The following is a 115,343-nucleotide window of genomic DNA, read 5'->3' as shown; positions in this document are numbered from 1 at the left end:
TTAGGAACTTCTTTATTAATGATCCTATTTTTCTTTACCATATCAAGTATAAGAGCCCAGTCGAAATCAGCGTAATAAACTTCTTTATCTACATCAGCTTTCTTTCTGTCAGCCGCAGTTGCAGCCCCAAAACTCACAATAGCTTTATCACCTCTGAAGTACTTCAATCCAAAAGCAAAGTTCTCATCCTTCAATTCTTCAGTCTGATAAGTTGTGATCCCTAGACGACCAATAATAGCATCTACAGCTGCTTTCAAATGATAAAAACTAACTGCTGTAGGTTTTTGATTCCATTGCTCAGTCTGATTATTTCCTGAAAGCAAGATCAACAGGCGCGGACGCTCTACATATTTATCATTAATCAGGTGATATGTTTTACCGAACTCATAAAACTTAATATCAGGTGTTTTCCTGTTCTGATTATAAGCCACACTCTCCAATGCAGGCATCAACAGATGTTGACGCATTACATTTAGATCTGAACTTAATGGGTTCAAAATTTGTACAGCTTCTTCTGGATTTTTGGAGTAAGCTCCTTTTGTTAAAGAGTTACACCAGATTTCTAAATAACCATTTGCAGTAAGCATGTCAGCAATCACATGTTGCGTCTGCTCTTTGTCTGGTTTTGATGTGTACGAAAGTGAAGCATTTACTTTACTCGGAATCTGAATGTTGTTGTATCCATAAATTCTAAGCACTTCTTCAGTGATATCACACTCGCGCGTTACATCTACTTTAAAAGTTGGAACTTTAAGGCTTAATCCTTCTGCTGTTTCTGTGGCAACGTTAATTCCTAAAGCTTTAATAATAGATTTGATCTCATCGGAAGGAATATCGGTACCAATTAATCTGGTAATATTCTGATAAGTAACCTCTACATCAAATGGTTTTACAGGATCAGGATATAAATCCGACACCTGAGATGATACTTTTCCTCCAGCCAACTCAGTAATCAATAATGCTGCTCTCTTCAAAGCTGTAACAGTCATTTCAGGATCAGTTCCACGCTCGAATCTGAATGAAGCATCTGTCTTTAAAGAGTGACGCTTTGATGTTTTTCTTACTGAAACCGCATTGAAATAAGCACTTTCTAAAAAGATATTGGTTGTACTCTCGCTAACACCAGAACTTTTTCCACCAAATACACCCGCAATACACATTGGCTCTTCTGCATTGCAAATCATTAGATCTTCTGCCGAAAGCTTACGCTCTACTCCATCTAATGTTACAAATGGAGTACCCTCTGCACATTTCTTAACGCTTACTTTACCACCTTTTATCTGATCTGCATCAAAAGCATGCAACGGCACACCAAGGTCATGCAACACATAATTGGTTACATCTACAATATTGTTGATTGGTCTGATGCCGATAACTTTCAATTTATCTTGCAACCAATCTGGCGAAGGCTGAACAGTAACACCACTAATAGTTACACTACTATAGCGCGGACAAGCGGTTGTATCTTCAACTGATACGTCAATCACCAAACTTTCATTATCTGTTTTAAAGCTTGAGATATCCGGCATCTGAACTGATGTACGGAAGTAAGCGGCTAAATCTCTTGCCACACCTAAATGGGATGTTGCATCCGCTCTATTTGGCGTTAAGCCAATTTCAAAAAGATAATCGTCTTCTAATTTAAAATATGCCTTTGCCGTCGTACCTACTACAGTGTCTTCTGGAAGCACCATAATCCCATCATGTGATACGCCTAAACCAATTTCATCTTCAGCACAGATCATCCCTTCAGATGCTTCTCCACGTATTTTAGATTTATTGATTTTAAAAGGTTCTCCTTCATTAGGATAAACGGTTGTTCCTACTGTTGCAACAACAACTTTTTGTCCTTGTGCCACGTTAGGGGCTCCACAAACAACCTGAATAGGCTCGGGCCCACCCACATCTACCGTAGTTACACGTAAGCGATCTGCATTTGGATGTTGCACGCAACTCAATACATGTCCGATGACCAATCCTTCCAATCCACCTGCAACAGGCTGTACTGTTTCCAGACTTTCTACTTCCAAACCGATATCGGTTAAGATAAGTGATACTTCCTGTGGTGTTTTATCTGTCTGAATGAATTGTTTGAGCCAATTGTATGATATCTTCATGTTGCGTATTCAATATAAAACGCAAAGATATTATTTAAAGCGGAAAGCAGAAAGCCTTAATGTTCTTACATTATATAAAACGCAAGCAAATAGAAACAGATAACTAGTGTATATTAATGTTACTTAATATCACAGCGCAAGCTCCTGCCCCGACAACTATCAAAATCACACCAATAATCAGTATAGTTAAAGCTGGCTTTAAGGGCTTATTATATACCGCATCGACAATTAATTGTATAAAACCAACTAAAAGCAAAAGACCAACAGCAGCCCAGTAAATTAAAAAAAATGCCATTTTTAATATATTAGTCTATAATCAAATATAGTTAATTGACGTTTAATTTCTCTCTTATAGAATCTATTTTATGATCCCTATAAAAGATATTCATCGTTTCAAACGGAATGATTTTCATCTTATCACTTACGATGTGAACGCATGACTTTTTTACTGCCCTTACATCAAAATCCAGTGGATCCATAAAGTTCATGATGATAATCCTGAAAAGATTGTCGTAACTCAGGTGATCAGACTTCACCCTTGGCAAACAACACATCAGCTCTCCAAACGTCTCCTCTGCACAATCAACAGATACGCCTGTACTGAATAAATTGAGCATGTGCTCCTTTAGCTTTTCGTCATGCTCAAAAACTATTGTATTTTTTGAGTTGTTCAACAAATCTTCCGGATTAATCAGATGGGTCATAGGAATCACTTCATTATCCAGTTTCAAGGCATAAGCCATACATAAGGCATCTGGATTACAAGGCACCGGAATTAAATCCTGAGGGGTAAACACGGGATATTGTTCATATATTTTCCGACGTACCTCTGTCAATGTAATCCTCCCGGCCTGATCATTATAATTGTCATTTCTTCCAGCCACCTGTGTAGGCTGAAAAGTTACCCCTCTTACACACTTCTGCTTTAATGCATAATCCAGGATTTCACCAATTTCATGATCGTTAACACCTTTCTGTAAAGTAACAACAAGAGTTGTAGACACATTAAACTGATTTAAATGATCTATTGCTTTCTTTCTTACTTCTGTAAGGTCTTCTCCTCTTAACTTCTCTAAAACTTCAGCACTAAAGCTATCAAACTGCAGATAAATCTCGAAATCAGGCATATATGAAGCCAGACGCTCTACAAAAGCAATATCTTTTGCAATCCTTATCCCATTGGTATTCACCATTAAATGTTTAATAGGTTTTGTTTTGGCCAGATCTAATATTTTAAAAAAATCAGGATGTACTGTAGGCTCACCACCTGAAAGCTGAACAACATCAGGCTCTCCTTCATTGGCCACTACAACATCCATCATTTTATTAATTTCTTCCAATGTACGGTGCCGTCCATAATTAGGAGAAGACATAGCATAACAAGTCGGACAGCTTAAATTACACCTATCAGTCACTTCGATAACAGTCAGACAAGAATGCTGCTCATGATCTGTACATAATCCACAGTCATACGGACAACCATAATGCACTTTTGTATTAAACTTTAAAGGCATTTCCGATTGTTTATTATAATTCCTGATCTGCTTATAATACTCTACATCATCAGCAATCATCACCTTACTATCACCATGTGCACGACAATTCTTTAACATGAATACCTTTTCATCCTGAAAAACTATTTTAGCATCACAAAGCATCAAGCATTCTGGGCAAAGGCTTTTAGTATAATCGTAATAAATATAATCTCTCGTCTTCATGGTTTAGGTTTTATCATCCTGATGATGAATTTATAATAATAAAGAAAAATAAATAAAGCTGACCAATGGATACTGCTTAAATTCAAGAAAATGGGATGATAGGGTTTGATAAACTCTGTTAAAAACCGAAACAGGAAATACAATACCATGAACAGTTTAAACCGATCGCCATTCAGCATCTCCTTTTTTCTGATGAAAATGAAAAGTCCCATTAGCAGTACCATATAGATCATTTCGTAAAGCACAACAGAATGCCGTTTTAGTCCGTCTCCCAAATCCATTCCCATAAAAAAAGAAGTTTCCACACCATAAACAGGCTCTTCAATCCCCATTAGAAAACAACCTATACGGCCAATAAACAAAGCCACTATAATAGGAATCACATATACATCACCCGACGCCGCTTTTACACCGATCAGCTTCTTAATCAACTCCACACCAAATAGTCCACCTAATAAGCCACCTGCAATAGTCTTACTCTGATATAGAGTACTGAATGTCAACACACTTAAACTCTCTGGTGTTTCAAGCACCGCTACAACCCTCGATCCTATCAGAGCACCGATCATAGCACCCAACATAATCCATAATCTATTTTCATCAGAGATCGGATCCTTTATTCCTTTCTTTAAAAAATAATAAAGTCTTACCCCTATAAAAAAAGCCAGGAGCTCAAAAATATAGTGCCAGTGATATGATTCACCAAAGAATGTAAACTGAACCGGGAACGTCAACTTTTATAAACTCTATGATTCTTTAATGATTAGAAGAACAACCTTGCCATAATCGGCAAATGATCTGATGGATACTTCTGATCTTTGCTATCCGTAAGAGAAGCATACTTCTGTACCTTAAATCCTTTGTTTACAAAAATATAATCGATCCTATCCAGAAGTTTTGCGTTAAATTTAAAACCATTGAATGTTCCTTCAGGACCATAAGCTTGTTCAATAGTGGCTTCTTTAGTATCTGTTAAAAATGATTTTAAAGTAGCGATTGCTTCTGTTTCAGGAGTAACATTCAAATCACCTGTTAAAATAACCGGCAACGTTGGAGCAATCTCCATAATTTTCTTTTTGATAAGCTTAGCGGCTTCGATCCTGGCCTGAACACCTACATGATCATAATGTGTATTGAATACTATAAAGTCTTTCTTATTCCACTTATCATGAAGCTTTACCCAGGTACAGATTCTTACTATTGCTGCATCCCAACCTTTAGAAGGCACTTCAGGTGTTTCAGAAAGCCAGAATGTACCACCATCCTTTTTCCTGAATCTGTCTTTATCGAAATATATAGCAGTAAACTCGCCTTCACGCTTACCATCGTTCCTGCCTACTCCTACCCTTTCGTAATTTGTATTTTCCGAAAGCTGATCAACCTGTAAAGCCAAAGCTTCCTGCACACACAATATATCAGCATCATGAAACTTCACCAATGCCTTTACATTATCCTTTCTGTTTGGCCAGGCGTTCACACCATCATTCGTATTGTTATAACGAATGTTAAAACTCATTACATTAATATAGTTTGCCGGTTTTCTTTGAGCAGTTACAGTCACACTCAGCAATAATAGCACTGAGCATAGTTTAATCATCATCTTCATATAGCCAAGATACAGCTCCAATGTTAAATTAACCCTTCGTCCCCGAAACTATAATATAACTTATCTGTTACAATCAAATGATCAAGAACCTGCAAATCCAGCAAACTTCCTGCTAAGACTAACTTTTTGGTAATATCAATGTCCTCCTCACTTGGTGTTAAATTTCCTGAAGGATGATTGTGTGCCAGAATCACAGCAGAAGCATTATGTTCAAGCGCTATTTTAAAGATAATTTTAGGATCAGCTACTGTCCCCGCTAAGCCCCCACTACTAATCGACTGTTTGCCAATCACACAATTAGCATGATTGAGCATTAAAATCCAAAACTCTTCATGATCCAGATCTGCAAACACAGGAATCAATACTTCAAAAGCAGCAGTTGAAGAGGTTATCTTAACTGCTTCCTTTTTAGCGATCTCTTTCCTTCTTCTTCCGATCTCTAAAGCAGCAACAATGGTAATTGCTTTTGCCTCGCCTATACCTTTGAATTTAGATAATTCCTTTACTGTTACTCTTCCAAGTTTATCCAGATCATTGTCGTAAGTACCCAACATCCTTCTACTCAGGTCTACAGCTGTTTCGCCCCTATTTCCTGAACCTATTAAAATAGCGATCAACTCTGCATCAGTAAGTTGCCGCCTACCTTTAAGTAATAGCTTTTCACGTGGCCGGTCTGCTTCTGCCCAAGATTTTATACCTAGTTTTTCCCTATATGGTTTCATATAAAAATATCTTTAAACAAAAAAACGGGATATGCATTGCATATCCCGTTCTATAATATTATAAAGCTATGTTTATTTTAAGCCATTAACAAATTTAGTCAGCTTAGATTTATTGTTAGCTGCTTTGTTTTTGTGAATAACATTCTTTTTAGCTAAACGATCAAGCATAGATACTACTTTAGGAAGTAATTCTAATCCTGTTTTTTTATCTTCTGCAGCACGCAATCTTTTGATAAACGTACGAGTTGTTTTAGCCTGGTACCTGTTACGTAAACGTTTAGTTGCGTTTGCTCTAATTCTTTTTATTGAAGATTTATGATTTGCCATTTTATGTTATTAATATTTTTATTTTTAGAGCTCACGCCCTTTATTGTTCTATTTTTCGGACTGCAAATATAGAATTAATGTTTTTAATTTACAAAGGCATTATGCAAATATTTTTTCAACTGATATTTATTTGCTAAGATTTACCCTTAAATTGAGTTCGAAGCTTCCATTGGTATAAGCACTCAGTGCAGAAGTCTGTGTAGTGTAAGTTCCGCTGATCAGGTATTTCTTTTTGTAATCCATCCCCAATCCGAAGGTGGCACTTTTAGTACTATGATACATACCCATCAAAAGTACTTGTTTATTTGCTATCCCCAACTGCGCACCAGCATCCCAGATATTATCGAAACCTTTCACTCCGCGATAAGCAAATTTTGGCTCTATATCCATTCCCTCTGCCCCTTCACTGATTCCGATCTTATAGCTTACAGCGGTATAAAAAGTCGCCACATCTGCCAATTTGATCACATCCTTTTTTAATACACTTTTAAGATTTGGAACAGCAGCCTGAATATTCAATCCATCTGATGTATAAGCGACCCCGAAATCACCATCCAAGTAAGTCTTGCGATCATTATACTGCCCTATACTCGGATCATTCGGATCACCATACATATCTGAATTTCCCAGACGCTGGTTCGAAAACCCCAGGGACACCCCAAAATGCAACTGTCGATTGTTATCATTTAATGCCAGATGATATGAATAACTACCAAGCACACGGGTCTGTCTTTCTAAACCTGCACTTTCATTGTTTACTGTTAACCCCAATCCAACTTTGTTAAAACCATAATCCGCAGTTAAGCTTTGTGTTAAGGGTGACCCCTCCACATTGTTCCAGAGCTTGCGATAAGCCCCATTCAATTTCAACCCCTTAGCAGCACCTGCAAAAGCAGGATTTATCAGATATTGATTGGTATAATATTGTGCCGACAGCGGGTTCAACTGTCCTTTAACTGTAGTACCTATCGCTGTTAAGACAACCAACAACAATGTTTTATATAATTTCTCCATCTATTTATTAATAATTATGATGATTGAACCAGCCCTTTGATGGCTGGCTCAATTCATACAGTTTTATCTTATTCAATTGGCTTAATTTTGTCTGACAACAGTAATAAAGCCTTTAATCTTCCGTCTGTTTACACCAAAGTCAATCACATAGTAATAGGTACCTTCAGCTAAAGGCATTCCATTTAAGGTAGCATCCCAGCTGTTATCGTATCCTTTTTTACTATATATAAAGCGTCCTGCCTTGTCAAAAATCTTCACTTCATTATTTGGGTAAAAGTCAATGTTTTCAACCACCCATTTATCATTAATGCCATCACCATTTGGAGACATGATATTTGTTGCCTTGATTTTAGCCAGATCATCCAATACTGTAAGCGTGAAAGTCTTCGTTTCTGAACATTCGCTGGCATTGGTCGCTGTTACTGTATAGGTAGTCGTTTCACGAGGTCTGACCTCAAGCACGGCAGAATTCCGGCCTGAAATAATACCATTTGCATCAGCCCACACATAAGTCGAACCTCCGGTAGCACTTAACAATACTGTTTCTCCTTTACTAATCTCTGCTCCTTTATTACTATTGATTGAAACAATTGGTAAAGCATTTACGGTAATCACAAATGTTTTGCTATAAGTATCTACCCCGCCATTGGCAGTACCTCCATTATCTTTCACGGTTATAGTCACCACTGCTGTTCCTGCGACTGCACCTGATTTAATCCTGTAGTTTATTGCTCCCGTAGCACCACTTCCAGCTACGGTTAAATCCTCAAACAAATCAGCATTATTGCTGGCTACACTTAAAACCGTGGTTTGTCCACTTTCTGGTCCGGCACTGATGCCCGTTAAACGAATAGTTTGTGCCGATGTGGTAAAACAGATAACCTGATTAGCAACAGCTTCCAGTGTCGGACTCTCATTTACATCAGTCAAGACAATAGTCATTTCTCTCTCCAGACTAAGTCCATGCTGGGTAGTACTTCTTACGCGAATACGATAAGTTGATTTAGTCTCAAAATCCAGAACCGCCGCCGCATTTACTTTATTTCCATTGATCGTAAATCGTGCATTATCAATATCACCAGTTCCAGTCACAAGTGTATATGTAAAAGTTGCAGAAGGATCATCAGATGTACTACTCAAAGTTCCTGCATTCGTTCCCACGGTATTATTTTCATAAAGTACTACACCTGAAAGAGCAATACTTGTTGGTGCTCCCGGTTTTATTTTAAGATTACCTGCAATATACCGAATGTCATAGTTAGCAGCTACTGCTCCGCTGACTGTTATAGGGTAATCGCCAATTGGACTAGAAGAAGTAGCTGTAGTAGTTACTGCAGGCTGAGTAGTGAATACCGCAGCTGTTTCGTTGTTTGCAAAATCGGAATAACTTACTGTTAACGGAGGATTAGCTGTGCCTGCAAATTTCTCTTTATTTTCTGCCGTAATAGTTAATACTTTTTTAGCTACAGTCAACAGTCCATTTTGATTATTCAGTATATAATTAGCTAATTTATTATTTGGATCCTGCACTGTTGCCACAATTGGATAGGTCATTCCTGATCCAGCTGTAGCTATTGCCCCCGTACTATTGCGACTTACAGTGATGTTATCATTATTAACAACCCCAGAAATACTTCCTGAAAAATCAGCATCAAGTAATACTTCTCCATAAGTCTTGGAACGATTTGAATTGACTACCGTCAGTCCTCTTCGATTAACCGTTAATTCTCCAGGCACATAATTGATCAGGTAATTTTCTAAACCTGATCCAATCGCATCTGATATTACAATTGCATATGGTGTAGACGCTACAACAGCACCGGCTACCGAACCCGTACTGGTTATAGTCAGACTGTTTACCATATTACCGTTGATGAGACCATTTACCGTATAATCATCACTACTAAACGTAAATGTTTCCCCATAAGATTTACTTCGATTATGTGCCGTAATACTTAAGGATTTAGGATTAACAGTGAGCGTGCGCACAACATCTGTAGCTGCCTCATAGCTATCATTTCCACTTTGTGAAGCTGTAATTTGCGTAGTTCCGACTCCCACAATTGTGATGATATTATTGTTCACAGTGGCAACATCAGGATCCGAACTTGTATAAGCGACAAGTAAACCAGAATTGGCAGAAGCAGATAACAGCGGGGCTGCATCTCCGTAGGTAATTGTTCCTAAATTAAACCCAGTTATAGCTTGTGTGCGTTTATTTACTGTAAGAGTTGCAGATGTACTGGTTTTACCCTCGCAAGTGCCGCTACGAACAACACAACGATATTGAGTCCCATTCATAGCAGCTGGCGCTCCTGTAATATTTAATGTCGCAGTGGTAGCATTACTATAGACCCCTGAATTTGAAATATCAGTAAAATCACTACCTGTTTTTAGCTGCCATTGATATACAAGGCTGGAACCTGTAGCGGATGTTGTAAAAGCGGCATTACTACCTGAAATGATAGAAGAATTTGATGGATTACCGGTAATCGAAACGGGAGCAGGCTGTGTTAAAGAAAATGACGTTGAGGTTTCTTTCCCTCCGGCATCAGTTACCGTAACGGTATATAATCCAGCGGATAAACCACTTATAGCATCCGTTTTTCCTCCATTAGACCATAAATAGGTATATGGAGCAACACCCCCGCTGACTGAAACAGATAAAGCTCCCGTTGAAGATCCGTTACACAATATTGAGGCAGTTTGGGTAATCCCGGCACTAAATAAATGGGTTAGTACAACCTTTCCGTTACCAATATTTGTAATCCCTAAATTAGTTGGTAAAAGTCCGGAATTAAAAGACCCTCCACCACCGCCATACCTTGAACTGGCATAAGCACCGGAATAATCCTGGTAACCGCCACCGCCTCCACCTGAATATCCCCCGCCACCGGCTGGTTCATTGTGCGTAAATCCGGAGCCACCACCACCAAATCCACCAATACTTGGGTCTTCCATTGAAACATCTGCACCTTCTGCACCATTGATAAAACTTTTTCCCGGCCTGCCATATCCGGAAGTATTTATTCCATTTCCGTAAAAACCGCCGCCTCCGCCGCCGCCAGCCGGGCCATTACCCTTATTTGTTTGGCCTCCAGAACCATTAGTACCTCCAAGCCCTGTATTTCCATTATTCCCATTATTATTATAAGTAGCAGTTATATTTAAGGTACTCACAGGTTCGTTCGGGGTTCCAGCCCCCCCGCCTGCCACTATTACAGGCGTAGAAGCAGCTAAAGAAGCTCCAGTGCTAACAAATGAGCCCCCATTTCCACCAGCGGCCACTCCTTGTTGCCCAACGGCAATGTACAGCACCTGTCCCTGTGTAAAATTGAATTCCCCTTTAATTTTAGCGCCAAAGGAGCCATTTGCACCAGCTCCCCATACTTCAAGGGAGTATCTTCCGGCTACAGGAACAGTAAATTGCTGAATCCCACGGAGCGCATTCATAGTCACCTTACCATTTAGAGTTGTTCCTGTATAAGCAGTATTAAGCATTGCCTGTGTAGGACCCTGCCGCCCTGAGGCACCAGCATTTGTAAAATTGTAAACAGTTTGTGCACTTAATCCTCCATTAAAAATGAGTAAGCAGCATAGAAACATGAACCTTGACCACCAAGGAAATAGGGGTAGTTTTTTAAGCATAAATTTAATTTAGATTGTGTAACATGACATAATTCAAGTCAAAAATTTTGAATTATTATCAATAAACTAATCCAACAAAAATAAACCGACTATTGCTTTCGTGTAAAGAAATGAAAAGTAATTATGTCCTAACTTCTTAAATCAGGACATAAAAACCCACTCAAAAATCAAAGCAAATGACAGACTAACAAACTGATAAACAACACACTTATTGTTGCGACTTCTCTTTTAACAGCAAATATTGCGATGGACTTGTGCCTGTAAACTTTTTAAAGGCGGCAGAAAAGGTACTTCTTGATGAAAACCCAGATTTTTTCGCCAAACCCTCAAGTGTATAAGAACGCCAATTACTATTTTCCATCTCCTGTTTCACGAAATTAATCCGATAACTATTGATAAAATCAGTAAAACGTTGCTTGTAATGATGATTTAAAACGTAAGATAAATGATGTAACGGCATCTTTAATGCCAGAGCCAGCTCAGTCACAGTAAATCCTTGTTTCCTGAATGGTTCTTCTGCATCAAAATAATCTTCCAGCTTTTCCACATAAAACCGCATCAATTCAGGGTTAAACGGAGATTCACGGGGACTATCGGAAGTACTACCTTCAACAATTGACACTTCCGTTTCACTTGCAGTATTGTAACTTTCAGGTATTTCATTGCATGATACTGAATAAATGCTTCTCGGTATACCATACAATACATGCGGTTTAAAAAAGAGATACATACTTAAACAAGTAAAACCAAGAACCTGTAAAAGCGTTGGGACTGATCGGGCAGATGAGAGCGCATTCGCCGGAGAACCCAGGTTAATCCAGGCAATAACAGACATCGTCCCTAAACCTATATAAATAATAGAGCAAAAGATCGTAAAAGTAAATAACCAGGTAGCCACTTCTTTAAAACCTTTAAGCCCGTCGCGTAGGACAATCCGATATAAAATCAGCCATTGAAAAACCAGATAAATAACACCAATGATCCACCGGAACTGAAAATGCCAGAAAGCAGGTATAAAACCCGACCCTTTCTGAAATGACATGTTAAAATTACTAGTAATAGTTTGCGCAACAAGCCTTTTAGTCTCCATATCGGCAAAATAAAAAGGCAGCAAATCAATTACATTTAAAACTGCAGGAATAAAATGAAGCCAGTCATACTTTCTAAACTTAGTTTCATCCAACAAAATACTCCTGATATAAAGATAGCTACATGCCGGGATAAGGTAATAAAGTGGGCTTCCTAAGCGAAATATTCCAGGTACAAATTTTAACCAGCCAGTTATAACCAACAAGTAGAGCAAAGCGTACCAACCCCAGGTAAAAATTACTATTCCTAAAAGTCGGTTTGCATGTAATTGGTACCTACCTTTTGTAAAAAGTAGCGCACTTGTAATAAAACTAGTAAAAATCCCCCCTACTACGAGGATATCGTAAAAACTTATCACCTAAAAAGCATCTAGTATAAAAAATAACAGCTTATCACCACTTCATTAACTACACACAGCTATTTTAGATCGAAATTATTAAAAAAATAAAGTCAAAGCAAATTTACACCAGAAAAATACCCTAAAGTTAATAGATTTTACAAAAAAATCTAAGCGTACCTTTTGCTCACTACATCCCAATCTATTGTATTCCACCAATTGGCGATATAATCTGTACGTTTATTCTGATATTTTAAGTAATAAGCATGCTCCCAGACATCCAGGCCCAGTAAAGGCGTACCTTTTATTTCAGCAGTATCAAAAAGGGGATTATCCTGATTAGCAGTAGAGGTAATTTTCAAAGTCCCTTTATCATTAACCAGCCAGGCCCAGCCGGAGCCAAAGCGTGAAGCCGCAGCGGCTGAAAACTGTTCCTTGAACTTATCTACAGATCCAAATGCTTTATCTATAGCCTGTTTTAAGCGACCTTGTGGCCCTGTAGAAGTACCCGCCTTTAGTGTATCAAAAAAGAAATTATGATTCCATGCACCACCACCATTATTACGTGCCTTGGCCGACAGCTTCGATGCATTATTAAAAAACTCTTTTACTGTTGCGTATGGTATTTTTTCAGCAGCGATAGCATCATTTACATTTTTAACATAGGCGGCATGGTGTTTTGTATAATGAATCTCCATCGTTTGCGCATCAATATTAGGTTCAAGTGCATTGTAAGCATACTTTAAAGGAGACTGCGTAAACTTAAAAGCAGTAAAGTTATTATCATTACTATCGATAAAATCAGTTGCCTGAGCAATTCCTCCATTTAGCAAAACAGGAGTACCTATTGCCATAGCTAATGAAGCTGTTAAAGTATTTTTAATAAAATTCCTTCTATTGTTCGATTCCATAATTTCTATTGTTTTATTGATTACCAAGCTTGGTGAGCGTCCTTAATATAAAGAAACTGATCTCGCGGAAAAAAGTTTACACGTCTTCTAATTTTTACATAGTCTCAACAATTTGAACAATGATTACTATTTCCAGTATAATGCTCTTTTTTTGAACCTAATGATTAATTTTTATCTTTGATCATTCAATAAAGGGGCTAATTATGGCTTTATTGCAGAATATCATACCCTAAGAAAAACGTCATGAAAAAACGCATAGCTATATTTGCCTCAGGATCAGGATCCAACGCTCAAAAAATAATGGAGCATTTTAAAAAGAGTACAGAAGCTGAAGTAGCCCTGGTTCTCACGAACAATCCAGATGCTTTTGTTTTACAAAGAGCGGATAATTTTGAAATTCCATCTCATATTTTTGACAGACACGAATTTTATCACACAGAGAACATTATAGATCTGTTAAAAAACCTGGAAATAGACCTTATTGTTCTTGCTGGATTCTTATGGTTAATTCCTAAAAAGCTCATTGCTGAATACCCTGGACGTATCATTAATATCCACCCTGCAATTTTACCAAAATTTGGAGGTAAAGGCATGTATGGCGACTATGTTCACCATGCTGTAATGGCTGCTGGAGAACCTGAAGGTGGTATCACCATTCATTATGTAAATGAAAACTACGATGAAGGGGAATACATTTATCAGGCTAAATATCGCATCGAAAAAGATGACAACCTTGAAATGGTTAAATTTAAAGGGCAGCAACTGGAGCACCTTCATTATCCAAGAATTGTAGAAAGCGTTATCAAAAAAATAAAGAAGTAGGTTACAGATTATGATTACTTTACCGCTTTAGAAAAGGCCATACCACGTGATGCGGGCCAAACTTCTTTAAAGCCATACAATTCGTACAGTCTATAGGCATCCCCGTCAGCAATAAGACTGATATAGCAGGATGCAGGCAAAGATTCATCTATAAAGTCTTTAAGGTATTGCATAATCAATTTACCAAGGCCCTGCTTTTGGTGTGCGGGTAAAACGCAGATATCAACAATCTGGCAATGACAAGCCCCATCGCCAATAATACGGCCCATACCTACTGGTTGGTCATTGTTTGATACATCCAGGATAACTACACTGCAAATCGAGTTATTTAATCCAATTTTTGCAGCTTCGAGGGTTTTAGGGCTTAAGCCACTTGATACCCTTAGATGGATATATGTTCCAGGATCTACATCTTGGTATTTCGCCTGGTATTTCATAACCTTTTAACTATTCGCTTTGTACAATAAATAATAAGGGCAAAGGTACTAAATTTTCAACTTATCTGAATACAAGAATACTTGCAAGCATCATTACATAATCTTTTGGAAGGTACTCTGTACCGGCTATTATTAATCATTTCAGGATTATTATAATCTTTAAAAGTAAGTTCCCGGTTGACTCATAACCTTGTATTTTAATTTTCTCCATTCTGCACATAATAGACCTAGTGTATTTGTTTATTGATTAATAAATCTAATGAAAAAAACCACCTAAAGTCCTTAAGATGTAACAACAATGTATAGATATAATCGTATAAATTCATTGATAAGAATCAAATCGCAATGCATCTAAAGCTTATTTCCTAAACGGACTAGAAAACAGGCAACCTTCTCCTACACCAAACCTAGTTGAGAATACCACAAATAATCATTTGACAATAAAAGAAAAACAGGTAACTTTGCGGCTCAAAATTTTTCCCCAATGAGTCAATCAATAAAGATCAAAAACGCTTTAATTTCAGTTTATTACAAAGATGGTTTAGAGCCACTGGTTCGAACACTTGCAGCGCAAGGAGTACAATTATTCTCTACCGGAGGTACTGAACAGTTTATTAAAGACCTGAATATTCCTGTTACTGCTGTTGAAGACCTTACTGGCTACCCTTCAATTTTAGGTGGTCGTGTAAAAACATTACACCCTAAAGTTTTCGGTGGTATTTTAAACCGCAGAGCACTTACTGGCGATCAGGAGCAAATTGCTGAGTATGAAATTCCTGAAATTGATCTGGTTATTGTTGACTTATATCCGTTTGAAGAAACAGTAAAAGGCGGGGGCTCTGAATCTGAGATCATCGAGAAAATTGACATCGGTGGTATTTCATTAATCAGAGCAGCTGCAAAGAACTTCAATGATGTTGTGATTCTTGCTTCTAAAGATGACTATTCGACTTTACAACAACAGCTGGAAGCACAAAATGGTGAGACCACTTTAGCTCAGCGTAAAGCCTTCGCTAAAAAAGCATTCCACACTTCTTCTCATTACGATACTGCAATCTTCAATTACTTCAATAATGAAGAGCCGCTAAATGTATTTAAACACAGCATCAATCAGGCACAAACTTTAAGATACGGTGAAAACCCACATCAGCAAGGTGTATTCTTTGGTGATTTAGACGCTATGTTTACCAAATTAAATGGTAAAGAGCTTTCCTATAACAACCTTGTTGACGTTGATGCGGCTGTAGCTTTAATTGATGAATTCGATGCGCCAACTTTCGCCATTCTAAAACATACCAATGCTTGTGGTGTGGCTTCAAAAGCTACTATCCTTGAAGCATGGAATGTTGCACTTGCATGTGACCCGGTTTCAGCTTTTGGTGGGGTATTGATTGCCAACAGAGAAATTGACCTGGCTACTGCAACAGAAATTAACAAATTGTTCTTCGAAGTATTAATCGCTCCTTCTTATGCACCAGAGGCTGTTGAGTTATTCCGTGCTAAAAAGAACAGAGTAATTTTACAACGTAATGAAGTTGAGCTGAGCAAGACCCAGTTTAAAACTTTATTGAACGGAGTAATTGAGCAAGATAAAGATTTAATTATCGAGGGTCCGGAACAAATGACTTCAGTAACTGAAAAATTGGCTACTGAGCAAGAGCTTAAAGATTTATTCTTTGCTAATAAAATTGTAAAACATACTAAGTCGAACACCATAGTTTTTGTTAAGAACGACCAGTTATTATCAAGTGGTGTAGGTCAGACTTCAAGAGTTGACGCCTTAAAACAAGCAATTGTTAAAGCTGAAGCTTTTGGTTTTGACTTAAAAGGGTCTGTTATGGCATCTGATGCATTTTTCCCATTCCCTGATTGTGTTGAAATTGCTGCTGAAGCAGGTATCACTGCAGTTTTACAACCAGGTGGTTCAATTAAAGATGCAGATTCTATAAATATGGCTAATGAGAAGGGAATCGCCATGGTTACTACCGGAGTACGTCACTTTAAACACTAATTTATTTGTCTGCGAATACAATAAAAAGCCGTAGTTTTACATTAATATAGAACACAGAATTTTTAATACTTAATTTATTACCTATAAATGGGTCTATTTAATTGGTTTACACAAGAAGTTGCTATCGATTTAGGTACAGCAAACACCTTGATTATACATAATGACAAAGTAGTAGTTGATGAACCTTCAATCGTTGCTTTTGACAGACAGACAAATAAAATCATAGCCATTGGGAGACAAGCCATGCAAATGGAGGGTAAAACCCATGACAACATACGTACCGTAAGACCCTTAAAAGATGGTGTAATTGCAGACTTTAATGCTGCTGAAGCTATGATTAAAGGGATGATCCGTATGTTGAATGGTGGTAAGGGATGGATGTTCCCATCTTTAAGAATGGTGATCTGTATTCCTTCAGGAATTACCGAAGTTGAGAAACGTGCGGTTAGGGACTCAGCGGAAATTGCAGGAGCTAAAGAGGTATACCTGATTCATGAACCGATGGCTGCAGCTGTAGGTATCGGGATTGATGTGGAAGAGCCGATGGGTAATATGATTATTGACATAGGTGGTGGTACTACTGAAATTGCAGTAATCGCATTGTCCGGTATTGTTTGTGATCAGTCTATCCGTGTTGCAGGAGATAACTTCGATTCTGATATTGTAAATTACATCCGTCGCCAGCACAACATTATGATTGGTGACCGTACTGCCGAAAAGATTAAAATTGAAGTCGGTGCTGCTTTACCTGAATTACAAGATCCACCTTCAGACTTTGCGGTACAAGGTAGAGACCTGATGACAGGCGTTCCTAAACAGATTACTGTATCTTATACTGAAATAGCACACTGCCTTGATAAATCAATTTCAAAAATTGAAGAAGCAATTCTTAAGGCCTTGGAGATTACTCCTCCGGAACTTTCAGCGGATATCTACCAGACTGGTATTTATTTAACCGGTGGTGGTGCATTACTTCGTGGCTTGGATAAACGTGTTGCAGCAAAAACAAAGCTTCCGGTTCACGTAGCAGAAGATCCTCTTCGTGCTGTTGTACGTGGTACTGGTATAGCCCTGAAAAACATTGGTGGCTTTAAATTTTTAATGCAGTAATAAGATAACGATGTTTGATTATAGATTTGCGATTTATGGATAAAGATTATATTTATAAATCGTAAATCATAACCCATAATAAGAGATGCGTAACCTTTGGATTTTCATAAACAGATATAACGCATTTTTCTTTTTCATTATTTTTTTCACAATAGGTATTATCCTGACTGTAAAAAATAATGTTTACCAGCGTAGTGTAACTGTAAACTCAACCAATGAAATCGTTGGGGATGTTTATCAGAACATGAATGTACTTAAAAAGTATCTTAACCTTGGGCCTGTAAATGATAGCCTTGGTGCCGAAAATGCAAAGCTAAAAACCGAATTGCTTGCCCTTAAAAATATTGATTCTGCAAAGACAGGTGTTGTTAAGGATACACTGAATAATCCTCAGTATACTTACTTGTCGGCAAGGGTTATTAAAAACTCCATTACTCTTCGTAATAATGTCATCACCATAAATAAAGGTAGTGCTGATGGAATTGCTCCTGATATGGCTGTAATTTCACCTGGACAAGGTGTGGTAGGTTTTGTAATGGATGTTTCCGAGCATCTGGCTACTGTCCGCTCCCTCCTTCATAAAGACACCAAAATAAGTGTTACCCAAAAAAAAAGCAATGCATTGGGAATATTGGTATGGGGCATAGGCAATGCTGATTTTACAAAAGCTTTTGTAAAAGAAATTCCGAACCATTTCAAAATTAACCTAAAAGACACTATCGTTACTTCAGGCTTTTCAAGCTTCCCTCCAGGTATTCCTGTGGGAACTGTGACAAATACTGCTGTAGCCACAGGAGACAACTTCATGTCCGTAGAAATAAAACTTTTCAATGATTTCAGTACCTTACAGTACGTTTATGTAGTCCTTGATAAATATGCAGCCGAACAAAAAGAATTAGAAGCCAAGTTGCCCCATGAATAGCAGATTAGTATTGATAAATATCGTCAGATGGGTTGTACTCCTATTAATTCAGATCCTGTTATTAAGGAACCTGAGTTTCTATAACCTGGCTACACCATTTGTTTATATCCTTTTTCTACTGCTGATCCCTTTTGGAACTCCTAACCTGCTGTTGTATCTTATTGCCTTCATTACTGGCCTAACGCTGGATGCTTTTTATGACACATTAGGTGTACATACCACAGCATGTGTTACCTTGGTTTTTGTCAGAATATCTTTTATATCATTAACGATGAACAGGGATGGCTTTGATGAACCAGAACCGACATTAGGGAACATGGGCTTTAAATGGTTTATCCTCTATGCTTTTCTATGTACCATATCCCATCATCTTGTACTTTTCTTTTTAGAAACATTCAGATTAGCTGAGTTTTCTTACACGCTTTTGAGGTGCTTTTTTAGCGCTATATTTACCTTGTTTAGTGTTATACTTATAGAATTTGTATTCTATAATAGAAAAATGCGCTAATGGATAATCTGTTTAATAGGAAATATGTTTTACAGGGATTATTCATTGTTGTTGCTTTAATTTTACTTGGAACATTATTTTATATACAGGTAGCGAGTGATAAATATTTTATTTCTGCTGAGAGTAATGTACTCCGTAAAATCTATACTTTCCCTGCGCGTGGAGTAATATTTGACCGTAATGAAAAAGCACTGGCACAAAATGAAGCCGTTTATGACCTGATGGTGATTCCCAACCAGGTAAAACCATTTGACACAATGGCCCTGTGCAATTTGATTGACATTGACTTGAAGCGCTTTAAAAGAAATTTTAATAAAGCTTTGGGCCAGTCAAGGTATCAGCCCAGTATTTTTGAGAAACAATTATCTGTACAAGTTTACGCCAAACTATCTGAGCAACTTTCGCGCTTTCCTGGTTTTTTTGTGCAAAGTCGAACCATTCGTCATTATCCGGATAGCGTAGCAGCTCATTTCCTGGGTTTTATCAAAGAAGTATCTCCAAAAGATATCAAAATTTCAGAAGGTTATTATCGCTCTGGAGATTATATAGGAAAATCTGGAGTAGAGAAGTCTTACGAAACCTTATTAAGAGGTGAAAGAGGTGTGGTAAATATGATGTATGATGCCAGAAACGTACCTAAAGGTAGTTATGCTGAAGGTAGATTTGATACTGCTGCAGTTTCTGGAGAACGCCTCATTTCATCTTTAGACATCAAGCTTCAGAAACTGGGAGAAGACCTGATGCGGAATAAGATCGGTAGTATTGTAGCCATAGAGCCAGCATCAGGAGAAATTCTAGCCTTTGTGAGCAGCCCTAGTTACGACCCCAATTTAATGGTTGGCCGGAACCAGGGAAATAACTATATGGACCTGTTAGGAAATCCAAATCGTGTATTTAACATCAGACCTATACAAGGATATTATTCTCCAGGATCTTCATTTAAACCCTTAGATGCTTTAATTGGTTTGCAGGAAGGAGTTATTGATCCGAATACAACATTTAATTGTCCCGGTTATTTTAAAGTTGGAGGCCATACCGTTAAATGCGAGCATGTTGATGGGAATATTGCTTTAAGAAAAGGGCTTGCCCGTTCTTGTAATACCTACGCCTGTTATGTATTCCAAAAATTACTCACACAACGTAAATATGTAAACCAACGGGTGGCTTATGATGAATGGCAAAAGAAAGTTAGAAAATTTGGTTTAGGAGAAAAGTTAGGAATAGATCTGCCATCAGAAAAGGACGGACGACTATATGACGCGGCCTATTATTCCAAAAAATACAGTAAATACTGGAATCACGGAACTGTGATTTCTCTTGCTATTGGTCAGGGGGAAATGGATGCGACTCCATTACAGATGGCTAACATTATGGCCATTATTGCCAATCGTGGCTACTACATCAAACCTCACCTTGTTAAGGCAATTGGGAAAAACAAGGTTATCAAAAAGGAATATGTAAAAAAGAACTATGTAGATGTTGAGGCCAGACATTTTGAACCGGTAATTGATGGGATGCAAGATGCAGTAAATGCACCATGGGGAACGGCGATCAGATCAAGAATTGATGGTATACTCATGTGTGGTAAGACTGGTACTGTACAGAACCCACGTGGAAAAAACCACTCTGTATTTATCGGATTTGCACCAAGGGACAATCCTAAAATTGCTATAGCAGTTATCGTTGAAAATGCAGGTTATGGAAGTACTTATGCAGCACCTATGGCCAGCTATATTGCCGAGCAATATTTGAAAGGATCAATCGCTAAAAACAAACTGGACCAGGTAGAATGGATGAAAAAGCAGGTGATTTTACCAGAGCTTCCTAAACCTAAGGTTAAGCTAAAACCAAAAGGTCTGGATTCGGCAGCGAAGCCTATAACTCCTCCTGCGGTTCACATTGAACAAAATCATAATGTCAATCCCCCTATCCCTATTACACAATGATCAATCAGCAAAACAGCAATAGGTTTTTCTTTAATGTAGACTGGATTACAATCCTGATTTACGTAGCACTATGTACTATTGGTTTTGCTAATATTTTTGCTTCTGTTTATAATCCAGATGAGTCGACAGCATTCAACTTTGCCACCAATTATGGTAAACAGCTCATTTTTATTATCACAGGTTTAGTATTGGGACTTTCCATTTTATTACTTGATGCCAAATTTTTCAGCATATTTTCTCCCATTATTTATGGGATTACCATCTTGCTATTGCTAGCTGTATTGGTTATCGGCCGTAACGTTGGGGGTAATCAGGCCTGGATTCCTATTGGTTCTTTTCGTTTGCAACCTTCTGAACTGGCAAAATTCGGAACGGCACTCCTCATGGCCAGATATATCAGTTCCTTTAATCCAAAGCTAACAACTTTAAAACCTGTGTTAGTTGCAGCAGCAATTATTATCCTGCCTATGTGTCTGATCATGTTGCAACCAGATGCGGGGTCAATGCTTGTCTTCCTTTCTTTCATGTTCCCCTTATACCGTGAGGGCTTACCTGGCTATCTGCTCATTATATTTTGGGGAATGGTGGTTTTATTTATCCTGAATCTTTATCTTACTTCCTGGCTGCTTATTTCACTAATTATAGCATTAGGAGGCTTGTTCATTTATTTCAATAGGAAGAAACAACGCCGGATGATTACCATTGGCATTATTACGCTTTCGGCTATTGGCTATTTATTCATTGCTAAGCTCATATTCGAAAATATACTACAACCACACCAACGGACACGTATTGAATTGATTCTGGGCCTTAAAACAGATCCAAAAGGAGCTGGATATAATGTAAACCAATCTAAGATTGCCATTGGCTCTGGTCAACTTACCGGACGAGGCTTTTTAGAGGGTACACAAACCAAGTACGGCTATGTGCCTGAACAAAGTACAGACTTTATTTTTTCAACCATAGGTGAAGAATGGGGGTTTGTTGGTTGCTTCGTAGTTATTGCCTTATACATATTCTTACTACTCAGAATCATTAACCTTGCAGAGCGACAACGTTCTACATTTTCCCGGGTCTATGGATATTGTGTTGCCTGTATAATCTTTTTCCACGTATTCATCAATATTGGAATGACTATTGGCATTGTCCCTGTAATTGGTATCCCATTACCCTTTATCAGTTACGGTGGCTCCTCTTTATGGAGCTTCACCGTGTTATTGTTTATCTTTCTGAAACTAGATTCAAACAGAATGGGCTTTATTTAGCCTCGAAGCGTTGATTTAATAAATCATAAAACTTATCTACCGTACTTTGCTTATCTGCCCAATTGTTTTTTACAGCGTAGTTATTCCGTAAAAAATTGTCTGCAGATTTAAAATCAGGCATTTTATTGATGAGTTCAATGGCTTCTGCATAAGCCAGGTTATAACCATTAAACAAATCTTTAATATAAAGCAATTTTTCATTCAGATTAATCGCCTGTTTCAGATCGGTTATTTTAGCCTTGTTATGATTATCTTCATTCAGGGTATTTGACACCTGGCTTTTGCTCGCCAGCAAATCATTTAATGTAGGTCTTACGTGTGTCTGATCTGATTCAACTACTTGTATACTTATCTTTTCTTCTTTATTCTCTTCCACTTGTTCAGCCCTTTGGAATGCTTGCAGGGGATTCAATTCCGGACTTATAACTATTTGCTCATGAATTTCCTCTTCTTCAGCTACTTCGTTAATCTGGTGATTCTGAACTTCTGTTGATTGCTCTCTTAATCTCTTTTTTTCAGCAATAATCTCTTCTTCTTCCTTACTTAAAGGTCTGTCGAAAATAGTTTCAACTGATTGTTGTTCAAATTCAAACTTATCATCTTCAACATTATCATTCATTAAAAACTCAAACTTTAGCGGCTCCGGAGAACTTTCTGTTTCTTCCTCTTTATTTACAGATTGCAGTTCATTTGCTGCATATTCGGCTTCGAGTTCTTCAAGTGTCTTTTCTTTCACCATTATAACTTCTTCTTCCGGTTTTGCAACTTCCAGATGCTCATGGTCTTTTTTGGTTTCAAATACTTCGTTCAGGACCACAGGCTCAATTTCAGTTACAGCTGTAACCTCCGATTGATCTTCGCTATGTTCAGAAAGTTCTTTTAGAGGTTTATTGCTATTAAATTTCTTTACGATTTGAACATGATCTGATAAAAAGTTTGCATTTGCAAGGAACAACTCCAGTTCCAAATCATTGAGCTGACCCGGATTACGTGCTAAAAAATCATACTGATCTTGAAGTTCATTTAATATTTGGCCTACTTTTTTGAAAATACCCTCTTGGTTCATCATAATTTAATAACGGAAAAATTGATTTTTTATGTTAGTAACTTGACCTTCAAAAGTACTACAAAATTCTGATATTAGCAGGCTCTTAAATCCTATTAAGCATGTTATTCAGCGAACAAAATTACAGAAGAGGAGAGTATTGCGGCAGCATTGAAGTAATTTGCGGCTCTATGTTTTCGGGTAAAACGGAAGAATTGCTACGAAGATTAAGACGTGCACAGATTGCTAAGTTAAATATTGAAATCTTCAAACCTAAAACAGACACCCGCTACGATGAAACGGCTGTAGTTTCACATGATCTGAATTCCATTGAATCTACACCTGTTGACAGTTCAACAGCTATTTTACTTTTAAAAGCGGATACTCAGGTTGTGGGTATTGATGAAGCCCAGTTCTTTGATGACAACTTACCCGAAGTATGTAACCAGCTTGCAAAAAAAGGAATAAGGGTGATTGTTGCCGGTCTGGATATGGATTTTATGGGTAAACCATTCGGGCCTGTCCCTGCTTTAATGGCCATTGCTGAACTGGTTACAAAAGTTAATGCGGTGTGCGTTCGGTGTGGAAGTCCGGCAATATATTCTTACCGGACTGTTGCTAATGCAAATAGAGTTCTTTTAGGAGAAAAAGACAGCTATGAACCACGTTGCCGTCATTGCTATCATCTTGGCGATATTATCGAAACACCCTTTCTATCCTAATATCATAATCGTGCCATAGATTGTTTATTATTGGCTTCTCATATTAAAATTGCAGTCCTTTGCAGGTTGAGCAAATTGAGATGAATATTGTTATTGAGAAAAAAGACATCAAAGAAGTTTACGAAACAGCTATTATACAACAAACTGCTTTTTGGTCTGAAGTAAAAACTAAGCAGGGTTTACAATCAGAAGCATTTAATTTTAAAGTTGAAGATGAAAACATTTTCGGCAATGCTTTAAAAAACACTTATACATACGCGGATTTCCTTGTATTACTCCAACCGCTGGATAATGAATATTCTGTGGCCTATGTACCTTATGGACCTGAAATAGAGCCTAATGAAGAACATCAAGGTAAATTTCTGGAAGAGTTGTCGGAATCTTTAAGAAACTATCTACCATCAAAGTGCATTTTAATCAGATATGATCTGGCCTGGGAATCTCATTGGGCTAAAGAAAGTGATAGCTTTGATGAACTTGGTAACTGGAATGGCCCTCCAGAAAAGAAATACCAGGAGTTTCGTTTTAATTTCGATACGGTAAACTGGAACCTCCGAAAAGCAAACTCGGATATCTTACCTTCTAATACTATTTTTTTAGATCTTCAAAAAAACAATGATCAAATCCTACAGGATATGAAGCCTAAAACGAGGTATAACATTAATCTATCTTACCGAAAGGGCGTGAATGTTAAAAAGGTAGGTATGGAAAATCTACATATCTGGTATGCGCTATACCAGGAAACAGCACAAAGAAACAGAATCCACATCAATGACATCAGCTATTTTAAAACAGTTTTAACAGCACGCGCTGAAAACACAGCATCGCCGGCAGATGTTGAACTGTTACTTGCAGATCTTGATGGAACGCCTTTAGCAGCAATGTTCCTGGTGATATCAGGCAACCGCGGTACTTATCTATATGGTGCTTCCTCATCTTCAAACAGAAACTACATGGCGACCTATGCACTACAGTGGGAAGCAATGAAAATCGCTAAGGAACGCGGCTGTATGGAATATGACTTTTTCGGCGTTGCACCTCGCGCAGAACCTTCACATCCTCTTTATGGTTTATATAAATTCAAAACAGGATTCGGTGGTGAGCTTTATCATAGAATGGGATGTTGGGACTACCCCCTGAATCTCGAGCAATATAACAGATTTATCGCAGCAGAAATGCAAAGTCAGGGCTACCACCTCTAATGAAAGTTAAAAATAACCATTCTCTTCTCCGTCTGGCACCTTTTTCTGAAGGGAAAATTGCCTATGCCGGCTCAGAGAAGGTAATTTTTATTTCAAAGTGCAATATACGACATGCTATATGCATCCTGCTAAAACAAAAATCACCTTCTCTGAAGAGCATAGGAAAATTTTGTCCTCCTTCAGGGCAAAAGGTTCCAGCGATCAAGAGAACGGTTATTTTTGAGCTTCCGCTTCCGCCTTTGCTTCTGCTTTAGCTTTCTTCTTAAAGAAACCTCTCAACAGAAAGTTATGCTGCAATGCTTCCATATTCTCATCTAACTTCTTGCTGCTAGTTTCCAGGTTATGCATAATTCCTTTCACCTGATCTGCAGTTTTCTGATCATTGATCAATAAACCTACAGCATTATCTGTCTGATTAAATTTAGCTGTAGCTTTATTCAGATTATCTGTCATTGCTGATGCCGAGGCAGCTGTTTTTTGCAGTTCATTAATAGACCTTTCCAACTGTGCAAACACTGCTGTATCCGTCATCATTTTATCTGCCAGGCCACCTTTCGTATTCAATGTTTTAGAGAAAGCAGTCATTTCGGCTGCCATTTTATTTGCAGAGGCAGTCGTTGTTTTCAAATTCTCAACAATTGCTTTAAAATTATTAGCAACCTGCTCATCAGCAAGAAGTGCACCTGCAGTCCCCTTACCATCCACAAGATTCTTTGCCAACACTTTAAAATCAGAAGTTACATCAACAAGGTTTTTATTATTCACCTGAAAAGTCTTCATGATATCATCAGTAGAAAGCGTGTTTGCAACCTGTAGTTGATCACCATCCTCTACAAAAGGGAATTTAGTGCTACCGCCGGTAATTACCACAATTTTGTTTCCTATCAATCCGTCGGAGCTAATACTAGCTGATGCATTCTTATGAATATACTTATGAGCATCCTCTTCAATATTCATAAAAACCTGAACCTGAGAAATCCCATAAAACTGAATCTTTTTGATGGTTCCGATTTTCACACCCGAGAACCACACATTATTTCCGGCTTTCAACCCCTGTATATCATTGAAGACAGCATTTACAGTAAAGCTCTTTACAAAGGCTTTCCTCTGGCTCCCTAAAGTGAATACCCCTAAAACGAATATCACCAGTCCCAGAAGTATAAATACCCCTACTGTTATCTGTTTACGGTTGTCTGTTGCTTGCATATATATTATTGAATAAAATTATAATCATAAAAAGGTTTCACCCTTTCGTCGCTTGTGTTAAATACATCTTCAAATGGACCGATACGCTGGAACTGTCCATCCAAAAGCATTGCTACCCTGTTGCCAACTGCTTTAGCACAAGTTAAATCGTGCGTAATCACAATAGAACTGGTATGAAAGCGCTGTTGCACTTCATTAATCAGGTTATTTATTTCTAAGCAGGTAATAGGATCCAAACCTGCAGTTGGTTCATCATAGAGCATAATTTCTGGTCGTAAGATCAAAGTTCTGGCAATACCAATTCTTTTTCTTTGTCCGCCCGATAACTCTGAAGGCATCTGGTTAATTGTCTGTAACAGTCCTACAGCGTCCAGCATTTCCTCTACCGCCATATTTACCTCAGCTTTAGTCAGGTTTCTTTGATTTCTCACCAGTGGAAACTCGAGGTTCCCTCTTACCGTCATACTATCATACAAGGCACTATTCTGGAAGGAGAAACCGACCTTTAATCTGAGACTTAATAATTCTTTATAAGAGATCTGATCTACATACTGGTCCAGCACTTTCACCATCCCTGCATCAGGGGTAAGCAAACCTACAATGATTTTTATCAATACCGATTTCCCTGTACCCGATTTCCCGAGTACCACCAGGTTTTCTCCTTTAAATAGGTCAAGGTCTACTCCTTTAAGCACATGATAATTTCCGAACGACTTCTTCAAGCCTTTAATTTCAATTACCTTTTCGGTATTTTTAAGTACAGGTTTTACTTCCATCATAATGCTTAGCCTCTAAATAATCCAAAAAACTGTACGGAGACCACCTCTTCAATGAAGATAAGGAACATCGCAATAACTACAGCTGAATTTGCGGCTTTACCTACACCTTCAGTTCCTTTTGATGAATTATACCCTTGATAACAACCTACCATACCTATTGTAAACCCAAATAATACAGCTTTAATCGTTGAAGCTGTGATATCAAGAAAAGTGATCTGTTCTAATGAAGATTGAAAAAATGCTTTCGCACTAGTCCCCTCACTTAAAGAAACATTCAGTAAAGCGCCCAGCATTCCAACCATTGCCGTATAAAAAGTAAGAATTGGAATGGTAATCGTTGCAGCCAGAACACGGGTGGTGACTAAAAATTTAAAAGGGTTAGTAGCTGAAACTTCCATAGCATCTATCTGCTCGGTAACCCGCATGGACCCCAATTCAGCACCAATACTTGAACCCACTTTACCAGCAGCGATTAGTCCCGTTAGCAGAGGAGCCAGCGTTCTAAGTAAGGCGATTCCCACTAATGAAGGCAACCATGATGTCGCTCCAAACTCAGATAGTGATGGACGCGATTGTTTAGTAAATACTATACCAGTAATAAATCCAGTGGTAGAAATCAGCAATGCGGAACGATAACCGATCTCATAACATTGTCTGAATAATTCTTTCCATTCATAAGGAGGAAGAAAACCTTCTTTAAAAAAGCGTGCTATGAATTTATAAACATCGTATAAAGTCAAAAACATACGAGCCAGTTTTCCTGGCCCCTTTACTTCTTCTTCTGGTATGGATATATTTTCAGCTTTGTTCTCCATGAATAAGGCTTAATTTCATAAATTGTCTCTTAGAGGTATTAAAAACACAAGGCTCTTTCTCGTCGGTAACGACTGAAGCAAACCTTGAGCCATAATTCTGTAAAGTTAGTTCTTGCAGTACAAATACAATGCAATTTTCTAATTAGAAAGGTGTTTAGCTTTTATTTAGAATGATTACGCCTGCATCAGACTGACAAAACAGCTCCAAAAGTCAGTAAAAAAAAGCAATTAATTGATAATAATTAAAAATAATACAGTTTGATTTGGAATAAATCTAAATAATAATCACCTTTGTGCCAATCAGTTTTTAATATGCAAGATTTAACCATTCAACCAGCTATCGATTTTGTTGAAGTGTTTAGCACTAAATCAGGTTCTATTTATCAGTCTGACGCTGAGAATTGCTGGTATATTGATTTTGCAGGGAAGCTAGCGAGTTTTGATTACCGTAATATTTTAAAACTAAAGAAGGCAGTTTATAATATTGATATTGAAGGCATCCTGTTAAACAGTGAAAAGTCTCCGGATGTTGAAATTATCTTTATCTGTGCCTGTGACCATTGCTATGTGCTATCTTTATTGGAAATCATAGCTTTAAAAGAGTTACTACAGGGAACCTTCGTGATGTTAGAATTAAATCATATTATTTACGATCGTTTACATCGCATCATTATCTAATTCTTACTAGAATTAGATTCTTTCCATATTAACCTTATTTTCACTATTTTAAATAGTTAGCAGTATTTTTGTATTAAGAAATACGAACAATTGAACTTAATACATATATACAATGAAAGATATTATGCGTGTTAAGTGTTTACTCTCCTCAGATGTAGAGACACTTATTAATCAACAAATAAAAAAAGAAGCTCATTCCTCAGCAATATATTTATCAATGGCTTCATGGTGTAACCGTAATGGTTATGACTTTTCTGCGGATTATTTCTTTAAACAAGCAGAAGAAGAAAGACAACACCAATTGAAATTCTTTAAATATGTTTTAGACATGGGTGGTAATTCAATTTCTCCTGAAATTACTAATGTTAAAGCTGAATACAATTCATTCCGTGAGGTTTTTGAAGAGGCTTTAGAGCAGGAAATTGCAGTTACCCAATCTATCAAAAACATTGCTGCACGTTGCTATAAAGAACAAGACTTTGTAACTATCGAATTCTTAAACTGGTTCTTTAAAGAACAAAGAGAAGAAGAATACAAAGCTAGAAGAGCACTAGAATTGTTTGACGTTATTGGTGAAGAGGGAACTGGCAGATGGCAGATTGACAAACATGTTGGTCAGATTAAATACGAAGAAGCTTAATACCAATAGTTCCGGTATTCCGGCCATATTATAAAAAGCACTTACTCCTGCAAAAAGCAAAACAGTAAGTGCTTTTTTTTGTTTTATGATTATTCCGCACAGGCCATGTCAAAGAAAAAAGATAAAAAGAAGAAAAAGGACAAAAAGAAAAAGGAATGCTGTGAAAAGTATAAGGAAGGAAAGCGTTGTAAAAACTGCCCCAATGGTTAATCCTGCTACTTTATTACTGTAAATTCTTTTTTCAGTTTGATGTCTTCTGACGAACTGCCTATCATCACTATAAATTTCCCTGGTTCAACTGTCCAGTTCATATTTTTATCGAGGATAGCCAGGTCGTCAGGTTTTAAACTAAATTTCACTGTCTTTGTTTCTCCTGGTGCAAGGCTTACCCGTTCAAATCCTCTTAAAACAGATTCGTAGGTAGTCACACTACTTACTACATCTTTTAAATATAACTGAACAACTTCATCACCTTTACGCGAGCCTGTATTTTTTACATCTACACTTACATCTACTGCTGCCTGCTGGCGAACTTCTTTTGCGCTTAGCTGCAGGTTAGTATAGTCAAAACTTGTATAGCTCAATCCATAACCAAATGGATACAATGCTCCAAGCACTCTTGTTGTACCGTTACCATTAGGATCATCTTTCTTTCCCTGTGCAGCCTGAGAACCTTGTTTAAAAGGGAAATTAAGTTCAATCTGTCCAATAGATTTTGGATAAGTCATGGTTAATTTACCTCCGGGATTATTTTCTCCGAACAAAGTTTCTGCAACCACTTTTCCTGCCGATGGGCCAGGGAAACCAGCTTGTAAAATTGCTGGCAGATAGCGATTTTCCCAATTGATGGTTAAAGGTCGTCCATTTACCATTACCATAACTATTGGCTTTCCAGTCGCATGCAGAGCCTGTAAAAGCAATAATTGCCGACCAGGCAAATTTAATCCTGTCCTTGATTTACTCTCTCCAACCTGCTTATCTGTTTCTCCCACTACAGCAATAACAACATCTACATTTTTTGCTTCAGCAACAGCCAGATCAATTTGTTCCTGTTCCTTTTTTGTTAATACTGTAGGTATAATTTCACTCTCCGGCCATGTTGCATCAATTACTTCACAACCTTTGCTATAACTCACATTTGCTTTCTTTCCTACGAAAGTCTTAATCCCATCCAAAATAGAGGTAATGGGATTATTAGAAGGGCCATATCTGCTCGTCGTATAATCTACCTCAGTCGCCAACGGTCCGGTCACTAATATATTCTTATAATTATTAATGTTTAAAGGCAACAGATTCTTTTCATTTTTCAATAGCACCATAGACTCTCTGTTCAGTTGGAGAGCCATCTCCTGATCAGCTTTAGTATTAACTTTCCGATCTGCCTCTGCTGGAGATTTCACATAAGGATCATCAAATAGTCCTAATTTAAATTTCACTCTTAGCACATCCCCTACCCGTTCATCCAGCGTTTTCATAGATACAGCACCTTCATTTACCAATTCCCTTAAGGGAAGAATAAAATTCTCGGGCATAGTAAAATGAGTACGTACATTTAAGCCCGCTTCTATAGATTGCCTAACCGCTTCTTTATAATCTTCCGCAACATGATGTTTACCAGAAAGGAATTCAACCGCCTCACTGTCTGAAACCACATAGCCATTAAATCCATATTGTTTACGCAATAACTCAGTCAAAAAATAATAACTACCTGTAATTGGTTCTCCATCCCAATCGTTATAGCTACTCATGATACCCATTGGTTTAGCTTCCTGAATAACCCGTTTAAAAGGGTACAGAAACATTTCATGCATCTCCCTTGGTGCAACATGCGGATCAGTACGTGCTTGTCCGTCGCGACCACCTTTAGGCACACTATATACTGCATAATGCTTTAATGTAGCAGCAACACCTTGATCCTGTATACCCAGTGTCATTTGTTTACCCAGTTCAGCAATCAAAAAAGGATCTTCTGCATAGCATTCTACCACCCTACCCCATCTCGGATCTCTGGCTACATCAAGAATCGGCGCATACACGTTGGTGTACCCTAATACCCTTGCTTCACGTCCAACAGTACTTCCTGCCCGATAGACCAGCTCCTTGTTCCAGGTACTTCCTATATTCACAGGAGCAGGAAAAGGAGTTGCCCGATCGTGACATAAACCATGGATTCCCTCATTGGTAAAATCTACCGGAATACCCATGCGTGTTTCTTCAACAAACCATTTTTGAACAGTATTGATGGCATTAGCATGTTTACTATATGGAAATGAGTACTGAGTTTCAGCTTTCTTATTATAAGGCAGACTATTTAACTGTTCGTCAATATTAGCGATTCCATCTTTCCATATTTTTGTCTTCCATTCCGTAGTTGGCATTTCATCTTTCAACACTCTCCCATAACCGTAGAGTGTGGCTGTCTGACAAGTTTTTTCATCAATATTCATCTGGCTAAGCAGGTCATTGACCCTTGCATCAATAGGTTTTGAAGGATCTTCGAAAACATCTATTTTACCATTCTTGTTGAAATCTACCCAGCCTTTATGGTAAATACTTTTTTTCTGTGCATTTGCGACTGTACCTACCAACAGCAAGACCGCTAATACAATGCCTCCTTGTTTCATCATGTATTATTCCTAAAATATGTAGAAGGCTAAATTAATTCATTAGCCCCTATATAAGTTGGCTTTTAGATCAACCATTTTGGCTTATACCATTTTTCAAGTTTATCCATCAAGTCTTCCAGACGAATGGGTTTACCAATATAATCGTCCATACCAGCATCTAAACAATCTTGTTCATCACCACTTAGTACATTTGCTGTTAAAGCAATAATAACTGGTTGTTTGGATTGATTTCTTCTGATCAGTCGAGTTGCCTCCAGACCACCCATTAATGGCATTTGCACATCCATTAAGACAATGTCATAATGTTTTTCATTAACAGCATCAATGGCTTCTTTTCCATTTCTCACCAGGTCGGGCTTATAACCTAATCGATCAAGTATATTAACAATTACCAACTGGTTTATCATTTTATCCTCTGCGACCAGCAATTTGCATGGATATTTTGTTGAAAAATCAGCAGACAAGTTTTTACGAAATGTCTCTTCTTCTATTTCTGCATGTTTTGTTGTTTGCAATGCATTTGAGATTTGTTTACTAAGAACATGCTGGCGGATAGGCTTTGTCATAACCGAATAAAACAAACCACGCTGACTCTCTTCAAATTCTTCGCCAATGGAACTAAGCAAAAGGATCGGAATAAATGGATAGCGTTGTTTAATCAACCTGGCTAACATTACACCATCCATTCCGGGCATTTGCATATCTGTAATCACTAAGTCAATTGCCGGATCAAGCGACAGCATTGATAATGCCTGTTTAGCCGAATTGGCCGATATAGATTGTAAGTTCCAATATCCGAGCTGTTTATTTAAAATAGTCCGGTTCGTAGCATTATCATCAACAACCATTACCTTTTTGCCAACATGTTCAGTCATGCTGAAATTGGGATATGGCAATAGTAATTTAGTCCCAATCTGCATACGTACCATAAATGAGAAAGTCGATCCCTGATCCAGCTCACTTTCAACATTAATTTCGCCACCCATAAGCTTTACAATTCTTTCTGAGATTGCGAGCCCCAGCCCAGTACCTCCATACTTACGGGTTGTAGAAGAATCAACCTGCGAAAAAGCGCTGAACAAATTATCCAATTTATCGGCCGCTATTCCAATACCTGTATCACGTACTGCAAATTTCAATTCGAACTCTCCATTTTGTAAATTATTCCCCATAGAAACCTTTACAAAAACTTCACCTCGTTCAGTGAATTTCATAGAATTTCCGACCAAATTAATCAATACCTGACGCAGTCGTAGCTGATCTCCCAAAATTTGCGAAGGAACCTCTTCATCAATATGATAAACTAAATCCAGCTGAAGTTCAGCAGATTTCACTGCAAATATATCAAGGACATCTTCAATACATTTACGCAAGTTAAAATCATCAGGTTCCAATTCCATATGGCCTGATTCTATTTTAGAAAAGTCCAGTATATCGTTGATCACATTAATCAATGCTTCGCCGCTATTCGCAATCACATCTGCAAACATATACTGCTCTTTATTCAAGTCAGTTTCCTTTAAAAGCATCGCCATCCCCATTACACCATTCATAGGGGTACGGATCTCATGGCTCATGTTAGCCAGAAAGATGCTTTTTGCCTTATTGGCCCGATCGGCATCAGCTCTGGCTTTTTCCAATTCTAAATTAGCTGCTTTAAGTTTCTTATTCGCTTTTTCCAATACCAGTTCATTCTGCTGCCGAATCGATGATAGCTGAGCTTCTTTTTGTAGTTCGGCCATTTCTAAGGTCTGCACAACCTGCCTTTCATTAGATTTCCTTAGTAAGTAAGCCCATAATCCACAGATAAAAAAGATCATGTCGGCAAGCAATATATGAATTATAAAAGTCTGTAAATCAAAATTATCCAACCGTGTAAAATAGATTTCGTTCACCCCACTATTTTGCATATAACCAAATACCGCATGATGGACCATCACTACAATGAGGATAGGTAACTGTAGCTTCCATTTCTCATAGGTGATTAGCAGCGTACTTCCAATAAAGGCAAAGAAATGCATTTCGAATAAACCATGCATCTGGTAAATGAATTGTGCCATAAACACACCCAGCACTGCACTTAAAACGTATTGATAAAGATTGGACGATGGTAAAAAAAACTTCGCAGAATAATAAGCCAGCAAAGAAAGACCACCTACTCCAAATGCAATTAACCAGGTATCATAAAATTGTGCAAAGATTAGCCCGACAAGGAAGTATCCCCATAAGAAGTAATTCATTAAACGATCCGTTCTTTGCTTAATGCCTAAAAATAGTAAGCGGTTCTGGCTATCAGAAATAGTTATATGATTATTCGAAATCATTTTTAAATCAGTTCAAAAATTATCATTTGCAGTCTGGCAAAGTACAACCATAGGATTTTAGTGCTGCCTCACTGAAAACCAGATCGGTTTGCTTTTTCAACAAACCATTCAGCGCTATTTTTGCGAAGCTGGTTTTTTCATCAACACAATAACGAGTGGTGTTATAATTTCCCCTATAATATAACCGTTGCTCTTGATCTAGTAAAACTGCCTGAGGGGTAGAATACACACCACAAGCCGTGGCAAGGGTTTCATCAAATAGAATAGGGATCTGGAGCCCAAACTTATTTTGAATGCTTTCTGCAGTAAAAGATTTTGGACTCAATACTACCACTCTGAAATCAATGCGATCTCCATATTCTTTAACCAGTGATTTAAAATGCTTCATATTAAATCGTGAACAGGGGCAGTCTGGATTAAAAAAATGTAGAAAAACAGGTTTACCATGGTTATTGTTCAAAGCATGCTTAAAAACGATCAAGCTTCCTGTCTCAATTGATTTATAGTCTTTAGGAATTGGAGTTGGCAACTGGTAAATGATATCGTTGTACCAAAAGAGATATCCAATTGCAGAAAACAAAAATATCAGCCAAAAAAACACTAAAGCTTTTTTCATATTGAAATGTAAAGTAATAGCAGGTTCTGTTTGTAGAACCAATAACGGTATTTATTATATTAAAAGGAAGGAAATATAAAATTTATTTGATGTTTCCAGACTCCTCTTTGCTCACAAAACAAAAGCCGTTCTTCTTTTCAGAAAAACGGCTTTTTAAGCAGTGGCCCAAGTTGGGACCGAACCAACAGTCAAAAAAATTTAAGTCTTCACCATTAACCTGCCTTAACTTTGAGCATACGCTGCGCACTATCAGAAGCTATCAACAATCCTCCTGCCATCATAATGATATCCTTTATGACTAAACGACCAGCACCAGAAAGATAAGGAAAACCATGTTCAGCTCCCCCCAGGTCTGGCACCCAGGTTTCTGGTGTTGTGATCAAGAAACTAAGTGTAACAAGTGACATTCCAAAAGTCAACAATCCACCAGCAAGACCTAAGCGATCATTAAAAATCCCAGCCAGTGTAATCAATCCAATAATAACGATTACCGTTCCCAAACCATATGAAAACACATAGGTACCATTCTTTTGGTGCCATTGTATGTTTTTTTCTACTACTTCTCCTTCTTTATTTTTATGCTTTTTATATTCTGAAGAGGGTTCATTATAAAAGAAGCTCATTACAGGGCTATTTGCCACAAATGGCACAATACCATCTGCTTCATATTGAAAAGCTTTTAATCCGCCAATCCAAGCCATTACCACGAAGATTGCGATTCGCATGAAATTAAAAAACTGTCTTTGAGAATTTGCTAAAAGGGTCAACATATATATTCAATTTTTTATTTACAAAATTGAACAATAGTACTTTTATGCGCAATGGACGAATATGGATATTATCTGGACAAATCTGCCACGACAGATATACCAACATCTTCTCTAAATTTTGTTGGTGTAACATTTGCATGCTTTTTAAAGTAGCGGCTAAAATAATTTTCATCATCAAAATTTAGTTCAGCTGCAATCTCTTTCATACTCTTGCGGGTAAGATGAATTAGTTTTTTAGCTTCCAGAATAACCCTTTCATGTATCAGCTGTGATGGCGACTTCACAAAGTATGTCGCACATTGTTTTGAGAATGTATTCGGTGCTACTCCCAACTGTGCTGCATAAAATGACGGGGATCTTTCTCGCTTAAAATGTAGCTCCAGCAGAGTCTTGAACCTCCTGATCGGATGTTTCAAAACCTCATCATCAGAAGAGAATGACCCGGCCTTTTTCACCTTACTACTTAAGGCTAGCATTAGCTGTAAGTAAGCCCTCACTACTGCCTGAGAATAACTATCCCTGAAACGAAGTTCAGCAGCAAGCTTATCAAAAAGGCCATGCATTTCAGAAAATTCTTCATTGTTCAATACAATGAAAGGCTGATCATAAATATTATTAAACAACAAGCCATTACAAGCCACCTCCTGCTTATGGTACTCTATGCAATAAAAATCACCGTGAAAAAGTAAGGTACGTGCGGGTATTTGTTGAGCGGCCTTAAATTGAATGGTCTGATAAGGTGTTGTAAACAATACAATGTTTCCTGAAAATTCATAATCTGTAAAATCAACATTTACACTCCCGGTACCTTTAAAAAGAAATATATGATAAAAAGGATCAGACAGCTGAACATTTTCAGCACCGAAACTGATCTCCTCAACGGAGCAATTTTTAAATAGATCGTGTTTTTCCTGCTTCATTTTCAGGCCACAATATACCAAATAAAAAGGGCAGCCAAGCATTCACCCATGCCAGCCACCCTAATTATAATATCCTTGCTTCTATTTCAACAGGAAGTCCATCAGCAGTTGTAAACTGAATTATTGTTTCAGCTGCAGTTGATGAAATAATATTGGCATTAGGATTTGACTTCAACAAATCCCATTTATTCTTTAATATTAACGTAATTACCTTCGGCGTTGAAGGGGAAGCTCCTAAATCAGGATTGCTAACAGAAAGAACAATTTTAGTAAAATCCGGATTTAGACCTTTATACATCACCAAACAAGGTTGATCATTTGATTTAATCAGTCCATTATTAATCTTGGTATTAGCAGAAGGCAAAGCATACGCCCATGTTTTAGCGGGCTTATACTCAATTATCTGTTGATTAATCGTGTTTTGATAAACAACATAGGGCTTATCCTGAGGTGATTGCATTAACCGGGAAAATTCAGCCATTTTCTTAGTATTTGCCGAGGGGATACACACGAATTCATATGAATTATTTGCAGGTGCATTTCCATGATCAAGATAAGCCAAACGATAATCATTTGATTTATTACCAGCGATAGTGGCCTCCGTTGGCACAACCTGATCCTGATAAGGTGTTGTTTGAGTAGAATTTTTAATTTTTAAAACTCCCGAATTTGGAAGAATGTAATACCCGGTATTGTAATTATCAATTATCCAATTGGCCTGGCTCTCAACAAAAGATGCTGCACTTTGATTGGCTTTTTCTCCGTTTACAAAAACGTTATTTGAATTGTTATTTAATCTTTGAAACAGTGTAGTCACAGTATGATTAACCTTATCGTCATTCTTGATGCCACTACCCAAACAAATAATATAATCATCTATAGCAAAATAGGCTTTAGTAAACTCAAAGCTACCATTATGAGTAATTGGGCCATGGGTAGCTCCGAAACCTAAATTATTGCGCTCTTTAAACTTCAATGCGAATAATCCAGATTGCCCTGTAGTATTAGATAAAACTCCTTTATTTAACTGGGTTAAGGTTACAGCACCTGCAAAACCATAAGTATTGTATTCATCAACACGTCCCCTTTCAGCATGTAACTTCTCCCAAGGTAATACAATGGTCGTTGTTCCCGGATTGTAATTCCAGTCCCAACCTATAAGACTATGTCCATTTCCTTTTTCGCTATCTCCAGGGTATATAATTTCTAGTGCTCCATAAGATTGATATCTTCCAAATCTATTTTGAGTTACATAGATTTCAGAGCCCCATAGCACATCTGACTGCCCTTTCATTGATGCGATCCAATTACCCTTTCTATAGATTCCAAAGTTTCCATAATTAAATTGAATGAACCCTTCTTCAAATGGCGTTACTATGTTGTAATTAAACTTCTTGTTAACACCAAACTTTCTGTTATACACCCCTGCTAAAATTGGATCGGCACCTGTCAACCCTAAAATTTTTCCACCTGATATGGCCATATTAGCTAAGGTTTGTGAGGATAAGGAAGTATTTTTAGTCTGGGGATTTCTTCCCGCCATTGCGAAAGGCTTTACTCCTGAATCGTTGGAATACATAGCCTGAGCATAAATTGCATCTCTAAATCTAAGATATGAAGGCTTGTCGATCTGAAAACCAGTGTTTTCTAAAGATTTTATAACTGCAGACACTGTAGTAAAGGCATACATATAACCGTCGTAACTAGCTTTATGATGATTTCCTAAACCATCTTTTTTCAACCCATCTTTTTGTCCATGAGTATATATTAAAAACCGATCAAGAAATCTTTTAACTGTCTTCAGATATCGTATCTTTTCATCATTAGTGCTGAACCAGTCTGCATAGGCAAACATTACATCTAAATCTAAATACATGATATCTGTACTGATCGCTCCATTACTTTGCGTAGTACTAAAGTCGTAATTTGCATCAAAAAGATATTTAAATGAATCTGTCTCCTGATACAGTGTATAGCCAAATAATGCTTTCACATTGTCTGGAAGATAGTTGTTTAAATATATTGCAGGACGAGCAAGTTTTACATAGTTATAAAACGTTAAAACAGATCTACCTTTTGTATTACAAATCTGGTTTGACAAAAACCAGATTGCATTCACAGCTTTCTCGCTGATATTGGTATCATCAGGGTTAAATTTCAGATATTTAGCGAACGTAGTTAAAAAATTAATCTGATCAATTTTTGTTACAGGTGTTCCCACTATAGTATTTCCTGTAACAATAATATCTAAGGCATCATATTGACCAATCGCTGTATTTAATTGCGCTTCTGTAGGAGCGGTTGTTCCTAAAAATTGATCTGACAAACTTTTACGGATATTCTTTAAATCATTTATCTCTGAAATTGTTGCAGTCGTAATTGGGAGATCAAAATTAAATACGGGCTTACATCCCTCAGCTTTATCTTGAGCTTTGATCGTATTTGAAATCAAAAATAGATTGATCAGGAATAGAATAATTTTAACCTTCATTTTGACGATTACCCTTTAATTTTCTGATATCTTAATAAGGCCTCTAAAAAGTAATAATCAGCATAAATCAACGGCACATCGATTTCCGACTTATGAGGTAAACTACCAACAGAATGTTTCAAGATGAAACCTCCATTTGTCCCTGGTTTTGCCAGATACCCATTTCCTGATAAAGATTTAAGCATCAATTCAGCCTGAGTAAAATACTTCTTACCATCTTTCGCGAAAGTACTTAACTCCAATAAACCTGAAGCAGTCAAAGATCCCGCAGAAGCATCACGAGGAATGTAAGAAAGTTTATTCGCATTGTAATCGAAATCAGGCTTATAACCTTTCTGCTCAGCATTAAAGTCCCAATATGGAATTTTATCTTTGGGCAAATTAGGGTGATTGATATAAAAATCAGCCGCTTTTTGCGCTGCATTTAAGAATCGTTTGTCTTTAGTTTCTCTATACATCATGGTGAAGCCATAAATAGCCCATCCCTGTCCCCTGGCCCAGGTAGAGTTATCCGAATACCCTTGATTAGTTTGTTGATGCAAGACCTTACCGTCAGGAGCATAATCTACCACATGATAAGTGCTAAAGTCAGGTCTGAAATGATACTTCATCGTATTTAAAGCATGACTTATAGCAACTTCTTTATACTTTGGATTGCCAGTCAATTTAGAGACATAACATAACATCTCCAGGTTCATCATATTATCAATAATCACAGGAAATTTCCAGGTTGTTTTTTTGTCCCATGAAGCTTTAGTGTTCCATGATTTAATCAAACCCACTTTAGGATCAAAGCGTGTTAAAGCGGATTCGGCAGACTGAATAAGAATTTTATGATACAATTCTAATTTCTTAGGATCTTTTTCAAACCTGATTGCGTTTCCATAAGAACAGTACATTACAAAACCAACGTCATGATGCTGTGTTAAAAACTGAGCTTGTTCTAATGCTTCTGTCCATTTCGTAGCAGCAGATTTCCATTCAGGTTTTCCAGTATATTCATAAATATACCATAAACCACCGGCAAAGAATCCTTGAGTCCAATCCCAAACATCGGTACTTCTTACTGATCCATCTTTATTGGTAGTACGCGGGAATTGTGTAATATCCGTTGAAGTTTTCAGCAAATTGCGATATTGTTTTTCTGCAACTGTAAAGTCATTCTTTATAAAATTTGTCTGACCTACACACAATGCAGGTATTAACATCGCCAACCCTGATGCTGCGATCAACACCCCTTTTCTAAAATACGAGTTTCTTACCCTCATTCTAAATCCCATAATTTATACGTTATATTAATTTCAAAAATTTTTCTTTTCGTTTACATTAGTAATAAGACCGTTCTAAAACATCATTCAATAATATTAGTACATTGTTTTCAGGCCATAAATATTCAATGAATTTATTCTTGTCGAAGTCCTTATCGTCTCCATTGATAAAGTTTTATTTTTAACATCAGGCGTAAATAGAGAAGATAATACAACCTGTCCCTTATCTGCAAAAATTTCCATCGAGCCTCTGTCAACAAGAATTCGCAAATTCAAATTCCCCTTTTCAAGCTTAACCGGTGCTTTAACTTTTCCTACACTTATCTCTTTTGTTGCACCGATATATTTAATTTCCTTTCCCCTGATTTTAAAACTAATGTCAGTTTCTTTATTTATTTCCAATCCAAGTTGTATATCCAACAATTCACCTGAAACATCTTTTAATAAGTTTTCCTTTGGCTTTATAACGATGTTTTCGCCAGAAAACAACAGACCATCATGTAACTTTTGGATCTCTTTTACCGGGTTTCGACAAACACGCAACCCCTCTGTAACATTTTTTAAAGTAAGTTCAGAAGGGAAAGAAAGCTGTTGACTAAATGGCATATTTGGAAATGCAGTTCCATTTAACCAGGCAATATTTGTTACTCTATCAGGATTGCTGGCACTACCTTTCCAAACCTGAGATGCATAAAAGTTTCCACCCCAATCCATTTTATACTTGCCTTCTTCAATTATAAAATCCTTACCGTCAAAATTACCTATGTAATAATCGCCATCTCCAGAATAATAAATCATCTTTTTCTCTTTCTCCCCTTCAATCTGAAGTTCAACCATCACCGGGCATTCAAAAAATCCAAGTGAGTCATTTTTACTGATAAGCTTCCAGTCAACAAGATTATCGGACTCATACATTAAGAACTCGTGTCTTTTTTCAGGATAGTTGAACGTAATCATTACCCATTTCCCTTTTTTGGCATCCTTAAAAACATACGGATCCGGACCATTAACGCCAGAAAGTTTTTTAGTTTTCCAGCTTTTCATCTCGTCTGTACTATAGCTTAAATGCCCTCTATAAAAAAGCACGATAACATCTTCTTTCCCACTCCCCAAACCTGATTGATTTCCGTAATCAACTAATCCACTTCCAGTGCCACTTTTAATATCTGTGATGGGCATCTGTTCCCAATGTATAAGATCTGTACTTTTTGCATAGCCCCAATAAGGCTGTGTACCTGTACTCCAATGTGGGGCAGTTGAAACCGGGTTATATTGATAAAACAAATGATAAACTCCTTTATAGTAAATAAGTCCACAAGGATCATTTATCCAATTCATAGGTGCTGTAAAATGGAATTGTGGCCTGTAAATTTCATTAAAAGTTAACCTTTCCTTGTCTTGTGAAAAGGAGTTCGTTACCATCACAAAACTCAAAGCAATAGCTACCATTAAGTACTTTAATGCCATTTTTCCCATATTTATGTTGTTGATTTATTCGAAGATGCTCTTGTATGAAAAAATTATTCGGTAACGGTTATCGTTACTTCCTTAATCATTCTACTATCACCATATACATTAGTATTAGCTCCAACAAATGTTATTGTATATTCCCCCTTTTTGTTAAAAATGTATGGATATTCATCTAACCTGTCTCTGATATCCTTTATAGGAACCCCACGATCAGGCTGTACATTGGTAAGGATTAAGCCCTTGGTCATTGCCCAAACCTGATTACTTAAAACTGCTGCTCCACCACCTTGAAACTTCACCGTATTATCTGTTCCAAACACCCAACTTACAGGAGAAGTGGGCAATACTTTCACTTGTGTCCATCCTGCTCCGGCAATGTCTGTGACCACCATAGACTGGCCATCTGTAGTCGTTGTATTTATATCAAATTTATTAATCCACCAGCGTGGTTGAGTTGAACCTGTTACGCCAGTATATTTGAATGCAAAATAAATTGGTTTACTAATATCCAGATTAAGGCCCATTGTACTTAATGCTGTCAGATTCACCACCCCTGAAGAGAGATAGCTTCCATCAGCCCGAACACCAGAAAGAGTGAAAGCATCAGTAATATCTATCCAATCAGCGGCTTCATTCACATTTTCTGCAGTGAATACTCCATTAAACTTTTGTGATGCCATTAAACGCAGAGATCGAGGCTGCTGTGCATCAGATCCATAATTTCTACTAGATGCAAACTCAAGTGTAATTAAATTACTTTCTGCCTGAGTACGGTCTTTATAAATATATTTATGACCAGTTTCGCCCGAATAAAACATAAGCTGATCCGGATTTCCAGATATCTTAAAAGTTACTACCTCTCCAACCTTATAGGTGGATTTATCTGTAGAAACATTTAAATCAAGATGAGCAACTTCCTCTTTCTGACAAGCTGACAAGCTCATCATTGCTGCTATAATTATGATTATATTTAGGATACGCATGATTCTTTTTTTATTATAGTTAAATGATAAACTTCTACCAACCCTGATTTTGGCTTGCTGCCTTATTTACAGTTTTCTCACCAGATGGTATTGGGAACAATAAATTTTTTGGAGTTACATTACTTCCTCCCAAACCACCATAAGCGTATGAAGAACCTCCTGTTGCTTTTATTTCTGCACCAACCTGGTTCATTGTAGAAACCCATATTCCCCAACGAATAAGATCTGTTTTTCTAACGGACTCATAACAAAGCTCTCTTGAACGTTCATCCATAATATCCTGCAATGTTAATTCAGTAAAGTCTACTGTTGAAGTTTCTATTTCTGCTGTTATGATTGCCTTTTTACCTGCATAAGTAAAAACAGCACCGGTAGTGGCTGCATTAGAACTACCAGTAGTATGAGTAGGTGGATTAGCAGTAGATGTTCCTGCAGTAGTTATTGTGTATAAATTATTTCCGTAATAAACTTGAGTGTTTGCAGCATAAACAGTACTTGCACTCCATCCTGTCCCAACCTCAACTGTCGGAGCAGATGTATATCCTGAACCAGGATTAAGCAAACCTATACCTGTAACTTTTCCAGCTTCACTTATCGTAGCCATAGCTTTTGCTCCTGTACCTCCTCCACCTGTAATGGTAACAGGAATATTTCTGGTACTTGTAGACAAGTATCCAGTGTTAGTTGCTGCATCTGCTGAAATATTGAACTCCTTCACTGCAGAAACTGAAGTAGCCGGAGTTGTTGGATTTAAACCAAAAGCTCTTCTCCTCACCTGATTAAATGCATCCAATGCCTCTGCATTTGTTGTAGAATTGTTTTGTCCAAGTTGTGCTTCCGCAAGCATTAACAATACGTCTGCATAGCGTATTACCGGGAAATTTATACCTGAGTTGTTTGAACTCTTATTAGGTGAAAGGTCAAATTCTCTTCTGAATTTTCCAGCCTGTCTTCCATAAATGTTCGTCTTTGTGCTATAATTATACTCTACGAGCATTGGAGCGTTATTGGCATTGATATAACCATAATTAGCAATACTCCAATCTCTTCTCAGATCACCGCCAGAATACTTTTTATATAACCTTTCAGTAGCATTTATAAATCCGTAGCTATAACCAACAACTATAGAGTTTGCAGCACTTTGCATGTTAATTCCATTGGTATTTCCAAGCCTTGATGTATTACCATATCCTTCTGAGCCATTACCTTTAAATTCTACTTCCCATAAACTTTCTTTAATGTCATATAGGTCCTGGTGCAAATTCACAAAAAACTGCTTATAGCTTGGGTTCAGGCTATGTACCTGAGAATTCTTCACTTCCTGAGCCCATTTTAAAGCTTCTGCATATTTAGTTGCATCATTTACCGGAAAGCCGGCCATAGTTAAGCATACCCTTGCCAGTACACCCTGAACAGCAGTCTTAGAAATTCTTCCACTATATCCGATATCCGATATTTTGAGGACTTTCGACTCTGCGTCTTTCATATCCTGAAGAATTTGTTCATATACCTGTTCCTTAGGAGTTCTTGGAATTTGAATATCCATTGGAGAAGGCGTAGGTTTTATCTTTAATGGCACATCACCAAAATTGCTTACCAGCAAATAGTAATAGTATCCCCTTAAGAACAAAGCTTCTCCCAGAATGGCATTTCGTTTTGCTTCATTCATTGTAGCGAGATTGATATTTTCAATCAATAAATTCGCTCTCTCAATCCCCATATACAACTGTTGCCAAAATGCGTTTACATCGGAATTGGTATAGTCAAAATCGTATACCTGAACACCTACAAGCTGACCAGATCGGGAATAAAACGATTCGTCCGTTGTAGCAAACTGATTAAATAGACAGTCACCATAAAGCGCTGACGATGAAAGCGGCTGATAAACACCTGCTAATGCAGTACTCAGCTTACTTTCAGAGTTATAATAATCATTTTTAGTTAAGGTATCTGTGGGAACTGTATTTAGAAACTTCTTACATGAGACAAGTCCTAAACATAAAAATATCGCGATATATAATAAATTTTTCATCTTCTTTCCTTTTATTATAATGTTAAGTTCAAACCAAGTGCTATAGTACGGGCTCTCGGATATGCGCTATAATCAAAGCCTCCTGTTAAAACCGTATTATATGTACTTACTTCCGGATCTAATCCAGAGTATTTTGTCCACGTATATAAGTTCTGTCCAGATACAAACACCCTTAGCGAAGAGACATTTACTTTTTTCAATAGCGTTTTTGGCAGGTTATATCCGAAAGAAACAGTTTTCAATCTTAAGAACGAAGCATCCTCAACTGTCCTTGATGAATAGGTTGCTCCTGATGGTATACCGTTTGCACGGAAATTTTTAGAATTCTGGTTATCTAAAGACCAGCGATCATTATAACTAGCAAACTGCTGTAAATATGTCTTATTCAAACCATTCCCATCAAATACAAAACGATTAATATTCTGAACATCATTTCCATAAGACCATTGAAAAAATACATTAAGGTCAAACTGTTTGTAACTAAAATTGTTCGCAAATCCACCTAAATGTTTTGGTAAACTATTTCCTATAACAGTATTGTCGGATGCATTGATTGTTCCATCACCATTTAAGTCTCTGTATTTTATATCTCCCGGCTGCACATTTGCATTACCATTATCTGACAGACCAGCTTTTAACTTATAACCACCAGCTGGAGTTTTGTCGAAATCACTTAATTGATAAACTCCTTCCCATATATATCCAAACATCTGACCTAAAGGTTCTCCGATTTTAGCTATATATGCCGGAGTATTGGTATATCCGTTATCCCAGTTAACAGAAGTAAGTAATGTCTCCTGATTTTCGGCCAGGCCAAGCACTTTATTTTTATTGAATGAAATATTAAAAGCGCTGGTCCATTTGAAAACACCATTCTGAATATTCGTGGTATTGATACTAAATTCCAGACCTTTATTCTCAACCTTACCAATATTTTTATAAGCCATGTTATAACCTGATGAAAATGGTAGGTTTGCTCTTAAAAGAAGATCTTTTGTTATCTTCTTATACATATCTATAGTAACTGATATCCTATCTTTTAGAAAGCCAAGGTCTACCCCTGCATTATACTGATCTGTAGTCTCCCATTTCACTTCCGGGTTTCCTAAAGAATAAAAAGAAGAACCTCCTGTATAGCCTGGTATTAAACTAGCCACATAGCTATTATTGAAAGAGTACGATAAAACAGCGGGTAATCCATTTGCAGACATATAAGCAAAATCATCCACTCTGTTATTACCTGTTCTACCATAGCTCAATCTCAATTTTCCTTCGGACAATATTGAATTTTCTTTCAGAAAATCCTCTTTACTAAACCGCCATGATGTAGCTACAGCCGGGAAAAAACCCCAATGATTGTTAGCGGCGAATTTCGAAGATCCATCAGCTCTGTAAGATGCTTCAACATAATATTTACCATCATAATTGTATTTTGCTCTTCCTAGAAAAGATGCTAAATTCCATAGAGAGCTGGTAGAAACTATAGATGAGGCACTAACAACTCCTTCCTCTAAGCCACTCAGACCTATTTTTTCATTAGGAAGTAATGTAGCTCCAAAACCTTTACGGTTAGTTGTATTACCCTGGGCTGTAAAACCGGCCAAAATGTTAAAATTATGGCGCTTAGCATAAACCTTAGACCAGGTTAATGTATTTTCATTACCCCAATTGGTCGTCTTTCCAGTGTATGATGAACCATTTACACCATTTAACCTTCCCGGAGCTGTAATTGGATTTCCTAAGTAAGATTTCGAATTATTAAAAGCTTCATCTATTACTGTGGCATTATTAACAATACCTGTTATTTTGAGTTTAAGGCTTGGTAATATTGAATATTCTAAATAGGTATTTAAACTTAAATTTGTTGTTTTTGACTCTCTTTCTGAATTTTGCTGATTCAATAAAGGGTTATACCTGTAATCTGTTGTCGAATTAATCATATCATCTATAGCTTCCCCTCCTTCATCTGAGATAGGTGTTAAAGGACTAGAGCCCCAAACACTATACAAGATATTGGTTGTACCACTTCCGCCTGTACCCTGAGCAGCAGAAAGTCCGGATCTTTGCATATAAGTATAACTGGTATTTAATCCCACTTTCAGCTTTTTACTTAGTGTTTGATCAATCGTTACCCTTCCCTGATAGCGTTTATAACCAGTATTAATAATCGTTCCGGAATGATTGTTAACATTTCCTGAAATTGAATAAAGAGTCGATTTAGCTCCTCCCTTTCCTCCTCTTATAGATAAGGAATAATCTTGCATGCGACCGGTCTGAAAAAATGGAGATTGCCAATCCTCACCAGCTATGTTTTTATAATCATCAATTGTTAAGCCCGGACGAGTTAAGAAATAATAAGTTGGTGTCGGACTTGTAGCATTCCCTATAACTGGATTTTTCTCAATGTTATACTTCACAAAATCATAAGTACTCATCAAATCCATAGTTTTGATATTTCCATCAATTGACTGAGTTGTATTAAAACTGATCACCGGGTCACCAATTTTTCCTTTCTTTGTGGTAACAAGCACTACTCCATTTGCGGCTCTTGCACCATAAATAGCTGTAGCTGCTGCATCCTTTAATACTTCTATAGATTCTATTTCACTTGGAACAAGTGCATTATTATTAAATCCTTCTATTGGGAAACCATCTATTACATAAAGAGGACTGTTACCCTGTGTAATAGAGTTCGCTCCTCTGATAACAATATTTACACCAGAGCCTGGCTGACCATCGGAAGAGTTTACCTGCACACCAGCTACACGACCAGCCAATGCTTCATCAATGGATCGTACAGGAGCCTTAAGCATATCATTCATATCCACCCGTCCTACAGAACTTACCAAATCTGCTTTCTTACTGGTACCATAGCCAATTACGACTACATCATTTAAAGATTTGCTATCTTCAGCAAGTACTACATTCACCACGCTCTTATCTCCAGCATTAATCTCTGCTCTCAGATAACCAATATAAGTGAACACAAGCGTACTGGTTCCGGTAGATGGAACCTGAATTGTATAACGTCCTTCCTTATTTGTAGTTGCACCTACTTTCGTTCCCTTAACTAATACACTTACCCCAATTAAAGGAGCATTAGTCCCCTGCTCTGTAACAACACCTGTAACCGACCTCATTTGCTGGCCAAAAGTTATAGCTGAACAGAGCATACACATTAAAAAAATGTAAATTTTTCTCATACTTAAAAAGTTTAAATTTGGTTTTTATTAATAACCTACGAGATCATTATAAGCAAATCTACATAGGAACCTTTTACTGAAAGCGGTAAAAACAAGTCTATTTAAGGGGGGTAACTGATCAATTACCCTTTATTTGCAATTCTATTTTATCTAAAAAAAGACCTGGTTGCCATTTACGTGCATTGATTTCAAAGTCCTTTAAACACAGGGTATATGTCCCGGCTTTAGGTAATATTATAGTACCTATGTTACTTCGTATTTCTTTGTAGAAGAACAAAGTCGGGTTAATTTTCTCCTGATCTCTTTTCAGCTTTACAGGTATAGTTTGTCCCGCTACTTCTAAAGCTCCTTCCTGATCAGCTCCTATCCACTCTGGTTTTGAGTGACCACCTTTCTCATTGGATGTTATGTTCACTTTATACTCACCAGGTGTATTAACTTTAAAAGTCCAGGTAGAAAATTTTTGTGAAGCATCATAATGACTATCAATACGATAAAGTGCAATACTTTTATCTTTCCCTTGCACAACTAAAGTACTTGTTGATATTTCCTCAGCTTCTAAAGCTACCACAATAGTTGTAGCGAGTTCTGTTTTTGAAATTCCTTTAAGGTTAATATTTAAATAATGTCCATCATATTCAAATGGTAGTGTTTTAACATTTCCCATCAGATGTATTTTCGTAGGTTTTGTAAGCAATCCATTAATCTGCAACCGGTTATTTTCAGGCCATTGAGTTATATTAAGATATAGTTTACCCGGCTTTTGAGTGACATAGCCCCAGGCCTGATCCCAGGCAAAAGGAGAACCAGTGGTGTTATATACAGCCTCTCCATTTTTTTTCAACCATTTTCCAACTTGTAAAATGCTATCTGTGGCCTCCTTCGGCATTAATCCGTTCGGCTTAGGCCCCATATTTAACATATAGTTCCCATTACGACTCGCACAAGCCAATAAAGAGCTTAATATCATCTTAGGTGTTCTCCAATGCGTATCGTCACTTCTGTAGCCCCAGGAACCGTTAGTTGTCCCAACCATTTCCCAAGGCATAGGTAGGTCATCCCCAGTATAGAAATTATCGTCCGGGGTATAGAAATCAAACAACATCCCTCTATTTGCTTTCTTTTCATTCACTTCGGCACCAATACGGGAACTGATGAGTATTTCAGGTTGCAGTTCTTTACAGATTTTAACAAAATTCCGTACTTCATCATTATTTAAGCCGGTCCCCATATCAAACCAGAGAATATCTATTTTTCCATAGTTAGTTAAAAGCTCTCTAAGTTGCGGATAGGCCTTTTCTTTTAAATAGAGTTCCTTATTCATCTGCTCTGGCTTAAAATCTGTCAGGTTCATCCATGAATGCTTACCACCATTCAAAATTGCATTTTGCGGATGTTCCCAATCAATGTTATGAGAGTAATAAAGTCCGAACTTCAGGCCTTGCTTATGACACGCGTCTTTTAAAGTTTTCACAATATCTCTTTTATAAGGCTTATTCATGATATCGTATTCAGAAACCTTTGAATCAAAAAGAGCAAAGCCATCATGATGTTTAGACGTTAACACTATATATTTCATTCCTGCATCCTTAGCTAGCTTAACCCATTCATCCGCATTAAATTTTACCGGATTAAACTCTGGCACCAGTTTTTTATACTCTGCAAGTGGGATATGGAGCGTATTTTGGATCCACTCTGGAATAGATGGAGTTCTTTCTCCATTATAATATCCAGAGAGAATAGCATATAGCCCCCAATGAATAAACATTCCGTATTTCGAGTCTTTCCACCATTGCATGCGTTGCCCATATTCTTCTTCTGTTTCTACAGGCAATTTTACCGCTGATGATTTATTTCCGTAGAAAAAGGCATCAATATTAGAACGACTACCGTAGTTATCATTTTTACGATCTAAAACATTTTCAGTATTCCCATTTAACTCCTGGGCAAGACAACTGAAACTGATTATTGTAAAAACAGATGTAATAATCATACACAATAGACAGGCGTGTAGCTGGAGGAGCTGCTTTCTCATTATTCTTACAGTTTTATGTTTGGTTTCAACAGCTAAAGTAGAAACTGTGCCTATAAATCAGAGGTGGTTTACAGGTCTATTAAGAGGGAATTTATGACTGATCCCTATCCTCCATGTACTTTCTATATGTAGAAGGTAATTGATTAAAAAGTGCTTTAAATGATTGACGGAAATGTTTTTGATCATTAAAATTCAAGGCAAAGGCTATTTCCGAAACAGACATATTGGTAGTCATCAGTAATTGCGCTGCTTTTTTTAGCTTAATAGTTTTAACAAGTTCAGCAATCGACTGTCCAGTTAATGCTTTTAACTTACGATACAATACTGACCTGCTCATACCTATCTTTTTCACCAACACATCAATTGTAAAATCAGGGTCCATTAAATACTCGTCCACGATGCTTGTAAAATCTTTCAGGAATTGTTCATCTGGAGAAGCAGTCTCTCCGAATGCATTGGTACCTGCTGGTTGCATGATATATTCCCTGTGATATTTCTCTACCAGTTTTTTCCTTGATTCTAACAGATGGTGAATTCTGATACTCAGGACATCCGGATCAAATGGTTTGGTAATATAAGCATCAGCACCAAGCTCATAGCCTGATTTCTCTGATTCAGAGGTAGCTTTTGCTGTAATGAGTAATATAGGGATATGGCTCGTAAGTATATTTGATTTCATTCTTCTACAAAACTCCATACCATCCATTTCAGGCATCATCACATCACTTACTACGACATCAATATTTTTCTGACCAGCAATTTTTATCGCTTCCACCCCATTTTCCGCATTATAAACATTATAAGCAACACTAAACAAGCCAGAAATAAATCGACGCAGATCGTCATTATCATCTACGACTAAAATAGATGGCCGTTTTTCATCATAAGTAAAGGGAGTTTCTGGTAATTGAGGCAGATCATATTGCCATGGCATATCCGGGTTTACAGGTTTGGCCACCTCAGAACCATAAATCTCATAACCAGAGGGCCTGAGTTTTTTTATAGGCAAACTAACCTTAAAGGTGCTACCATTATTTTCAACGCTGTTTACCTCTACATTCCCCTGATGCATGGTTACAATATTTTTAACCAGGGCCAGACCAATACCAGTACCATGTCCCTGCTTAACCTGATAAAACTCATCAAAAATCATTTTAATATGAGCTTCAGGAATTCCTGCCCCAGTATCCATGACTTCAATATTAACATAGTCTGAATCATTAGTTGTAACCCTTAATGTTATTGTGCCACCATTGGGTGTAAACTTAAATGCATTTGATAAAAGATTGTAAATAACCTTTTGAAATTGCAGTCCATCAAACCATACCATGATTACAGGTTCAGTACTTTCAAAATAATAATGAATTTCTCTTTCCCTGGCATACTCATCAAAGTAAGATTTAATCTCCTCCAAGTATGGTACAATATTTTGTTGCGAAACCTGTAATGTTGTTGTCGCACTTTCGCTCTTTTTCAGATCCAGCAACTGGTTAATGAGCATCATCAGTGCCATTGCATTTTTGTACATCACCTGATGTTGCTTTTGCACATCATCATCACCTTTCCTCAACTGCATCATTCGCCTTAATGGACTCAATATCAATGTAAGTGGTGTTCTAAAATCATGTGAAATATTGGTAAACAACTGATTCAGATACTTCATTTTTTCCTTTTCCCGTCTTTCAGTTGCCAATTCATTACGTACTTTAAGTCGCTGCAAGGTTTGCCTTCTCATCAGAAATAAGATGGAACATATAATTATGGCATATATGGAATATGCCCACCATGTGTTCCAGGGCGCTGTTGCTATATGTATTTTAATGCTTGTACCATTCTTGTTCCATACCCCATCATTATTAGAAGCTTTTACTCTAAAAGTATAGGTCCCCGCATCCAGGTTGGTATAGGTTAATGAATTGGTATTCCCCAGATCATTCCATTCTTTATCAAATCCTTCAAGCTGAACAGCATACTGGTTCTTTTGCGACTGTGAATAGTTGAGTGCTACAAACGTAAAATTCAACATGTTATGATCATGAGCCAGTTCTATTTCCTTTTCTCCATCCCAGGCATTGATCAATTGGTTGTTTACCTTTATTGAGGTAATATATACAGGTGGTATGTAAGTATTGGTGGTTATCTGGTCGGGATTAAAGAAACAGAAACCATTGGTTCCACCAAAATAAAGCAGTCCGGCTTTGTTAAGCATGCTTGCTCCATAATTAAACTCCTTTGACGGCAAACCATCTGATTCATCAAAGTTTTTTATTTTACCAGAAGACACTTGCAATTGACTGAGGCCATTATTCGTACTTAACCATAAATTGTTCTTTGCATCAGGTAAAATACCATAAATAACATCATTAGGTAAGCCTTCGGCAATTCCATAATGTCTGCTCTTTTTAGTCTGAAGATTATAACTATAAAGACCATCACCTTCAGTCCCAACCCAAAGTTCATTATCCGTTTTATTATATATGGATAATACTGGTACCGGTGCACTATTCTTTGCAGCTTCATTAAATACGATTTGCTTGCTTTGCAAGCTATGTATATCCATTTCGGCCAGACCAACATTACTTCCTATCAGTACCTTTCCATTTTTTGAAGATGCTGCTATCAGATACACAATGTCTCCTATTATTCTCTCATTCTGTACAATGCGTGTTATTTTACCTGTAGCAGGATTTAATCTATTTAGTCCGCCACCTGAAGTACCAATCCAAATATATCCCGTCTCGTCCTGAAATAATGAGACCACCCTATTGCTGCTAAGGTTACCATCAATACCATTATTGATTTTTTTAAACCGATATGGCCTAACGGTTGTATTCAGATAATTAAGACCACCATCATGTAAACCAATCCATAACCCACCGGTTTTATCCATTAACATTGTTTTTACATTGTTGGCACTAATGCTGTTAGGGTCACCTTCAGAATGTGTGTAATAAGTGAATATTCCGGTCTTTTTATTATAAAAATTAATCCCACCACCTTCTGTACCAATCCAGAGGTTATGTGTATTATCTTCAATAATTGAGCTGATCACTTTATAGTTAAGGGCCCGATTATTACTTCCGGCTGTCACATGTTTAAACCTATTGTAACTGCTACTATAATAATTTATCCCACCAAAATAAGTGCCGACCCACATATCTCCCATCTGGTCTCTACAAATGCTATAAACCGAATTCTGACTCAGGCTACTGCTGTTATTTTCATCATGCTGATATCGAGTGATGCTTTTATCGTCTATATTAAAAATGTATAAGCCATTATAAGTCCCTATCCATAAATTATGACACCCATCTTCCTGTATGGATCTTACAGGATCTGTGATAAAGTTTGTACCTATTTTATAATGTTCAAAAGCATTACTTTTTTTGTTAAGAATGGCTAGTCCCCCTTTGTATCCCAGTAATAAATTCTGCTGATTATCCAGATATAAAGAAGCTATAAAGTTGGTATTTGTACCCGTTGCTTCAGGAAGGCGGTAACGTACGAATGTATTTGATGCAGCACGATATTGGTCGACTCCTTTGTTTGTACCAACCCATATGTTTCCATCTGGAGTTTTTAACAAGGCTTGTATAATATCGGCTGACAAACTACCTTGATCCTTTTCTTTATGCTGATAAAGAACTTTTGTCCCTTTTTTTATGTTAAGCTTAAACAAGCCCTGCGCCGTTCCTACCCAAAGATTTCCTTTACCGTCCGGACTAAGAGATAATATATCATTTTGCTTTTGATTACCAGTCTGCGATAATTTATAGCGGACAAAATTATCAGCTAGCGGATTGTACCTATTCAGACCATTGGCTGTCCCTATCCATAAATTTCCATATTCATCTTCGCAGGACGTTCTAACCACATTATGACTAAGACTGCTTGTATCTCTTGAATTGTATCTATACTTTATAAATCTTACTCCATCATATTTATTCAAGCCATCTCTTGTTCCCATCCACATGTACCCCCTACGATCTTGTAAGATGCTCAATACTGAACTCTGTGAAAGCCCTTGATTTAAAGAAATATTGATGAATTTAATATCTTCGTATGCTACTGCTTTCTGTGCATTTATACGGAGAGATATAAATAATAGCCCAACAAATATTATAAATTTCCTGAAAAGCATTTCTTTGCGGCCTCCTAACATTGCTGCCGAAAATAATCAAAAAAATTATCAAATGCTTACTTTTTCATGGTGACCGTAACTGGCTTACCGCAATACTCTTGCATTGGCATTTCTACTTCGATTTTCTTAGCATTAATGATTAAGCTTATCTTCTTTAATTCCGGATTCATTGTTGGATCATTTAGAGTAATTTTATATTCAGCTCCAAGATCTTCAATCATTATAACTGCTGGATCTGACACAGAAAGACGTATTCTTTTTGCTACCAATGCTTCTTTACCATTATAAAAAACAGACTGAATAATCTTTAGATCTTCACTTTGAATGGCTTGAATGGTAGTATCATTACGTAATACCTTAAATGGCAAGTTACTCCCTGGCATTTTTTTTCCACAATAAACAACATAACCATAAGAATCATTAACCGGAGTACGACCATGATCAACCCAAAGTCGAAGTATATTAGTCATTGCTGGGAGTTTAGAAATATTAGGCAAGTTTGATTTATTACGTTTTACCCATTCATTTTTTACATCTTTTTCATAAACAAAATATGCTTTTCTTACATATTCTGGTAAAACGGTATAAGCAAAGCCTCCTTTTTGCTGCATCCATAAAGGCTTTCCCTTGTCAAAAAAAGACTGGGTACCTTTATTGATATCCATAATTTGACTTTTGCCATCTTTAATCATGTATAGATTCCCTTCAGAATCTACTGATGTCTGATCAATTGTGGTGTGAATATCACCATCCAAGGAAGGGTTAAGATTGCTTACTCCAGCACCCAGGGCAATCATATAATCACCATAAGTGAAATATGATTTGTATGCTTTAACACCATATAATGTTTCATTCTTAATGCCTTTTGGATTCCCTTTATCGTTTACTCCATTTTTGGTTGAAGCATCCATCTTTTCAAATACGAAGCCTGCAACAGCATTTTCACCTCCGTAAGTTGCCGCACCAGCGAAGTTGTGTTTACTTGAATAACCTCTCCAATTGGTTACGGGGGTGATTTTATCCATTCCTTTTCTTGCTGTTACTCCCGGAGAAGCGGTAATATCCCATGCCCCAATAATTTTATGGTATTCATCCCCTGTTTTCATAAAAAAGGTAAGCCCATCGGCATTTAAAAAATTATATTCATCAGCAAAATTAATAGCTCCCTCTAATCCATCACAGCGTACAGAGGCCATATTAATGTGAATATAATAGTCTTTATTACGTTTTATCAGGTCGTCGTTATTGAAGAACCAACGTGTTCCAGAATACTCACCTACCGGATAGTTTTCCATATTGATCTCCTTTTTACTGATTTCCCTTTTCAGTTGTAGGAGCTCTTTCTGTTCTTCCTCAGAAAAAGAATCCAGCCAATCCTTAACGATCTGGTTTATTAGAGAAGAATACTTTATGTTTTTCTTCTCCTGATTGTAATAAACCGCAGTGTATCGGTCGGTACATAACGGAGTATATCCATTATAATAATACCAGTTTCCTCCCCGAAAGAAATTCATTATCCAGGAGGTATTCTCTTTACTTAATTTACGCGACCAGGATGATCCTCTAAGATTACTGAGCATACCTAACGCGCTATTCATACCATCAATTGGATATCCCCACACCAAACTCTGTTTACCATGTCCCCATCCTGCACCATCTACTGTAAAACCTTCATTCCAAAAAGCTTTATCATAGGTTGTTTGTGATACAGCACTTATACTTTTCTGACTCACTTCACTTAACACATCAATCATAGGGATTGATTTATACATCATAGCGGTTGGTAAAAGCGGACGATAAGCCAATGCATTACCTCCAACCCACCACACATGATTTCTAAAACGTTCTATCTGAACTACATTATCATCTGTACTATCCTGACGCAAGGGCTGTGTCCAGCTTTGAAGTGCAAGTACTTTAAGCATATCCGAAACTTCCTTAAACTGTTTACTCCCACCATTCACCTCTATATCATCCAATTGTGGCAAAAAGGCAAAATAAATATTTACCGCAGCAGTTGGTATTGCAAAACATGATGCATGAAAACGACTGCCCTTGTTATTCCTGCTAATCTCCAGTCCACCATAATGTAAAATTGCCTTACAATATTTATCTGATAAAGCGACACTGGCCTTTAGTTCTTTAGAACGAACAGCATCAGCAATACGCCATATACGCTGTGAGGCTTCAGTAAGGAACACACCAATCTCTTGCTGTGTATCATGACTACCTTTTGTAAATGCTTCCTGAGCTACATATTGTTGTTCTTTACTAAGCATATCACTAAACCGTCCTTGATCATCCAGACTATTTAGACCCTCCTGCCAAGTCAATTTGGTTCTCAGGTGATCACGACGATATCCACTAAGCGCATAATTTTGTCTGAACTTTTCTATTGCTGCTTCTTTCTCCAGGTCTTTAACCTGCAAAGCCTGACTTTGATATTTATGATAATTATCAAAAGCATATTTCCGTTCTGCCTGTTGTGCAAAGGAAGCATGTACAATACCTGTAAGACCTAAAATAAGCAATAGTGTTTTATTCATCATCTGGTTAAGTTTGAGATTGACTATTATTTTTTAAACGGAATCACCATATTCCATGATTTAGTGGCATTTTCAAACCCGCCAGGTCCATCCATTGTAGCAAAAAATAAGTATGCTGGCTTTCCTTTTTCAAAGAATATAAAGGGTCTTTCCAACTGTCCTTGTAACTCAATCTTCCCATCCTCATAGACCACAGTTTTAGAATATGCTTTTGGGTCTTTATCCATTACCCACTTGATCCCATCTTTAGAATGTGCCATTACTCCGCCTCCACGTTCTCCCGTAAATTTTGCAACATGATCCTTGAAAATAGCATGATATCCTCTACCATCTTTCCAAAGGAAAGGATCTTCAGCTTCCCCTTGTTCTTCGACATTAAAAATTGGTTTATCATCATTCAATACTTGATAAGGCCCATTTATATTTTTGGCATAAGCCATTCCCAGTGCCATGCCTGAATACTTTCCGTCCGTTGTATGCGCACGTCCTTTAAAAATCATCATTACTGATCCGTCTTCTTGTAGCATGGGTGAAGGATTCGAAGTAAGGAAGCTATAGAAAGTATTTGGTTTAGTTTTCAAAATAGGTTCATCCAATCTCTTCCAGGGTCCATAAGGACTATCAGAAACTGCTAATCCTATTCTTTTATTACTTCTACCAACAATACACCATTTACTATCCAGTGTAAGTTGATCGTATTTAGGTTCCTCAAAAGGATGTGTTGAGCCCATATAGATCAGATAATACTTATCCCTGTACAATAGTATCCTGGGATTATGTGTAGAACGGCCATCCCAATATTGTGCCCCGCGGGCAGGTAGTGCAACATCCGAAAAAGTATATGGACCTTGTGCTACATCAGCTGTTCCATGTATAATTTCTGATGCCACCATCCAACCCGGATGGAAAGGTAATGCTTTTGGAAAACGTGAGGCATAGATATGATATTTGCCGATCTTATCCTGAACGATAGAGCTACCCCAGACCCAATAGTTTTCCATCTGCATTGATGGAGCTCTGAATGCCTTTCCTAAATTTCCGAAGATCTCATTTTTGGAAATTTTCTTCAGTTCTTCGAGGTTTTCTATTTTTTGGCTTTTCGCTGGTAAATAAATTACCAGACCAAGAAAAAATACCAGAATTTGTGTGTAGATCTTTCTCATTATAAACTTATTGTTGAACCAGCTAATTCATTTTGCGGAAGGTTAAACACAAAAGGAACTTCCTTACCTGTTTTTGTATTTTTAATAAGTATAGTCGTTATCTTCTCTTTTTGCAATGGATCTGCAATTGAAACAACAGTTTTCCCTTTAATATTTTTCACCATTAATATGCAAGCTTTATCTGCTTTCACTTCCATAGTTGGTAAAACCACTGTTCCTGGTTGATAAAAAACAGCCTGAAGAATGTCCAATGACTTATGATAAATAGCCTGCAGGTTTGCAGTGTTGGCCAGAATCTGTATAGTTGCAGGATTATATTTCTTTATTTCCGAACCGGATTTTACTCCTGGCAACACAAAATAAGCATATTTTTCTGCAACGGGATTAGTTCCATGGTTAATCCAAAGTTTAAACACATCTCCGGAAACTTCATCTTTTGAATATGAATTATTAATCTGATACCAGTTCCCCCTCTGCCTTTGTGTACTTAAACTAATTTTTCCTCCTTGTGGGAAGTAATAGCCAACCCCATCATGTAATAACCAAGCCGGCCTTTTTTCATTAATTTCAAGTGTTTTACCTTTTCCAGTTTGAGTTTCATTTACTGAATTAAGTACAAATCCATTTAACCAGCTTTGATTAACCGTAGTGGTAATATTTTCAGCAGTATTACTTTTAATACCGGCACCAAGACATACAATTTCATGATCAAAAAAGAACCATGATTTCTTTGCTTCCAGACTATCATAATTCAAAACATAGGCACTGGCTCCGTACAAACCGTCAGACACCCCGCCAGCAAAAGCGTTGTGCCCATCTTCGCCCCAGAATTTAGTTAAAGGTCTGTCAACCTCATAATCCCTGCTGGTTACACCCGGGATTTTATCCCATTCCCATACCGGCATAATGTTATAATATTCCGGCCCCCTAAGCTGTATATTTGTTGCTCCGTCAGATAAATATCTTCCTAGCAGATTTTCTTTGTTACCAGCTTCACTTCTTTTCGTTCTCGTACTTACCATACGTACATTAAAAGAATAAGAAGGGCGTAAATGAAGTGTATAATCGCCTGTCCAATATTGCTTATGGTAGGGAGTAATTTTAAAGCCTGGAGCTTGTGTACTATCTGTTCTGGCTATAGCTGCATTCCAGTCGTCCGCATGAACAGGATCTATCATTTTAGCAACTTCCAAACGAGTTTTTTCTCCATACTTACTTAAAATATTCGGCCTGCTGATGCCACGGCCCTCTACATTAAAATCCATATAGCTACCTCTGATTGCTTTTAAATAACTATCTCTGTAATATTTTGAGAATAACTCCAGTTTTTGAGCAGTCATTGCATAAGGGGTATCTCTTACATAATTGGCCAGTTTTAAGACTCCAGTTATAAATACAGCCCCATAGCTTGAAATTTGTAACTGTGGCCCATGTTGTAAATATGCATAGTCATATTGTAACCCTTCTTTCTGGTAAACAAGCTGTACAGGATAAAACAGTTCCTCCACAGATTTATCCAGCAAAGGTTTGTCATTAGTCAGCAAAGCACGATAGAAGTAATGCAAGGCAACGTCTGTTTTATTTGCACCAGTTTGTTTTTCCACAATACCACGTTTCATTCTTTCTATTAACTTAGCCTGAAGTGAAATATCTATTTTTTTATTCCCGTAACGCATCATAATAAGCAGCTCACCTAAAGCCTGGGGTGTGGCAATTTCATTATGCCACCAATTGCTACTTTTAGGGTCTGCATTGTACCAGAATTCTAAAGCTTTAGTAATACCTGCAAACATTTTTTCATCACCATAGTAACGACTTTTCTTTTCAATGTAAGCCTGTATTAATTGCTGAACCCTAAGCAAATGATCTCCAGGTTGCCATTTTGTAATTGTATTGGCAGCATAGTCGATATCTTTCCAGCTACCATCATCCTGCAACTTTAGAAAACTCTTTTCTGCGGCCCGATCAATAAACCGTAGAGGTGACTTAAGGTCGGCCAATATCCTCCCCATTATCACATCATTTGTATTCCCTGACTGAGCTTTTACAGACCGGTATATAAATACTGAGAATAAAAGTATAAAAGTTAAGGTTAGTTGTTTCTTCATTTGGTTTGTTTAGGCACTCTTTAGTTTTTTGACATAATTAAATTTTAACACTTATGAACTATGGATACATTCTTTCCATTTCACGACCTGTAGTCTCCATGCGGTGTTTCATGATCTGATTTTTATCTCCATAAGCACTTGTCCAGTGCGGGGTATCCAGTCCTTTTTCCCATTGCGCAAGTTTGGATAGCATTTCTTTTGTCTTTGCGGGATTCTTAATTGCCAGGTTTATCGTTTCAGATAAGTCTTTAGAAAGATTGAATAGTAAAACATTTTCCTTAACTCTGATCAGTTTCCAATTACCTTCTCTCATTGCAGCTGCAACGCCTCTTCGCCAATAAAGTGCTTCGTGGGGTATTTGTTTAGTTTTTCCATTAATATATGGGATTAGATTTATCCCATCTAGTTTTTTTGTTCCTTTTTGTTTGCCATTACCTACTGCTATAGAAGTAGGTAATATATCCAATGAACTTACCGGTTTACTATATGTTTTATTTGGAGTAATATGCCCTGGCCAGCGCATCATCATTGCTACCCTTATACCACCTTCCCATTTCGACCCTTTCATTCCTCTTAACGGACCATTATCTGAAGAATTAACAGTAGCTCCGCCATTATCATTGATAAAAATGATCAATGTATTTTTATCCAGACTTTGCTGTTTTAGTGTTTCCATTACCTTGCCAATGCCATCATCTAAGGATGTCATCATAGCTGCATAAGCACGTCTACCAGGGTCTGCTATACTTGCATAACGGTCCATCAAGTCTTTTTTGGCATTCATCGGTGTATGTACCGCATTATAAGAAAGGTACATAAAAAATGGCTTTTTACTATTTTCCCTGATAAAATCTGTTGCTCTATCCGTTAACATATCTGTCAGATAAGTAACTTGACTTTCAGGAACAATTTCATTATTGTTATACAATGCGAGTTCATTAGATGGTTTATTTTTATAAGCAAAGAAATCTCTATGGCCTCCAATAAAGCCATAAAATTCATCAAATCCGCGGTTTAACGGGAAGTGTTTTTTCTCTTCTCCCTGATGCCACTTGCCTATTGCAATTGTTTTATAACCATTAGCCTGCATTTCATTTCCGATTGTTTGCTCTTCCGGATCCATGCCTACATCTGATAATTTATACCCCGGAGCCACCAGATTAGAAGTATTGTGTTCAAAACCGAAGCGTTGTTGATAGCGTCCGGTTAACAAACCAGCTCTTGAGGGGGCACATACCGATGCAGATACATAAGCATCGGTAAAACGTACACCCTGTTTAGCAATAGCATCAATATTTGGTGTGGGGATCTGAGTACCTCCATAGCACCCAAAATCTATATATCCGGCATCATCACTAACAATAACGATGACATTGGGTTTATCTGAAGTTTTATGCTGCGCAAAAATCGGGTCTGCGAAACCAGTAGTAAGCAATGCTGCAATTATTAATTTCTTCATGCTATTTGAATCCTTTTATTTTTGTTTGATCAATTCAATTTCTGACGTTAATCCATCTGCACAAGGTACACTAACCAATGTATTTCCATCTGACTTCAATTCAACACTAGCCTCTTTCTTTTGGGAATCCATGTTTCCTGTTTTAACGCTCCATCTTCCTTTTATCAATAACTTCACAATAGAAGTCTTTGCGGGCGACCTATACCAATCTCGCGAATAAATACTCACCTCTTTCCTTTTGCCATCTGCAGTTAAAGGACTATCATCCGGTCCTTCGTAAAAAGCTAAATCGGGATCTGTAACAGACAGTTTTAGCATTTCCTTTTCCTTTTTATACATCAATAAACATGGCCTGTTATTATCCAACAGCAGAGAATCTACAGTCTTAACATGATTACCAAAAACAGCCAATGCAGTAATCTGATCTGCGGCATACCATACAATATGTGCAATACTGTCTTTTTCTAAAACCTTATACAAAGGTTTTTTACTTTTCATTGCCGCAAAAGTATGATCCATAGCTTTCTGATCCGTCTTTATAAGCATTGCATATTCATAACTCTGATTTACCGGAGCTTTACCATGTTGAAATATTAATTTAGCAAAATTACCTGTCGTATTTTTCTGGTCTTTTTGATCGCGAGATGTTTGCGTCGATTTTGTGAGAAAAATTCTATTCCCATCAGGAATATAGTAACCAATATTGCGGTTATCGATAATTGTTAATGACTTTCCAGCCGTTCCAGCCTTCGTATATGGAAATTGATTTATAATCTGCCCATTAAAGCTCAATGCATCAGCAGGGGTCTTTAAATAATTTTGAAAAAGAGTCGTTTCAGTAGCATACTCCTTTATGGTATTATTAATACCTGAGCCTAAGCATACGATCAGGCTATCAAACATAAACCATGATTTTATAGCTCTGAAACTTCCCATATCATACTTATCATGCCCATGTATCTTCATGGCGAACATACCTTGTTTATTCAAAGTTGTTCCACCTGCAAAGCGTTCATCAGAAATAAGCATTTCTTCAATTCCGCTAAAGTCATCCGCATTAATGATGTTTGCCCTTAGCTTATCCAAAGGCTGATGAAGGGTTGTAGTCCCTGGAATATTATTCCAGTCCCATCCCTCATCTTTAAAGTTACTGCCATTATCTATTTTTGTTTCAGGAAAAAGTACTTCAAGGTGTCCGTAAGCCAGATATCTCCCGTACATATTGGCTCCCGGGTACGACTCATTACTTATGAAGTAACGATTGTGTCCGCGTACCGTAAGCAACCAATCCTGGCGACGGTGGATATCAAACAATCCATAATTCATATTCCAATGCCCACTTGTATAGCCTGCAGGTGCAATCTTCATAGAATTAAACCTTTTGGTCCACTTGTTCGTCTTGCCATCATTTAGCTTTAAATAAATTCCGGCCATTGCAGTATCTATTTTTGAAGTTCCATCTGGTGTACCAGCCATTGCCATATATGCAAATGGGCTATCAGCTATGCGCCAGGTTCCTGTAGGATGACGTCCAGAGATGCTTATGGGCCATTTATAAGGATTAGTATATTGATACATCATCATCAGACTATTCCGGAAGCTTATATGTGATTCCTTATCAACGCTTAATCCAGTACCACTAAGAACATATACAATTGGAGCTACACCAGTAAATCCTCCAATACCGTAGGCAGGGTAAAGATTGGCATGATGAAATACTGCACCATCAGGTTTAAAAGCACCTTCTATGGTATGATCCGGAGCGACATTTTTAGATAGCCATTTTGAGTAGCTCTGAAGATAACGGAGCTTTTCAGGTGTATCATCCATAATTAATACAGCAGAAAGCATACTTCCGAGCAGAGTATTGAATACATCAATATTAGATGATGGTAATTGATCTGGCAATTGAAGTGTTCTACCCAGGCCACTAAGCCAGCCCATGCTTTTAAAAGTCTTATCTAACTTACCTTGTTTTTTAATGCTTTCTTTCATCAGCAAGCATGAGGTGTAATAACCTTGCAGATTATAGCCATGATGATGTAATGCCCCCATGCCGCTACCATAGATCCATCCCTGATCTTCAAAATGATCAAGAAGATTCATGTACATGATTTCAAGCTGTAATTTTGTAGCCTGATCTGATGAAGAATGGTGGGCTTGTGCCACCTGTAGCATCAATTGCGTAAAACGTTTTACGCCCGATAACTGGTTCAATTCCTTAATGTTTGCCGGTGGACTTAAAGACACCAGCTCTATGTCATTCATAGAATAAACTGGTCTTCCGGTAATCTGATTGCCTTTCCTTACAATATTCCACCAGGAAAATTCACTTTCAATCTCTTTTAACTTACTTTCTGTTATTTCCTTTTTTGAGGGAGCTACAATTTCCTGATAACGCTTGTTGATCTTTGCCATATCGGTCAGATCGTTTTTATTAAGTTTTAATGGAAGTTCAAGAAAATGTGGAGTCCTGCTAAAGGCATATAGTGAATTCCAATGTGCATTTGCTGCTTTATCCGCTTCAGGATTGATAAAAGGCATTTGCTCATCCCGCATAGGTGAACGTGGATTAATTGTCACATCGTACATCAACTGATCTATAAAAAGGGTACCCTTTTTTACAGACGAAGGAGCCTGTACCTTCATGGTATTCATTACACCTGTAGGTTTACCTATCATATCCCTATGGTACATAACCCATGCAGTTCTCCATCCTTTAAAATTTAAATTAAATTCAAAGCTGCAGGCAATCTGGTTTGTATTCCCAAATGTGAATAATAATTTATCATTGATGGGAGCTTCATTATATACCCAAATTACAAATGTACTGCGTGGATTTCCTGCGACTGTTTTAAAAGCATCATTATCTACTTTAATTATGCTTTTACTTCCGGCTGTCCAGTCCCACTTTATGGCCTGCTTACCTATTTTAAAATGTGTATCCGTAAGGCTTAGAGCGCCATTAATGCTTCGCCAATCTTTAGGAACATCATCCTCGCAAATATCGGTTTGCGTTTGTGCATAAGTACTGACAGACTGCCAGCAAATCAATAAAATAAAGTGAAGTAAACGGCTCATACTTGGTCTTGTTTTGAATTTTTATTCTTACAGGATTCAAATATTGCATTTAATATATATAATGCGGGGGGAGAATCAGTTCAAATATAGGGGGGTAATACGACAACAAAAGAATTAGTTCAATAAAATACGGCATTATCCTTAAAGAACTAAATCTCCCCTACATAAGAACAAAGGTCCCCCCATACTCTAACATTGAAATAGATAAGTTTGGTATGTGCTATTTAAAAACGAATCAGTTAAACCAAAAATAAAAATGTTATGAAAAAACAAATTTTAAGTGCTCTTTTATTAAGCTTTCTAACCATTACCTCTGTTAATGCTCAAAGTAAAAAAATAAAAACTACCGAAGCGGTTTTTATACAAGGGGGAAAAACAGGAGATGAAGCTTTTGGTACAACAAAACCAGATGTGATTTTGGTAGCACGTTCAAACACCAATACTCATTGGTCCAGAACCGGATTATTGAAGTTTAAATTCCCTAAAGAAATACAGTCTTTAAAATCGGTTGATATAAATATTCCTATCAAAGTTTACAAGAATTCCGAAAACCCAGATTTAAAATTTAGTTTAGATGTGCAGGCTGTTTCTGAAAATACCTGGAGCAAAACAACAATTACCTGGAATAATGCTCCAAAACTTGAAAATGTATTAGGCAATTTATTATTAGACCAATCACTAGACGATAAGCTTTCAATGGTCACCATAAAACTGGATGCCAAAGCAGTTGAATCACTTCTCAAAAAATCGAAAGATGGAGAAATAACACTAGCTCTAACAAATAATGTATCCACCGCACTAGGCTCTATTGTGGGAAGAGATTCTTATTTAACCATCGAATAGATAAAAGCTACAATCCCCTGAAACTATTGTTTTGGGGGATTAACCACTGTTTTCATCTCGTCCAGACCATAATATTTATGTTCGATATTACCATTTCTTACGGTTACAATCCTGAAACCAGATGGATCTTTACCCAATGGCCTACCAACAGGTCCGGTAGTAACCATTTCCATTTCACCATCTTTACCAAAGGAGTTTCTATGAAGGTGGCCGGCAAAAATATGGCTCACGCCATTTTCCTTATATAGTTGCAGATATTTCTTTCTGATTGGTATTTTGATATTAAAATACTGATCCTTCTCATCCGGATTTTCAAGAAAGAAAGGATGGTGCTGAAATACAACGATAGATTTACATCCAGATTTTTTAGCTTTTTTAAATGCCGACTGTAACCATCTATATTGTTTTTCACTCTCTTCTTTTGCACCTGAAGCGTCCGATATAAGTCCGGAATTAACTACTATAGCAAACAGATCCCCTTTCCTGAAAGTATAATAATCAGCCCCAAACTCTTTACGATAGGCAGCTAATATTTCTGGTGTAGGTTTATTTGCTACATCATGGTTTCCAGGGAGACTATACAATTTAATTGATGGATCTAGCTTTGCAGCAATTCTTTTATACTCTGCAATTTGTGCTGGATCCCCCATAAGGTTTACTAGGTCCCCAGTAATAATTACAAAAGCCGGGCGCAACTGGTTTGCTGCGGCCACGGCTTTTTCAAAGTTTTCAGTTTCTTTGGAAAACTTCTGATCATTTTCAAAAAATCCAAACTGCGTGTCTGTCATCTGAATAAAAACCAGAGGTTCTTTAGTTACTTTTTGTGCAGTACTTCTGGAAAAAGAAAGAAGTAATAGTGTTGCAACAATAATCAAACTCTTGTATCTCATAAACTTTATAGCATTCATATTTCCATATTGTGTGTTGTTTACTAAGATAATGAGAAGATTTAATTTATATTATACTATTTGCTTACTTTGCTTATTTTTTTCATAAAGCTTTTGCTTTTACGTTTAATAATTTCAGCAGCAAGCTCATCCATCAACGCTTTATCTTTGGGATCATTAGACTTTGAAAACAGATACATTCCATTACCTCCTTCATAATAAGCGATAGGAGACTCAGCAAAAGCTCCATTTCTCTTAAATGCTTCTATATATGCTTTCAAACGACCACTTTTTTGCTCCTTCGAAGCATTCAATGCATGTGGATCAAACTCCATCTCCATACCCATCCCTAATTTTTTCGCCAAATCACAGGCTTGATCTATACGACTGTCTGGAATTTTATTATTAAAAAAATGGTTAGGCTGAAGCCAGGCAAAATCGAACTTAAATTTTCTCCATTGATCAAATCCTTTTGCATTCCAGTAAGGTATCCAATAAAATCGTTTTCCTTTCGATCGCATGTAATCGCCAAGCGGTTCTAATATTTCAGCACAACCATTAACGTCTTCGTCAACCCAATAGAAGCCCTCTAATTGTAAATGAGCATAATTTTGTTGCTTATACCGTTCAAGAAATTTATCAATATACCATTTACCTGCTTCAATTCTATCCTCATGCTTAGAGAAGTCCATAACCTTTCCATTAATTTCTCCCCAATCCTTCTGATTAAAAATCGGACTCGGAATGCCTACTACCAGTTTATGCTTAAAGCCCGGTTTCTTCATTACAGAAATTTGTTCCTTAATAGCCTGGTTTAATGCATAAAATGCTTTATCCTTTTCAAAATTTCTATCCAGCAACCATTCCCATTCAATCTTACGTGCATTTAGTTTAGCATATCCTGGTGCATAAGTTCTGCCTTTACCATCCTTGAATTCTAAAAACAAGAAGCCATCGTATAACCAGTTTTTATTACCCTTACTATCTTCATGAATGATATAAGGCAAAAATTGTTCTTTGGTCCATTCCATCGGACGATGAGTACCTCCCTGATAAATTAAAACCAAATCGGCAATATTGGTTTTCCCGTATTCACCTTTAACTTCCTTCTGCGCCCATCCGGCAGTGGTCAGACTTAAAATGTAAATAATGACTATTAATCGTTTCATTTGTATGTATTTTATGTTTAATTATAACATCTGCCATGCCCTTAAAAAAAGGACATCAGCAGATGTAGGGTACTGTGTGTGTCTTATATTTATTTAATGCTATTTAGATCTATACAATCAAATTCATAAGCAGCAATACTGCCGTTTGTGATCAGGACATAAAGAATCATTTTATAACCATCAGCGGATACTTTAAGCGCTACATCTCCTGTAAAATTCCCATTTGCCACATTGGCAAGAACAGGTGATTTAAATACGCAAACATTATTATAGCTTGCGCTCGTAGGAGGTGTAGAAAGCAATAAAGGATCAGTCACATTATATAAGAATGCATTACCAGCTATATTTGAACTGACATTTACAGCTGCCAAATAGCGGGCATTATTAAACTCTGTATAATCAAGGCTATGAGTAGTCACAATACCGGATGCTGTAAGATCTACAGTACTCATGGGTTGCCCGGTAGCACTATTCATATATGCAAGGTCACTATTTTGTCCTGCTATAAACATTCCATCTGTAAGATTAGTACCTGTAGCTATTGCATCCGCCATCAGAGTCCAGATTTTTGTTCCGCCATAGGTAATTGTAGTAGGATTTTGAGATAACAACACCCCATTGACCACCTGCCATCTTAAAATAGTATTATTTGAATTGGCAGAGCCCATGAAAATTAATGCATTTTTATTCAGATCACCCTTTACAGATACTTTTCGTCCTGCCAGATAAGTGGTTGATGGCCATTCAATAAACTTAACAGGCGCTTGATCAGTTACGTCATTATACTTATATACATATAAAGTATTCGGCAATCCATTTACAAGGTTTGAAACCAAAATATGCCCCGCCTCATCACTAGTTGCAAAGAAATTCGGGAACTGAGTACTAAGTACAGGCGTAGGAACCATAGTTCCAACAACTGAGCCGGTATAACGATCAAGATATTTATTTGCTGTTGCACGCGTATTTACAGCAAGGTAATCACCAGTAACTGCAATCGAAGTGGTGAAATGGTCAATACCATTAATACCAAGCTCGACAAGTGATTTTGTCCATAACAATTTCTGACTTCCCTGTCGGATCCCAGATGCCACTTTATCAGGAGTTATTGGCTTTACTACATACTGGACAACCCTGCCATTTTCAGCAGTTACAGTATAAGTAACTGGTTTACTAAAATCCTGCGCCACATTCACAGCTGGTGAAATCGTTGCGTGCGGAGTGATATTAATTACAGGCACCAATCCTGTTAAACTTGTTCCACCAGATACAAGCCCAACAATCTTTTGCGATTCAACCAGGAAACCCGTAATGTTAGCTGTTGGTAAAGCAAAAGAATTGATTACAGCTTCATTACTCTTTCTTATTTCTCCAACCAGAATATGTTTACGTTCCGTACCATCAGCTGAACGTACAATTATTTCCGTAGGCTTATTTAAGTCAACCTGATCTGAGCCATTGGAAACTACTCTAACAGTAGTTGGCGCATTCGTTTTAATTTTCATAGCACTGATATCAATCAGGTTGTTAGATTCCGCCGGGTAATGAGTTGAAAAAACAAATTTAATCGTATCCCCATATGGAGTAGCTTTTTCTGGATTAAAAAAACCGGATCCATCCGAAAATGTGACATACACTGAGTTTGAAGATGCGCTGAAATCTCCTTTATTCTCGTCCTTTTTACAAGAATAGACAAGCAACACGATCAGTGTCGTGAGCAGAAATGATATATACTTATTCATGTAATCTGATTTTATAATGTAAAGGTTAAATCAACTTCGGCTTGCTGCACTTTACCATTCGACAGATAAGTGTAAAACAACTTAAAATCCCCTTTATAAGTCTGATAAACGGTATCGAACTGCCCTATAAAAGTACTCTCCTCTTTTGGGTCATTCTGAACGGCGTATGCTTCTGAGCCAGGGGCGCCAGTAATCTGAACTTTATCATTCAATATTGTCAGACGCAACTTTAATAAAGGTACAGGTCCAGCCACCTCAAGTACATTGGCAGAAACTGATACAGGACTTTGTACTTCATCTATTTTTAATACGGAAACGCCATCACTTTTCACCGTGCCATAAGCTTTATACTTGGCTTCATATGCATTTCTAAATCTGGAAAAATAAAGAAAAGCAATTTTCTTTTCCTGATTTATCTTAGTATTTGGATTGACGTTCTTAATGCTAATGGGTAAAACATATTTTTTACCTACAAAAGTATTCTCATTGATATTTGCCAAACGAATATTTAAATCTTCCCTTTCATTTCCGCCCCCTATTACTACTGTTCCAGAAGGAATACTATAATTACTTGTCGGCAGAATTTCATAACCAGGATTATCTGTCTGGAATTCAGCAAAAGCATCTTGATCAACATCGAGGTTAACTGTAACACTATTTTCCTGATTTACTCCAGCTCTATAAACCCCTAGTTTAAAAATAGACTCACCAAGAAGCGCTGTTTGCGTACTCAAACCTGAATTGGGAATATATACTACGCCATCTAATTTAATTGTATCCAGTCCCTTCTCACAGGAAGACACCATTAACATCCCTAAAAGTAATGCTGTGTTTAAAAACTTATATCTTTTTAACATGATTATCTCTATTAAAATTATTTACCATCCCGGATTTTGAACTAAAGCAGGGTTTTTATCAATTTCTGTCTGAAGAATCGGGAATAAATTAAACTTCATGGGGAATACCCTTTCTTCGAATGCAGTTCGCTTATAAAATCCTGTATAATTAAAGTTGTTTGAAGTAGTTACACCAGCATTCACATCCATACCCCACATTTTACCTCCATCACCCCATTTACGCAAAGGATCTCCATTGTCAGGAGTATGTGCCCTCCATCTTCTCCTGGAGGTAAAATAACGATCAGTTTCAAATGCAAGTTCGATCTGACGTTCTTTTAAAATATGCTCTCTCTGTTCTTCTTTATTTCCTCTGATTTCCGGATATACACTGAATATGTTCGGGACACCAGCACGAGAACGAATCATGTCCCAATATTTCTCAATATCAGCGTGCCCCGGATTATATTCATTCAGAGCCTCTATGTAGTCCAGCAGAACCGATGCATATCGAATAAATATTTCTGTACGTGGATTAGTTGTCCACACGCGATCCCTTAAATTACTCAGATAATCAACATCTTTAAGACATAAATATCCAGTACGAGAATAAAATGTGTAAGCACCCGACAAACGTGAAGCTCCACCGTAATATAGCTCAGCTCTACCATATCCATTTTTTTGACTTCCGGTGCTGTAATAATCCCGTTTATCTACATCACTTGGTAATTGAGGAATGATTCTTTTATTATAAAGAATATTGGCATAAAAACGGGGCTCTCGATTTGCATACATATTCCATTCACCAGCCCAGTGTCCCCATGCATCTCCACTACGAATATCATCTATCATAGCCAAGCGTTCAGTAGTTATGTTTCTGTTTTTAGGGTTCCAATTATCCCCACCTGTAGTTGCGAAGCCTTCTTCAACATAACCTGACAAAGGATCCTCAATATCACGCCCATTTTTCATCAAAAAGGCATCAACAACTCTTTGTGTCGGCCCAACACCCCCCAGATTATTTGGCCCCGGAGAAGTATGAATTTCCCATCCTGATGGATTATAACCAGCGCGGCCCCATATTACCTCACAATTCCATTTTTTTACTTTTATATCTCTTACCGATTTCAATGGATTAAAAACTGCGTCACCATTTTCATTATTCCTGTATAGTTTTACATTGGCAGCTGGATTATTCTCTGCAATCTGAATAACTGCATAGCTGGCATCTGCAGCTCTTTTCCATTTTGACTCATCATAAACAACACTTGTAAGTGGTGTCCCATCATGATTCTTAAAATTGGCATAATCAATATTTCCGTTCCATTGCGGACTAGCTGCCATTGTTAACACAATTCCTTTTACGGCTTTACAAACAATTTTATTCGGTTTACCGAACCATTGCCTATCATTTTGCCAGTCCAAAGGCAATCCTTGTTCTGCTTCATCCATCATCTGAACGATGTAATTTACACATTCATCATACGGAGTTCTTGGAATAGCCCCAAAATCGGTATCCGAAGGTAATTCACTTTTGATAATGGCAATAGGTCCATATTGCCTAAGCAACAGCCAATAAAAATATCCACGCAAAAATTTAACCTCAGCCTTATATTGGGTTTTTAAACCATTACTAAGCTCTGGATTTTTATCTACATTATTCTCAAACACAAAAGATGCGCGAATTGCTTTGTAATACGTAGCCCATTTATTATAGAATCCTGAACCTGTATTCCAGTTACCCAAATTAATATTATAAGTGTTATACACATTCCAACTCAAATCTATTTCATCAGCCAATCCTAACCAGGGATCATCCTGATAAAGGTTAGCAGCAGGTATTGAAGCATAAACATTATACAAAAATGCTTCTGTTTCTTTACGTGAATTCCAGATCATGGCATCCGTTTTCATATCATCGGGTTGCTTGTCCAGAAATTTCTTACAACCCATTACTGTCATCAATCCAAACATGCAAAGCATGATATATCTATTCAAATTTCTTTTCATCTTCTTCTAATTAAAATTTAGCTCTGATACCCAAATTCATCTTACGCTGTAAAGGATAATTTCCCGGCCCTTCCAGCTCAGGGTCCCACATTTTCCATGGTGCCCATACAGCTACGTTATTAGCCAGTGCATATAAGCGCAAACTTTTTAATCTGATATTTGACAATAATTTTGATCCAAATGTGTATCCAATTTCTACATCTGATAAGCGTAAATAGCTGCCATCATATATGGTTTTAGTTGAAGTCTGCCAGTTATTAGCTGAAGTACCATTATACAACCTTGGATACAGTGCATCTTGCCTTGGATTGTCAACAGTCCAGCGGTCTAATGCTTCTTCAAAAAGATTAAGCTTACCCACTCCTTGAGCAAAAGGAATATATGATCCACCCAATCTATAGGTAACACGTCCCTGCCCCCTTAAAAAGACACCTATATCAAATCCTTTATAATCTACCTGGAATCCAAAACCATAATTAATCTCTGGTAAATTAGAATAACCTATAGGTACTTCGTCATCTATACTCACTTTCCCATCTCCATTCACATCAAGATATTTGATATCTCCCGGTCTGACTACACCGTATTGTTGTACAGGACTATTTTGGATATCAGCCTCGCTCTCGAAATAGCCCAATGCTTGCAGACCGAAAACCTGGTTATATTTTTGACCTGTACGCATTCTATATGCATAGTTTTTATTGGCTTCATCCTGAGAAAGGATTTTGTCTCTTGCATAGGTAAAATTTCCATACACACGAGTACCGATCTGGCCAAAACGTTGATTAAACTCTATAGTTCCATCTACACCACGATTCAGCATCTCGCCCATATTTGCATATGGCGCAGCTACATAGCCCGTAATTGCAGGTAACGAAGTCCGTTGCAATAGAATATCTGTTCTTTTTTCATGAAAGTAATCTGCTTCAATTGACAATGCATTCTTGAACATTTTCAATTCAAAACCGATATTTTTCTTAAGTCCTTTCTCCCATGTTAAAGTTGCAACTCCTATCCGGTTTTCACCAGTTCCTCCATAATTAGTCGGGGTTTCACCAAATATATACCCCCCAAGTCCAGCACCATATACAGATAAGTAACCATAGCGGTCACTACCTGGCAAAGCTTCAGAACCGACTAAACCAATTGATCCTTTGAATTTCAAGAGATCAACAGTTCCTTTTAAGTTTTTAAAGAATGATTCATTGGAAACTATCCAACCAGCTGCAACTGCAGGAAACCAGCCAAAACGCTTCTCTGGAGGAAAATTTTCTGATCCGTTATAACCTACATTAAACTCAGCAAAATACCTATCATCATAATCATAAGTAGCTCTTGTTGCAATACCCTGGCGGCGATATGGAAGTGATAAAATTGCGGAACCAGCATTACCAAGTATATAATCTCGTTGATAATACATCATCATACCACTAACATGATGCTTTTCTCCAAATGCTTTATTATACAAAAGCTGTGCTTTCATTTCTTTAGCCCTATTACTCGTCTGTGCATTAGAATAGCCTAAAAATTCTGTCCCTACCGTAACCTCTTTAAAAAGAATGTCTCCTGTAACAGGATCTCTTCCTTGTACACCATAAGTAGTACTGTTCTTCCTCCTATTTATTGTAGTTGTATTATTTGCGTCAAATGAATAAGACAATCTAAATTTCAATCCATCCAAAACAGACTTAAGATCCTGATTCAATGAAATCTGACTAGTAAATTGATTTCTAAATTCTGTATTGAACCCTGAGCCCATTAAACGTTCTACCGGATTAGACTCTCCAACTTGTGTAGGTGCTGCCCAGCCCATAATATCCTTTCCATTCAGATCTTTACCAATCGGAATCCTAACCGGATTTCCTATTGGTGTTGCCTGATAGGCCCAATAGAACAATTCGCCAGCAGGTGTAAAAGTCGAGGAATAAATTGCTCCACCAACACCAGGTGTCCTCAAATCAGTAAGGTTACCACCAATTTCAAGTTCTAATACAGTCGACTTAGATAAAGTGACATCAACATTAGCTCTGAAATTATATCGCTGAAGGTCGAGGTTTGATTTATAATCGATATCCGGATTGTCTCTCAAATTACCACTTTCTTTGATATAGCCAAGCCCTACAAAATAACGTGCAACTTCACCTCCTCCTCTTACACTTAAGTTAGCATTCGCATTATAGGCATACTTTTTATAGGTTTCATCAAACCAGTTTACATTCGGATATAGGTAAGGATCAGTCCCATTTCTGGTGTTTTCAATATATTCCTTCGAATAATTCTCTTTACCTAAGGCCTCATTATATAACATGGCGTAATCTGCTCCGCCTAAAAATTTCGGCAGCATTGGTAAATCTGAAATACCATATTCAGTCTTCGCTTCTATTACCGGTATTTGTGCTATACCTCTTCTGGTTGTTACCAAAACAACCCCGTTAGCTGCCCTTACACCATATACTGCAGTAGCAGAAGCATCTTTCAAAATAGAGACAGATTCTACTTCTTCAACAGAAATATCGTCCATACTCCTTTCCACACCATCTACAAGAATTAAAGGAGACCTGTTTGCACCGAATGTGGCGATACCCCGGATCCACAAGCCTCCACCATCTCTTCCTAATTCACCTGAACGCTGAACAACCACAGCACCTGCCATTTTACCTGCTAAAGCATTGGTTAATGAACGTACAGGAATTTTTAACTCATCCATTTTTACTGTAGAAATGGCACCGATTACACTAGCTTTTCGCTGAACGCCCATACCTACCACCATTACTTCATCCAGATCGCTTAACTTTTCCTTCAATACAATATCAATGGCAGTTTTAGCTTCTACCTTTATCTGTTGCTCGATGTACCCTACCATGGAAAACTTTAAAATATCACCAGGTCTGGCATCAATTGCATAATATCCTTCTGTATTGGTTGTGGCACCTTTTGTTGTTCCAACAACAACGACACTAACACCTGGCAATGGTTGTCCGTTAATATCTATTACTTTTCCCTTGATATCCACCATTACAGGGGCAACAACATTGTTCTTCAAATTTGAAGCTATCATGTCTTTTGATTTGACAATGATAATCTTATCCTGAATGGTATAAGTTAATGGCTGATTACTAAAGACATCTTTTAATACTTCATCAAGATCAACATTGTTGACATCAATCGTTAATGGCTTAGCTTTCTGAAGTACTTCATTACTGTAAATAAAGTAGAAACCTGTTTGCTTTCTAATCTCTTTAAATACCATTTTCAGATTGGTATTACGTTGACTCATACTAATCTTTTGTCCGAAAGAAGCTGCATTAACGTGCATTGTAAGTACTAAGAGTATAATACCTGTCAATTTCATAATGCGAAATGCTTTTGATTCAAGAAGTGTAATCCACTTCTTGTATAGGTAAATTCCAGGGCATGAAATGCCCTTAAAATGTAGATTTTGTTTCATACATTTGTTTGTTTGGGTTTTGGTTTACACTAAATCTATTGAGTACTATCAAGGGTTTGCCCAGACATTTAAGCATTTCGGCCGCAATCCGAAATGCTTTTTTATTGGCTACCCTGCTCGGTTTAATTAGGTAGGGTTTTCTTTCATACTTTTTTAGTTTTTGGTTTTATAATTGGTTGTAGTAATTGTTCTTCCTTCTATTACGAATCTGACACCACATGCTTGTTCTAAAGCCATTAAAATCCTTGACACTTTTACATCCCGGGGTATCACTCCTGTGAAATAGACATCAGGTTTTGCCCCGACATAATTTACTTCTACGTCATACCAGCGTTCAATCTGACGCAGTACTTTGTCTATATCCGTATTGTCAAATTGAAAAAGTTTGTTCTTCCAGGCCACCACAGCTTCAGGATCAGCTAGTTTTAATACTTTTATATTGCCATCTTTCAGCTGACTTTGTTCGCCCGGAGTTATAAACGTTTCTGAATTTCTCGTTTTAACACTTACCTTTCCTTCCAATAAAGTTGTTTCCAGATTCTTCTCATTTGGATAAGCCATTACATTGAAGTGAGTACCTAAAACTTCTATAGTCTGCTGTTCGCTCTGAACTCTGAAAGGTTTGTTCTTATCAGACTTAACCTCAAAATACGCTTCTCCAACCAAATCCACTTTCCGTTCTTTAAGAGTAGAAAAGTTTACAGGAAATTTCAAGGATGAAGAGGAGTTTAACCATATTTTGGTTCCATCAGGAAGGTTAACCTGATATTGACCACCTTTTGGAGTTGAAATCGTATTGTAAGATATGCTTGCATTTAAATTTGTCTGATTTGCAGGGTTAACGGTATAGACAAGTTCTCCGTTTGCATTTTTAGTAATTGAGATGCCGGACTGAGTTGCCAATTCTCCATTTCCAACGTCTGTCAAAGAAATTTTCGTTCCATCAGCCAATGTTAAAATAGCTTTATTATTACCCGGTGCAATGTCTGCAGTCCGGCTTAGCTGTGCTGTCGTTAACCCTGAAGGGTTACTTATAACGAAGAAATAAAAACTGACTGCAGATACAATCAGCACCGCTGCCGCAGCAGAAATGTACCGATACCAGTTTTTACGTTTTATTATTCTCTCATGATCTATGTCAGCATCAATTTTTTGTTTTAGAAGGTCAGCAATTTCTTCAGTATCTGTCTCTGGAGACCAATCAGATAAGCCAACTTCCTGATGATACCATAAGTTTAGCTTTTCCTCTTCTTCAGGAGTAGCTTTTCCATTTAAGTATCTATCTAATAAATCAACTATTTCCTCTTTGTTCATTTTTTACTGCCTTATACCTATATGTAGCAAAAGTCCCATTCTGGTAGACAATCAAAAACAAAATAAATCACAAAAGCCTTATAATCAGAATATTATTTATAATTTTTATTTATAAAAAATGATTAATTGTAAAAAAGCTGAGGATAGCCAGCAGCAGCAAACTACCCGACTTTTCATTTAACACCAGGCGAAAAAGATTCAGAGATCTGTTAATTTGTTTCTTCACCGTCTTATCGGATATATTCAAATGCTCTGCAATTTCGCGGTGAGTCATTTGTTCTACCCGGCTTAAAACAAAGATTTCTCTCATTTTTGGTGGAAGCTTAGAAATTTGTGTATCAATAACACCACTAAGTTCGTCCAGATCTATATATTCATTAACCATATCTACCCCCTCCTCAAAAAATGATTTCAGAGAGGCTAAATAATTATTTTTATATAAATTATTCCGAATATATCCGAGACTTCTGAATCGAATTGCACCATGAAGGTAAGAAGAAAGAGAGATTATGTCAGAAAGTTCTGCTCTTCGTTTCCATAAAGAGATAAAGACTTCCTGAACAATGTCTTTGGATTCATCTTCATCTTTTACAATTTTACCCGAGTAAAGCAACAGCTTTTTCCAATATCGAAAATAGACTTGATCAAAGGCAGCCCTATTATCCTGAATTATCAAAACTAATAGTTCCTGGTCTGTATACTTACATAACTGAGTTAAAGCCATTCATCTAACCTTTTTATAAAACTAAATATAATATTCAATAAGTTCAATAACATATTTAATATTTTTTCATTAAGATTTTGACAACATCCAATTAAATCAAAGCCCACATATATTTTTTATTAAAAACACTAAATATCAACAGCATAGTTTATATATTAGATTCTCATTTACACCAAATTTTACAAAACTACCACCGCAAAATTTCAAATTAATATTTATCTACTATAATTATTAAAAAAAATTAAAAACACTTTCATGTTCAAATCTATTATTACTGTTCTGACATTATTGATTATAATGTCAGGCTCGCTGTTATTTACAAATTCAAGAGCACAGAATCCCAAAGCAAATTACATTGTCCTTAATAATACAAATGTGAGATGGGCTTTTGATTTAAGAGATGGGAAGCTACTTTCGTTTAAAGATCTAAGCAACAATCAGGACTTCCTTGTTTCAAAAATAGAAGATGCTTCGATCTGGGAGCTCACTTTTACTAAAAATAGCGGCATGCTTCCCATAACCATTAATGATGCACAGCAATTTGAATTCAAACAGCCATCCAAAGATCTTATCGAGCTAATATGGAAATCATTTAAAGACCCGGCATTTAAAGCATTACAAGTACGGGTTACAATTAACCTTAATAAACAAGGCAGCTCTTTCTGGAACATTGCTCTTACTGGTATTGCGAATACTAAAATAGAGAAAGTAATTTTCCCAAGAATCTCAGGAATCAAGAATATGACAGATGAATACCTTGTCGCGCCAAACTGGATGGGTGAACTTATTAAAAACCCAAGGCGTCAATTATCAGGTCCGGTAAAAAAATACGAATTGTATTACCCTGGTCACTTATCCATGCAGTTTATGGCGCTTTACGGTAAATCAAAAAAAGGGTTCTATGCTGCAGCAAATGATATAAAATCTTTTAGAAAGGACTTTGCTTTTCTTTATCAAAAAGATGGCAATCTATCTTATCAACTGACACAATTCCTACCTCTGGACAACAACATTGATAGCTATACTCCTTCTTATGTTGTAGAAATTGCAAGTTTTGAAGGGGACTGGATTTCAGCTGCAAAAAAATATAAGGTCTGGGGAAGCCAGCAATATTGGGCAAAAGAAAGTAGGCTTAAAAATGGGCTGACTCCGGATTGGCTTACGAAAACAGCCTTATGGGTATGGAACCGTGGGGAGTCTCAAAATGTGCTGGAGCCCGCAACGGATCTAAAAATGCAATTAGGTTTACCTGTCGGTGTTCTTTGGCATTGGTGGCATAATGGCTCTTATGATGATTCCTTTCCCGATTATATTCCACCAAGAGAAGGTGAAAAAAACTTTGTCAATGCTATAAAAAAAGCAAAAGACAATGATATACAAGCGATTGTCTACATGAACTCCATCAAATGGGGAAATAATATGCCTAGCTACTATAAAGAAAATGCAACTCCATATACCGTAAAGGAACAAAATGGAGAAAGCAAATCTTTCGTTTATAACATTTTCACGAAAAAGGCATTAACATATATGTGCATGACCACCCCTTTCTGGAAAGAGAAATATAGTCGAATAGCAGACACTGTGCTCAGCAAATATGGCGTTGGAGGTATATATATGGACCAGGCTTGCCTAAGTGCCTTATGTTATGATCCAGCTCATGGCCACTCCATTGGCGGAGGTAATTACTGGGTGCCAAATTTTACACAACTCACGAAGCAGATCAGAGAGAAAGCAAAAAGAAAAGAACCTTATATATTGGCAGGTGAAGGCGGTGGTGAAAGCTGGCTACCAACATTAGACGCTTTTTTAACTTTACAAGTAAGTAGCGAACGTTATGCGGGCATTTCTGATAAATACACCATTCCTTTATTTCAAGCTGTATATCATGAATATGGAATAACATTTGGGAACTACTCTTCCTTACTTTACCCGCCATATGACGAATTGTGGCCGGCAAAATATGCCTTAAAAAAAGTTAATGAACCTTTGGATAAAACTTTTAACCAACAATTTTTAATGGAGCAAGCCAGATCTTTCGTTTGGGGTATGCAACCGGCCATTGCTAATTATCATAGTTCATTGAAAACAGAGAGAAAAGTTGAAATTGATTACCTGCTTTCTTTGTCCAGATTACGAAACAAAGCGCTGAAGTATCTACTATACGGGTCGTTTGCTCGTCCTCCTCAAATAGTTATTCCACAAAAAGAAATTGCGATTTCCAAACTTTCGATCTACGCCGGCCAGGATGAAAAAGTAACTACATTTAAAAAAAGCTATCCTATGATATACTCAGGATCATGGAAGTCTACAGATGGATGCCTGGCTATTACTTTGGCAAGTATTCAAGAACAACCATACACATGTAAATTTAATCTTTTGGCTTCAGATTACGGGATGAAAAATACTGGGAAAATTTATCTTTTAAATGAAAAGGAGCGTATCAAAATCGGGAATTATAAACGAGGAAAAATAAATGTTGATATACATCTGGCCTCTATGGGGCTTGCAATCATCGAAGTGATTCCAGATCGAATAAAATGATGTAGAATGACGCTAAAAATAGGAATCAATTAAAAAAGTTGCAGTAAAATATACTGCAACTTTTTCGTATTTGTGAGCGGTTATTTATTGTATTTTATTGATAAATGACCTAAACGACTAACTCCTGCAGCGCCAAGGGTTCCCCCGGTTGGAGAAGTAGCACTTCCAACAACTTTATTTTTAACTCTTAATCTGATGTACAAGTTATCTAAACCAGAAGCTTGCAGAGGGAATTGGAAATTAACAACTTTAAAACCTGGCACCTGAGTAAGTAATGTGCTTGTCCAATCTACAATGTCCTGCATAGTATACTCACCTAAAGCATTCCAACTAGTACTTGAGAATCCAGTTGAGTTCCATTCTACGACAAAGTTTCTTGGCCCACCTATGCTACTATTTCCATCTAACTGCAAAGATATAGGCTTAGTAATTCCCAATGTAGAGACTTGGATATTCCAGGATGCCCCAATATCCTGCGTTGTATTCCACCAGTTTTTTGCTGACCAGGCAGCATCCGTAATTAAACCTTTTGCACCTGTTGGATCTTGAATTAATCCGTTATAATCACTTGCACCACTAATACCTGTACTTGTAAAATTTAACGAAGTAGAGGCACTATGTGTCAATACACCTGTTCCAATATCTGGTGTTAAGGGATTACTACTTAAAGTTGCTCCGGCAGAAAGTTCTTTTTTGAATCTGCTCCATTCTACAAGAATATTTGAAAATCCTGATGAACGATTCTCAGCCAGATCGATGTCAGCTCTTTTTAAAGGTCTGATTGAATAATCACCAATATTGGCTCCGTACCTATCCATCTTTTCTGATACCAGAACGCCTGTTACATCTCCTGCCCCTTGCGGAACAAGCTTTCCATCACGTCTATATGGTACATCATTATTCACAATCATAGCCAGACTATTTCCATTAATATCTCTTAATAAATTTGGATAAGCATCAGTTCTTGCTACATACCCCTCTGTAATATTAGAGAAACTACCTAATGGAACTGCAATCTCTACCTCTTTAATTTTAACAAGGGTATACAAGTCATTCGGTGTTAAATCTTTGATGTACAATGATCGAGGAGTAACCTCTGTACCTTCAACCTTAGACATGATATTAATTGATTCTAAATTTTCCAAAATCACGCGGGCCGGGTTCACTTCCTTACGCAACGTTAAGCCTTTAAGCCATATTTTAACCCGATCATTTTTCACAAAGATATTATCTCCACCAGTTTTTGTCCTGACTAAAACACCAGAAGTTCCATCATTGCTCTGAATATAAACCGTTATTGCATTTTCGGTTTTATCAATCTCGTGCTTATTAGTGGCTTTATTCGGATTTTGTCCAATGTTCGGATTTCCTTTATCACTAACTATTGTTCCTTCGATATAAATATCATCAGAAATAACTCCTGCTGCTACTGTAGTTTTTAAATAATTAAAATCTTTTAATACAGCATTTGCAAAATCTCCAGCAATATTTTGAGAAACAATTATACTGTCCTTAACCGTAGTTCCTAATGCATCTTTATAAGAAAATAACACTTTACCTGAACGTGAAGCAGCAGATGAATTCTGACCTAAAGTGAAGTACAGATAATTATCTTTCATTTTTAAGTCACTTATCCAATCCGTCCCTTCGGTATAGGTAATCTTTTGTACCATTTGATCGAAAGGAATATTGGTTGTAATTGCCGTTTTCATTACCCCTCCCGCACCAATACCATTTGCGGTAGCATCAGTTATATTTAGCGTAGGTGTTAAACCTTTTTGCTGAAAACTAATGGTGCGTGTTTTACCAGAAGCACTAAGCACTAAGTTTACAGAACGTGGTAATTTATCTTTGTTGCTTTCATAGGTTACAATAAATTCTCCATTACCATTTCCACCAGTTTTATCAAATGTTACCCATGAAGTTTCATTCTCGGTAGTGAGGGTCCAATCCTTATCAGCAAAAACTAAAATTCTGGATGTACCAGCAGCATCGGCTACACGTACAATTTCATTATTAATAGCAATATCAGTACTAAATTCTACCTGATCGCTCTTCTTACAACCAAATAAAATTGTCATAGCCATTAATAAAATGGTTGATAATAACCAACCGTTTTTATTTAAGTTAACTGTTGTTGTCATATATCAGTTATTTATTTACTTAGTTTCATTAATATGGGTCTGTGATCTGAGTGTTTTTTTGTAAAATCATCATAGATAAATTTACAATACTCTAAACCCGACCTTAAGTTTTTACTCAGATAGATATAATCAATACGTGTTGATTTAAAATCGTTCCCTGTTGGGAGAGATTTCATTGCATCAATCAGACCGAAGTCTAAAATCTTCTGTTGAACTTCGAAATCTAAATATTTCCCATCCTCAAGGTTATGATGATTGGCATGCTTTTTTTCATTCTCTATTAAACGATTCAAATAAACTCCATCTGCATAATTATTTCTATCTAATGGAGATAATGAGTTTAAATCTCCCATCATGATCCAATTCTTCTTCTGATTTGAATCTTTTATTTTCTGTAGAATAATGCCAATTTCCTCGCGACGCTTTTCGTAGTTATGTGGATTCAAGTGGGCTACCAGAATATTATATTTCAACACATTTGCGACTATAAATCCATGAGTCATATTCTCATTTATCCTTTCTGCATTTAAAATGGGATATTTAGATGTTAAACCTACCGGATAACCCTTCAACTTGACAATTATAGAATAAGGATGTCCGAAACTTCTGGCCAATTGATTTAAGCTTTCCTCTGTAAATTTATTACACTCCTGTAAAGCCAGTATATCTGGTTTTTGCTTCTTAATCCAGTTTACAAATACAGTTTTCCCTTTGGTGGTATCAGTTTTCATACCTTCCAGAATATTGTAACTTAAAACACGAAGTGTATCCTGAGCAAACAAATTGCCCGTAATAAAAAGCGCTATAATCAGCAGGCAGGTTTTATATAATGATTTTCGTTTCATTGGATGTCTATTTTATATTATTTGTAAGCAGGGTTAGTCAAATTACCCCATGAACGACTGATTTCTCCATCAGAAATTGGATAGTACTCATGGTAAGGACGTAAATTCTCTTCTATACTTACATATTCAGTAGCAGTAGTTGCTTTAACGGCATCATAAAAAATACCCCACCTTACTAAGTCCCATTTTCTTCCGTATTCCCCCATTAACTCTCTGGCACGTTCTTCTTTTACCTCAGCAAAAAATTCTGGTTTACCAGGATATGAAGCCAATACATAATCTTGAGAAGCTCTGCCTTTTACTTCATTTATTGCTGACATGGCTGTGATGGGGTCATCAAGTTCATTAGCACATTCCGCAATCATCAATAGTACATCTGCATATCTGAACACCTTCTGATTGTTTCCATCTGCGATGTTATCCATTCCCGGGCACCAAAACTTAGGTCCCATCCAGGGTTTCCCTGTTCCATTGTTTGCCATTGGCCTTTTAAAGTAGGCTCCATTGTAGGTATAAGCTAAAATTATTTCTCTACGTGGATCATAAACATCATATAATGAGACGAAGTATTTAGAGGGGGTAATAGAAGCGAAAGGATTTGCTTTTGAGCCTAACTCTGGGACATTAACGCCATCGTAAGTACTTGTCCCAGAAGTTTTAGTTGGCATAAAAAATGCAGATACGGTGGTCGTTTTCTTTAATCCCAATGCAGCCCAGGTAAATTGCACTTCAAATATGGATTCAGGTGTATTTTTATTCCTGAAATAAGTATCTGTTAAAGGATATTGTATTAATTGTCCATATATTTTTTGGACTTCTTTTAAAGCTGTTAAGGCTGTTGTATAGTCTTTATTCCACATGGACATTTTAGCAATTAACATATAGGCCATTGGGGCAGAAATCCTGTTATCAGTTACATCAGAAGTACGTTTTAGGGGTAATGACAGAACACTTTTTTGCAATTCATCAATTAAAGCTGTACGTGTAGCTACAGCAGGCATCCGGCCAATTTTAGAAATTCTGTCTAAAACTTCCAAAGAAGAGACGTCATCCGTATAATAAGGCACATCACCAAATGTAGCCGTTAATACATAATAATATAAAGCCCTGAGAGTTATTGCCTCGGCAGCTATCGCTTTCTTTCTTTCCTCTGGAATTTTTTCAGATCTATCAATACCTGCTATTGTTGAATTACAATACATCACACCTTTGTAGCATTGTTGCCATAAACTCTGCCCCATCCCAGGATTGGCGGGAGAGATCTCAAATTTAGCGTCAAGTTGCGAGGAGTTTAAAAATGCTAAATCAGTCGTCGCCTCATTTGCAATCATAAAATTAGCGGTATAAATACTTGTTAAAGGTATATAACATCCATTTACAGCAGCTAAAGCCTGACCTTCATTATTGTAAAACTGAGCGGGCGTAACAAAGCTCTTTGATTGTTCTTCTAAAGTTTTTTTACAAGCGACTAAACTGAGCATTAGCATGCCGGCAATCAAAAAAGTATATTTTATATTCTTCGTTTTCATTAGAGTATATTTTATTCTGGGATTTTCATATTGATTCATAATCTTTAGAATTTAATTTCAGCGCTAAAAGTAAAAGTTCTGCTGTTCGGATACGCTCCATTGTCTACACGGCGCATGGTTGAACTGCCACTCTCTGTAGAAACTTCAGGATCATATCCGTTATAATACTTCCACAGATATAAATTATTACCATTCGCGCTTAAGGTCAGCGCTTTTAAGGCGTTATTTGTTTTTTTAGCTAAATCAAATGTGTAGCCAAGAGAAACATTTTTTAAGCGTAAAAATGTTGCACTGTGTACAAATCTATCGTTCGGTATGTCATCTTTAGAATCTGCTCTAGGATAATCAGATTGTGGATTTCGTGATTCGTGCCAGGCGTTTACCATATATTTATACTGATTGCTTAAGTAGGTTCCCGTTCCCATAAAGGTTTCAGTAACGTTATATATTTTACCCCCTAAAGAATAGTTTAAGAATACATTCAGATTGAACTTATAGATCCTGAATGAATTTTGAACACCTCCATATAAATAAGGATCTGCCTGACCCAAATAAACCAAATCAGCATTATCTAACACTCCGTCATTGTTCTGGTCAATATAACGCTGACGCCCCGGAGTATAAAAATTAATCGCGGATGAAGCATATTTTTTATCAATTTTATCCTGATTTATTTCTGCCTGGTTTTTCCAGACACCAGCATATTGCATTCCCCATAATGCATTTAACGGTCTGTCCTTCACATAACCATACATCATATATGTCGCACCATAAGGATTGGCATATGCAACGATTTTATCCAGACCACCAATATCATCAACCATTTGCGAGTTATGTGCAAATGTTAAAGTAGTATTCCAGGAGAAATTTTTCCGATTCATATTTCTGGAATCGATAGTTAGTTCCAGACCTTTATTTGATGTTTTACCAATATTTGCCAATCTACTTGGGTAGCCTGTATGCGTAGGTAGTTGTACTGTTAATAATAAATCTGATGTTTTACTGAGATAAGCATCAAAGGTTACATTAATTCTATTTTTAAATAAACCTAAATCAATCCCAGCATTGTAACTAGTAGTTTTTTCCCATGTTAGTCCCTCATTGGAAATACGAGTAGGATAATAAGAAACCGGGATTGCCCCACTAAATATATAACCAGAAGACGATGAAGATAATCGGGATAAAGATTGATAATTTGATATCGCATCATTACCTGAAATACCCGCGCTCAACCTTAACCCCAACTCACTAATTTTTTCATTATTCTTCAGAAACTTTTCTTTCTTAACATTCCATTTAAATGCTGCAGATGGGAAATAACCCCATTTATGATCCGCAGCAAAATTGGAAGCTGCATCAGCACGGGCAGTTAATGTCAGGTAGTATTTTCCATTATAATTGTAATTAACACGAGCAAGATTTGAAACTTTGGTTTTATCTTCATAGCTGGATCCTGCATTTAGTGTTTCTTTAGAAGGTATAGCACCTAAATCATTTGTTCCAATCTCATCAATAAAGTAGCCATCACCACTAGCAAATAAATTGGCCTGCCATAATTGCTGGAAAGTAAATCCATACAATACATCCAAACTGTGTTTTTTACTAAATGTACGTGTATAGTTTACTGTGTTTTCATTTAAGATATTATTATTCCTGAATCCCGACTTGTAGGCGTAAGCACCAGTATTTTTACTTGCTCTGGAAGGTAATGTAGATGGATAAAAGTTATCATCAAACCGGTTATAATCGTAAAAAGAAACAGCTGACCTGATTTTGAGATATTTTATTGGTTTTATTTCAACAAAAACATTGGTGGATAAGCCTTTCTTCAATTGATCTTTCTGCTGTAAAGAAGAATTTGCTAATGGTGAGTCGAATAAAGTACCACTATACCATTGTGTATTCCAATCATTAAAACTACCATCATCCTTGTATGCCGGCATAGTTGGCGACAAAAATATAGTTGATCTGTACCATAAAGAGTTTGAACCCACATCGGCCTTATTAACATACTGATTGATATAAGAATAGTTTAAACGAATACCTGCATTAACGTATTTACTGAAAGTCCGATCGTAGTTAAGTCTGGCCTGGTAACGTTTCAAACCACTATTTATAATAATACCCTGAGTATTGTTATAATTCCCCGAAAAATAAAACTTAGATACTTTGTCGCCTCCTGAGGCTGTAAAAGTATGATTTTGATAAGGAGCAGTTCTGGTAATTACATCGGTCCAGTTTGTTCCTTCGCCTAAAGATAAGGGATTAGGATATGGATATTCTTCAAGCGGTTTCACCCTGTTTGCTGTGCTTGAAAAATAAAATCTATCATTTTGTAACTGAGCGAACTCTGTAGCATTCATTAAATCCAGGAAACGTGGTAATTGAGATACCCCAATATCAGAACGGAATGAAAGATTTGATCTGCCATTAGCACTACCAATTTTAGTAGTAATAATAATCACCCCATTACTTCCTCTTGAACCATAAATAGCAGTTGAGGAGGCATCTTTTAAAACCTGAATTGACTCAATATCAGCGGGATTCAACTCATTTAAATCTCCAATACCATCCATTACGCCATCGACTACAAACAGTGGTTCATTTGTAGCTGACACAGATCTCGTGCCTCTAATACGAATTGATGTTCCAGCCCCAGGCTCACCAGTTGTTGATACAATTTCTGCACCAGCAACCCTTCCCTGCAGCATTTGATCTACACGCACCACAGGAACATCTTTTATATCATCCATCTTAACCACAGATACAGCCCCTGTCAGATCACTTTTCTTCACACTACCATAACCGATAACAACAACTTCATTTAAGTTCCCTGCATCTTCACGCATTAAAATATTTAATGGAGTAGTCCCGCCAGCCTTAACCACAACATCTAAAACTCTTTGTGTTTTATAGGATACAAAAGAAAACTCTACCGTATACTTTCCTGGCTTGATGTTTCCACTGTAATTACCTTCATTATTGGTTGATAAGACTCTATTTAATTCTACAATTCTAACATTAACACCTGGTATAGGCTGCGATTTATCATCGGTTACTTTTCCAAACAACTTACCTGTTTCTTTCTTTAATAATCTTATTGAATTTTGTTCTTCTTTGAAATCAATATCAGAATTTGCCAATAACGAAGTTAAGACCACCTGCAGTCTAATATTTTTAAAATCATGGACTTTTTCTGTCTTCTTAGTTTTTAATCCTGGCAAATTACTGTCATATGCAAAATCTACTTTTGACGTTTTTTGGATGTTTATAATAGCATCGTTAATTGTTATTCCACTATTAATCTTTACAGTTATTGGTTTGTTTAAAACTTGGGCAATAGCGCTTACTGACACCAATTGCAACGATGTCAATAAACATAATAGTGATAGAAAGTATTTAGCTCTCTTTAAAAGAAGCAATTTTGGATTCATATTTTTCTGAGTATAGTTTGACTTTTATAAGAATGAGTTTCTTGTTATTTACTTGCTATTGTATAGTTATTCCATTTTCATCCCTCCTATATTTATTGTCGTTAATAGCACATATTAATTTCAAGATTTGTTCGTCTGTCTTACCTGACCTAAGTGTTATGTTATATCTGTATTTATCCTTATTGGGGTTGATGCAATTAATCTTTAACCCATAAACATTCAGCACAGCTTGTGATAGTTCTTCAAAATCTGCGTCTTTCAAGACCACATTTCCATTTCGCCAATCACTTAATTCATTCTCAGCAACATTAGAGAGTCTGTAATTCCCATCGTTTTTGTTAAATGAAAGCTGTTGATTAGCGATAAGTTCTTTCAAGACTTCAGTACCATTACTAACACGAACTTTCCCTGTAGTTACTTTTACTTTTATATCCCTATTCTTTTTGTAAGAATTGATATTAAATGAAGTCCCAAGAACCCGGATCTTTAATCCCGAAGCAGTTATAACAAAGGGTCTGGAGGCATCTCTTTTTACATCAAAAAAAGCTTCTCCTTCCTCTAGAAAAAAGTCTCTTTTATCTTTGGCAAAGACCGATGGTACCCTAATCTTTGAATTGGCATTCAATGTGATTACTGTACTATCCTGTAGTAGAATCTTTTTAATTTGCCGAACTGTCGTTGAATAAGTAGAGAATGAAACACCAATATTTTCACCTGGTGTTTTCATTACATATTGCTTTGCAAAAATTCCAGCTAGAGCAATAACAAAAATACTGGCAGCTATTTTTAACCAACTGTAATCATTGCCTTTTTTATCATTACTTACATTTACCTGAGCATTTATACTTGCATACATTTCCCGCTGTAGCAATTGTTCATTTTGAGGGGTTTCTAAGCCGGGGACATCCTTTTCGGATTCTCCAAAATCATCATACCAAGCTTGTATAAGACCTTCGTCTTGTTTGTTAAGTTTACCTTTTAAATAATCTGAAAAAAGTTTTTTCGCTCTCTTTCTTTTCATAATTAGAGTTCTGTTAGAATTCCTTATAATAGAAGTAGAACTTAGAAGAGAATCTTCCCGAGAAAATGAAAACTATTTTTATAAATTAAAATGATTGGGATTAAACGCTGATCAGAATAGATACGATTAAGAAGACGGTTACATAATCATTCGGAAAATCTTCAGCTATTGCTTTTTTAAGTCTGTTCAGCCCCATAGAAATATTGTTTCTTACTGTTTTTTCTGAAAGTCCAGTTTTTTCAGAAATTTCATCTATTCCATAATCCTTAATTCTCAGATCGAAAACAGTATGCATAGAGGCAGGCATTTTATTAATTTCTCTTTTTACAGAATTCAATAAATCATTCGTTTCTAAAGAGTGATTTAAGATTGTTTCTTGCAAACTTAATTGATAGATAATTTGATCAAAAGCTCTGGTATTAATTACATGCTTACGATAATGAGCTATAATCTGATACTGGAGTGCTTTACGTAAATAAGCTTCAACATTTGTTTTAATTATTATCTCATCCCGTTTTTGCAAATAGTAAATAAATACATCTTGTACCAAGTCTTTAGCAAGCTCTTTATCTTTAACCCGATTATATGCAATAACATATAATTTTTTCCAATAAGAATTGAATAGCTCTTCAAACTCATCATCTAATTTTTCAGAATCCTGCTTAATACTCAACATCTTATTAAATCACTAAATTATTTATGATTATCTGGTCAAAAGATATTTAATAGATTTCAATTGAAATTAAAAGAGATATTAAACAATAGCTTTAGTTTCAATTCGGCAATCAAAACATTATTATTTATTACAAAATGCTTCACATCATATCTTTTTGCCAAAAGAACTAAAACAATATTAAACTTAAGTTAGCTAACTTTTAAGTTTAAAAACAAATATATTTTGTGATTTTTTTCAAAAAGATGATTGAGATGGACTAGCTGGTTTTAAAACTCAGCTTCTGATTGATCTAAATTAGATTAAAGCAAAAAAGCTCCAGATTTCTCTGAAGCTTTTTGCAGTGGTATGGGCCGGGATCGAACCGGCGACACATGGATTTTCAGTCCATTGCTCTACCGACTGAGCTACCGTACCATCTTATTCAAACATGTTTCTTAGTCATGTTCCCCTCGGTTGGGAATGCAAATGTAATATCTTTTTTGATTACTCTGACATGTTAAATAACGAATTATTCTTTAATCGCTCGCTATCACACCATTAACTTTTACAGACAGCTACTTTTAGCCCTAAAACAGGTGCATTCTTATTACAAATAGCATATCATTCCTGAAATACTAATACGTCACAAAGCTGTGGTTTTGCTTAATTCAACAATTTCGAAATCATTCTGGTAAAAATCAAAAGTCAATAGGGGTTGTAAACATTAATTTCACCTTTCATTAACTAACAGAATACATTTAACCGAATTAATAAACGTGAAAAAGACCTTAAGCATTTTACTAGGGGCAATGGCTATTGCTTTTAATGGGCATACAAATACCCAAACGGATAAAACGCCTGCACCATGGCTAAAAAAAGCAACGGATGTGATCAGTTACCAATTGAAACAAGCCAGTAATACATACAAGCCAGGGCAAAACCCTCGCTCTACAAACCCAGATGGGTCAGTAAGGTTAGCCAATTATAAAGATTGGACTACAGGTTTCTTTCCAGGATCACTTTGGTATGGCTATGAGCTTACTCGTGATAAAGAACTGGCAAACCAGGCAAAACGATTTACACTTGCTTTAGATTCAGTAAGATATATTAAAAACACCCATGATGTTGGCTTTATGCTGTATTGCTCTTACGGCAATGCATATCGAATTACAGGTGACAAAGCCTATTTACCTGCGCTTGCAGATGGTGCACAAAACCTTTATAATCGTTTTAACCCTAAAGTTGGTGCTATCCGTTCATGGGATTTCACATGGTGGCATTTCCCTGTTATTATTGATAATATGATGAACCTGGAATACTTATATTGGGCATCTGGTCAATTTAAAAAACCTGTATATGCTGATGCAGCCAATACTCACGCATTAACGACTATTAAAAATCACTTCAGAAAGGATTACAGTTCATATCACGTAATAGATTATGATGCTAAAACTGGAAGTGTTATTGCTAAAAGGACGCATCAGGGAGTAACCGACGAATCAGCATGGGCACGCGGTCAGGCATGGGCTCTTTACGGCTATGCGATGTGTTACGAAAATGCTAAAAATGAGACATTCTTAGCTCAGGCAGAAAACATAGCGAAATTCATTATGAATCACCCAACAATGCCAAAAGACAAAGTACCAGTATGGGATTTCGATGTCCATAATGCACTAGGTGTTGAGGAAAAAGCACCGAGAGATGCGTCGGCAGCGGCAGTTATTGCTTCAGCCCTCCTTAAGCTGAGTACTCAAGTAAAAGATGGTCAGAAATATTTTAATTATGCAGAAGATATCCTGAAATCTTTGTCGTCTGATGCCTATCTGGCAAAACCAGGTGAAAATAACTTCTTTATTCTAAAACATAGTGTTGGTGCATTTCTATACAACTCTGAAATAGATACTCCTCTGGATTATGCTGACTATTATTATCTTGAAGCGTTGAAGCAATATACTGCTATTAAAAAACACTAATTTACCATCTATGATTTTATTCAAAAAGATATTAATTGGTGTAGCTATTTCTACATTAGCACTTACATCCTTTGCACAGGAGGAACAGCTAACTAAAGAGAGTTTTGCAAACATCAATTTAGATCAACCAGGACTGGAAAAAGTAAAAAAAGCGGTATCTGCTACAAAATACGAAGCGGCAGGATTTGCATTGTTACAATACTACCGTGAGCGTACGGCGGTTCGTCATCTCAATTTTAATAGTGATGATATCATAAAATTTAAAGGTAAAAAGGTAAATGCTGAAACCAAACAACTGGCAGATAACATATTGCTCCATAAATTTAAACCGCACAAAGGCTATCCTACCTATGATTATGGTAAAGATATTAACTGGCAATATCGTCCGGTAAAGGATCAGCTACTAACTACTTTCTTACATAGAACCGCATTTTGGGAAAACTTAGGTATTGTTTATAGAAGTACAGGTGATGAAGTCTATGCGAAAGAGTGGGTTTTTCAGGTTAGAGACTGGATCAGTAAAAACAAACAAGGTGCTTATCCAGACGACAAAGATTATGCATGGAAAGCGTTTGTTGTTTCATTCAGGCTGAATCACTGGAGTGGTCTTTTTAATCTATTCCTCCAATCGTCTGATGTTACTCCGTCTTTCTTAATGGAATTTCTTAATTCATACAACGAACAGGCGAATTACGTAATGGCCAACTATACTGATATAGGTAATCATCGTTTATATGAAGCATTACACTTAATGTATGCAGGAAGTAATTTTCCAGAATTGAAGGGTGCAGTATCCTGGCGAAAAAGTGGAATTGAAGTATTGAATACAGAGATTGAAAAACAAGTATTACCGGACGGTATGCAATTTGAACTTTCACCTGGCTATCATATTGGAACCATTAAAATCTTCTTAGATGCTTTGCGCATTGCTCAGTTGGCCGGAATAGCGGGCGAGTTTCCAAAGACATACAGTAATCATGTAGAAAAGATGATATTGGCAGTGGGGAAATATTCATTCCCTGATTATCAGTTCCCATTGTTTGGGAATGCTTTTGCGACCAGCAAAGGACAGATGTTAAAGAGCTATAAAGATTGGGCAACAGTATTTCCTGAAAACAAGGTAATTGAGTATTACGCTACAGATGGTGCCCGTGGTCATAAACCTGATTACCTTTCAAGCGCTTTACCAAATGCTGGTTTTTACGCGCTTCGAAATGGATGGGATGCCAGCTCAACTATCATGCAAATTAAAGCAGGACCAGTAGCTGAATTCCATTCCCACCCTGATAATGGTAATTTTGTACTTTGGATAAAGGGGCGCAACTTTACTCCTGATGCAGGAAGTTTTATATATGCTAATGTTGGCGGCCAGGAAAATTCAAAACGGGATTGGTACCGTAGTACCAAGGCACATCAAACGTTAACATTGAACGACCAAAACATTGAAAATAATGCTCGATTAATAAAATGGAAAACAAGTGATAATCTTGATATTCTAAACTACATTAATCCGAGTTATGCCAACCTTCAGCATCAACGTACATTTCTGTTTGTAGATAAAAGCTATTTTATCATTATAGATAGAGCTATTGGCCAGGGCACAGGTAAACTTGATATTCGTTTTAACTTAAAGGAGGATAATAAACCTGTTTTCGATCATGTTAATAAGCGTGTTTACACTACTTACAATGACAATAATAATTTATTAATACAATCATTTAATAAGTCGGCGGAATTAAAGGAAGAGGAAAGTTTTGTATCCTATGAATATCAAAAGGAGACGCCACGTTCTGCATTTGCATTTGAACAACAGAAATCAGATAGCAATACAAAATCGTTTATCAGCATTGTTTATCCATTCGGTAACAATAAGGCTCCAGCAATTAGTTTAAAGGAAAACTCCGGTAACGATTATGCAACCGGAAAATTGAATGTCACCCTTACAATTGATGGAAAAACAAAAAATATCGTACAACAATTATAATTGAACTGGACTTTAGAGCAATCAAAAATATGTATTTAAGATCCCTATTAATTTTATGTGCCTTATACTTACAAATTGGTATTTCAAAAGCACAAAACACCTTCACCAAAGAGAGCTTTAGAAACATAAACTTAAATTATCAGGGACTCGAGAGAGTGAAAAGTGCTGTAGAAACAGCTAAATACGAAGATGCCGCTGCCGCATTACTACAATATTATAAGGTTAAACTCGGTTCAGGAAAACCCGATTTCAGCAATCTTGAGGTTCCGGTTGATACAACCGGGCCTCTTGATACAAAAGTTCTGGAAACAGCAAATAATGCTTTGAAACATCATTTTAAGACGCAGGAAAGTTATGGCTTCTTTGATTTTGGAAAGGATATTAACTGGCAATTATGGCCTGTTAAAGACAATGAAGTACGTTGGCAGCTGCATCGCGTAAAATGGTGGCTACCAATGGCTGTAGCATACCTAAAGACCAAAGATGAAAAATACGCGAAAGAATGGATATTTCAATTTGAAGACTGGGTAAAAAAGAACCCATTAGGTCTATCAAAAGACAATGATCGTTTTGCCTGGAGACCATTAGAAGTATCTGATAGAGTACAGAGTTTAGTCCCTACAATAAGTATTTTCATCAATTCACCTCATTTTACCCCTGCCTTCCTCATGGTTGTTTTAAATAGCTACCACCAACAAGCGGATTATTTACCGGGTAATTATGCAGCTCAGGGTAACCATCGGTTGTTTGAAGCACAGCGTGTCTTATTTGCCGGAGCATCTTTCCCTGAGCTTTTAGATGCTTCAGAATGGCGAAAAAGTGGGATCGATGTATTGAACTCTGAAATTAAAAAACAGGTTTATGCTGATGGTGTCCAATTTGAGTTGTCACCAGTGTATCACGCAGCTGCTATTGATATTTTTGCAAAAGCTTACAAAGGAGCTCAAAAAGCAAGACTGGAAAATGAATTCCCCGCAAGCTATAAGCAGACAATGGAGAAAATGGCAATGGCCTTTGTCAACATTACCTTTCCTAATTATAATCAACCAATGTTCGGTGATTCCTGGTGGACAAATAAAGAGTTTAGGATAAAGCAATTTACTTCATGGTCTGAATTATTCCCTGAAAACCAATTCATCAAATACTTTGCAACTGATGGTAAAGAAGGTCAAAAGCCGAACTGGTTTTCTAATGCCCTAAGTAATGCCGGGTTTTATACTTTCAGAAACGGATGGGACAAAAGCTCTACCATTATGATGCTTAAAGCTAGTCCGCCGGGAGAGTTTCATGCCCAACCTGACAATGGAACTTTTGAACTTTGGGTAAATGGAAGAAACTTCACACCTGATGCGGGTTGTTTTGTATATAGTGGTGGTCCTGAGATTATGAAACAACGAAATTGGTTCCGTCAGACTCGTGTACACAGTACAATGACTCTGAATAACCAGAATATGGTGATCACTAAAGCGCTGCAAAATAAATGGACAACAAGTAAAGATCTGGATATACTTACCTATACAAATCCAAGTTACACTAATTTAGATCATCGTCGCAGCGTTCTCTTTGTAGATAAGAAATATTTTGTAATTGTAGATCAAGCTATCGGCACTGAAACCGGTACTTTGGGTATCCATTACCAGTTAAAAGAAGAAAGTAACCCTCAGTTTAACAAAAAAGAGAACAAGGTTTTCACCAATTACGGTGATGGCAACAACCTGCTTATCCAATGCTTAATTCCTCAGAAAACAGAACTAAAGGAAGAAGAAGGTAAAGTTTCTTATCAGTATGGAAAAGAAGTATCAAGACCAGCATTGGTATTTGAAAAATATAAACCCAATGGTAATAATGCATTTTTTGTTAGTATAGTTTATCCTTATACTGGAAGCAAAACACCAAAAATTACACTTACAGAGAAAAAAGAGAATAACTATGAAAAAGGATTGCTTGATCTGGTACTAACCATTGATGGTAAATCAAGATCGCTAAAATTAAATTTAAATAATTAGTCCGCTTAGGCGGCTGTATTATAGTCTAAAAGACATATTGATAATGTACTTTTAAGTTCTAATTATCAAATATGATCAACTCCATTGTATTGTTATACCTTAGCATCATTAGCATGCTGATGCCAAGCCGGTATACAATCAGAAGTATGTATTGCTTACTGCTTCTGGCGGAGCGGTTGCTTTAGTGCGCATCTCTGATAAAAACCATGTTTTATGCAAATTCCGGCAACAATCCACACTCCGCAGAAATATACCTGATGGTAATATTGTTAGCGCTGCAAGTACTGGAAATGTTTTGAAAATATTCAAAGTATGTTGCGCGGAGATAGTAAAACTGATTTTATTAGTGACCTGGAGGTTCTGATTACTGATTTAAATGGAGACCACATAGAAGAGGTGTTGATTTATTTCAAAGCTCCCGGTGGTCCTGGCATAGGAATGGAAAAAAATGTGATGTCCTTTATTAAGAATAAAAAAGATGGAATTTTATTTTAAAACGCCTACTAAATCAGGAACAAAAATACCCGGTTTTACTTACAATGTTAAAGCAGACCGTTTAGAAACCTGGATGGAAGCAGAAGGACTTAAATTTAAGTTATTGATTACTTTTGACTATGATACTGGTGGTATTTTTGTATATTCTGAAAACCGGAATTTACGTGGAATGTTTCCAAAACACTTGAATAGATATTAACAACAAAAATACCTTAAAAACAAAAAAGCTTCAGATTTCTCTGAAGCTTTTTGCTGTGGTATGGGCCGGGATCGAACCGGCGACACATGGATTTTCAGTCCATTGCTCTACCGACTGAGCTACCGTACCATCTTATTTAAACATATCTATTAAACATGTTCCCCTCGGTTGGGAGTGCAAATGTAGTGTCTTTATTCGAAGATTAAAATATTTTTTAAAAAAAAATTAAAATAGTTTATTTATATACGAATACATCACTTTTTTCTCTATTATATGCATGCATAGTAATTTGTTTTAAGCTAAATACTTTAACTTAGCAAACGATAAGATAGAATCTAAAATGGTGTCACAAATCCTATTCATAGCCCTTACGTTGGCTTCAATAGCTCTTTTTAGCTATAACTTAAAAAAGGTTATCCGTAATATCCGTTTGGGAAAAGCGGCAGACAGGTCGGATCAGCCTCAGAAAAGACTAATAACCATGCTAAAAGTAGCTTTTGGACAAACAAAAATGTTTTTCCGCCCCATTCCTGCGGTACTTCACCTTGTAGTATATGCAGGCTTCGTGATCATTAATCTCGAAGTACTGGAAATTATGATTGATGGTATTTTTGGCACACACCGCATATTCGGTGGATTAGGAATCTTTTACAATGTTCTTATCGGTTCATTTGAATTCCTGGCGCTTGGTGTATGGTTGGCTTGCGCTATTTTCTTAATCAGAAGGAATGTTATCAAACTGAAAAGATTTAGTGGAATAGAAATGAAAAACTGGCCAACATCAGATGCCAATTATATACTTATTACTGAAATATTATTAATGACTGCATTCTTGACCATGAACGCCGCAGATGGAAAGCTACAAGCTATGGGTGCGGGACATTATGCAGCTTACGGAGCATTCCCTGTTAGTCAGTTCCTTCAAGATCTTTTACCCAATAGTGAAGCAGCACTAATCGCCATTGAACGAGGCTGTTGGTGGTTCCATATTGTCGGTATTTTTGCTTTTTTGAACTATCTGCCCTATTCTAAACATTTTCATATCATGTTTGCCTTTCCAAACACGTACTTCGCCAACCTGGAACCAAAAGGAGAATTTACAAATATGCAAAGTGTGACAAATGAAGTAAAAGCAATGCTTGACCCATCATTTACACCAGCAGAAGCAGAAGTTGGACGCTTTGGAGCAAAAGATGTGAATGACCTGACCTGGGTTAACCTCATGAACGCCTATACTTGTACAGAATGTGGAAGATGTACCTCAGTATGTCCGGCAAATATTACGGGCAAACTCCTATCTCCTCGAAAAATCATGATGGATACGCGTGACAGAATGGAAGAAGTTGGTAGAAATATAGATAAGGCAGCAAAAGGTGGAGACAAGGCAGCAACTGGACTAGACGACGGAAAATCTTTAATCGATAATTATATCAGCCGAGAAGAGATATGGGCTTGTACAAGCTGCAATGCATGCACACAGGCCTGTCCTATCAACATTGACCCACTATCTATCATTACCGAACTCAGAAGATATGCTGTAATGGAAGAATCACAATCCCCTGCCAGCATAAATGCGATGTTAGGTAATATTGAAAACAACGGTGCACCATGGAAATATTCGCCGGCCGACAGGTTTAACTGGGCTAAGCAGGATTAGTGGAATAGAAAGATTTAAAGACAAAAGCTGAAAGATCAAAAATGAGTGAGCAATTAAACTTTACCGTGCCAACAATGGCAGAAATGATAGCAAAAGGCGAAGAGCCAGAAATCTTATTCTGGGTAGGCTGCGCTGGTAGTTATGATGAAAGAGCGCAGAAAACCACACGTGATATTTGTAAAATATTACATCATGTAGGCATGAAATATGCAGTTCTGGGCACTGAAGAAAGTTGTACCGGAGATCCGGCAAAACGTGCTGGTAATGAGTTCCTGTTCCAAATGCAGGCCATGACCAATATTGAAGTGCTTAATGGTTATAATATCAAGAAAATAGTTACAGGATGTCCCCACTGTTTCAATACCATAAAAAATGAGTATCCAGGACTGGGAGGTACATATGAAGTTATACACCATACTCAACTGATACAACAACTGATTGACGAAGGTAAACTTAAGGCTGAAGGCGGTGAAAGTTTTAAAGGCAAAAAGATTACTTATCATGACCCATGTTATTTAGGCCGTGGAAATGATGTATATGAAGCCCCTAGAAAAGCACTTGAAGCCCTTGATGCCCAACTCGTAGAAATGAAACGTTGCAAATCCAATGGCTTATGCTGTGGTGCCGGCGGTGCTCAAATGTTCAAAGAACCAGAAAAAGGCAATAAGGACATCAATATCGAAAGAATTGAAGAGGCTCTTGAAACTCAGCCTCAGATTATAGCTGCTTCTTGCCCTTTTTGTATGACCATGCTTAATGATGGTGTTAAAATGAAAGATCAGGATCAGAGTGTTAAAGTTTTAGATATAGCAGAAATCACTGCCAGAGCAAATGGATTGTAATCCTCTTTTCATATCATCCCTAAACTCTGGCAGCAATGGAAATTGTTACTATGTGGGCAACCACGAAGAAGCAATATTAATTGATGCCGGCATATCATGCAGGGAGACAGAAAAAAGGATGTTGCGTCTTGGCCTTTCTATGCAAAAAGTAAAGGCCATATTTATTTCTCATGAACATACTGATCACATAAAGGGGCTTTGTACCCTTGCGTCAAAGTATAATTTACCCATTTATATTAATCAAGGCACATTAGCTGCCTGCAGGTTTAATTTAAGGGCAGATCTCATTCGGAACTTACAAACCGACAAACAGGTACAGATAGGTGAACTTCTAGTTACTAATTTCTCAAAATTACATGATGCCTCTGAACCGTGCAGCTTCGTGGTATCTCATGGAGAGACAAAAGTTGGTGTTTTTACAGACATAGGCGCAGCTTGTGAACAACTTACTTTTCATTTCAAACAGTGTCACGCCGCATTTCTTGAAGCCAATTATGATGATGAGCTATTACAGAAAAGTGCATATCCATACTTTTTAAAGAAGCGCATCAGTGGAGGAAAAGGACATTTATCAAATCTACAAGCATTGGAGCTTTTTAAAGCCCATAAGCCTCTTTTTATGAGTCACCTCCTGCTTTCTCACTTATCAAAAGACAACAATTGTCCTGAACTCGTATCAGACCTTTTTACGCAACACGCAAACGGTACAGAGATTATTGTAGCTTCCCGCTATCAGGAAACAGAAGTTTATGCTATTTTTGAGCCAGCAACTGTGCATTCATTTTAATCAGCCGCTCTGATAAGTCGACCAGATCCTGAGGCTCAATATTTTTTAATGGGATAATCATATATGTTGCCATACTATCAACATCTCCCCCTTTTTTATCCTTATAGGTTTGTACAATTACATTCTCACCAATAGTCCTCAAGTACAGCTGTCCATTTTTATCTGTCCCATAATAATCCAGATCCTTAAATTTAGCCAGATTAAAAGAGAAATATTCTACCTTTCCACTTACATAATAACGTCTGTATCTGCAAAATCCAGTGTTGGTAACATTTAGCTGATAGCGTTTAATCTGCTCTGCTCCATGTTCAATATCATGATGTTCTACAAGCTTATTCTGAATATAGAGCAGTTGCTCATCAAATAATGAAGCAGAGCTGAATGCCATCAAAATCAGAAAAACCAGTATAGAGAGTGACATTTTTAAGCCTAATGTAAACTTATTCATGACGTTAAAAATTTAGCTGCATCAAATTAAATAATTTATTAAATTTGATCTATGAGTTTTTCTCCACAATCTAAAATATGGATCTATCAGAGCAATCGTCCATTTACAAATGACGAAGTTCCAGCTATACAACAAAAACTGGACGACTTCACATCTCAGTGGAAAGCACATGGTCACCAATTAAAAGCAAAAGCAGAAATCATACATAACTTCTTCATCGTATTTACAGTTGATGAAGCTATTGCAGGTGTTACAGGTTGTTCTATTGATGCCTCGGTTCGTGTAATTAAAGACATCGAGCAAGCATACAATGTAGATTTGTTTGATAGATTTAACATTGCCTATAAAATAGATGATAAAGTAATCGTGACCAATAAAGAAGATTTTGAAACTCTGGTAAGTATTAATAAAGTTGGACCGAAAACTATTGTTTTCAACAATCTTGTACAAAACCTAAATGAATTTCAAAACAAATGGGAAACAACTTTTGAAGAGAGCTGGCACAGCAAAGTCTTTTCATAGCATTTCAAAATCAGGTATTAAGCCCGTTTTTCTTAGAAGTCCAGAGGTCCAAGCCTTTTCATATTTTTCATGATCAGATATTGACGATGTCTGATATATGTTGTTGGCTTTTTGGGCGTCCATCTCCTTGGGTTCGGAAAACAAGCAGCAATTAATGCAGCTTGTGAACGGGTTAATTTAGTGCATGATTTACCAAAATAGGCTTGCGCAGCAGCTTCTGCTCCATATATACCATCCCCCATTTCAATTACATTAAGGTATACCTCAAGGATACGTTCCTTACTCCACAGCATTTCTATAAGCAAAGTAAAATAGGCTTCAAATCCTTTACGTACCCATGAACGGCCTGGCCATAAGAAAACATTTTTGGCTGTTTGCTGTGAAATGGTACTGCCACCTTTAATCTTTTTGCCTTTTTTATTCGTTTCGAAGGCCTTTTCAATAGCCTTAACATCAAAACCTATATGTTTTAAGAACAACTGATCTTCAGCCGAAACAGCAGCACGCTTCATGTTGTCAGACATGTCTTCAAAATCAACCCATTCCTTTTGCAATTTAAAAGGCTTACCATCAGTTTTACGCTCTATGTTACGTAACACCATGAGCAAGGTAATAGGAGGATTAATAAAGCGATATGCCAGCACCCAGAGAACGCTAACCAATAAAAACCAAAGAAAAATTCTGGTTACTATTGACGAGATTCTTTTAGTAAGAGATTGTTTTGATTTACTGTTCGAACGCTTCTTTTGTGCCATCGGCCAAAGGTAAGAAAAAGGCATAAAAAAAAGGCTTTCCGAAACCGGAAAGCCTTTTTTTTATGATTGTAAGAAGATTACTCAGCTACAACTTCGAAAGGAACTTTAACTTTCACTTCTTTGTGTAAGTTTAAGTTGGCAACATATTCACCAACAAATTTAGGTTCAGTTTCGAAAGTGATACGGCGACGGTCAACTTCAAAACCTTTTTGTTTTAAAGCGTCAGCAATCATAATGGTATTTACTGCACCAAAAATCTTACCTGTTTCACCAGCTTTAGCACCGATAGACAATTTAACCTCAGCTAAACGTTCAGCGATACCTTCAGCATCTTTCTTAATTTTATCTTGTTTAAAAGCAGCTTGTTTTAAGTTTTCTGCTAATACTTTTTTAGCTGAAGGAGTAGCCAAAGCACCAAATCCTTGAGGGATTAAGTAGTTACGGCCATATCCTGGCTTTACAGTAACGATATCATCTTTTTCCCCTAGGGATTTGATATCTTGTTTCAAAATAATTTCCATCTCTCAGCTCCTATTTTAATTGGTCAGCAACAAAAGGTAACAAACCAATGTGACGTGCACGTTTAACCGCCTGAGCCACTTTGCGTTGAAATTTCAATGAAGTACCAGTTAAACGGCGTGGTAATAATTTACCTTGATCATTGATGAATTTTAACAAGAAGTTTGCGTCTTTGTAATCAATATATTTGATTCCGTTCTTTCTGAAACGGCAATATTTTTTTCTGTTATCGTCCACTTTTGGAGCAGTAACATATTGTATTTGATCTTTAGCCATTATCCTGCAACCTCCTGTTTTGGTTTTTTGTTAAAAGCACCACTACGTTTTTTCTCATTATATGCAACCGCATGACGGTCTAATCTAATGGTAAGGAAACGCAATACACGCTCATCACGCTTAAGCTCCAACTCCAACTTGTTAATTAATTCACCTGAAGATTTGTACTCTGTAAGGTGGAAAAATCCGCTTGCTTTTTTTTCAATCGGATACGCTAATTTTCTCAAACCCCAATTGTCCTCTTGAACAATTTCGGCTCCGCTGTCAGTAATGATTTTGCTGAATTTGGCAATAGCCTCTTTAGCAACTTCTTCTGACAACAACGGGGTTAGAACGATAACAGTTTCGTACTGATTCATTGTTATTTATTTGTTTTTTTAATTTATCCGCTCTTAATGCGGGATGCAAAAGTAATAATAAATTTCTAATAATCAAATGTTTTAATGCTTGCCAAACAAGTAATTAACACCAAAATGAAGCCTCTGTACCCTCAATGCTATAGAATAATAATCAGTTAATGCCGCTTTTGGGCTATATCCTGCAAATATTTCTATTTTTTTGTTCAATACAACGCCAGTACTAAGTTCTAAAGAGTAATTAAACCAATTGACTTCCCTATCACTGTTCTCAATGAAAATAGTCTTATCCAAGCCTCTTGTAAACGCAATCTTATTATTACTTATTTTTGAAAAATTCAGTCCGGCGCCAAATCCTGCAAAGAACTTTAATTTATTGGTGTTATATATATTGTAAATAAACTGAGGAGTCAATACAAGGGAAGCCCGGTCAAAAGTATGGCTACTGCTGCCTATATTGTCAGATACTGACACTCCATACTTATCCATCATTAACGAAAGCTCCGCTCTAAAGATCAGCTTACCTATTGCAGGATTTACAAGAAGATCAATCCCCCCATTTAATATTGGCGAGTAAGAGATTTTCGATATAGCACCCTCACTTGCAAGCTCGTCCAGTCCCCTATAGCTAGCTGAGCTTACACTAAGAGCTGCACCGGCAAAAAATCTGCCCCCTTTGTATTTAGACTTAGGAGTTTTTTGATCATTAATACCTGAAACAAATTTCAATAATGCACGTTCTGTATAATCCAAATTCAAAATACCCTTTTCAGGAATTGGCCTCCCCGGATTACTCTCCACCATTTGAGCGAGCAGTTGTCTAACATACTTATTGTCATTCACTATAGCATTTGTCTTGACTGTACTTAAATATGTATTTCTAATCAACTCAACAGGCTCCTGATGATTTCTACTCATCATATAATAACGTTCTTTCACATCATCTTCATAGTAAAAGAGAACTAAATTCTTTCCATCCTGCAAAACCTTAAGAAAGACTGTTTTTCTTTTAAATGAGGTATCCGGACCATAACTTAAATTAGCAACATCAACCTTACTCATACTAATATTTACAGTAAAACGCCTCTGGTGCTCAGTATCATCAACTCCATAACCTACACAATTCTCCAGATTATAAGTTTGCGTACTGCTACTTAAGGAAGTTCTGAAATTCACCTCAACGGGATTCTTACTTCTTTCTTTATAATCAATAAAGCCTTTAAGCGTATCCTTAGAATTGGTAATTACATATCCTTTTTGAAAATTAGCCTGAGCAAAGCTCAAGACAGGAATGGCCCATAAAAGGGCAATAAGAAAGCGTTTCATTTGATTTGGTTTTAATTTGAAGCGAAATTAATTTTAATTAGTCATACTTTCAAATAACTAATAGAACTGTAAAAAACAAAAAAAGGTTGTCCTTGTAAAGAACAACCTCTCATAAGTACTAACCAAATACTTTTTGCAATTACATTTGAACCGTTTTGGTAACAACCTGATCTGCAGATCTGATGATAAAAGTCAGCTCTCTGGAGTATCCACGTACGACATCAAATTTCTTAACCAGCGTTGATCCTCCGGCAAAAACCTTTTGAAATACCTGACCATTATGTTGATCTAGAATCTCAATTTCAATCGGCCCCTTAGGAGCATTTTCAACATTCAATACTAAAACATCATCCATCTTAGTTAATACCGGATTAAGCATATTAATGATTACCGGCTCAGAAACTGAAACACTATCTCCTTTAATTTCTATTTTGTACTCAGTAGCTTTCGCATCTGTCCATAGTTTAAAGGTATAGTTCCCATTAGGAAGAGAACTCAAATCATAAGTTTTAGATGTTCCCTTTTTTGCATTTACTTTCTTTTCATACAAGGCTTCATTGTTGGCACCATAAATAGCCACATCAACAACTTGCGTTTCATTCATAGCAAAAGTTACAGTCTTTTCATTTACACGCTTAACGCTAAACGAAAACTCACCATCACTTGCATACAGACCTACAGAACTCATTAATAATGCTGCGATCAAACTGATTTTAATAAAACTTTTCATAACAAACTGTTTTAATTATTTTATGATACAAATTTACCCCGCATTAAAACGAAAGTCTTATTGCATATATCCACATATCTATGCTATATTACCCTCCATAAAAACCAAAAGGCAAATACACCCGTTTTATTTACACTGAGAGAAGAAAAAATGAAGATAAAAACCAACAAGCCAGGCTTCGAAATCATCGAATCCTCATTCGGAAGCTCGTTTTATTATTCAAAGTATGCTGAAAAGCTAAATAACAAATCACATGTCTGGCATTACCATCCTGAAATTGAAATGGTCTTTGTAAACGGTGGCTCAGGAAAAAGACAGATCGGAAGTCACCTTTCTTATTATACAGATGGAGATTTAATACTTATTGGCAGCAACCTCCCTCATTGTGGTTTCACAGATGACCGTACGGGCAACAAAAACGAAACTGTTATTCAAATGAAGCCAGACTTTCTTGGAACAGAGTTCCTAAATCTCCAGGAAACAAAATACCTTCCCGAATTATTTAACAAAGCAAAAGGAGGCATTGCTTTTGGCACTGAAACAAAAAAAGCAGTTGGAGAACGTATAGAAATGATGGATCATCAACAACCATTTGAAAGACTGCTCACCCTGTTAACCGTTTTAAAAGAACTGGAAAGTGCTCAGGATTATAAGATTCTGAATGCTTCAGGATTTTCAATGGAAACTCAGGTGCAGGACAATGATAGAATCAACATGATCTTTAACTATGTAAAAGATCACTTCCATGAAGAGATTATTCTTGCTGAAGTAGCGAAAATGGCCAGCATGACGACCCCTTCTTTTTGCAGGTATTTCAAAAAGACCACAAAAAAGACATTTACAAAGTTCGTAAATGAGTATCGGATTGTACATGCTGCCAAACTATTAGCCGAAAAACAAATCAGCATAGCAAATATTAGTTATGAAAGTGGCTTTTATAATTTTAGCCATTTCAATAAGCTCTTTAAAGAGTTTACTGGTAAAAGTGCATCCGAATACAGAAAAGAATTGAAGTCAGTTTTAAAGTAACAATACCAACACTTTTCCTTACAATACGGAATAAAAAGTTTACTTTTTACCAAACAAGTAATTAACCCCCAGTCTCATCCTTTCTACATTAATATTAAAAACGCCATAATTGCTGATCGGCATATATGGACTATATCCCGCTGAAATCTCTATCTTTTTATTCAAAACCACCCCCACAATTCCCTGAAAAGAATAATTAACGGCCTCCATTTTTAACGGTTTGTTAAGCACATCGGATTCACCACTAACCGTATTTAACGCTACATATTCATCATTGCGGGTTAACATAAAATTCACACCACCTCCAATTCCGACAAATACCTTAAAGTGATCGGCATTATACATATTATATATAACCTGAGGTGTAATCACAGCGAGATACTGATCAAAAGAATGCTTGTAGATATCATCTCCGCGACGAATTGCAATTTCATTTTTACTCATCTGTAAAGACAACTCTGTTCTAAATAACAACTTTCCAATTACCGGATTGAAAAATACGTCTATACCAGTTGTCAGCATAGGTAGATATGACACCTTTACCTTTGCTGTCGGGCTCGCAAAATCATGCGCCCCTGAATAACTTGCCCAGCTCCTGTTCAGCGCCAGGCCTGCAAAAAACCTCGTGCTACTATGTTTAGGCTTAGTCAACTTTTGCTGATTGATCTCAGCAACAAGTTCCAGCAACGCATCTTCACCATATTCCAATTTCGATAACTTTTCTTGATCAACTGCAATTCCGGGATTAGACTCCCTCATCACATCCAGCAATTGTCTGATATACTGATTCCCATTTACAACTCTTTTAACGCCCTCTTCCTGCATATATAAGTGCCTGATGAGTTCTGTGGGCGTTCCATTTTTAGACTTCAAGTAAAACCGTTCCTTAACCTTATCTACATAAGAATATAAGGTTACATTTTTACCGGCCTGTAATACTCTTAGAAATACAGTGTCCGTTCTTGAAGAAAGATCTGGAGCACTTGACAATCTATCAATATCCGTTTCACCCATTGTAATATCTACCACATGGCTTTCAAACGACTCCGCGTCATCAACACCATAAGCATTGCAATTATTTGAGGTAAAAGTCTGGGTTTTACCATCCATGGCTGACCTGAAATCAAATGTAGTTGGATTTTTCTTTCGTTCTTTATAATCTATAAATCCTCTTAAAGTATCATTTGATTTGGTCACTACATAACCTTTGTCGAAATTCTTCTGCGAAAAAACAAGTATAGGGGATGCGATAAGCACCATAGTGAGAAAGCGTTTCATAATTTAAATTCGTATTTTTTGCTAAACTTAGATAAAAGTATTCATTTCAAAAAATGAATACCGGTATGTGCATTTTATTTTCCCACAAATTACTCTAGCTCCATAAAAAATTTCTAATTTCGTGGACGAATGGAAAATTTTATAGTATCAGCCCGTAAATACCGCCCGGCAACGTTTGAAACCGTTGTTGGACAGCAGCACATTACAGGCACCTTAAAAAATGCTATAAAGAACAATCAACTGGCACAGGCTTTTTTATTTTGCGGACCGAGAGGTGTTGGTAAAACTACCTGCGCACGTATTCTTGCAAAAACAATCAACTGTACCAATTTAACAGCCGAACAAGAAGCATGCGGCACTTGTGAGTCTTGCATTTCTTTTCAGACGGGTCATTCTTTTAACTTTCATGAGCTCGATGCTGCATCCAACAACTCTGTTGATGACATCAGAAGTCTTATTGATCAGGTGCGTATACCGCCACAAGCAGGAAAATATAAGATCTACATCATTGATGAGGTTCACATGCTTTCGGCAAATGCATTCAATGCTTTCCTAAAAACACTTGAAGAGCCACCTTCTTATGCTATTTTCATATTAGCTACAACAGAGAAGCACAAAATATTACCAACCATATTATCCCGCTGTCAGATATTTGATTTCAACAGGATTCAGGTAGATGACATTTCAGGTCACTTAAATAAAATTGCACAACGCGAAAACATAGCTGTAGAAGCAGACGGACTTCACATCATTGCACAAAAGGCAGATGGAGGTTTGAGAGATGCGTTATCTATGTTTGACCAGATTGTAAGTTATACCAATAAAAACCTAACTTATAAATCTGTAATCGACAATCTTAATATCCTGGATTACGATTACTACTTCAAGCTTACAGACTATCTTAATACCGCCGATGTGAGTAATTCACTGGTATTGTTTGATGAAATATTAAACAATGGCTTTGATGGCAATAATTTTATTAATGGATTAGCCAGCCATCTCAGAAACCTGCTGGTTGCAAAAGATCCTCAGACCACCAAACTGTTAGAAGTCAGCGAAAACATCAAGCAAAAATACATCAGCCAAAGTCAGCAAACATCTGCATCGTTTATCCTTACTGCACTGAACCTTGCAAACCAATGTGACCTAAACTACAAGAACAGTAAAAACCAGCGTTTGCAGGTAGAAATGGCCCTGATAAAAATGTGCCACATCCCTTCGGTACTACAGCTAGCCAGCCAACCTCACAACAACGCAACTGACACTGATCAGATTAAAAAAAAAACTAATATAAGTTCTGCTACCCCTGTTGCAAGCATCAGTATTCCTGTGCAAAATCAGCCGGTAGTACAAACACCACCATTAAGTGTAAAGGAAGCAAAGCCCGAAGTGGAAGCTGCAAAACCTGCTGTAACTCCTTCAGCAAGCATACCACTTCCAAAAAGAACAGCACCTCCATCCGGTAAAATAGCATTACAGCCTTTATCTGCCTCAGTGCAAAACAAAGCTGCAACCTTAATCCCATCTTTAAATGGGATAGAAAAAAAAGCAGAAGGTGAAGAAGGCGATGAGCCGAAATACATTACAGGCAACGACCGCGAAGCTTTTACATTGGAGCAACTTACTTTCTATTGGAATCAGTACACCAATATGGTAAAAGATGCTAATAAGATCAATATTTATACCCTAATGAGTACTTCACCTCCTATTCTTGAAAGTCAGGAAGAGATCATGGTACATATTGAGCATAAATTACAAGAAGATCTGTTACAAGATGAGATGATTGATCTACTTAACTTTTTAAGGCCAAGACTTAAAAACTTTAACATTTACATTAAAACAAAACAGGTTGTTAAGGAGGTAGTAAACAGGCTATACACCAGTACGGAAAAATATCAATACCTGGTAGAGAAAAACCCTAAGCTTGAAGAAATGCGCAGAAGGTTCAACCTTGATGTAAACCCATAAATTATTTTCCTGGCTTATCATTAATCGGATACCCCTCTTCGTCAAGGTCATCCCGATCATCCTCATCTGTACGAGATAAGATTTCATCTTCCGGACTCAAAACGACACTTTCTCCCGAATTATCTATACGCATACCTGCTCCATCTAACCGTTCACTCATTTCTTTCATATTGTCATATTCTGACCCAATATAAGGATTGGATTCATCATAGGTAGAGATACTATCCTCACCATTGGGCGCCGAGGTATCATAAGGAAGTGGATGATCATACTCCATATCATTGCCTTTTACATCAAATTCAAAACTGTTTTTATCTTTATCAAAAGACAAATTTTCAAAATCCTTAGTCTCCCCTAAACCCATTGAATGAAGTTTATCATTTGCTTTAGGAGCACCTTCCTGATTATTTTCGCCCGTCATCATAATGGTAAGTTTTATTAAATATAACGAAAATAGAACTTCAAATGTTTGGTGTTAATAAAATAAAAAAGGGGTTGTGTCCTCAGACCAACCCCTCCTTCAATATGTAATAATAAATTACGTTATAAACTTGCCAAAGCAGCATTTAATGTTTGACTCGGACGCATTGCTGCAGCTGCCAATTCATCATCAGGATTATAATAACCACCAATATTTTGTGGTTTACCTTGTGATCCGATTAATTCTTCACTTATTTTAGCTTCATTCTCTGCCAATACCTTTGCTAAAGGAGCAAATTTAGCTTGCAATGCTGCATCCTTTGACTGAGCAGCAAGAGCTTCAGCCCAATATAAAGTCAGGTAGAAGTGAGAACCACGGTTATCAATTTGTCCTACTTTACGCGCAGGGGACTTATCATTAGCCAGGAACTTTTCTGTAGCTACATCTAAAGTTTCGGCAAGCACCAATGCTTTAGCATTGTTTTGAGTTTGCCCCAAATGCTCCAATGAAACTGCTAAAGCCAAGAACTCACCTAATGAATCCCAACGTAAATAACCTTCCTGAATAAATTGTTCAATATGTTTTGGTGCAGAACCTCCAGCTCCTGTTTCAAATAACCCACCACCATTCATCAATGGAACGATAGACAACATTTTTGCTGAAGTACCTAGCTCCAGAATCGGGAACAGATCTGTAAGGTAGTCACGAAGAACGTTACCGGTTACAGAGATTGTATCCAGACCTTTACGGATTCTTTCCAATGTAAATTTAGTCGCTTCAACTGGAGAAAGAATACGGATATCCAAACCATTTGTATCGAAGTCAGGCAGATATTTATTTACTTTTGCTATGATTTCTCTATCATGTGCTCTTTTCTCATCCAACCAGAATACAGCAGGTGTATCAGACAGGCGTGCTCTGTTTACAGCTAGTTTAACCCAGTCCTGAATTGGTGCATCTTTAGTCTGACACATACGGAAGATATCACCTTTCTCTACTTTCTGATCAAAGAAAACTTTACCCTCAGCATCTGTTACACGGATTGTTCCGCTTGCAGTAGCCTGGAAAGTCTTATCATGAGAACCATACTCTTCTGCTTTCTGGGCCATCAAACCTACGTTCGGCACTGAGCCCATTGTAGTTACATCAAAAGCACCATTTGCTTTACAGTCATCAATTGTTGCTGTATAAACACCAGCATAACAACGATCTGGAATCAAAGCGATAGTATCTTGTGATTTACCTTCTTTGTTCCACATTTGTCCAGAAGTACGGATCATTGCTGGCATAGAAGCATCAACAATTACATCTGAAGGAACATGTAAATTGGTAATTCCTTTATCAGAATTTACCATAGCTAAATCAGGTCCGTTTTCAATAGCAGCAGTAATAGCCGCTTCAACTTCAGCTTGTTTAGCATTTCCTGCAATTTTAGCATAAACATCACCTAAACCATTTCTGGTATCAATGTTTAATTCTGCAAAAAGCGCTGCATATTTAGCGAATACATCAGCAAAATATACTTCAACAATAGCTCCGAAAATGATAGGATCAGAAACCTTCATCATTGTTGCCTTTAAGTGTGCAGATAATAGAACACCTGCAGCTTTGGCTTCAGCAATTTCTTTTGCAACGAAAGCTTTTAAAGCGGAAAGGCTCAAAGCTGAACTATCAATCACTTCACCTGCTTTTAAAGGAGCAAGACCTTTCAATTCAGTCACAGCACCATCCGCAGCAACAAACTCAATTTTAAACTGAGTTGCATCAGCCACTGTTACTGATTTCTCTGAACCATAGAAATCACCCTCTGTCATGCTTGCAACTCTGGTTTTAGAATCTGTAGACCATGCACCCATTGAATGCGGATTAGCTTTTGCATAATTTTTAACGGCTTTAGGAGCTCTACGGTCTGAGTTACCTTCACGTAATACAGGGTTAACCGCTGAACCTAAAACCTTTGCATATTTTGCTTTAATTGCCTTTTCTTCTTCAGTCTGTGCATTATCCGGATAATCAGGAATTGCAAATCCTTGAGATTGTAATTCAGTGATTGCACCAACCAATTGAGGAATAGAAGCTGAGATATTAGGCAATTTAATAATATTGGCCTCTGGTGTAGTTGCCAGTTGACCTAATTCCGTCAATGCATCTCCAATCTTTTGATCTTCTTTTAAAAACTCAGGGAAGTTGGCCAAAATTCTACCAGCAAGAGAAATATCTCTGCTTTCTACATCGATACCAGTCGAAGCGGTAAAAGCTTGTACAATTGGTAAGAAAGAATAGGTTGCCAGCATTGGCGCTTCATCTGTTTTGGTATAGATAATTTTTGATGTGTTTGACATGTTTTATAAATACGATTAATGAATGAAAATAAAAGCTGGAGTTTGTGACAACATGCTTTTGTTAAAATCGCCTAAAGATATAATAAACAGATGAATTTTAAGCCATTAAAATGTTATAAATCGGTTAAAATGAGTGCTGAAATCCACAATTACAGCCTAAAAATATCGACTATAATTAATTGGGAGTGATTAGGGAATCAGTAGCGAATAAACAAGGGGTTGCTTTACCCTTCCTTTACCTTTCCTTTACTCTTGCTTTACCCTTGGTTTACCCCTAGGGTAAAGGAACCCTAAACCAACCCTAAAGGAACGGTAAAGCAACCAGCTACTTATTCCCTATTTATTCACTACTTATCTTTAATTTATTATGAAACATATGTTCAACATACCATAAAAGCACTTGATTTTTAAAAGATTAACAATTTTTAACAAAAACCCCTCTTTCATTTTAGTAATATTGAGAAACAATCTCCTAAACGCTTAACCTTCATGAAAAAAATTATTATCGCTCTTTTATTATTAACTTCAACAAACCATATATATGCACAAAACAAAGCCTCAATTAAGGGGGTAATTCTTGATTCCATCTCCAAAGCCCCTATAGAACATGTAACTGTTGCAATAGTATATACCAAAGATACTTCCCTCATTTCCTATACCATAACGGATTCCAAAGGACACTTTTTGCTGAGCGCATTGCCAGCAAACAAGCAAACTAAAGTCATCATTTCCTTTGTAGGCTATAACACCATCCGTCGAAACCTGGATTTTACATCCTCTACTACTAAAGACTTCGGCAAAATTTTAATGACTGGCCACAGCTTAAACGAAGTAATCATACAAGGTGAACGTTCCCCTATTGTAATAAAAAAGGACACTATAGAATTTAATACTGAAGCTTTTAAAACCAGGCCAAATGCTGTAGTAGAAGAATTGTTGAGAAAACTACCGGGTGTACAGGTCAATATTGATGGCTCCATTTTAGTAGATGGAAAGCCGATCAGCAAACTGATGATTGATGGGAAAGACTTTTTTGGATCGGACCCAAAAGTAGCTACCAGAAATCTAGATGCCGATATGATTGATAAAATTCAGGTATACGATGATAGAGAAAATGATCCTGACCACAAATTAAGTACTGACCAGGTCGAGAAAATCATTAACCTTAAGCTAAAAAATAAAATAAAAAAGAGCACACTTGGTAAAATATACGTAGGGGGCGGTACCCGGCAAAGGTACGAAGCAGGGGGAATCATTAGTAGTTTTAGAGATACATTACAGGTCAGTTTAATCGGCCTGTCTAATAATCTTACAAAAACGGGATTTTCAAGAGAAGATCTGAATAACATGGGGGGTTTTAACAGAGGAGGTGGCGATCAGACAGGTGAGGGAACTTTTGGTGGAAATAGTTGGGGAGGAATGGAAAAGATAACATCTGCAGGTTTTAACATCAATAACGATTATGGTACCCGGTTAAAAACTAACCTGGTTTACTTTTATACAAATACTAACACAAAACGCGAAAGCAAACACTTTTCTGAGCAGACGCTTATAGATACGGTTTTGAGTTCTTCATCTAAAAATACATCAGACCGTAATGAATACAAACATAGCTTAGGTGGACTTATAGAATGGAAGCCCGACACTTTGAATAGACTCAGATATGAACCAAAATTGAATTTCCAATCCAATAATAACATTAACGGTTCACAAAACGAAAACTTTAACAACTTTAATCCTAAGCTTTATGAATCTATTGGCAACGATACTCAACAAACAAAGAACATCGGCTTTTCGCACAATTTTTCATTTTATCGCAAGCTCAAAAAGAAAGGTGAATCAATTCATATTAATCATAGTTTAGCACTTAATGAAAATGCGACAGATGCATTTTTGAACAATAACCTGACTTCCTACACAAATGACATTCCCTCAAGTCTTTTAAGCCGTTTTACAGATCAGCATGCAAAAAGCTATTCAGGTAACCTATCTGTAAATTACAATTACCCGATCAGTAAAAAAGTAAGGGTAGAAATTACATCCGATAGCAGGTTAAGATCCAACAATGACTTCTTAAAAACCTTTGATAAAAATACCATAACTGATGTTTATGATATCTTTTTAGCCAATCAGAGTAATGACCTAACCCGTCAAATATTTACACAGTCGTTTAATCCTCAGTTGAATTATCAATTGAACCCGAAATACACCTTCAAACTGGGATTAAATGCAACTTATCAAGACGTCAGGAATAAATTCAACAGTACCGTAAATGACATCAATAAAACTTACCTCAATCTCTTCCCTGCAATAGAAGTAAATGGCCCCGGCTTCTCCGTTAATTACAGAGAAGGCCTGGAACTACCCAGTATCTGGCAATTACAACCTATTGAAAGGATATATAATCAGATCAGCAAATCGGTCGGTAACCCCGGGCTTGAAGCTGGAAAATCCTATAACATAGGAGCAAGAATATATAAGAATTTCCCCCGTAAACAGATCAATTTCAATCTATATTCTTCAATAACACTTTCAGAAAACAATGTCGTTCAGCGAACCATAATTGATGGGACCGGGGTGAATACCAGAAGCTATGTAAACAGAGATGGTGGTATGAGAGGCCATATTGGTGGAAATATCGGGAAGCAGTTTAAGAAATCTCAAAACTGGAAAATTGGTTTAAACACTTCAGCTTTTGTTTACATGAATAAGAGTGCTTTCTTTTTAAACACAGATGAAGGTATTCAGCAAAACTATGACTTTAGCGTTAGTCAGAGTGTCGATCTTAACTATCGTGAGTTATTAAGCCTCAATACCAGCTACCGGTTAAGAAAGAGCATTGCAAATTATAAAAATGTAGATTACAAATCTGTAAATACAAACAATCATTCCTTAACAACTAATATAAGTTTAAGATGGCCTAAAAAAGTAATTATTGACGGCAGATACAACTTCAATTACAATCCTCAAGTACCTGATGGTTTTACAAAAAGCACCAATATTCTGAATTTATCTGTTTCACTGTTAATGCAGGAAAAAGACAGGGGCCAATTGAAACTTTCTGTGTATGATTTACTTGATCAGAGTACTTCAGTCTACCAATATGGTTATAACAATGCAATAGTGGTTGGTGAGCAAAATGTTTTAAAACAATATTTTCTGTTAACCTATCAATACAAGTTGAATATATTTAAGAGTAAATAGCCACAATCTTTGTATGTATTTCTCAAGGTAAATTTTAGCTTTGCTTTAGATGAAAACATTTTTTACAGCCTGTTTCACAATGCTTTGTTTTTCAGGCATTGCCCAGACTAAGCAAGACACAACAAAAAAACTTGAAGAAGTAGTAATTCGACCATATTTTTCTACCGTACCTGTACTGAGGTCGACTGGCTCCATTGGTTTGATTAGTCAAACAGATTTAGAAAAACAACCTAATGGTTCTTTTGTATCT

The 115,343-nt window shown here is 36.9% G+C and carries 85 protein-coding genes and 2 tRNA genes (2 of these 87 running past the window's edge); 27 read left to right on the top strand and 60 right to left on the bottom strand.

The annotated features are described in order from the left end of the window. From pheT to ABDJ41_RS04395, 11 genes are all read right to left on the bottom strand, one after another. Positions 1-2,117, bottom strand: the 5' portion of a protein-coding gene (pheT, locus tag ABDJ41_RS04445; RefSeq protein WP_349784544.1) for a phenylalanine--tRNA ligase subunit beta. It extends 283 nt beyond the left edge of the window; the window shows 2,117 of its 2,400 coding nt (coding positions 1-2,117); it begins with the start codon at positions 2,115-2,117; its stop codon lies beyond the left edge, outside the window. A gap of 103 nt (positions 2,118-2,220) precedes the next feature. After that, positions 2,221-2,412, bottom strand: coding sequence for a hypothetical protein (locus ABDJ41_RS04440; protein ID WP_349784542.1), 192 nt, complete (start codon positions 2,410-2,412; stop codon positions 2,221-2,223). Between the two features lie 31 nt (positions 2,413-2,443). Beyond that, positions 2,444-3,835 (bottom strand): radical SAM protein, encoded by a 1,392-nt coding sequence (locus ABDJ41_RS04435; protein WP_349784541.1) that lies wholly within the window; start codon positions 3,833-3,835, stop codon positions 2,444-2,446. Continuing rightward, a complete protein-coding gene (locus tag ABDJ41_RS04430) occupies positions 3,832-4,569 on the bottom strand; it encodes a prolipoprotein diacylglyceryl transferase (protein WP_349784540.1) in 738 nt (245 codons plus the stop codon). The genes ABDJ41_RS04435 and ABDJ41_RS04430 overlap by 4 nt, the downstream gene beginning before the upstream one ends. A 29-nt stretch (positions 4,570-4,598) precedes the next feature. Next, the gene (locus ABDJ41_RS04425; RefSeq protein ID WP_349784539.1) at positions 4,599-5,435 is read right to left on the bottom strand and encodes an endonuclease/exonuclease/phosphatase family protein; all 837 of its coding nucleotides are present in this window, start codon (positions 5,433-5,435) and stop codon (positions 4,599-4,601) included. Positions 5,436-5,464: 29 nt separating this feature from the next. Next, positions 5,465-6,163 (bottom strand): RadC family protein, encoded by a 699-nt coding sequence (radC, locus tag ABDJ41_RS04420; protein WP_349784537.1) that lies wholly within the window; start codon positions 6,161-6,163, stop codon positions 5,465-5,467. Between the two features lie 72 nt (positions 6,164-6,235). Then, positions 6,236-6,490 carry a 30S ribosomal protein S20 gene (gene rpsT, locus ABDJ41_RS04415; protein ID WP_099440835.1) on the bottom strand — a complete coding sequence of 85 codons (255 nt, stop codon included), beginning with the start codon at positions 6,488-6,490 and terminating at the stop codon, positions 6,236-6,238. 126 nt (positions 6,491-6,616) lie between these two features. After that, entirely contained in the window at positions 6,617-7,504 is an 888-nt protein-coding gene (locus ABDJ41_RS04410; protein WP_349784534.1) for a PorP/SprF family type IX secretion system membrane protein, read from the bottom strand. A gap of 81 nt (positions 7,505-7,585) precedes the next feature. Next, complete coding sequence (locus tag ABDJ41_RS04405) at positions 7,586-11,152, bottom strand: MBG domain-containing protein (protein WP_349784533.1); 3,567 nt, start codon at positions 11,150-11,152, stop codon at positions 7,586-7,588. A 208-nt stretch (positions 11,153-11,360) separates the two neighbouring features. Beyond that, positions 11,361-12,599, bottom strand: coding sequence for a helix-turn-helix domain-containing protein (locus ABDJ41_RS04400; RefSeq protein WP_349784532.1), 1,239 nt, complete (start codon positions 12,597-12,599; stop codon positions 11,361-11,363). A 149-nt stretch (positions 12,600-12,748) separates the two neighbouring features. Further along, positions 12,749-13,489: a superoxide dismutase gene (locus tag ABDJ41_RS04395; protein ID WP_349784531.1), complete on the bottom strand. Its 741-nt coding sequence runs from the start codon at positions 13,487-13,489 to the stop codon at positions 12,749-12,751. A 243-nt stretch (positions 13,490-13,732) separates the two neighbouring features. On the opposite strand from ABDJ41_RS04395, the gene purN reads away from it, so the two are divergent. Continuing rightward, on the top strand, positions 13,733-14,311 hold the full coding sequence (purN, locus tag ABDJ41_RS04390) for a phosphoribosylglycinamide formyltransferase (protein WP_349784530.1): 579 nt from the start codon (positions 13,733-13,735) through the stop codon (positions 14,309-14,311). Between the two features lie 14 nt (positions 14,312-14,325). Here purN and ABDJ41_RS04385 read toward each other — a convergent pair whose 3' ends face one another. Continuing rightward, positions 14,326-14,748, bottom strand: coding sequence for a GNAT family N-acetyltransferase (locus ABDJ41_RS04385; protein ID WP_349784529.1), 423 nt, complete (start codon positions 14,746-14,748; stop codon positions 14,326-14,328). A 484-nt stretch (positions 14,749-15,232) separates the two neighbouring features. Between ABDJ41_RS04385 and purH the strand changes: the two genes are divergently transcribed. From purH to rodA, 6 genes are all read left to right on the top strand, one after another. Then, on the top strand, positions 15,233-16,759 hold the full coding sequence (purH, locus tag ABDJ41_RS04380; RefSeq protein ID WP_349784528.1) for a bifunctional phosphoribosylaminoimidazolecarboxamide formyltransferase/IMP cyclohydrolase: 1,527 nt from the start codon (positions 15,233-15,235) through the stop codon (positions 16,757-16,759). An 87-nt stretch (positions 16,760-16,846) separates the two neighbouring features. Further along, complete coding sequence (locus ABDJ41_RS04375) at positions 16,847-17,869, top strand: rod shape-determining protein (RefSeq protein ID WP_084291510.1); 1,023 nt, start codon at positions 16,847-16,849, stop codon at positions 17,867-17,869. Between the two features lie 85 nt (positions 17,870-17,954). Beyond that, entirely contained in the window at positions 17,955-18,791 is an 837-nt protein-coding gene (mreC, locus tag ABDJ41_RS04370) for a rod shape-determining protein MreC (RefSeq protein WP_349784527.1), read from the top strand. Beyond that, a complete protein-coding gene (locus tag ABDJ41_RS04365; protein ID WP_349784525.1) occupies positions 18,784-19,299 on the top strand; it encodes a rod shape-determining protein MreD in 516 nt (171 codons plus the stop codon). Before mreC ends, ABDJ41_RS04365 begins: the two co-directional genes overlap by 8 nt. Then, positions 19,299-21,245 (top strand): penicillin-binding protein 2, encoded by a 1,947-nt coding sequence (gene mrdA / locus ABDJ41_RS04360; RefSeq protein WP_349784524.1) that lies wholly within the window; start codon positions 19,299-19,301, stop codon positions 21,243-21,245. The genes ABDJ41_RS04365 and mrdA overlap by 1 nt, the downstream gene beginning before the upstream one ends. Further along, positions 21,245-22,510 carry a rod shape-determining protein RodA gene (gene rodA / locus ABDJ41_RS04355; RefSeq protein WP_502930327.1) on the top strand — a complete coding sequence of 422 codons (1,266 nt, stop codon included), beginning with the start codon at positions 21,245-21,247 and terminating at the stop codon, positions 22,508-22,510. Before mrdA ends, rodA begins: the two co-directional genes overlap by 1 nt. Here the strand turns inward: rodA and ABDJ41_RS04350 are convergent. Next, positions 22,503-23,579 (bottom strand): DUF8457 domain-containing protein, encoded by a 1,077-nt coding sequence (locus ABDJ41_RS04350; RefSeq protein ID WP_349784521.1) that lies wholly within the window; start codon positions 23,577-23,579, stop codon positions 22,503-22,505. The two genes, rodA and ABDJ41_RS04350, sit on opposite strands and share 8 nt — an antisense overlap. A gap of 98 nt (positions 23,580-23,677) precedes the next feature. Between ABDJ41_RS04350 and ABDJ41_RS04345 the strand changes: the two genes are divergently transcribed. Together ABDJ41_RS04345 and ABDJ41_RS04340 are read left to right on the top strand one after the other, a co-directional pair. Further along, positions 23,678-24,277: a thymidine kinase gene (locus ABDJ41_RS04345; protein WP_349784520.1), complete on the top strand. Its 600-nt coding sequence runs from the start codon at positions 23,678-23,680 to the stop codon at positions 24,275-24,277. An 80-nt stretch (positions 24,278-24,357) separates the two neighbouring features. Continuing rightward, positions 24,358-25,479 carry a lipid II:glycine glycyltransferase FemX gene (locus ABDJ41_RS04340; RefSeq protein WP_349784519.1) on the top strand — a complete coding sequence of 374 codons (1,122 nt, stop codon included), beginning with the start codon at positions 24,358-24,360 and terminating at the stop codon, positions 25,477-25,479. A 213-nt stretch (positions 25,480-25,692) separates the two neighbouring features. On the opposite strand, the gene ABDJ41_RS04335 is transcribed toward ABDJ41_RS04340, so the two are convergent. Genes ABDJ41_RS04335 through ABDJ41_RS04325 form a run of 3 tightly spaced genes read right to left on the bottom strand, consistent with a single transcriptional unit; the run spans position 25,693 to position 28,279 of the window. After that, the gene (locus tag ABDJ41_RS04335) at positions 25,693-26,685 is read right to left on the bottom strand and encodes an MlaD family protein (RefSeq protein WP_349784518.1); all 993 of its coding nucleotides are present in this window, start codon (positions 26,683-26,685) and stop codon (positions 25,693-25,695) included. A 5-nt stretch (positions 26,686-26,690) separates the two neighbouring features. Beyond that, positions 26,691-27,464 carry an ABC transporter ATP-binding protein gene (locus ABDJ41_RS04330; RefSeq protein ID WP_349784517.1) on the bottom strand — a complete coding sequence of 258 codons (774 nt, stop codon included), beginning with the start codon at positions 27,462-27,464 and terminating at the stop codon, positions 26,691-26,693. Positions 27,465-27,469: 5 nt separating this feature from the next. After that, complete coding sequence (locus tag ABDJ41_RS04325) at positions 27,470-28,279, bottom strand: MlaE family ABC transporter permease (RefSeq protein WP_349784516.1); 810 nt, start codon at positions 28,277-28,279, stop codon at positions 27,470-27,472. A 312-nt stretch (positions 28,280-28,591) separates the two neighbouring features. Between ABDJ41_RS04325 and ABDJ41_RS04320 the strand changes: the two genes are divergently transcribed. Next, on the top strand, positions 28,592-28,957 hold the full coding sequence (locus tag ABDJ41_RS04320) for a hypothetical protein (RefSeq protein WP_349784514.1): 366 nt from the start codon (positions 28,592-28,594) through the stop codon (positions 28,955-28,957). Between the two features lie 112 nt (positions 28,958-29,069). Next, positions 29,070-29,597, top strand: coding sequence for a ferritin (locus ABDJ41_RS04315; RefSeq protein WP_349784513.1), 528 nt, complete (start codon positions 29,070-29,072; stop codon positions 29,595-29,597). A 215-nt stretch (positions 29,598-29,812) separates the two neighbouring features. On the opposite strand, the gene ABDJ41_RS04310 is transcribed toward ABDJ41_RS04315, so the two are convergent. The 18 genes from ABDJ41_RS04310 to ABDJ41_RS04225 form a co-directional block, all read right to left on the bottom strand. After that, positions 29,813-32,224, bottom strand: coding sequence for a glycoside hydrolase family 3 N-terminal domain-containing protein (locus ABDJ41_RS04310; RefSeq protein WP_349784512.1), 2,412 nt, complete (start codon positions 32,222-32,224; stop codon positions 29,813-29,815). 62 nt (positions 32,225-32,286) lie between these two features. Further along, entirely contained in the window at positions 32,287-34,548 is a 2,262-nt protein-coding gene (locus tag ABDJ41_RS04305; protein WP_349784511.1) for a response regulator, read from the bottom strand. A 22-nt stretch (positions 34,549-34,570) separates the two neighbouring features. Continuing rightward, a complete protein-coding gene (locus ABDJ41_RS04300) occupies positions 34,571-35,164 on the bottom strand; it encodes a TlpA family protein disulfide reductase (protein WP_349784510.1) in 594 nt (197 codons plus the stop codon). A 212-nt stretch (positions 35,165-35,376) separates the two neighbouring features. After that, a complete protein-coding gene (gene rclC, locus ABDJ41_RS04295; RefSeq protein WP_349784509.1) occupies positions 35,377-35,934 on the bottom strand; it encodes a reactive chlorine resistance membrane protein RclC in 558 nt (185 codons plus the stop codon). 68 nt (positions 35,935-36,002) lie between these two features. Further along, positions 36,003-36,854, bottom strand: a complete 852-nt coding sequence (locus ABDJ41_RS04290; protein ID WP_349784508.1) for a helix-turn-helix domain-containing protein — start codon at positions 36,852-36,854, stop codon at positions 36,003-36,005. A 64-nt stretch (positions 36,855-36,918) separates the two neighbouring features. Beyond that, on the bottom strand, positions 36,919-39,345 hold the full coding sequence (locus ABDJ41_RS04285) for a polysaccharide lyase family 8 super-sandwich domain-containing protein (RefSeq protein ID WP_349784507.1): 2,427 nt from the start codon (positions 39,343-39,345) through the stop codon (positions 36,919-36,921). An 8-nt stretch (positions 39,346-39,353) separates the two neighbouring features. After that, entirely contained in the window at positions 39,354-40,625 is a 1,272-nt protein-coding gene (locus tag ABDJ41_RS04280; protein ID WP_349784506.1) for a glycoside hydrolase family 88 protein, read from the bottom strand. A gap of 84 nt (positions 40,626-40,709) precedes the next feature. Beyond that, the gene (locus ABDJ41_RS04275; RefSeq protein ID WP_349784505.1) at positions 40,710-42,080 is read right to left on the bottom strand and encodes a glycoside hydrolase family 32 protein; all 1,371 of its coding nucleotides are present in this window, start codon (positions 42,078-42,080) and stop codon (positions 40,710-40,712) included. Positions 42,081-42,133: 53 nt separating this feature from the next. Beyond that, on the bottom strand, positions 42,134-43,066 hold the full coding sequence (locus ABDJ41_RS04270) for a DUF5017 domain-containing protein (RefSeq protein ID WP_349784504.1): 933 nt from the start codon (positions 43,064-43,066) through the stop codon (positions 42,134-42,136). 34 nt (positions 43,067-43,100) lie between these two features. Then, positions 43,101-45,098: a RagB/SusD family nutrient uptake outer membrane protein gene (locus tag ABDJ41_RS04265; RefSeq protein WP_349784503.1), complete on the bottom strand. Its 1,998-nt coding sequence runs from the start codon at positions 45,096-45,098 to the stop codon at positions 43,101-43,103. Positions 45,099-45,112: 14 nt separating this feature from the next. Then, positions 45,113-48,301, bottom strand: coding sequence for a SusC/RagA family TonB-linked outer membrane protein (locus ABDJ41_RS04260; RefSeq protein ID WP_349784502.1), 3,189 nt, complete (start codon positions 48,299-48,301; stop codon positions 45,113-45,115). Between the two features lie 118 nt (positions 48,302-48,419). Beyond that, positions 48,420-50,336, bottom strand: coding sequence for an alpha-L-fucosidase (locus ABDJ41_RS04255; RefSeq protein WP_349784501.1), 1,917 nt, complete (start codon positions 50,334-50,336; stop codon positions 48,420-48,422). Positions 50,337-50,427: 91 nt separating this feature from the next. Further along, positions 50,428-54,477: a two-component regulator propeller domain-containing protein gene (locus ABDJ41_RS04250; protein WP_349784500.1), complete on the bottom strand. Its 4,050-nt coding sequence runs from the start codon at positions 54,475-54,477 to the stop codon at positions 50,428-50,430. A 56-nt stretch (positions 54,478-54,533) separates the two neighbouring features. After that, positions 54,534-57,026 (bottom strand): polysaccharide lyase family 8 super-sandwich domain-containing protein, encoded by a 2,493-nt coding sequence (locus tag ABDJ41_RS04245; protein WP_349784499.1) that lies wholly within the window; start codon positions 57,024-57,026, stop codon positions 54,534-54,536. 23 nt (positions 57,027-57,049) lie between these two features. Continuing rightward, positions 57,050-58,186, bottom strand: a complete 1,137-nt coding sequence (locus tag ABDJ41_RS04240) for a glycoside hydrolase family protein (RefSeq protein ID WP_349784497.1) — start codon at positions 58,184-58,186, stop codon at positions 57,050-57,052. Next, entirely contained in the window at positions 58,186-60,294 is a 2,109-nt protein-coding gene (gene cslA / locus ABDJ41_RS04235; RefSeq protein WP_349784496.1) for a chondroitinase-AC, read from the bottom strand. The genes ABDJ41_RS04240 and cslA overlap by 1 nt, the downstream gene beginning before the upstream one ends. 58 nt (positions 60,295-60,352) lie before the next feature. Further along, the gene (locus ABDJ41_RS04230; RefSeq protein ID WP_349784495.1) at positions 60,353-61,753 is read right to left on the bottom strand and encodes a sulfatase; all 1,401 of its coding nucleotides are present in this window, start codon (positions 61,751-61,753) and stop codon (positions 60,353-60,355) included. A gap of 15 nt (positions 61,754-61,768) precedes the next feature. Next, complete coding sequence (locus ABDJ41_RS04225; protein WP_349784494.1) at positions 61,769-64,834, bottom strand: chondroitinase family polysaccharide lyase; 3,066 nt, start codon at positions 64,832-64,834, stop codon at positions 61,769-61,771. Positions 64,835-65,095: 261 nt separating this feature from the next. On the opposite strand from ABDJ41_RS04225, the gene ABDJ41_RS04220 reads away from it, so the two are divergent. Continuing rightward, complete coding sequence (locus ABDJ41_RS04220) at positions 65,096-65,677, top strand: CBM96 family carbohydrate-binding protein (RefSeq protein ID WP_349784493.1); 582 nt, start codon at positions 65,096-65,098, stop codon at positions 65,675-65,677. A 23-nt stretch (positions 65,678-65,700) separates the two neighbouring features. Here the strand turns inward: ABDJ41_RS04220 and ABDJ41_RS04215 are convergent, their stop codons facing one another. From ABDJ41_RS04215 to ABDJ41_RS04180, 8 genes are all read right to left on the bottom strand, one after another. Next, a complete protein-coding gene (locus tag ABDJ41_RS04215; RefSeq protein ID WP_349784492.1) occupies positions 65,701-66,567 on the bottom strand; it encodes a metallophosphoesterase in 867 nt (288 codons plus the stop codon). Between the two features lie 74 nt (positions 66,568-66,641). Next, positions 66,642-67,733 (bottom strand): DUF4855 domain-containing protein, encoded by a 1,092-nt coding sequence (locus tag ABDJ41_RS04210; protein WP_349784490.1) that lies wholly within the window; start codon positions 67,731-67,733, stop codon positions 66,642-66,644. Positions 67,734-67,822: 89 nt separating this feature from the next. Then, positions 67,823-69,475 carry a DUF5018 family protein gene (locus tag ABDJ41_RS04205; RefSeq protein WP_349784488.1) on the bottom strand — a complete coding sequence of 551 codons (1,653 nt, stop codon included), beginning with the start codon at positions 69,473-69,475 and terminating at the stop codon, positions 67,823-67,825. 11 nt (positions 69,476-69,486) lie between these two features. After that, positions 69,487-70,332 carry a DUF1735 domain-containing protein gene (locus ABDJ41_RS04200; RefSeq protein ID WP_349784487.1) on the bottom strand — a complete coding sequence of 282 codons (846 nt, stop codon included), beginning with the start codon at positions 70,330-70,332 and terminating at the stop codon, positions 69,487-69,489. 21 nt (positions 70,333-70,353) lie between these two features. Beyond that, complete coding sequence (locus ABDJ41_RS04195) at positions 70,354-72,321, bottom strand: RagB/SusD family nutrient uptake outer membrane protein (RefSeq protein WP_349784486.1); 1,968 nt, start codon at positions 72,319-72,321, stop codon at positions 70,354-70,356. Between the two features lie 10 nt (positions 72,322-72,331). Further along, positions 72,332-75,769, bottom strand: coding sequence for a TonB-dependent receptor (locus ABDJ41_RS04190; protein WP_349784485.1), 3,438 nt, complete (start codon positions 75,767-75,769; stop codon positions 72,332-72,334). 153 nt (positions 75,770-75,922) lie between these two features. Then, positions 75,923-77,083, bottom strand: coding sequence for a FecR family protein (locus ABDJ41_RS04185; RefSeq protein ID WP_349784484.1), 1,161 nt, complete (start codon positions 77,081-77,083; stop codon positions 75,923-75,925). Positions 77,084-77,192: 109 nt separating this feature from the next. After that, positions 77,193-77,807 (bottom strand): RNA polymerase sigma-70 factor, encoded by a 615-nt coding sequence (locus ABDJ41_RS04180; protein ID WP_349784482.1) that lies wholly within the window; start codon positions 77,805-77,807, stop codon positions 77,193-77,195. 255 nt (positions 77,808-78,062) lie between these two features. Between ABDJ41_RS04180 and ABDJ41_RS04175 the strand changes: the two genes are divergently transcribed. Next, the gene (locus tag ABDJ41_RS04175) at positions 78,063-80,348 is read left to right on the top strand and encodes a DUF6259 domain-containing protein (protein ID WP_349784481.1); all 2,286 of its coding nucleotides are present in this window, start codon (positions 78,063-78,065) and stop codon (positions 80,346-80,348) included. Between the two features lie 80 nt (positions 80,349-80,428). On the opposite strand, the gene ABDJ41_RS04170 is transcribed toward ABDJ41_RS04175, so the two are convergent. The 7 genes from ABDJ41_RS04170 to ABDJ41_RS04140 all read right to left on the bottom strand — a co-directional run bounded on the left by ABDJ41_RS04170 (position 80,429) and on the right by ABDJ41_RS04140 (position 90,411). Then, positions 80,429-82,492: a DUF5689 domain-containing protein gene (locus tag ABDJ41_RS04170; RefSeq protein WP_349784480.1), complete on the bottom strand. Its 2,064-nt coding sequence runs from the start codon at positions 82,490-82,492 to the stop codon at positions 80,429-80,431. Between the two features lie 11 nt (positions 82,493-82,503). Beyond that, positions 82,504-83,337, bottom strand: a complete 834-nt coding sequence (locus tag ABDJ41_RS04165) for an endonuclease/exonuclease/phosphatase family protein (RefSeq protein WP_349784479.1) — start codon at positions 83,335-83,337, stop codon at positions 82,504-82,506. 17 nt (positions 83,338-83,354) lie between these two features. Continuing rightward, entirely contained in the window at positions 83,355-84,866 is a 1,512-nt protein-coding gene (locus ABDJ41_RS04160; RefSeq protein WP_349784477.1) for a RagB/SusD family nutrient uptake outer membrane protein, read from the bottom strand. A 44-nt stretch (positions 84,867-84,910) separates the two neighbouring features. Further along, positions 84,911-88,300: a SusC/RagA family TonB-linked outer membrane protein gene (locus tag ABDJ41_RS04155; RefSeq protein WP_349784476.1), complete on the bottom strand. Its 3,390-nt coding sequence runs from the start codon at positions 88,298-88,300 to the stop codon at positions 84,911-84,913. 55 nt (positions 88,301-88,355) lie between these two features. Then, a complete protein-coding gene (locus ABDJ41_RS04150) occupies positions 88,356-89,321 on the bottom strand; it encodes a FecR family protein (protein WP_349784474.1) in 966 nt (321 codons plus the stop codon). Between the two features lie 100 nt (positions 89,322-89,421). Further along, positions 89,422-89,997, bottom strand: coding sequence for an RNA polymerase sigma factor (locus ABDJ41_RS04145; protein WP_349784473.1), 576 nt, complete (start codon positions 89,995-89,997; stop codon positions 89,422-89,424). A gap of 341 nt (positions 89,998-90,338) precedes the next feature. Continuing rightward, a tRNA-Phe gene (locus tag ABDJ41_RS04140) sits at positions 90,339-90,411 on the bottom strand. Positions 90,412-90,752: 341 nt separating this feature from the next. On the opposite strand from ABDJ41_RS04140, the gene ABDJ41_RS04135 reads away from it, so the two are divergent. The 6 genes from ABDJ41_RS04135 to ABDJ41_RS04115 all read left to right on the top strand — a co-directional run bounded on the left by ABDJ41_RS04135 (position 90,753) and on the right by ABDJ41_RS04115 (position 96,633). Next, a complete protein-coding gene (locus ABDJ41_RS04135; RefSeq protein ID WP_349784471.1) occupies positions 90,753-91,949 on the top strand; it encodes a glycoside hydrolase family 88 protein in 1,197 nt (398 codons plus the stop codon). Positions 91,950-91,959: 10 nt separating this feature from the next. Continuing rightward, complete coding sequence (hepC, locus tag ABDJ41_RS04130; RefSeq protein WP_349784469.1) at positions 91,960-93,933, top strand: heparin-sulfate lyase HepC; 1,974 nt, start codon at positions 91,960-91,962, stop codon at positions 93,931-93,933. A 29-nt stretch (positions 93,934-93,962) separates the two neighbouring features. Then, on the top strand, positions 93,963-95,939 hold the full coding sequence (hepC, locus tag ABDJ41_RS04125) for a heparin-sulfate lyase HepC (protein WP_349784468.1): 1,977 nt from the start codon (positions 93,963-93,965) through the stop codon (positions 95,937-95,939). A 151-nt stretch (positions 95,940-96,090) separates the two neighbouring features. Next, positions 96,091-96,303, top strand: a complete 213-nt coding sequence (locus ABDJ41_RS22960; protein WP_502930323.1) for a DUF6528 family protein — start codon at positions 96,091-96,093, stop codon at positions 96,301-96,303. Beyond that, positions 96,252-96,434: a hypothetical protein gene (locus ABDJ41_RS04120; RefSeq protein WP_349784467.1), complete on the top strand. Its 183-nt coding sequence runs from the start codon at positions 96,252-96,254 to the stop codon at positions 96,432-96,434. Before ABDJ41_RS22960 ends, ABDJ41_RS04120 begins: the two co-directional genes overlap by 52 nt. Then, entirely contained in the window at positions 96,418-96,633 is a 216-nt protein-coding gene (locus tag ABDJ41_RS04115) for a hypothetical protein (RefSeq protein ID WP_349784466.1), read from the top strand. The genes ABDJ41_RS04120 and ABDJ41_RS04115 overlap by 17 nt, the downstream gene beginning before the upstream one ends. Positions 96,634-96,689: 56 nt before the next feature. Here the strand turns inward: ABDJ41_RS04115 and ABDJ41_RS04110 are convergent. Further along, positions 96,690-96,762: transfer RNA gene (locus ABDJ41_RS04110), tRNA-Phe, on the bottom strand. A gap of 211 nt (positions 96,763-96,973) precedes the next feature. Between ABDJ41_RS04110 and ABDJ41_RS04105 the strand changes: the two genes are divergently transcribed. The 3 genes from ABDJ41_RS04105 to ABDJ41_RS04095 are packed head-to-tail and all read left to right on the top strand — an operon-like array spanning position 96,974 to position 99,919. Then, the gene (locus ABDJ41_RS04105; protein ID WP_349784465.1) at positions 96,974-98,290 is read left to right on the top strand and encodes a 4Fe-4S dicluster domain-containing protein; all 1,317 of its coding nucleotides are present in this window, start codon (positions 96,974-96,976) and stop codon (positions 98,288-98,290) included. Between the two features lie 41 nt (positions 98,291-98,331). Beyond that, entirely contained in the window at positions 98,332-99,132 is an 801-nt protein-coding gene (locus ABDJ41_RS04100) for a (Fe-S)-binding protein (RefSeq protein WP_349784464.1), read from the top strand. Then, entirely contained in the window at positions 99,122-99,919 is a 798-nt protein-coding gene (locus tag ABDJ41_RS04095; protein WP_349784463.1) for an MBL fold metallo-hydrolase, read from the top strand. Before ABDJ41_RS04100 ends, ABDJ41_RS04095 begins: the two co-directional genes overlap by 11 nt. On the opposite strand, the gene ABDJ41_RS04090 is transcribed toward ABDJ41_RS04095, so the two are convergent. After that, on the bottom strand, positions 99,885-100,367 hold the full coding sequence (locus ABDJ41_RS04090; protein WP_349784462.1) for a hypothetical protein: 483 nt from the start codon (positions 100,365-100,367) through the stop codon (positions 99,885-99,887). The two genes, ABDJ41_RS04095 and ABDJ41_RS04090, sit on opposite strands and share 35 nt — an antisense overlap. A gap of 51 nt (positions 100,368-100,418) precedes the next feature. Between ABDJ41_RS04090 and ABDJ41_RS04085 the strand changes: the two genes are divergently transcribed. Further along, positions 100,419-100,889, top strand: a complete 471-nt coding sequence (locus tag ABDJ41_RS04085) for an ABC transporter ATPase (protein ID WP_349784461.1) — start codon at positions 100,419-100,421, stop codon at positions 100,887-100,889. Between the two features lie 32 nt (positions 100,890-100,921). Here the strand turns inward: ABDJ41_RS04085 and mtgA are convergent, their stop codons facing one another. The 6 genes from mtgA to ABDJ41_RS04055 all read right to left on the bottom strand — a co-directional run bounded on the left by mtgA (position 100,922) and on the right by ABDJ41_RS04055 (position 104,851). Beyond that, entirely contained in the window at positions 100,922-101,644 is a 723-nt protein-coding gene (mtgA, locus tag ABDJ41_RS04080; RefSeq protein WP_349784460.1) for a monofunctional biosynthetic peptidoglycan transglycosylase, read from the bottom strand. A gap of 77 nt (positions 101,645-101,721) precedes the next feature. After that, positions 101,722-102,165: a 50S ribosomal protein L9 gene (rplI, locus tag ABDJ41_RS04075; protein WP_349784459.1), complete on the bottom strand. Its 444-nt coding sequence runs from the start codon at positions 102,163-102,165 to the stop codon at positions 101,722-101,724. 10 nt (positions 102,166-102,175) lie between these two features. Then, positions 102,176-102,439 (bottom strand): 30S ribosomal protein S18, encoded by a 264-nt coding sequence (rpsR, locus tag ABDJ41_RS04070; RefSeq protein ID WP_084291565.1) that lies wholly within the window; start codon positions 102,437-102,439, stop codon positions 102,176-102,178. Then, positions 102,439-102,798, bottom strand: a complete 360-nt coding sequence (gene rpsF, locus ABDJ41_RS04065) for a 30S ribosomal protein S6 (protein WP_349784458.1) — start codon at positions 102,796-102,798, stop codon at positions 102,439-102,441. Before rpsF ends, rpsR begins: the two co-directional genes overlap by 1 nt. An 81-nt stretch (positions 102,799-102,879) precedes the next feature. Then, a complete protein-coding gene (locus tag ABDJ41_RS04060; RefSeq protein ID WP_349784457.1) occupies positions 102,880-104,121 on the bottom strand; it encodes a hypothetical protein in 1,242 nt (413 codons plus the stop codon). A gap of 139 nt (positions 104,122-104,260) precedes the next feature. Then, on the bottom strand, positions 104,261-104,851 hold the full coding sequence (locus ABDJ41_RS04055; protein WP_349784456.1) for a T9SS type A sorting domain-containing protein: 591 nt from the start codon (positions 104,849-104,851) through the stop codon (positions 104,261-104,263). A 150-nt stretch (positions 104,852-105,001) separates the two neighbouring features. Between ABDJ41_RS04055 and ABDJ41_RS04050 the strand changes: the two genes are divergently transcribed. Beyond that, positions 105,002-105,880, top strand: a complete 879-nt coding sequence (locus ABDJ41_RS04050; protein ID WP_349784455.1) for an AraC family transcriptional regulator — start codon at positions 105,002-105,004, stop codon at positions 105,878-105,880. A 39-nt stretch (positions 105,881-105,919) separates the two neighbouring features. On the opposite strand, the gene ABDJ41_RS04045 is transcribed toward ABDJ41_RS04050, so the two are convergent. Next, a complete protein-coding gene (locus ABDJ41_RS04045) occupies positions 105,920-107,158 on the bottom strand; it encodes a hypothetical protein (RefSeq protein ID WP_349784454.1) in 1,239 nt (412 codons plus the stop codon). A 129-nt stretch (positions 107,159-107,287) separates the two neighbouring features. Here ABDJ41_RS04045 and ABDJ41_RS04040 point away from each other — a divergent pair, with 129 nt between their 5' ends. Then, positions 107,288-109,126 carry a DNA polymerase III subunit gamma/tau gene (locus ABDJ41_RS04040; protein ID WP_349784453.1) on the top strand — a complete coding sequence of 613 codons (1,839 nt, stop codon included), beginning with the start codon at positions 107,288-107,290 and terminating at the stop codon, positions 109,124-109,126. 1 nt (position 109,127) lies between these two features. On the opposite strand, the gene ABDJ41_RS04035 is transcribed toward ABDJ41_RS04040, so the two are convergent. Then, positions 109,128-109,550 (bottom strand): hypothetical protein, encoded by a 423-nt coding sequence (locus ABDJ41_RS04035; RefSeq protein WP_349784452.1) that lies wholly within the window; start codon positions 109,548-109,550, stop codon positions 109,128-109,130. Positions 109,551-109,669: 119 nt separating this feature from the next. After that, positions 109,670-111,889, bottom strand: coding sequence for an NADP-dependent isocitrate dehydrogenase (locus ABDJ41_RS04030; RefSeq protein WP_349784451.1), 2,220 nt, complete (start codon positions 111,887-111,889; stop codon positions 109,670-109,672). Positions 111,890-112,378: 489 nt separating this feature from the next. Here ABDJ41_RS04030 and ABDJ41_RS04025 point away from each other — a divergent pair, with 489 nt between their 5' ends. Continuing rightward, positions 112,379-115,093, top strand: coding sequence for an outer membrane beta-barrel protein (locus ABDJ41_RS04025; protein ID WP_349784450.1), 2,715 nt, complete (start codon positions 112,379-112,381; stop codon positions 115,091-115,093). 49 nt (positions 115,094-115,142) lie between these two features. Continuing rightward, on the top strand, positions 115,143-115,343 hold the 5' portion of the coding sequence (locus ABDJ41_RS04020; protein WP_349784449.1) for a TonB-dependent receptor. It continues 1,860 nt past the right edge of the window; the window shows 201 of its 2,061 coding nt (coding positions 1-201); its start codon is at positions 115,143-115,145; its stop codon lies beyond the right edge, outside the window.

Origin of the sequence: Pedobacter sp. ASV1-7 (genome assembly GCF_040203335.1) — a bacterium.
Taxonomy (GTDB): Bacteria; Bacteroidota; Bacteroidia; order Sphingobacteriales; family Sphingobacteriaceae; genus Pedobacter.
The sequence above is the reverse complement of the archived record's forward strand: the minus strand, read 5'-3'. Positions and strand labels throughout refer to the sequence as shown.

Excerpts from the sequence above, each read along its gene's own strand:
- ABDJ41_RS04095 (WP_349784463.1), top strand. The coding sequence starts at position 99,122 with ATGGATTGTAATCCTCTTTTCATATCATCCCTAAACTCTGGCAGCAAT.
- ABDJ41_RS04230 (WP_349784495.1), bottom strand. The coding sequence starts at position 61,753 with ATGAAGAAATTAATAATTGCAGCATTGCTTACTACTGGTTTCGCAGAC.
- mreC (WP_349784527.1), top strand. The coding sequence starts at position 17,955 with ATGCGTAACCTTTGGATTTTCATAAACAGATATAACGCATTTTTCTTT.
- ABDJ41_RS04395 (WP_349784531.1), bottom strand. The coding sequence starts at position 13,489 with ATGGAATCGAACAATAGAAGGAATTTTATTAAAAATACTTTAACAGCT.
- ABDJ41_RS04170 (WP_349784480.1), bottom strand. The coding sequence starts at position 82,492 with ATGACAACAACAGTTAACTTAAATAAAAACGGTTGGTTATTATCAACC.
- ABDJ41_RS04325 (WP_349784516.1), bottom strand. The coding sequence starts at position 28,279 with ATGGAGAACAAAGCTGAAAATATATCCATACCAGAAGAAGAAGTAAAG.
- ABDJ41_RS04060 (WP_349784457.1), bottom strand. The coding sequence starts at position 104,121 with ATGAAACGCTTTCTTATTGCCCTTTTATGGGCCATTCCTGTCTTGAGC.
- ABDJ41_RS04330 (WP_349784517.1), bottom strand. The coding sequence starts at position 27,464 with ATGATGGAAGTAAAACCTGTACTTAAAAATACCGAAAAGGTAATTGAA.
- ABDJ41_RS04035 (WP_349784452.1), bottom strand. The coding sequence starts at position 109,550 with ATGATGACGGGCGAAAATAATCAGGAAGGTGCTCCTAAAGCAAATGAT.
- ABDJ41_RS04040 (WP_349784453.1), top strand. The coding sequence starts at position 107,288 with ATGGAAAATTTTATAGTATCAGCCCGTAAATACCGCCCGGCAACGTTT.
- ABDJ41_RS04290 (WP_349784508.1), bottom strand. The coding sequence starts at position 36,854 with ATGAAGCAGGAAAAACACGATCTATTTAAAAATTGCTCCGTTGAGGAG.
- ABDJ41_RS04440 (WP_349784542.1), bottom strand. The coding sequence starts at position 2,412 with ATGGCATTTTTTTTAATTTACTGGGCTGCTGTTGGTCTTTTGCTTTTA.
- ABDJ41_RS04050 (WP_349784455.1), top strand. The coding sequence starts at position 105,002 with ATGAAGATAAAAACCAACAAGCCAGGCTTCGAAATCATCGAATCCTCA.
- ABDJ41_RS04220 (WP_349784493.1), top strand. The coding sequence starts at position 65,096 with ATGAAAAAACAAATTTTAAGTGCTCTTTTATTAAGCTTTCTAACCATT.
- ABDJ41_RS04405 (WP_349784533.1), bottom strand. The coding sequence starts at position 11,152 with ATGCTTAAAAAACTACCCCTATTTCCTTGGTGGTCAAGGTTCATGTTT.
- ABDJ41_RS04425 (WP_349784539.1), bottom strand. The coding sequence starts at position 5,435 with ATGATGATTAAACTATGCTCAGTGCTATTATTGCTGAGTGTGACTGTA.
- ABDJ41_RS04410 (WP_349784534.1), bottom strand. The coding sequence starts at position 7,504 with ATGGAGAAATTATATAAAACATTGTTGTTGGTTGTCTTAACAGCGATA.
- hepC (WP_349784469.1), top strand. The coding sequence starts at position 91,960 with ATGATTTTATTCAAAAAGATATTAATTGGTGTAGCTATTTCTACATTA.
- hepC (WP_349784468.1), top strand. The coding sequence starts at position 93,963 with ATGTATTTAAGATCCCTATTAATTTTATGTGCCTTATACTTACAAATT.
- ABDJ41_RS04435 (WP_349784541.1), bottom strand. The coding sequence starts at position 3,835 with ATGAAGACGAGAGATTATATTTATTACGATTATACTAAAAGCCTTTGC.
- ABDJ41_RS04185 (WP_349784484.1), bottom strand. The coding sequence starts at position 77,083 with ATGAACAAAGAGGAAATAGTTGATTTATTAGATAGATACTTAAATGGA.
- ABDJ41_RS04300 (WP_349784510.1), bottom strand. The coding sequence starts at position 35,164 with ATGAAAAAAGCTTTAGTGTTTTTTTGGCTGATATTTTTGTTTTCTGCA.
- ABDJ41_RS04365 (WP_349784525.1), top strand. The coding sequence starts at position 18,784 with ATGAATAGCAGATTAGTATTGATAAATATCGTCAGATGGGTTGTACTC.
- ABDJ41_RS04315 (WP_349784513.1), top strand. The coding sequence starts at position 29,070 with ATGAAAGATATTATGCGTGTTAAGTGTTTACTCTCCTCAGATGTAGAG.
- ABDJ41_RS04275 (WP_349784505.1), bottom strand. The coding sequence starts at position 42,080 with ATGGCATTAAAGTACTTAATGGTAGCTATTGCTTTGAGTTTTGTGATG.
- rpsT (WP_099440835.1), bottom strand. The coding sequence starts at position 6,490 with ATGGCAAATCATAAATCTTCAATAAAAAGAATTAGAGCAAACGCAACT.
- ABDJ41_RS04260 (WP_349784502.1), bottom strand. The coding sequence starts at position 48,301 with ATGAGAAAAATTTACATTTTTTTAATGTGTATGCTCTGTTCAGCTATA.
- rpsF (WP_349784458.1), bottom strand. The coding sequence starts at position 102,798 with ATGAATCAGTACGAAACTGTTATCGTTCTAACCCCGTTGTTGTCAGAA.
- ABDJ41_RS04320 (WP_349784514.1), top strand. The coding sequence starts at position 28,592 with ATGCAAGATTTAACCATTCAACCAGCTATCGATTTTGTTGAAGTGTTT.
- rclC (WP_349784509.1), bottom strand. The coding sequence starts at position 35,934 with ATGTTGACCCTTTTAGCAAATTCTCAAAGACAGTTTTTTAATTTCATG.
- ABDJ41_RS04120 (WP_349784467.1), top strand. The coding sequence starts at position 96,252 with ATGTTGCGCGGAGATAGTAAAACTGATTTTATTAGTGACCTGGAGGTT.
- ABDJ41_RS04280 (WP_349784506.1), bottom strand. The coding sequence starts at position 40,625 with ATGGGATTTAGAATGAGGGTAAGAAACTCGTATTTTAGAAAAGGGGTG.
- ABDJ41_RS04200 (WP_349784487.1), bottom strand. The coding sequence starts at position 70,332 with ATGTTAAAAAGATATAAGTTTTTAAACACAGCATTACTTTTAGGGATG.
- ABDJ41_RS04215 (WP_349784492.1), bottom strand. The coding sequence starts at position 66,567 with ATGAGATACAAGAGTTTGATTATTGTTGCAACACTATTACTTCTTTCT.
- rplI (WP_349784459.1), bottom strand. The coding sequence starts at position 102,165 with ATGGAAATTATTTTGAAACAAGATATCAAATCCCTAGGGGAAAAAGAT.
- ABDJ41_RS04150 (WP_349784474.1), bottom strand. The coding sequence starts at position 89,321 with ATGAAAAGAAAGAGAGCGAAAAAACTTTTTTCAGATTATTTAAAAGGT.
- ABDJ41_RS04105 (WP_349784465.1), top strand. The coding sequence starts at position 96,974 with ATGGTGTCACAAATCCTATTCATAGCCCTTACGTTGGCTTCAATAGCT.
- mtgA (WP_349784460.1), bottom strand. The coding sequence starts at position 101,644 with ATGGCACAAAAGAAGCGTTCGAACAGTAAATCAAAACAATCTCTTACT.
- ABDJ41_RS04225 (WP_349784494.1), bottom strand. The coding sequence starts at position 64,834 with ATGAGCCGTTTACTTCACTTTATTTTATTGATTTGCTGGCAGTCTGTC.
- ABDJ41_RS04180 (WP_349784482.1), bottom strand. The coding sequence starts at position 77,807 with ATGGCTTTAACTCAGTTATGTAAGTATACAGACCAGGAACTATTAGTT.
- ABDJ41_RS04350 (WP_349784521.1), bottom strand. The coding sequence starts at position 23,579 with ATGATGAACCAAGAGGGTATTTTCAAAAAAGTAGGCCAAATATTAAAT.
- ABDJ41_RS04145 (WP_349784473.1), bottom strand. The coding sequence starts at position 89,997 with ATGTTGAGTATTAAGCAGGATTCTGAAAAATTAGATGATGAGTTTGAA.
- ABDJ41_RS04240 (WP_349784497.1), bottom strand. The coding sequence starts at position 58,186 with ATGAGAAAGATCTACACACAAATTCTGGTATTTTTTCTTGGTCTGGTA.
- mrdA (WP_349784524.1), top strand. The coding sequence starts at position 19,299 with ATGGATAATCTGTTTAATAGGAAATATGTTTTACAGGGATTATTCATT.
- rpsR (WP_084291565.1), bottom strand. The coding sequence starts at position 102,439 with ATGGCTAAAGATCAAATACAATATGTTACTGCTCCAAAAGTGGACGAT.
- purN (WP_349784530.1), top strand. The coding sequence starts at position 13,733 with ATGAAAAAACGCATAGCTATATTTGCCTCAGGATCAGGATCCAACGCT.
- ABDJ41_RS04155 (WP_349784476.1), bottom strand. The coding sequence starts at position 88,300 with ATGAATCCAAAATTGCTTCTTTTAAAGAGAGCTAAATACTTTCTATCA.
- purH (WP_349784528.1), top strand. The coding sequence starts at position 15,233 with ATGAGTCAATCAATAAAGATCAAAAACGCTTTAATTTCAGTTTATTAC.
- ABDJ41_RS04045 (WP_349784454.1), bottom strand. The coding sequence starts at position 107,158 with ATGAAACGCTTTCTCACTATGGTGCTTATCGCATCCCCTATACTTGTT.
- ABDJ41_RS04255 (WP_349784501.1), bottom strand. The coding sequence starts at position 50,336 with ATGAGAAAGCAGCTCCTCCAGCTACACGCCTGTCTATTGTGTATGATT.
- cslA (WP_349784496.1), bottom strand. The coding sequence starts at position 60,294 with ATGAAGAAACAACTAACCTTAACTTTTATACTTTTATTCTCAGTATTT.
- ABDJ41_RS04310 (WP_349784512.1), bottom strand. The coding sequence starts at position 32,224 with ATGATGAAACAAGGAGGCATTGTATTAGCGGTCTTGCTGTTGGTAGGT.
- ABDJ41_RS04265 (WP_349784503.1), bottom strand. The coding sequence starts at position 45,098 with ATGAAAAATTTATTATATATCGCGATATTTTTATGTTTAGGACTTGTC.
- ABDJ41_RS04100 (WP_349784464.1), top strand. The coding sequence starts at position 98,332 with ATGAGTGAGCAATTAAACTTTACCGTGCCAACAATGGCAGAAATGATA.
- ABDJ41_RS04245 (WP_349784499.1), bottom strand. The coding sequence starts at position 57,026 with ATGATGAATAAAACACTATTGCTTATTTTAGGTCTTACAGGTATTGTA.
- ABDJ41_RS04025 (WP_349784450.1), top strand. The coding sequence starts at position 112,379 with ATGAAAAAAATTATTATCGCTCTTTTATTATTAACTTCAACAAACCAT.
- ABDJ41_RS04090 (WP_349784462.1), bottom strand. The coding sequence starts at position 100,367 with ATGAATAAGTTTACATTAGGCTTAAAAATGTCACTCTCTATACTGGTT.
- ABDJ41_RS04160 (WP_349784477.1), bottom strand. The coding sequence starts at position 84,866 with ATGAAAACGAAGAATATAAAATATACTTTTTTGATTGCCGGCATGCTA.
- ABDJ41_RS04340 (WP_349784519.1), top strand. The coding sequence starts at position 24,358 with ATGAATATTGTTATTGAGAAAAAAGACATCAAAGAAGTTTACGAAACA.
- ABDJ41_RS04305 (WP_349784511.1), bottom strand. The coding sequence starts at position 34,548 with ATGATTTCGAATAATCATATAACTATTTCTGATAGCCAGAACCGCTTA.
- ABDJ41_RS04285 (WP_349784507.1), bottom strand. The coding sequence starts at position 39,345 with ATGAAGGTTAAAATTATTCTATTCCTGATCAATCTATTTTTGATTTCA.
- ABDJ41_RS04385 (WP_349784529.1), bottom strand. The coding sequence starts at position 14,748 with ATGAAATACCAGGCGAAATACCAAGATGTAGATCCTGGAACATATATC.
- ABDJ41_RS04375 (WP_084291510.1), top strand. The coding sequence starts at position 16,847 with ATGGGTCTATTTAATTGGTTTACACAAGAAGTTGCTATCGATTTAGGT.
- ABDJ41_RS04165 (WP_349784479.1), bottom strand. The coding sequence starts at position 83,337 with ATGAAACGAAAATCATTATATAAAACCTGCCTGCTGATTATAGCGCTT.
- ABDJ41_RS04205 (WP_349784488.1), bottom strand. The coding sequence starts at position 69,475 with ATGAATAAGTATATATCATTTCTGCTCACGACACTGATCGTGTTGCTT.
- ABDJ41_RS04055 (WP_349784456.1), bottom strand. The coding sequence starts at position 104,851 with ATGAAAAGTTTTATTAAAATCAGTTTGATCGCAGCATTATTAATGAGT.
- ABDJ41_RS04335 (WP_349784518.1), bottom strand. The coding sequence starts at position 26,685 with ATGCAAGCAACAGACAACCGTAAACAGATAACAGTAGGGGTATTTATA.
- ABDJ41_RS04270 (WP_349784504.1), bottom strand. The coding sequence starts at position 43,066 with ATGCGTATCCTAAATATAATCATAATTATAGCAGCAATGATGAGCTTG.
- radC (WP_349784537.1), bottom strand. The coding sequence starts at position 6,163 with ATGAAACCATATAGGGAAAAACTAGGTATAAAATCTTGGGCAGAAGCA.
- ABDJ41_RS04030 (WP_349784451.1), bottom strand. The coding sequence starts at position 111,889 with ATGTCAAACACATCAAAAATTATCTATACCAAAACAGATGAAGCGCCA.
- ABDJ41_RS04250 (WP_349784500.1), bottom strand. The coding sequence starts at position 54,477 with ATGCTTTTCAGGAAATTTATAATATTTGTTGGGCTATTATTTATATCT.
- ABDJ41_RS04175 (WP_349784481.1), top strand. The coding sequence starts at position 78,063 with ATGTTCAAATCTATTATTACTGTTCTGACATTATTGATTATAATGTCA.
- ABDJ41_RS04195 (WP_349784486.1), bottom strand. The coding sequence starts at position 72,321 with ATGAAAAGAAATTTGAATAGATATATCATGCTTTGCATGTTTGGATTG.
- ABDJ41_RS04210 (WP_349784490.1), bottom strand. The coding sequence starts at position 67,733 with ATGAAACGATTAATAGTCATTATTTACATTTTAAGTCTGACCACTGCC.
- ABDJ41_RS04345 (WP_349784520.1), top strand. The coding sequence starts at position 23,678 with ATGTTATTCAGCGAACAAAATTACAGAAGAGGAGAGTATTGCGGCAGC.
- ABDJ41_RS04115 (WP_349784466.1), top strand. The coding sequence starts at position 96,418 with ATGGAATTTTATTTTAAAACGCCTACTAAATCAGGAACAAAAATACCC.
- ABDJ41_RS04190 (WP_349784485.1), bottom strand. The coding sequence starts at position 75,769 with ATGAAACAAAATCTACATTTTAAGGGCATTTCATGCCCTGGAATTTAC.
- ABDJ41_RS04085 (WP_349784461.1), top strand. The coding sequence starts at position 100,419 with ATGAGTTTTTCTCCACAATCTAAAATATGGATCTATCAGAGCAATCGT.